Source organism: Streptomyces silvisoli, from assembly GCF_029269905.1.
In the GTDB taxonomy this organism is placed as follows: Bacteria; Actinomycetota; Actinomycetes; order Streptomycetales; family Streptomycetaceae; genus Streptantibioticus_A; species Streptantibioticus_A silvisoli_A.
This window is the reverse complement of record NZ_JARJBC010000008.1, coordinates 114806-230148: the sequence shown is the minus strand read 5'-3', so window position 1 is coordinate 230148 and position 115343 is coordinate 114806. Positions and strand designations below refer to the sequence as shown.

At 71.0% G+C, this 115343-nt stretch carries 95 protein-coding genes and 5 pseudogenes (2 of these 100 running past the window's edge); 47 read left to right on the top strand and 53 right to left on the bottom strand.

All coding sequences use genetic code 11. The features are described from left to right. Positions 1–12451 carry the 3' portion of a type I polyketide synthase gene (locus tag P3G67_RS15655; protein ID WP_391858268.1) on the top strand. The gene continues 1304 nt to the left of window position 1, outside the view, so the window shows 12451 of its 13755 coding nt (coding positions 1305–13755); the start codon falls outside the window, past its left edge; its stop codon occupies positions 12449–12451. Positions 12452–12983: 532 nt separating this feature from the next. On the opposite strand, the gene P3G67_RS15650 is transcribed toward P3G67_RS15655, so the two are convergent. Beyond that, positions 12984–13682: a TetR/AcrR family transcriptional regulator gene (locus tag P3G67_RS15650; RefSeq protein ID WP_276094036.1), complete on the bottom strand. Its 699-nt coding sequence runs from the start codon at positions 13680–13682 to the stop codon at positions 12984–12986. Between the two features lie 321 nt (positions 13683–14003). On the opposite strand from P3G67_RS15650, the gene P3G67_RS15645 reads away from it, so the two are divergent. The 3 genes from P3G67_RS15645 (at position 14004) to P3G67_RS15635 (ending at position 17308) form a co-directional block, all read left to right on the top strand. After that, positions 14004–15209, top strand: a complete 1206-nt coding sequence (locus P3G67_RS15645; protein ID WP_276094035.1) for an amidohydrolase family protein — start codon at positions 14004–14006, stop codon at positions 15207–15209. A gap of 58 nt (positions 15210–15267) precedes the next feature. Continuing rightward, positions 15268–16830, top strand: a complete 1563-nt coding sequence (locus tag P3G67_RS15640) for an MDR family MFS transporter (protein WP_276094034.1) — start codon at positions 15268–15270, stop codon at positions 16828–16830. Positions 16831–16900: 70 nt separating this feature from the next. After that, complete coding sequence (locus P3G67_RS15635; RefSeq protein ID WP_276094033.1) at positions 16901–17308, top strand: SgcJ/EcaC family oxidoreductase; 408 nt, start codon at positions 16901–16903, stop codon at positions 17306–17308. A 150-nt stretch (positions 17309–17458) separates the two neighbouring features. Here the strand turns inward: P3G67_RS15635 and P3G67_RS15630 are convergent, their stop codons facing one another. The 7 genes from P3G67_RS15630 to P3G67_RS15600 form a co-directional block, all read right to left on the bottom strand. Continuing rightward, positions 17459–18217 (bottom strand): fumarylacetoacetate hydrolase family protein, encoded by a 759-nt coding sequence (locus P3G67_RS15630; protein ID WP_276094032.1) that lies wholly within the window; start codon positions 18215–18217, stop codon positions 17459–17461. A gap of 59 nt (positions 18218–18276) precedes the next feature. Further along, positions 18277–19479 (bottom strand): enolase C-terminal domain-like protein, encoded by a 1203-nt coding sequence (locus P3G67_RS15625; RefSeq protein ID WP_276094031.1) that lies wholly within the window; start codon positions 19477–19479, stop codon positions 18277–18279. Then, positions 19476–20357 carry an alpha/beta hydrolase gene (locus P3G67_RS15620; RefSeq protein ID WP_276094030.1) on the bottom strand — a complete coding sequence of 294 codons (882 nt, stop codon included), beginning with the start codon at positions 20355–20357 and terminating at the stop codon, positions 19476–19478. Before P3G67_RS15620 ends, P3G67_RS15625 begins: the two co-directional genes overlap by 4 nt. Before the next feature lie 50 nt (positions 20358–20407). Next, positions 20408–22108, bottom strand: a complete 1701-nt coding sequence (locus P3G67_RS15615) for a GH3 auxin-responsive promoter family protein (protein WP_276094029.1) — start codon at positions 22106–22108, stop codon at positions 20408–20410. 96 nt (positions 22109–22204) lie between these two features. Continuing rightward, positions 22205–23143, bottom strand: coding sequence for an NAD(P)-dependent oxidoreductase (locus P3G67_RS15610; protein ID WP_276094028.1), 939 nt, complete (start codon positions 23141–23143; stop codon positions 22205–22207). A gap of 78 nt (positions 23144–23221) precedes the next feature. Next, complete coding sequence (locus P3G67_RS15605) at positions 23222–23977, bottom strand: class I SAM-dependent methyltransferase (RefSeq protein ID WP_276094027.1); 756 nt, start codon at positions 23975–23977, stop codon at positions 23222–23224. 413 nt (positions 23978–24390) lie between these two features. Then, positions 24391–25317, bottom strand: coding sequence for a helix-turn-helix transcriptional regulator (locus P3G67_RS15600; RefSeq protein ID WP_276094026.1), 927 nt, complete (start codon positions 25315–25317; stop codon positions 24391–24393). Positions 25318–25569: 252 nt separating this feature from the next. Between P3G67_RS15600 and P3G67_RS15595 the strand changes: the two genes are divergently transcribed. Together P3G67_RS15595 and P3G67_RS15590 are read left to right on the top strand one after the other, a co-directional pair. Beyond that, positions 25570–27009, top strand: a complete 1440-nt coding sequence (locus P3G67_RS15595) for an MFS transporter (protein WP_391858267.1) — start codon at positions 25570–25572, stop codon at positions 27007–27009. Between the two features lie 201 nt (positions 27010–27210). Further along, a pseudogene (locus P3G67_RS15590) lies at positions 27211–27357 on the top strand (helix-turn-helix domain-containing protein); the annotation flags it as partial. A 93-nt stretch (positions 27358–27450) separates the two neighbouring features. On the opposite strand, the gene P3G67_RS15585 reads toward P3G67_RS15590, so the two are convergent. Together P3G67_RS15585 and P3G67_RS15580 are read right to left on the bottom strand one after the other, a co-directional pair. Beyond that, positions 27451–28242, bottom strand: coding sequence for an alpha/beta fold hydrolase (locus P3G67_RS15585; RefSeq protein ID WP_276094024.1), 792 nt, complete (start codon positions 28240–28242; stop codon positions 27451–27453). A 26-nt stretch (positions 28243–28268) separates the two neighbouring features. Beyond that, positions 28269–28727 (bottom strand): cupin domain-containing protein, encoded by a 459-nt coding sequence (locus P3G67_RS15580; protein WP_276094023.1) that lies wholly within the window; start codon positions 28725–28727, stop codon positions 28269–28271. Positions 28728–28853: 126 nt separating this feature from the next. Between P3G67_RS15580 and P3G67_RS15575 the strand changes: the two genes are divergently transcribed. Then, positions 28854–29501: a TetR/AcrR family transcriptional regulator gene (locus P3G67_RS15575; RefSeq protein ID WP_276094022.1), complete on the top strand. Its 648-nt coding sequence runs from the start codon at positions 28854–28856 to the stop codon at positions 29499–29501. A 644-nt stretch (positions 29502–30145) separates the two neighbouring features. Here the strand turns inward: P3G67_RS15575 and P3G67_RS15570 are convergent. Next, positions 30146–30283, bottom strand: a complete 138-nt coding sequence (locus P3G67_RS15570; RefSeq protein WP_276094021.1) for a hypothetical protein — start codon at positions 30281–30283, stop codon at positions 30146–30148. A 641-nt stretch (positions 30284–30924) separates the two neighbouring features. Between P3G67_RS15570 and P3G67_RS15565 the strand changes: the two genes are divergently transcribed. The 4 genes from P3G67_RS15565 to P3G67_RS15550 all read left to right on the top strand — a co-directional run bounded on the left by P3G67_RS15565 (position 30925) and on the right by P3G67_RS15550 (position 35420). Beyond that, entirely contained in the window at positions 30925–32814 is a 1890-nt protein-coding gene (locus tag P3G67_RS15565) for an asparagine synthase-related protein (RefSeq protein WP_276094020.1), read from the top strand. Then, positions 32811–33287, top strand: coding sequence for a lasso peptide biosynthesis B2 protein (locus P3G67_RS15560; protein WP_269857359.1), 477 nt, complete (start codon positions 32811–32813; stop codon positions 33285–33287). The genes P3G67_RS15565 and P3G67_RS15560 overlap by 4 nt, the downstream gene beginning before the upstream one ends. Continuing rightward, entirely contained in the window at positions 33284–33544 is a 261-nt protein-coding gene (locus P3G67_RS15555) for a lasso peptide biosynthesis PqqD family chaperone (protein WP_276094019.1), read from the top strand. Before P3G67_RS15560 ends, P3G67_RS15555 begins: the two co-directional genes overlap by 4 nt. A gap of 106 nt (positions 33545–33650) precedes the next feature. Then, complete coding sequence (locus P3G67_RS15550) at positions 33651–35420, top strand: ABC transporter ATP-binding protein (protein ID WP_276094018.1); 1770 nt, start codon at positions 33651–33653, stop codon at positions 35418–35420. A 253-nt stretch (positions 35421–35673) separates the two neighbouring features. On the opposite strand, the gene P3G67_RS15545 is transcribed toward P3G67_RS15550, so the two are convergent. After that, complete coding sequence (locus tag P3G67_RS15545; RefSeq protein WP_269857362.1) at positions 35674–35895, bottom strand: hypothetical protein; 222 nt, start codon at positions 35893–35895, stop codon at positions 35674–35676. A 19-nt stretch (positions 35896–35914) separates the two neighbouring features. On the opposite strand from P3G67_RS15545, the gene P3G67_RS15540 reads away from it, so the two are divergent. The 4 genes from P3G67_RS15540 to P3G67_RS15525 all read left to right on the top strand — a co-directional run bounded on the left by P3G67_RS15540 (position 35915) and on the right by P3G67_RS15525 (position 38661). Beyond that, the gene (locus tag P3G67_RS15540; protein WP_276094017.1) at positions 35915–36082 is read left to right on the top strand and encodes a hypothetical protein; all 168 of its coding nucleotides are present in this window, start codon (positions 35915–35917) and stop codon (positions 36080–36082) included. A 59-nt stretch (positions 36083–36141) separates the two neighbouring features. Beyond that, positions 36142–36672 carry a GNAT family N-acetyltransferase gene (locus tag P3G67_RS15535; RefSeq protein WP_276094016.1) on the top strand — a complete coding sequence of 177 codons (531 nt, stop codon included), beginning with the start codon at positions 36142–36144 and terminating at the stop codon, positions 36670–36672. Between the two features lie 391 nt (positions 36673–37063). Continuing rightward, the gene (locus P3G67_RS15530; protein ID WP_069779708.1) at positions 37064–37267 is read left to right on the top strand and encodes a cold-shock protein; all 204 of its coding nucleotides are present in this window, start codon (positions 37064–37066) and stop codon (positions 37265–37267) included. A 542-nt stretch (positions 37268–37809) separates the two neighbouring features. Continuing rightward, positions 37810–38661 (top strand): glycoside hydrolase family 19 protein, encoded by an 852-nt coding sequence (locus P3G67_RS15525; protein WP_391858266.1) that lies wholly within the window; start codon positions 37810–37812, stop codon positions 38659–38661. Between the two features lie 209 nt (positions 38662–38870). On the opposite strand, the gene P3G67_RS15520 is transcribed toward P3G67_RS15525, so the two are convergent. Together P3G67_RS15520 and P3G67_RS15515 are read right to left on the bottom strand one after the other, a co-directional pair. After that, a complete protein-coding gene (locus tag P3G67_RS15520; RefSeq protein WP_276094014.1) occupies positions 38871–39626 on the bottom strand; it encodes a dienelactone hydrolase family protein in 756 nt (251 codons plus the stop codon). A 531-nt stretch (positions 39627–40157) separates the two neighbouring features. Next, positions 40158–42197 carry a SpoIIE family protein phosphatase gene (locus P3G67_RS15515; RefSeq protein ID WP_276094013.1) on the bottom strand — a complete coding sequence of 680 codons (2040 nt, stop codon included), beginning with the start codon at positions 42195–42197 and terminating at the stop codon, positions 40158–40160. 508 nt (positions 42198–42705) lie between these two features. Here P3G67_RS15515 and P3G67_RS15510 point away from each other — a divergent pair. From P3G67_RS15510 to P3G67_RS15500, 3 genes are all read left to right on the top strand, one after another. Continuing rightward, positions 42706–43668 (top strand): acyl-ACP desaturase, encoded by a 963-nt coding sequence (locus tag P3G67_RS15510; RefSeq protein WP_276094012.1) that lies wholly within the window; start codon positions 42706–42708, stop codon positions 43666–43668. Positions 43669–44463: 795 nt separating this feature from the next. After that, complete coding sequence (locus P3G67_RS15505; RefSeq protein ID WP_269857371.1) at positions 44464–44667, top strand: cold-shock protein; 204 nt, start codon at positions 44464–44466, stop codon at positions 44665–44667. A gap of 182 nt (positions 44668–44849) precedes the next feature. Further along, positions 44850–45704, top strand: a complete 855-nt coding sequence (locus tag P3G67_RS15500) for a DUF2127 domain-containing protein (RefSeq protein ID WP_276094011.1) — start codon at positions 44850–44852, stop codon at positions 45702–45704. 208 nt (positions 45705–45912) lie between these two features. Here the strand turns inward: P3G67_RS15500 and P3G67_RS15495 are convergent, their stop codons facing one another. After that, positions 45913–46359, bottom strand: coding sequence for an Rrf2 family transcriptional regulator (locus P3G67_RS15495; protein ID WP_276094010.1), 447 nt, complete (start codon positions 46357–46359; stop codon positions 45913–45915). Between the two features lie 55 nt (positions 46360–46414). Here P3G67_RS15495 and P3G67_RS15490 point away from each other — a divergent pair, with 55 nt between their 5' ends. The 8 genes from P3G67_RS15490 to P3G67_RS15455 all read left to right on the top strand — a co-directional run bounded on the left by P3G67_RS15490 (position 46415) and on the right by P3G67_RS15455 (position 57797). Further along, positions 46415–47299 carry an NAD(P)H-binding protein gene (locus tag P3G67_RS15490; RefSeq protein WP_276094009.1) on the top strand — a complete coding sequence of 295 codons (885 nt, stop codon included), beginning with the start codon at positions 46415–46417 and terminating at the stop codon, positions 47297–47299. Positions 47300–47622: 323 nt separating this feature from the next. Continuing rightward, positions 47623–48408: an MBL fold metallo-hydrolase gene (locus tag P3G67_RS15485; protein ID WP_276094008.1), complete on the top strand. Its 786-nt coding sequence runs from the start codon at positions 47623–47625 to the stop codon at positions 48406–48408. Positions 48409–48825: 417 nt separating this feature from the next. Beyond that, entirely contained in the window at positions 48826–51189 is a 2364-nt protein-coding gene (locus P3G67_RS15480; protein ID WP_276094007.1) for a HAMP domain-containing protein, read from the top strand. A 15-nt stretch (positions 51190–51204) separates the two neighbouring features. Continuing rightward, positions 51205–52641 carry a poly-gamma-glutamate synthase PgsB gene (gene pgsB / locus P3G67_RS15475; RefSeq protein ID WP_276094006.1) on the top strand — a complete coding sequence of 479 codons (1437 nt, stop codon included), beginning with the start codon at positions 51205–51207 and terminating at the stop codon, positions 52639–52641. Continuing rightward, positions 52642–53124 (top strand): poly-gamma-glutamate biosynthesis protein PgsC/CapC, encoded by a 483-nt coding sequence (locus tag P3G67_RS15470; RefSeq protein WP_269857378.1) that lies wholly within the window; start codon positions 52642–52644, stop codon positions 53122–53124. 30 nt (positions 53125–53154) lie between these two features. Further along, on the top strand, positions 53155–54234 hold the full coding sequence (locus tag P3G67_RS15465; protein ID WP_276094005.1) for an NlpC/P60 family protein: 1080 nt from the start codon (positions 53155–53157) through the stop codon (positions 54232–54234). A 54-nt stretch (positions 54235–54288) separates the two neighbouring features. After that, entirely contained in the window at positions 54289–56214 is a 1926-nt protein-coding gene (locus P3G67_RS15460; RefSeq protein ID WP_276094004.1) for an ArnT family glycosyltransferase, read from the top strand. A gap of 251 nt (positions 56215–56465) precedes the next feature. Further along, positions 56466–57797, top strand: a complete 1332-nt coding sequence (locus P3G67_RS15455; RefSeq protein WP_276094003.1) for an alpha/beta hydrolase family protein — start codon at positions 56466–56468, stop codon at positions 57795–57797. A 302-nt stretch (positions 57798–58099) separates the two neighbouring features. Here P3G67_RS15455 and P3G67_RS15450 read toward each other — a convergent pair whose 3' ends face one another. Next, a complete protein-coding gene (locus P3G67_RS15450) occupies positions 58100–59230 on the bottom strand; it encodes a cytochrome P450 (protein WP_276094002.1) in 1131 nt (376 codons plus the stop codon). 563 nt (positions 59231–59793) lie between these two features. Then, a complete protein-coding gene (locus P3G67_RS15445; protein WP_276094001.1) occupies positions 59794–60204 on the bottom strand; it encodes a Fur family transcriptional regulator in 411 nt (136 codons plus the stop codon). 187 nt (positions 60205–60391) lie between these two features. Between P3G67_RS15445 and P3G67_RS36035 the strand changes: the two are divergent. Continuing rightward, positions 60392–60520 (top strand): annotated as a pseudogene (locus P3G67_RS36035) (transcriptional repressor); the annotation flags it as partial. 66 nt (positions 60521–60586) lie between these two features. Further along, complete coding sequence (gene katG / locus P3G67_RS15440) at positions 60587–62818, top strand: catalase/peroxidase HPI (RefSeq protein WP_276094000.1); 2232 nt, start codon at positions 60587–60589, stop codon at positions 62816–62818. Positions 62819–62910: 92 nt separating this feature from the next. On the opposite strand, the gene P3G67_RS15435 is transcribed toward katG, so the two are convergent. From P3G67_RS15435 to P3G67_RS15425, 3 genes are all read right to left on the bottom strand, one after another. Continuing rightward, entirely contained in the window at positions 62911–63402 is a 492-nt protein-coding gene (locus P3G67_RS15435) for an SRPBCC family protein (RefSeq protein ID WP_276093999.1), read from the bottom strand. Then, positions 63399–63740 carry an ArsR/SmtB family transcription factor gene (locus tag P3G67_RS15430; RefSeq protein ID WP_276093998.1) on the bottom strand — a complete coding sequence of 114 codons (342 nt, stop codon included), beginning with the start codon at positions 63738–63740 and terminating at the stop codon, positions 63399–63401. Before P3G67_RS15430 ends, P3G67_RS15435 begins: the two co-directional genes overlap by 4 nt. A 105-nt stretch (positions 63741–63845) precedes the next feature. Continuing rightward, positions 63846–64787, bottom strand: coding sequence for an NAD-dependent epimerase/dehydratase family protein (locus P3G67_RS15425; RefSeq protein WP_276093997.1), 942 nt, complete (start codon positions 64785–64787; stop codon positions 63846–63848). A gap of 195 nt (positions 64788–64982) precedes the next feature. On the opposite strand from P3G67_RS15425, the gene P3G67_RS15420 reads away from it, so the two are divergent. After that, positions 64983–66035 carry a CobW family GTP-binding protein gene (locus P3G67_RS15420; protein WP_276093996.1) on the top strand — a complete coding sequence of 351 codons (1053 nt, stop codon included), beginning with the start codon at positions 64983–64985 and terminating at the stop codon, positions 66033–66035. 74 nt (positions 66036–66109) lie between these two features. On the opposite strand, the pseudogene P3G67_RS15415 reads toward P3G67_RS15420, so the two are convergent. After that, positions 66110–67547: pseudogene (locus P3G67_RS15415) on the bottom strand (FAD-dependent oxidoreductase). 51 nt (positions 67548–67598) lie between these two features. Between P3G67_RS15415 and P3G67_RS15410 the strand changes: the two are divergent. Then, positions 67599–67793 carry a TetR/AcrR family transcriptional regulator C-terminal domain-containing protein gene (locus tag P3G67_RS15410; protein ID WP_276094104.1) on the top strand — a complete coding sequence of 65 codons (195 nt, stop codon included), beginning with the start codon at positions 67599–67601 and terminating at the stop codon, positions 67791–67793. A 121-nt stretch (positions 67794–67914) separates the two neighbouring features. On the opposite strand, the gene P3G67_RS15405 is transcribed toward P3G67_RS15410, so the two are convergent. Continuing rightward, on the bottom strand, positions 67915–68856 hold the full coding sequence (locus tag P3G67_RS15405) for a hypothetical protein (RefSeq protein ID WP_276093995.1): 942 nt from the start codon (positions 68854–68856) through the stop codon (positions 67915–67917). A gap of 236 nt (positions 68857–69092) precedes the next feature. Here P3G67_RS15405 and P3G67_RS15400 point away from each other — a divergent pair, with 236 nt between their 5' ends. Beyond that, a complete protein-coding gene (locus P3G67_RS15400) occupies positions 69093–69230 on the top strand; it encodes a hypothetical protein (protein ID WP_276093994.1) in 138 nt (45 codons plus the stop codon). A 43-nt stretch (positions 69231–69273) separates the two neighbouring features. Here P3G67_RS15400 and P3G67_RS15395 read toward each other — a convergent pair whose 3' ends face one another. The 3 genes from P3G67_RS15395 to P3G67_RS15385 form a co-directional block, all read right to left on the bottom strand. Further along, the gene (locus P3G67_RS15395; RefSeq protein ID WP_276093993.1) at positions 69274–69531 is read right to left on the bottom strand and encodes a DUF4185 domain-containing protein; all 258 of its coding nucleotides are present in this window, start codon (positions 69529–69531) and stop codon (positions 69274–69276) included. 24 nt (positions 69532–69555) lie between these two features. Continuing rightward, positions 69556–70659, bottom strand: a complete 1104-nt coding sequence (locus tag P3G67_RS15390) for an alpha/beta hydrolase (RefSeq protein ID WP_276093992.1) — start codon at positions 70657–70659, stop codon at positions 69556–69558. A 69-nt stretch (positions 70660–70728) separates the two neighbouring features. Continuing rightward, a complete protein-coding gene (locus P3G67_RS15385; RefSeq protein WP_276093991.1) occupies positions 70729–71592 on the bottom strand; it encodes a hypothetical protein in 864 nt (287 codons plus the stop codon). Positions 71593–71809: 217 nt separating this feature from the next. Here P3G67_RS15385 and P3G67_RS15380 point away from each other — a divergent pair. The 3 genes and pseudogenes from P3G67_RS15380 to P3G67_RS15370 all read left to right on the top strand — a co-directional run. Next, positions 71810–72031: pseudogene (locus tag P3G67_RS15380) on the top strand (helix-turn-helix domain-containing protein); the annotation flags it as partial. Positions 72032–72185: 154 nt separating this feature from the next. Then, complete coding sequence (locus tag P3G67_RS15375; protein WP_276094108.1) at positions 72186–72650, top strand: hypothetical protein; 465 nt, start codon at positions 72186–72188, stop codon at positions 72648–72650. Positions 72651–72779: 129 nt separating this feature from the next. After that, a complete protein-coding gene (locus P3G67_RS15370; protein ID WP_276093990.1) occupies positions 72780–73166 on the top strand; it encodes a peptidase inhibitor family I36 protein in 387 nt (128 codons plus the stop codon). 180 nt (positions 73167–73346) lie between these two features. Here the strand turns inward: P3G67_RS15370 and P3G67_RS15365 are convergent, their stop codons facing one another. From P3G67_RS15365 to P3G67_RS15310, 12 genes and pseudogenes are all read right to left on the bottom strand, one after another. Next, positions 73347–74639, bottom strand: a complete 1293-nt coding sequence (locus P3G67_RS15365) for an NADase-type glycan-binding domain-containing protein (protein WP_276093989.1) — start codon at positions 74637–74639, stop codon at positions 73347–73349. A gap of 158 nt (positions 74640–74797) precedes the next feature. Then, positions 74798–75349, bottom strand: a pseudogene (locus P3G67_RS15360) (phage tail protein); the annotation flags it as partial. Next, positions 75346–77316: a putative baseplate assembly protein gene (locus P3G67_RS15355; RefSeq protein ID WP_276093988.1), complete on the bottom strand. Its 1971-nt coding sequence runs from the start codon at positions 77314–77316 to the stop codon at positions 75346–75348. The gene P3G67_RS15355 and the pseudogene P3G67_RS15360, both read right to left, overlap by 4 nt. Positions 77317–77326: 10 nt before the next feature. Next, complete coding sequence (locus tag P3G67_RS15350) at positions 77327–77797, bottom strand: GPW/gp25 family protein (RefSeq protein WP_269857397.1); 471 nt, start codon at positions 77795–77797, stop codon at positions 77327–77329. 31 nt (positions 77798–77828) lie between these two features. Continuing rightward, complete coding sequence (locus P3G67_RS15345) at positions 77829–79658, bottom strand: VgrG-related protein (protein ID WP_276093987.1); 1830 nt, start codon at positions 79656–79658, stop codon at positions 77829–77831. Beyond that, positions 79651–80385 carry a CIS tube protein gene (locus P3G67_RS15340; protein WP_269857399.1) on the bottom strand — a complete coding sequence of 245 codons (735 nt, stop codon included), beginning with the start codon at positions 80383–80385 and terminating at the stop codon, positions 79651–79653. The genes P3G67_RS15345 and P3G67_RS15340 overlap by 8 nt, the downstream gene beginning before the upstream one ends. Beyond that, the gene (locus tag P3G67_RS15335) at positions 80385–80825 is read right to left on the bottom strand and encodes a phage tail protein (RefSeq protein ID WP_269857400.1); all 441 of its coding nucleotides are present in this window, start codon (positions 80823–80825) and stop codon (positions 80385–80387) included. Before P3G67_RS15335 ends, P3G67_RS15340 begins: the two co-directional genes overlap by 1 nt. A 43-nt stretch (positions 80826–80868) precedes the next feature. Beyond that, complete coding sequence (locus P3G67_RS15330; protein WP_276093986.1) at positions 80869–82176, bottom strand: hypothetical protein; 1308 nt, start codon at positions 82174–82176, stop codon at positions 80869–80871. 1897 nt (positions 82177–84073) lie between these two features. After that, a complete protein-coding gene (locus tag P3G67_RS15325; protein WP_269857402.1) occupies positions 84074–84232 on the bottom strand; it encodes a DUF6760 family protein in 159 nt (52 codons plus the stop codon). Further along, positions 84229–84696 (bottom strand): hypothetical protein, encoded by a 468-nt coding sequence (locus tag P3G67_RS15320; RefSeq protein WP_269857403.1) that lies wholly within the window; start codon positions 84694–84696, stop codon positions 84229–84231. The genes P3G67_RS15325 and P3G67_RS15320 overlap by 4 nt, the downstream gene beginning before the upstream one ends. Further along, positions 84696–85139 (bottom strand): phage tail protein, encoded by a 444-nt coding sequence (locus P3G67_RS15315; RefSeq protein WP_269857404.1) that lies wholly within the window; start codon positions 85137–85139, stop codon positions 84696–84698. The genes P3G67_RS15320 and P3G67_RS15315 overlap by 1 nt, the downstream gene beginning before the upstream one ends. Positions 85140–85191: 52 nt before the next feature. Further along, positions 85192–86799, bottom strand: a complete 1608-nt coding sequence (locus tag P3G67_RS15310; RefSeq protein ID WP_276093985.1) for a phage tail sheath family protein — start codon at positions 86797–86799, stop codon at positions 85192–85194. Positions 86800–87151: 352 nt separating this feature from the next. On the opposite strand from P3G67_RS15310, the gene P3G67_RS15305 reads away from it, so the two are divergent. Further along, complete coding sequence (locus tag P3G67_RS15305) at positions 87152–88546, top strand: RICIN domain-containing protein (protein ID WP_276093984.1); 1395 nt, start codon at positions 87152–87154, stop codon at positions 88544–88546. Between the two features lie 9 nt (positions 88547–88555). Here P3G67_RS15305 and P3G67_RS15300 read toward each other — a convergent pair whose 3' ends face one another. The 7 genes from P3G67_RS15300 to P3G67_RS15270 all read right to left on the bottom strand — a co-directional run bounded on the left by P3G67_RS15300 (position 88556) and on the right by P3G67_RS15270 (position 95289). Then, positions 88556–90619, bottom strand: a complete 2064-nt coding sequence (locus tag P3G67_RS15300) for an ATP-binding protein (protein WP_276093983.1) — start codon at positions 90617–90619, stop codon at positions 88556–88558. Further along, positions 90616–91254 (bottom strand): DUF4255 domain-containing protein, encoded by a 639-nt coding sequence (locus tag P3G67_RS15295; RefSeq protein ID WP_276093982.1) that lies wholly within the window; start codon positions 91252–91254, stop codon positions 90616–90618. Before P3G67_RS15295 ends, P3G67_RS15300 begins: the two co-directional genes overlap by 4 nt. 41 nt (positions 91255–91295) lie before the next feature. Further along, complete coding sequence (locus P3G67_RS15290; protein WP_276093981.1) at positions 91296–91913, bottom strand: helix-turn-helix transcriptional regulator; 618 nt, start codon at positions 91911–91913, stop codon at positions 91296–91298. 458 nt (positions 91914–92371) lie between these two features. Next, the gene (locus P3G67_RS15285; protein WP_276093980.1) at positions 92372–93673 is read right to left on the bottom strand and encodes a glycosyltransferase; all 1302 of its coding nucleotides are present in this window, start codon (positions 93671–93673) and stop codon (positions 92372–92374) included. A 327-nt stretch (positions 93674–94000) separates the two neighbouring features. Then, a complete protein-coding gene (locus P3G67_RS15280; protein WP_276093979.1) occupies positions 94001–94267 on the bottom strand; it encodes a hypothetical protein in 267 nt (88 codons plus the stop codon). A gap of 7 nt (positions 94268–94274) precedes the next feature. After that, entirely contained in the window at positions 94275–94706 is a 432-nt protein-coding gene (locus tag P3G67_RS15275) for a hypothetical protein (RefSeq protein ID WP_276093978.1), read from the bottom strand. A 139-nt stretch (positions 94707–94845) separates the two neighbouring features. Next, positions 94846–95289, bottom strand: coding sequence for a GtrA family protein (locus P3G67_RS15270; protein WP_276093977.1), 444 nt, complete (start codon positions 95287–95289; stop codon positions 94846–94848). Between the two features lie 439 nt (positions 95290–95728). On the opposite strand from P3G67_RS15270, the gene P3G67_RS15265 reads away from it, so the two are divergent. The 4 genes from P3G67_RS15265 to P3G67_RS15250 all read left to right on the top strand — a co-directional run bounded on the left by P3G67_RS15265 (position 95729) and on the right by P3G67_RS15250 (position 99773). Next, the gene (locus P3G67_RS15265) at positions 95729–96241 is read left to right on the top strand and encodes a hypothetical protein (RefSeq protein WP_276093976.1); all 513 of its coding nucleotides are present in this window, start codon (positions 95729–95731) and stop codon (positions 96239–96241) included. Positions 96242–96248: 7 nt separating this feature from the next. Further along, complete coding sequence (locus P3G67_RS15260; protein ID WP_276093975.1) at positions 96249–97484, top strand: MAB_1171c family putative transporter; 1236 nt, start codon at positions 96249–96251, stop codon at positions 97482–97484. Then, a complete protein-coding gene (locus tag P3G67_RS15255) occupies positions 97456–98880 on the top strand; it encodes an amidase (protein ID WP_276093974.1) in 1425 nt (474 codons plus the stop codon). The genes P3G67_RS15260 and P3G67_RS15255 overlap by 29 nt, the downstream gene beginning before the upstream one ends. Before the next feature lie 242 nt (positions 98881–99122). Next, positions 99123–99773, top strand: a complete 651-nt coding sequence (locus P3G67_RS15250; protein ID WP_276093973.1) for a hypothetical protein — start codon at positions 99123–99125, stop codon at positions 99771–99773. A 63-nt stretch (positions 99774–99836) separates the two neighbouring features. Here the strand turns inward: P3G67_RS15250 and P3G67_RS15245 are convergent, their stop codons facing one another. The 3 genes from P3G67_RS15245 to P3G67_RS15235 form a co-directional block, all read right to left on the bottom strand. Further along, positions 99837–100631, bottom strand: coding sequence for a class I SAM-dependent DNA methyltransferase (locus tag P3G67_RS15245; RefSeq protein ID WP_276093972.1), 795 nt, complete (start codon positions 100629–100631; stop codon positions 99837–99839). Positions 100632–100708: 77 nt separating this feature from the next. After that, positions 100709–101122 (bottom strand): nuclear transport factor 2 family protein, encoded by a 414-nt coding sequence (locus P3G67_RS15240; protein ID WP_269857418.1) that lies wholly within the window; start codon positions 101120–101122, stop codon positions 100709–100711. A 240-nt stretch (positions 101123–101362) separates the two neighbouring features. Then, positions 101363–101551 carry a hypothetical protein gene (locus tag P3G67_RS15235; protein ID WP_276094103.1) on the bottom strand — a complete coding sequence of 63 codons (189 nt, stop codon included), beginning with the start codon at positions 101549–101551 and terminating at the stop codon, positions 101363–101365. Positions 101552–101770: 219 nt separating this feature from the next. Here P3G67_RS15235 and P3G67_RS15230 point away from each other — a divergent pair, with 219 nt between their 5' ends. Beyond that, a complete protein-coding gene (locus P3G67_RS15230) occupies positions 101771–102910 on the top strand; it encodes a glutathione-independent formaldehyde dehydrogenase (RefSeq protein WP_276093971.1) in 1140 nt (379 codons plus the stop codon). Positions 102911–103026: 116 nt separating this feature from the next. On the opposite strand, the gene P3G67_RS15225 is transcribed toward P3G67_RS15230, so the two are convergent. Beyond that, entirely contained in the window at positions 103027–103362 is a 336-nt protein-coding gene (locus P3G67_RS15225; RefSeq protein WP_276093970.1) for a hypothetical protein, read from the bottom strand. Between P3G67_RS15225 and P3G67_RS15220 the strand changes: the two genes are divergently transcribed. Further along, entirely contained in the window at positions 103349–103621 is a 273-nt protein-coding gene (locus P3G67_RS15220; protein WP_276093969.1) for an alpha/beta fold hydrolase, read from the top strand. The two genes, P3G67_RS15225 and P3G67_RS15220, sit on opposite strands and share 14 nt — an antisense overlap. A gap of 16 nt (positions 103622–103637) precedes the next feature. On the opposite strand, the gene P3G67_RS15215 is transcribed toward P3G67_RS15220, so the two are convergent. After that, entirely contained in the window at positions 103638–104384 is a 747-nt protein-coding gene (locus P3G67_RS15215; RefSeq protein WP_276093968.1) for a LysR family substrate-binding domain-containing protein, read from the bottom strand. Positions 104385–104442: 58 nt separating this feature from the next. Here P3G67_RS15215 and P3G67_RS15210 point away from each other — a divergent pair, with 58 nt between their 5' ends. From P3G67_RS15210 to P3G67_RS15190, 5 genes are all read left to right on the top strand, one after another. Further along, positions 104443–104859 carry a DUF5997 family protein gene (locus tag P3G67_RS15210; RefSeq protein ID WP_269857424.1) on the top strand — a complete coding sequence of 139 codons (417 nt, stop codon included), beginning with the start codon at positions 104443–104445 and terminating at the stop codon, positions 104857–104859. A gap of 203 nt (positions 104860–105062) precedes the next feature. Beyond that, the gene (locus P3G67_RS15205; RefSeq protein ID WP_276093967.1) at positions 105063–106985 is read left to right on the top strand and encodes an FUSC family protein; all 1923 of its coding nucleotides are present in this window, start codon (positions 105063–105065) and stop codon (positions 106983–106985) included. 219 nt (positions 106986–107204) lie between these two features. Continuing rightward, positions 107205–108626 carry a uridine transporter UriT gene (uriT, locus tag P3G67_RS15200; protein WP_276094102.1) on the top strand — a complete coding sequence of 474 codons (1422 nt, stop codon included), beginning with the start codon at positions 107205–107207 and terminating at the stop codon, positions 108624–108626. 436 nt (positions 108627–109062) lie between these two features. Continuing rightward, the gene (locus P3G67_RS15195) at positions 109063–109749 is read left to right on the top strand and encodes a DUF4328 domain-containing protein (protein ID WP_276093966.1); all 687 of its coding nucleotides are present in this window, start codon (positions 109063–109065) and stop codon (positions 109747–109749) included. A gap of 39 nt (positions 109750–109788) precedes the next feature. Further along, a complete protein-coding gene (locus P3G67_RS15190; protein ID WP_276093965.1) occupies positions 109789–110085 on the top strand; it encodes a hypothetical protein in 297 nt (98 codons plus the stop codon). 67 nt (positions 110086–110152) lie between these two features. Here the strand turns inward: P3G67_RS15190 and P3G67_RS15185 are convergent, their stop codons facing one another. From P3G67_RS15185 to P3G67_RS15175, 3 genes are all read right to left on the bottom strand, one after another. Continuing rightward, positions 110153–110935 (bottom strand): hypothetical protein, encoded by a 783-nt coding sequence (locus P3G67_RS15185; RefSeq protein WP_276093964.1) that lies wholly within the window; start codon positions 110933–110935, stop codon positions 110153–110155. Between the two features lie 94 nt (positions 110936–111029). Next, entirely contained in the window at positions 111030–111668 is a 639-nt protein-coding gene (locus tag P3G67_RS15180; RefSeq protein ID WP_276093963.1) for a response regulator, read from the bottom strand. Further along, on the bottom strand, positions 111656–112738 hold the full coding sequence (locus P3G67_RS15175; RefSeq protein WP_276093962.1) for a sensor histidine kinase: 1083 nt from the start codon (positions 112736–112738) through the stop codon (positions 111656–111658). The genes P3G67_RS15180 and P3G67_RS15175 overlap by 13 nt, the downstream gene beginning before the upstream one ends. Positions 112739–112987: 249 nt before the next feature. Here P3G67_RS15175 and P3G67_RS15170 point away from each other — a divergent pair, with 249 nt between their 5' ends. Further along, entirely contained in the window at positions 112988–114118 is a 1131-nt protein-coding gene (locus P3G67_RS15170) for an FAD-dependent oxidoreductase (protein WP_276093961.1), read from the top strand. 28 nt (positions 114119–114146) lie between these two features. Here P3G67_RS15170 and P3G67_RS15165 read toward each other — a convergent pair whose 3' ends face one another. Further along, positions 114147–115343: the 3' portion of an NAD(P)/FAD-dependent oxidoreductase gene (locus tag P3G67_RS15165; protein ID WP_276093960.1), read on the bottom strand. 30 nt of this gene lie beyond the right edge of the window; 1197 of the gene's 1227 nt are visible here — the last part of the coding sequence; the start codon falls outside the window, past its right edge — the gene reads right to left on this strand; it ends in the stop codon at positions 114147–114149.

Sequence of the window (115343 nt, the reverse complement as noted above, 5' to 3'; positions counted from 1 at the left end):
GCCGGCGGCCCCGGGCGCCGACGACGCCACCGGCACCGTGCCGTGGCCGCTGTCGGGGCGGACTCGGGACGCCCTGCGCGCGCAGGCCGCCGAACTGGCCTGCCATGTGGAGGAGAACCAGCACCTCGATCCGGTGGACGTGGGTTTCTCCCTGGCGACCACCCGGACTGCTTTCGACCAGCGTGCTGTCGTCCTCGCGCCGGACCGGACGGGTGCACTGGGCGCGCTGGCGGCGCTGGCCGACGGTGAGTCCGCGCCCGGCGTCGTGCGGGGAGCCGCCGACGTCGAGGGCAGGACGGTGTTCATCTTCCCCGGCCAGGGTTCGCAGTGGGCCGGCATGGGTGTCCGGTTGATGGCGGAGTCCCCGGTGTTCGCCGAGCGGCTGGCCGAGTGCGCTGCCGCGCTGGCGCCCCATGTGGACTGGTCGCTGCTGGAGGTGTTGCGGCAGGCCGAGGGAGCGCCGTCGCTGGAGCGGGTGGACGTGGTCCAACCCGTCTCCTGGGCGGTGATGGTGTCCCTCGCGGCGCTGTGGCAGGCGCACGGGGTGGTCCCGGACGCGGTGGTGGGGCACTCGCAGGGAGAGATCGCGGCGGCGTGCGTGTCCGGTGCGCTGTCACTTCACGACGCGGCGCGGGTCGTGGCGCTGCGCAGCCGGATCATCGCCCGCCGACTGGCGGGGGAGGGCGGCATGCTGTCGGTGCCGTTGCCGCAGGCCGAGGTCGAGGCACGACTGGGCCGCTGGGACGGCCGGATCTCGGTCGCGGCGGTCAACGGGCCCGCCTCGGTTGTGGTCTCCGGTGAACCGGAGCCGCTGGACGCGTTGTTCGAGGAACTCGCGGGCGCCGGCGTACGGGTACGCCGCATCGCGGTGGACTACGCCTCGCACTCGGCACAGGTCGAGCGGGTGCGTGAGGAGTTGACGGCCGCGCTGGAGGGTGTCGGCCCACGCCGTACACAGGTGCCGTTCTTCTCCACGGTGACCGGCGCGTGGCTGGACACCACCGGTATGGACGCCGGGTACTGGTACCGCAACCTGCGGCAGACCGTCGGTTTCGAACCGGCGGTGCGGGCGTTGCTGGGACAGGACTACCGGTTCTTCGTCGAGGTCAGCTCCCACCCCGTACTGACCGGCGGAGTCCAGGAGATCATCGACGCTGCCGACGCCCGGGCGGTGGCCGTCGGCACGCTGCGCCGGGACCTGGGCGGGAGGGACCGGTTCCTGACCTGTCTGGCGGAGTTGTACGTCCGCGGTGTGCCGGTCGACTGGTCGCGGTCGTTCGCCGGGACCGGCGCCCGACGGGTGGCACTGCCGACGTACGCGTTCCAGCGGGAGCGTTACTGGCTCCCCGAGCCGGCCGGTGGTGCCGCGGGAGCGGCCGTCGCTCCGGTGGCGGGGGCCGGGCAGGCCGTCGTTGTGGAGCCGGTTCGCCCGGGATCCGACGCCGCGTGGACGCGCGCCGGTCTGGCGCGACTGGTGCGTACCGAGGCAGCGGTGGTGCTCGGCCACTCCTCCGCGGACCGGATGAACCCGGCGCACTCCTTCCGGGAGCTGGGCTTCGACTCGGCCATGGCGGTGGAGCTGGTGACCCGTCTGAAGTCCGCGACCGGGCTGCGGATGGCCAACACCGTGCTGTTCGACCACTCCACGCCTGAACGGCTCGCGGATCATCTGGCCGCCCAGTCCGCCGGCTCGGCAACCGGCGCCGTGTCGCCGGAGCCTGGCGCCGTCGAGGCGGACGAACCGGTCGTGATCGTGGGTATGGCCTGCCGCTTCCCGGGCGGGGTGACCTCGCCGGAGGAGCTGTGGGACCTGGTCTCCGGCGAGACGGACGCCATCTCCGAGATGCCCACGGGCCGTGGGTGGGCACCGGACTTGCTGGCGACCGGCAGGCCGGGCGGATTCCTGTACGACGCGGACCGTTTCGACGCGGCGTTGTTCGGCATCTCGCCGCGTGAGGCGCAGGCGATGGACCCGCAGCAGCGGCTGGCGCTGGAGGTGAGCTGGGAGGCGGTGGAGCGGGCCGAGATCGCCCCGTCGTCACTGCACGGCAGCCGGACCGGGGTGTTCGTGGGGGCGATGGCCCAGGACTACGGTCCGCGGCTGAAGGACAGCTCCGGTGACGCGGAGGGGTATCTGCTGACCGGCACCTCGCCGAGCGTCCTTTCCGGCCGGATCGCCTACGCCCTGGGGCTGCGGGGTCCGGCGCTGACCGTGGACACGGCCTGCTCATCATCGCTGGTGGCGCTGCATCTCGCGGCGCAGGCGCTGCGGGCCGGCGAGTGCTCCCTGGCGCTGGCCGGTGGTGTCACCGTGATGTCCGAGCCGGGGATCTTCGTGGAGTTCGCCCGGCAGGGCGGTCTGTCGCCCGACGGCCGCTGCAAGGCGTACGCGGAGGCCGCGGACGGCACCGGATGGTCCGAGGGCGTGGGCATCCTGGTGCTGCAACGGCTCTCGGACGCGATCCGGGACGGCCACCACGTGCTGGCGGTCCTGCGCGGTTCCGCGGTCAACTCCGACGGGGCGTCGAACGGCTTGACCGCGCCGAGTGGGGTCTCGCAGCGGCAGGTGATAAGCCAGGCCCTGGGCGGTGCGGGCCTGGTGCCCTCGGACGTGGACGCGGTGGAGGGGCACGGCACCGGTACCCGGCTGGGTGACCCGATCGAGGCCCAGGCGCTGCTGGCCACCTATGGGCAGGACCGGGACCGTCCGCTGCTGCTGGGGTCGCTGAAGTCCAACATCGGGCACACCCAGGCCGCCTCCGGTGTCGCGGGCGTCATCAAGATGATCCTGGCGATGCGGCACGGTGTGCTGCCTCGGACGCTGCACGTGGACGCGCCGTCGTCGCAGGTGGACTGGTCGGCCGGTGCCGTGGAACTGCTCACCGAAACCGTTCCGTGGCCGCGGGTCGAGCGGCCCCGCCGGGCGGGTGTGTCGTCGTTCGGGATCAGCGGCACGAACGCGCACGTGATCATCGAGCAGCCGCCGCAGGACCGGCCCGCTCGTCCCGCCGTGCCCGCACCGGCCGCGCTCCCGGCGCAGGCCGGGCCCGCGGTGGTGCCGTGGCCGGTGTCGGCACGTACCGAGGCGGCGCTTGAGGCCGGGCTGGAGCGGCTGGCCGCTTTCGTGGCCGAGACCGGCGCGGCGGCGCCGGACGTCGGCTACTCGCTGGCGACGACACGCTCCGAGCTGGAGCACCGGGCGGTCTTGCTGGCGACGACGGGCACGGACGGCACCGTGCGCGGTGCCGGGCAGGCCGCGCGGGTGGCCGAGGGCACAGTGGTCGGCGACTCCGGCCCCGTGGCGCTGCTGTTCGCGGGCCAGGGCGCGCAGCGGCTGGGCATGGGCCGCGACCTGTACGCCCGGTTCCCTGTGTTCGCGGCGGCGTGGGACGAGGTCCGCACGCTGCTGGACGAGCAGTTGGAGCGGCCGCTGCGCGAAGTGGTGTTCGGCGACGACATGGAGCTGCTGAACCGTACCGAGTACGCCCAGCCCGCCCTGTTCGCCCTGGAGGTGGCCCTTTTCCGGCTGGTGGAGTCCTGGGGGGCGGTGCCCGATGTGCTGGTCGGGCACTCGGTAGGGGAGATCGCGGCGGCACACGTGGCCGGGGTGCTGTCCCTGCCGGACGCGTGCACGCTCGTCGCCGCCCGCGGACGGCTGATGCAGGCGCTGCCGGAAGGCGGCGCCATGGTCGCGCTGCGGGCCACCGAGGCCGAGGTGGCGCCGCTGGTCGCTGCTTCCGGGGGCCGGTTGGGGCTGGCCGCGGTCAACAGCCCGCAGGCGGTGGTGGTCTCCGGAGAGACCGCCGCGGTCGAGGCGATCGCGGACCGGTTCGCGGCCGACGGGCGTAAGGCGACGCGGTTGCGGGTCAGCCACGCGTTCCATTCCCCGCTGATGACGCCGATGCTGGACGACTTCCGCACCGTCGTCGAGGGCCTGGCCCTGGGCGAGCCTCGTATCCCGATCGTCTCGACCGTCACCGGGCAGGAGATCGGCGCGGAGCGGATCTGCACCCCCGGCTACTGGGTTGAGCATGTCGGGCTGACCGTGCGGTTCGCCGACGCCGTCGCCGCGGCGGACGCGGCCGGAGCCCGTACCTTCGTGGAACTGGGACCGGACGCGACCCTGTCCGCGCTGGCCCAGGACACCCTGGTCGACGTGGGGGACGTCGAGGCGGTGTCGCTGCTGGGCCGGGACCGTGGGGAGGAGTCCACGGCGGTGACGGCGGCTGCCCGGCTGTACGTGCGCGGCGTGCCGGTGCGGTGGGCCGAGTTGTTCGCAGGGACCGGGGCGCGCCGCATCGCGCTGCCGACGTACGCCTTCCAGCGCGACCGGTACTGGATCGCCTCCACAGGCACGGGCTCGGCGGCCGGGGTGCTCTCGGCGGGACTGGACCGTGCGGATCACCCGCTGCTCGGCGCAGTCGTGGAACTACCCGAGAGCGGCGGCCTGTTGTGCACCGGGCGGCTGTCGGCCATGGAGCAGCCGTGGCTGGCCGACCATGCGGTGTTCCCTGGCGCCGCCCTCGTGGAACTGGCGGTACGGGCGGGCGACGAGGTCGGCTGCGGCGTGGTCGAGCAGCTCACGCTGGCCGCCCCACTGGTGCTGTCCGGGGCGGGCGAGGACGCCGTGCGGATCCAGGTGGCGATCGGCGGCCCCGGCGACGATGGCCGGCGCACGCTGGGCGTTCGCGCGCGGCCCGCCGACACCCCCGAGGCGCCCTGGACAGTACACGCCACCGGCGTCCTCGCCCCCGGCGAGCCGGGGGCCGAACTCGAAGACGGGCGGGTGTGGCCGCCGCAGGGCGCCATACCGGTCGACCTGAACGCCTTCCACGAGTCCCGGCCCGAATCCGTACGTGGGTCGGCGGGGCAGGCCGTTCGGACGGCCTGGCGGGCCGGTGAGGAGGTGCTGGCCGAGGTCAGGCTCCCCGAGCACCTCGCCGACGATGCCGGCTCCTTCGGCCTGCATCCCGCGCTCCTGGACGCGGTGCTGCCCCTGGTGTCGCTGACCGGCCTCGACGACGTGCCGGGCGGACTGTCGCCAGCGGCCTGGTCCGGGGTATGCCTGCACGCCGTGGGCGCGTCGGTGCTGCGGGTGCGGCTGCGCAGGACAGGCGAGGACACGGTCACCCTGACTGCGGCGGACGCCGCGGGCGACCCGGTGCTCTCCGTACGCTCGTTGACGCTGCGCCCGCCGGGCGTCGAAACCCAGCGGCCCGTGGCCGGTCAGTCGCTGCTGCGCCTGGACTGGCTGCCCGCCCCGGCGCTCGCCACCGCCCCGGCGCTCGCCACCGCCCCGGTGCCGGAGACCGGCGGGCACGACCCTGCCGCGGCCGGGGAAGTGGCGCTGGTCCCGGTCGTCACGCCTGCTGGTGTGCCGGTGCCGGAGGCGGTCCGTACCGCCACCACCTCTGTCCTCGACGTACTGCGGCAGCACCTGATGGGCGAGGATGGCGGCGGGAGCGCTGTCGGGCGGCCTTCCCGGCTGGTGTTCGTGACCCGCGGGGCGGTGGCCACCGAGCCCGGAACGGTGCCGGATGTGGTGGCCGCCGCGGTGTGGGGGCTGGTGCGTTCGGCCCAGCAGGAGAGCCCCGGCAGTTTCGTGCTGCTTGATGTGGACCCCGCGGACGGCGGGGATCCGGTATCGGCCGCCGCGGGGGTGCGACGCGCTGTGCTGGGCTGCGACGAGCCCCAGCTGGCGCTGCGCAATGGCGAGTTGCTGGTACCTCGCCTGGCCCCCGCCGACGTTCCGGGCTCGCCAGCGGCGGTCCCGTCGGCACCGGACCTGTCAGCCCCGGACCCGGCAGTGCCGGGAGCGGTGTGGGGCGGCGAGGGAACCGTGCTGGTCACCGGTGGTCTGGGCGGCCTGGGCGCGCTGGTCGCCCGGCACCTGGTCAGCGAGCACGGGGTCCGTCACCTGCTGCTGGCCGGACGCCGGGGCGCCGATACCGAGGGCGCCGGCGAGCTGGTGGCCGAGCTGACCGCCCAGGGCGCGCGGGTGACCGTCGCCGCCTGCGACGTCTCCGACCGCGCAGCCCTGGCCGCCCTGCTGACGGACATCCCGGCCGAGCACCCGCTGACCGGCGTCGTCCACGCCGCCGGTGTGCTCGACGACGGACTCATCCAGGCGCTGACCCCGGATCGGCTGGAGACGGTCTTCCGCCCGAAGCTGGACGGCGCGTGGCATCTGCACGAACTGACCCGCGATCGCGACCTGACGGCGTTCGTGGTGTTCTCCTCGGTCTTCGGCGTCCTGGGCAACGCGGGACAGGCCGCCTACACCGCGGCGAACGCGTTCCTGGACGCGCTGGCACAGCGACGTGCCGCGGAAGGCCTCGCGGGCTTGTCCATCGGGTGGGGGCCGTGGCCGCAGGACGCCGGCATGTCCGCCGGGCTGAGCGCCGCGGAGATGGACAGGATCGCCCGGGCCGGGTTGCCGGTGTCCTCCGTCGAGCAGGGACTGGCCTGGTTCGACGCCGCGAGCGCGGCGCGCGGGGCGTCGGTAGTGGCGACCCGGGTCGACCGCGCAGCTCTGCGGGCGCGCGACACGGTCCCCGCCGTCTTCCGGGGCCTGGTCCCCGCCGCACCCGCCCGTCGGACCGCCGCCGCCACCACCCGGGCCTCCGACCTCCTGGCCGGGCTGACGGGCGACCAGGCCCGTACCCGTCTGCTGGAGTTGCTGCGCGAGCAGGTGGTCGCGGTGCTGGGGCTGGCGGGCCCGGCGGCCGTCGGGGCCGGGCGGTCGTTCAAGGACCTGGGCTTCGACTCCCTGACCGCCAACCAGTTGCGGAACGCCCTACGGAAACGCACGGGCCTGCGCCTGCCCTCGACCCTGGTCTACGATCACCCGACCCCCGAAGCACTGGCCGACCACCTGTGGGCCAAGCTGGAAGGTGGGACCGGCGAGCAGCACCAGGGCGCCGTGTCGGCCCCGGCCACGACGCGCGGCCCGGCGACGGGGACGCCCGACGCCGAACCGATCGCGATCATCGGAATGAGCTGCCGGTTCCCCGGCCGGGTGCGTTCGCCCGAGGAGCTGTGGGAGCTGCTGGCCGCGGGCACGGACGCTGTCTCCCCGCTGCCCGCCGACCGCGGCTGGGACCCGGATGTCCACCATCCCGACCCGGAGCGGGCCGGCAAGACCTCCGCGGCGGCGGGGGGCTTCCTCGACGGGGCTGCCGAGTTCGACGCGGGATTCTTCGGGATCTCCCCGCGTGAGGCGGCTGCGATGGACCCGCAGCAGCGGATGCTGCTGGAACTCGCCTGGGAGGCGTTCGAACGCGCCGGGCTCGACCCGGCGTCCCTCCGGGGAAGCACGACCGGCACGTTCGTCTCCGCGCTCTCCCAGACCTACGGCGCGGGAGCATCGGAGGACGCCGACGGATACCAGCTCACCGGGACGATCCCCAGTGTGCTGTCGGGCCGTCTGGCCTATGTGTTCGACTTGGCGGGGCCGTCGGTGACGGTGGACACGGCTTGTTCCTCCTCGCTGGTCGCGCTCCACCTCGCATGCCAGTCGCTGCGATCGGGGGAGTGCAGCCTGGCTCTGACCGGCGGTGCGACGGTCCTGGCCGGCCCGGACGTGCTGGTCTCGTTGAGCCGGCACCGGGTCATGGCGCCGGACGGCCGGTGCAAGGCGTTCGCCGAGTCGGCGGACGGCATGGGCATCGCCGAAGGCGCCGGCCTGCTGGTGCTGGAGCGGCTCTCGGACGCCCTGCGGCACGGCCACCGGGTGCTGGCCGTCGTCCGGGGGTCGGCGGTGAACTCCGACGGTGCCTCCAACGGGCTGACCGCGCCCAGCGGTCCGGCGCAGCAGCGGGTGATCCGGCAGGCCCTGGCCAACAGCGGGCTCGCCGCGTCCGAAGTCGACGCCGTCGAAGCACACGGGACCGGCACCGCGTTGGGCGATCCGATCGAGGCGCACGCACTGCTGGCCACCTACGGCCAGGACCGGGGCGGCAACCCGCCGCTGCTGGTCGGCTCGGTCAAATCCAACATCGGGCACACCCAGACTGCCGCCGGTGTCGCGGGTGTCATCAAGATGGTGATGGCGCTGCGGCACGGCTGGCTGCCCAAGACGCTGCACGTCACCGAGCCGTCCTCGCGCATCGACTGGAACGCGGGCGCGCTCCGCCTGCTGACCGAGGCCGCGCCATGGCCCCTTCTCGGCCGACCACGGCGGTGCGCGGTCTCGGCATTCGGCATGAGCGGCACCAACGCGCACGCCGTCCTGGAACAGGCCCCCACGCCCGCCGACCAGCCGGTGAGCGGGACCAACGCGCTGGCCGGACTCGTCCCGGCGCCCGCCGACCAGCCCCTGCCGGGCCCGGCATCGGGCGGCCCGGTGGCCTGGCCGCTGTCGGGCAAGTCCGCCGCCGCGCTACGCGCCCAGGCCCACAAACTCCTCACCCACCTGGAGAACCACCCCAAGCTGCGGCCCGTCGACGTCGGGTACTCGCTGACGACGACCCGTACCGCGTTCGAGCACCGGGCGGTGCTGGTCGGCGACGATCGCACGGCGCTGCGCGAGAGCCTGACCGCCCTGGCCCAGGGCACCGCACATCCCGGTGTGCTGCGGGGCACCGCGCCCGCACGTGGCCCGGTGGTCTTCGTCTTCCCCGGCCAGGACGCGGCCTGGCCCGGGATGGCGGCCGAACTCCTGGACGCCTCGCCGGTCTTCGCCGCCCGCGTCGACGAGTGCCAGGCGGCCCTTGCCCCGTACATCGACTGGTCGCTCACCGGCGTGATGCGCAGTGCGGAGGGTGCACCTCCGCTTGAGGGTCGGCCCGATGTGCAGCAGCCCGTGCTCTGGGCGGTCATGGTCTCTCTCGCCGCTGTGTGGCGTTCGCTGGGGGTCGAGCCGGCTGCGGTGGTCGGTCATTCCCAGGGTGAGGTCGCTGCCGCCTGCGTCAGCGGCGGTTTGTCCCTGGAGGACGGTGCCCGTGTGGTGGCGCTGCGCAGCCGCCTGATCCGTGAACGGTTGTCCGGGAGCGGCGCGATGATGTCGGTGATGGCCCCGCGCGAGCAGGTCCAGGCGGTGCTGGACGAGGTCTCCGGTGCGGTGTCGATCGCGGCGGTCAACGGCCCGAGGATCGTGACGGTCTCCGGCGACCCGGCCGCTCTGAACGAGGTCGAGCGCGGCCTGTCCGCTGCCGGTCTCATGCGCTGGCGGCTTCCCGGGGTGGACTTCGCCGCCCACTCCGCGCACATCGACCAGATCGAGCCCGAACTGCTGAAGCTGCTGGCCGACGTAACGCCCCGCGCGTCGCAGGTGCCGTTCTACTCCACGGTGACTGGAGGCCGCCTGGACACCGAGGAGCTGGACGCCCGCTACTGGTGCCGCAACCTGCGCCAGACGGTGTCGTTCGCCGAGACGATGACGGGCCTGGTGCGCGAGGGGCACGGCGTCATGATCGAGGTCAGCCCGCATCCGGTGCTCGCGGTCGGCACAAGCGAGATCATCGAGAAGGCCGGCAGCCCCGCGGTCACCCTCGGCACCCTGCGCCGGGACGACGGCGGATGGGACCGCGTCCTGCGCTCGATGGGGGAGGCCCACGCCCACGGCGTGGCCGTCGACTGGCCCACGGTGCTGACCGGTGGCCGCGTGGTGGACCTGCCGACCTACGCCTTCCAGCACGAGTCCTACTGGACCGCTCCGCCCACCCCTGCGCCTCGCACGCCCGGCTCCGCCGACGGGCCGCTGTGGGAGGCGGTGGAGCAGCAGGACGCCGCTGCCCTCGCCACGCTCATCGGTCTTGAGGCCGAACACAAGGCCGCCCTCGACACGGTACTGCCCGCGCTGTCGGCCTGGCGCGAGCGGCAGGACCAGCACGCCCTGGTCAGCACCTGCCGCTACCGGACGGCCTGGACGCCCCTGCGCGTTCCCACCAACCCGTCCCTGACCGGCACCTGGCTGGTCGTCAGCACCAGCAGGGCCGACGACGGGGACGTACTGGACGCCCTGACCGCACACGGCGCCCGGTTCCGCCGCGTGGTCCTCGACAGGACCTGCACCGACCCCGAGACGCTCACGGCACGACTCGGCGACCTCGACCACGCGGCCGGAGTGCTCTCGCTCCTCGCCACGGCCGAAGAAGCCGACGCCGACCGGCCCGCACTGCCCACCGGCCTGGCCCTGACCGTCTCCCTGACCCAGGCCCTGATGGCCTCCGGCACCCGGGTGCCGCTGTGGACGGTGACCCGCGGCGCGGTCTCCACCGGCCCGGCCGACCCGGTACGCAACCCTCGTCAGGCCATGACCGTCGGCCTCGCACGGACCGCCACCCTGGAAGCACCCTCGCTGCGCGGCGGACTGGCCGACCTCCCCGAGCGGCTCGACGCCGAGACGGCCGGCCGGTTCGCCTCGCTGCTCTCGCAGGGGCCGGGGGAGGAGCAGGCGGCGGTGCGCCTGTCGGGCGTCCTCGTCCGGCGCCTGGTGAAGGCACCCGCACGAGCCGACTCGCCCGCCACCTGGACACCCCGCGGCACGATCTTGATCACCGGCGGCACCGGAGCCCTGGGCAGCAGGGCCGCCCGCTGGCTCGCCCGGCAGGGTGCCGAACACCTGGTACTGCTCAGCCGCCGCGGCCCCGCCGCACCCGGCGCTGCCGAACTCGTGGCGGAGCTGAACGCCCAGGGGACGATCGCCGAGGCGGTGCCCTGCGACCTGACTGACAAGGACGCCGTGGCCGCCGTACTCGACGAGCTCTCAGCAAACGGCACCCCGGTCCGCTCGGTGGTCCACATGGCCGGTACCCGCGCCCTCGGCTCCCTCGCCACGGCCGGTCTCGACCATGTCGCCGACGCGGTGCACACCAAGGTGACCGGTGCCGCGCACCTCGACGAACTCCTCGACGACAGCGAACTGGACGCCTTCGTCCTGCCCGCGTCGGTGGCCGGAATCTGGGGGGTGGGCGACCACGCCGCACAGGCGGCGGCCGGCGCGTACCTGGAGGCGCTGGCGGCACAGCGCCGCGCCCGCGGCGCCTGCGCGACGTCGATCTTCTTCGGCCCCTGGGACGAAGCCCGCAGGCAACTGAGCGAATCCGACAGCGAGCAACTCCTCCGCACCGGGGTGTCCTTCCTCGACGGCGACCTGGCCGTGGCCGCCCTCGCCCAAGGAGTCCACGAGCAGGAGAGCGCGCTGGCGGTCGCCGACATCGACTGGAAGCGCTACCTCCCCGTCGTCACCACAGCTGGCCCCAACCCCTTCTTCAGCGAACTGCCCGAGGCACAGAACCTGACCCAGCCCGCACCCACCCCCGGCGACGGCGAGTTCACCACGCGGCTGCGGAGCCTGCCGCCTACCGAGCAGCGGCGACTGCTCCTGGACCTGATACGCAGCGAGGCCGCGGCAGCGCTCGGCCACGCATCCGGCGACGCTGTCGCAGAGCACGCGGTGTTCCGCGCCAACGGCATGGATTCCCTCGCGGCGGTCGACCTGCGCAACCGGCTCGCCACGGCGACCGGCACAGCCCTGCCCAGCACCGTCGTACTCACCCACCCCACCCCGGCCGACCTGGCCGACCACCTCCTGGACCACCTCGCCACCCCACCGATGCCCGACCGCGGCACCGTCGGCGTGCCCCCGACGGACCTGGTCGCCCGGCTCCACCGCGAGGCCGTACGGACCAGCCGCCTGGACGACGCCGACACCCTGCTGTCCGATCTCGCCGCCCTCAGGCCCAAGAGCACCGAGCCCCTCCCGCCCGCCGTCGACCGGCTCACCGCCGGCACCTCGGGCCCCCGCTTGATCTGTGTGGCCCCGATCGTGCCCCTGACCGGACCGGACACCTACTTCGCACTCGCCCGAGCCCTCCCAGAACACTGGGCCATCTCCTGCCTGACGCCTCCCGGCTTCGGCACGGACGAGGCGTTGCCCGCCACCCGGGAAGCACTAGTGGCAGGACTGGCACAGGCCGTGGAGGCCGAAACCAGCAGCGACAGCACTGCCGGGACCGGTGGCGAGGCCGCCGAGCCGGTGGTCCTCCTGGGCACCTCATCCGGCGGCATCCTCGCCCACGAAACCGCCCGCTACCTCGCCGACCACGGCACCCCCGTGCGGGCCGTCGTCCTCCTGGACACCTACGACCTGCAAACCCCCACCGCCCGCGCGCTCCTTCCCCATCTGTGGCACGGCCTGTACGAGCGCGAGCACCTCACCGGCGGCTACACCGCCACCACCCTGTCCGCCTACGCGTGGACCGAACAACTCATCCGCACCTGGACCCCCGACCCCGCCCCCTTCCCGACTCTGCTCCTCCAGGCCTCGGAGCCCCTCCCGGTCTCGCCCGGGACGGACACGGGACCGCACCCCTGGCAGACCACACTTCCCCACATCACCACCACCCTCACCACGCCGGGCAACCACTTCACCCTCATCAACCAGCACGCCCCCGCCGCCGCCGACCACATCACCGCCTGGCTCAGCGAACGGGGGTGCGCCCGCTGAATCGACTTGGCACCACGGCCGTACCTGCTGGGCCTCCGCCGTGCCCCGGCGGAGTGCCATCGTGACCGAACGGCGTTACATGCCAGGGCCGTTGAGGCCTTGAGGAGCGGACGATGCCGACCCAGCAGCATGAACAGCCCGGGACCACAGCGACCGATGCGGGCAGGCTCGGTGCGGGTGAAACCGACCGGACGACACACGGCCCAGCAGGGCCTGCACCAACCCGGCTGCGGTCGGTCCTGGTCGGGGCGGCCCGCCGGATGGTGGCCCGAGATCCGTCAGGGGCGCAGGAGTTGTTGGAACGTGCGCAGAGCGCGGCCGCACATCCCGGGCCCGCACCTGGACGGCTACTCCGCCTTCGGCGGCTCCGGACCGGCCATCGACGTCATTGGGTGGTGCGACGGTGTTCTTCGGTGGCGCGGTCGTGATGGGACTCGTCGGCTGAGTCATGGACGCACGGACGCCGCTTCCGCCGAAAGTTCTACGCGCTGCGGCGGACGGCTGGCCCAACTCGGCGGCCGCATCCGGGCCTTCACCCGGGACCGGTGCCCGGGGCGGGCGCGGTGAGGATGCCGTTGAGGAGGACCTGGAAGGTCCAGGTGCGGCGTTCGTGCGGGGTACCGGTGAACAGGTCGTCGAACGTCGCTGCCAGATGCGGGTAGCGCTCGGGTGGGGCCGCGCGCAGGGCCTCCGTGAAGGCCGTCCATTCCTCCTGCGCTTCCGGTGCTTGGCGGCGGCTTCCGTGCTCGGCGGCAGCCGCGGTGGCGAACTGCAGGAGAAGGTCGACGGCCCAGCCTGCGCGTTCGCCTGCGATGCCACCGGACTTGAGGATCGCCAGCAGCCCTTCGAGCAGGGCGAGGTAGTGCTCTCCCCGCGGGCGCGCTACAAGGGCGGAGCGGGCCAGGCTCGGATGCTCGTACAGGACCTGGATGTAGGACGTGAGGACGTCGATGAGACGCTCGCGCCAGGGCCCGTCATCCGGCACGGAGCTGAGGTCGACTTCGCCGAGCAACTCGTCGAGGACCGCGGCGTGCAGTTCGGCCGTGTTGCGGAAGTACACGTACAGCGAGGCCGGCCCGGTGTCGAGTTCTTGGGCCAGGCGGCGCATCGTCACCCGCTCCAGTCCTTCGCTCTTCATGAGCGCGACCGATGTCGCGACGATCCCGGCGCGGCTCAGGGCGGGCTTGGCCGGGCGCTCCCGGCGGCTCTTCGGGGCCGTGCGTGCTGTCATGCGAACAGCCTAACGAACATGTTCGCGGACTCCAAGCCGTTCAACGGCACGCCAGGCTGGCGCTGAAGGCGTTTCGCTGCCCTGGGGTGGTCCTGTTCGCGACGGAGCGTAAGCGTGTCTGGCCTCTGTACGGGAAATGCTGGCCGGATGTCCTCTGCGGCCAACCGTTAACGAACTTGTTCGTAGCGAACATGTTCGTTACGCTGCTCGTGTCAGCGCCCACCTTGAAGGTCGGCGCCCCCAGGCGCGTGGCGGCCGAATGAGGTCGGACGGGTCCCGGGGCGGCGGGCCTCGGGGCACTTCGACCATTAGGAGCGATTCATGTCCACGTTCATTACGAATGTTCGGATCTTCGACGGCGAACACGTTCGTTCGGAGCGGAGCGTCGCGATCGAGGGAACCGAGATCGTTTCCATCGGCCAGGAGCCCCCCGCAGGGGCGGAGGTTGTCGACGGCCGGGGCGGCACGCTGCTGCCGGGTCTGATCGACGGACACGTCCACACCTCGCTGGACGGACTGAGGCTCGCGCGGGTCTTCGGCGTGACCACGGAACTGGAGATGCAGGGCTACTGGACGCCGCAGCAACGCAAGGAGATCGACGAGGACGACGACCTCGCCGACGTGCGCTCGGCCCTGCTGGCTCTGATGGCGAAGGACGGCCATCCCCACGAGCTGATCGCCGAGTTGGCCGAGCACCGGCCTGGCGGGGGCGGCTGGACACCGCCGTCGGTCTCGACCCCGGCTGAGGCGGTGGCCCACGTCCGGGCGATGACCGGCCAGGGCGCCGACTACATCAAGGTCATGATCGAAGAGGGCACCGTGATGGGGCACCCCGGGCTGCCCATGATCAGCACGGCGGCGCTCAAGGCCGGTGTGGCGGAGGCGCACCTATTGGGCAAGAAGGTGATCGCGCACGCCATGACGCTGGCCGCCACCGAGCAGGCCATCGAGGTCGGAGTGGACGGCCTGGCGCACCTGTTCATCGATCGACCGCACACCGAGGAGATCGTCTCGGCGATCGCCGACGCCGGAATCTTCGTCACCCCGTGCCTGGTGGTCAGCTCCTCCCTCATGGGAGGCACCGGCCAGGCGCTGGCCGACGACCCGCGGGTAGGCCCCAAGCTGCCGCCTGAGTGGCTTGCCACACTGCGCGGCACGTTCAACAAGTACCCGGACGGCACTCTGGACCAGGTGCTGGCGAGCGTGGCCGCCCTGCACGGCGCAGGCGTCGACATCATCGCCGGCACCGACGCCTCCATCCCCGTCCCCGCCCACGGCGGGGTGGTGCACGGCGCGAGCCTGCACCACGAAATGCGCCTCCTGGTCAAGGCCGGGCTGACGCCCGTGGAGGCGCTGCGCGCCGCCACCTCCGTTCCGGCTCGGCGCTTCGGCCTGGACGACCGCGGTCGGATCGCCGCCGGGGCGCGGGCCGATCTCGTCCTGGTGGACGGCGACCCGACGACCCGCGTCGAGGACGGTCTGTCCGTTCGGGCGGTCTGGCGCCGTGGCGCCGTCTCCACCGACTAGCCGTATCGCCCGCTCGACGCCGGGCGGCCCGTGCCCGATCCGAAAGGAGTGGTCCACCATGACCGCACCCAAGTCCGCACCGCCCGACGGGGTTTCGCAGCCCGTTGTCCCCAAGAACATCCGCTGGGTGCTGCTCGGCATCATGCTGGCCCTGCTGCTGTCCCAGCTCGACGGCCTGATCGTCGGCACCGCGATGCCCACGATCGTGAACGACATCGGCGGTGTGGACAGCCTGTCGTGGGTCGTGACGGCCTACACCCTCACCACCGCCTGCTCCACGCCGATCTGGGGCAAGTTGGGGGACCTGTACAACCGCAAGGGCATGTTCTTGGCCTCCATCGTGGTCTTCCTGGGCGCGTCCGCGCTGTGCGGGACGGCCTCGACGATGAACGAGCTGATCATCTTCCGGGCTCTGCAGGGCGTGGGCGCGGGCGGCCTTGGTGCGGGTGCCTTCGCGCTGATCGGCGCCCTGCTGCCGCCCCGGGAACGTGGCCGCTACCAGGGCATGGTCGCCATCGTCATGGCGGTCGGCAGCATCGGCGGTCCGCTGGCAGGCGGGGTCATCACCGGCCACCTCGGCTGGCGTTGGGCCTTCTACATCAACCTGCCCGTCGGGCTGATCTGCATCGTGTGGTGCCAACTGCTGCTGCACGTCCCGCACGCCCGACGCGGCAAGGTCGTGATCGACTGGCTGGGCATCACCTTGATGACGGCCATGGTCAGCACCATCGTGATGGCGGCCACCTGGGCGGGCGACACGTATGCCTGGGGCTCGTGGCAGATACTCACGCTCGCCGCGGCCACCGTGGCGCTGCTCGTGGCCTTCATCGCCTCCCAGCGGCGTTCCACCGAACCGCTGCTGCCGCTTCGGATCTTCACCGGCAGCCGCAACTTCCCACTGGCGGCGGTGCTGCTCGTCGTCTCGGGTGTGGCCATGTTCGGCGGCACGCTCTACCTGCCGCTGTACCAGCAGACCGTGCAGGGCGCCTCCGCCACCAACTCCGGCCTGCTGTTGCTGCCGATGATGATCGGCACCGTCATCGCCTCCAACATCGCCGGCAAGGTCATGACCAGGACCGGCCGCTACAAGATCTTCCCCATCATCGGCGCGGTCTCCCTCACGATCGGCATGGGCCTGCTGTCCTCGATGGACACCCACACCTCCCGAACCGCCACCAGCGCCTTCATGGTCCTGGTCGGCATCGGCACCGGGTTCGCCCTGCAGATGGCCAACACCATCGCGCAGAACAGCGTCGAGCTCCGCGACATGGGCGCCGCCTCGGCCGCCACCAACCTGTTCCGCACGCTCGGCGGCTCCCTGGGCGTCGCGGTGTTCGGCGCCCTGTTCACCCGGGCCGTCCAGGGCCACGCCCCGGCCAACGGCGCACCCGGCGGGGGCGCACACGCGGGCGGCTCGGCACTGGCACACCTGCCGCGTGCGGCCGAGGACGCCTACCTGCGGGCGGTCGTGCACGGCACCCACCAGATCTTCCTGGTGGCCTCGATCGTGGCGGCCGCCGGCCTCGCCGCCGCGGTCTTCATGAAGGAAGTGCCGCTGCGCGGCAAGCCCGCGGACGTACGTACCGCACCCGAGCCGAAGGAGCAAACGGCAGCGAAGTAGCGCTGGCTCCCCGGCAAGCGCTCGCAGGCCGCCCCAGCACGGACCGCCATGACACCTCAAGGAGAAAACCGTGACCAGCAGTTGTGACGAGACGGTGGACGCGTTCCTCAACCGGGTGCGAGAGGCCTGGAACGCCGGTGACGCACAGGCGTACGCCGCCCAGTTCTCCGAGGACGCTTCCTACATCGCGTTCATCGGCGAAGCGATCCTCGGCAGGCCGGAGATCGAGCGGACGCACCACGAAGTCTTCACCGTGTGGCAGAAGGGCACCCGCATGATCGTGAAGCCGATCGACGTGCGGACCGTGGACGTCGACACGAGCGTGGTGACGACGATCGGCGGGGTCGGCACCCAACCCGCGCTCGGCTACGACAAGTTCCAAACGTACGTGCTGCGCCGCCGGGAGGGACGTTGGCTGTGCGTCGCCTTCCAGAACACGGCGATGAGCGAGGGGGCGAAGCGCGCGTACAACGACTGACGGATGCCACGGGTCGATGCGAGGTGGGGATCGATTCCCACGGTGCGCTGGATCTCTCGCGCCAGTTCGGGATGGAGTCTCGGGCGAGGCGTCGGCTTACGAGGTCGATCATCGCGAGGTGGATGCTGGAAGTCGCCGTGGCCGGCCGCGCTACCGTCCGGCGACCGGGTTGCGCAAGGCACCGATGCCTTCGATGGCGACCGTCACCTCGTCGCCGTCGGCCAGGGACGCGCTTCCCCCAGGGGTGCCGGTCAGCAGCACGTCGCCGGGGAGAAGCGTCATCAGGTGGCTGACCTCGGAGACCAGCACGGCGGTGGCACGGGTGAGCTCTGCGGTGCTGCCGTGCTGCCGCAGCTCTCCGTTGACGTGCGTGGTGATGACGGCCGCCGCCGGGTCGACGTCGGTGGTGATCCAGGGGCCGAGCGGGCAGAAGGTGTCCATGCCCTTGGCCTTCGTCCACTGCCCTCCTTCGGTCCCGATGTCCCAGGCGGTGACGTCGTTGGCACAGGTGTAGCCGAAGACGTGGGCCTCGGCCTGGTCGGGGTCCACCGCGCGGCAGACGCTGCCGATCACCACGGCCAGTTCGCCCTCGTACCGGACGTCCTTCGAACCGGAGGGCAGCAGGATCGGCTCCCCGGGTCCGGTGACGGCGGTGGGGGGCTTGAGATGGAGCACCAGGGTGTCGGCGGCGTCTGCGCGGCTCCCGTAGTTGCGGCCGATGACCACGACCTTGCCGGGGGCCACCGGCGCCAGCAGCCGTGCCCCGTCCAACGGCACACTCACCCCGGTGAATTGCGGCGACGGGCCGGGCGGGAAGCACTCGTCCGTCAGGATCCGGACCGAGCGCTCCTTCGGGTCGACCGCGCCGTAGCGCGGGCCGTGCTCTGTCATCACGCGTGCGAGATGCATCGTGCTGTCCTCCTGGTCACCTTGACTGCGGTTGTTGTGCGCGTCGCCGGACTGCCGGTTCAGTCGGCCGACGGCTGCTCGGGTTCCGCGGGCGGCACGTCGGCCAGGTGCGGAACGAGCAGGTCGGCGGGACGCAGCCCATGCCCCGGGCCGGGTGGCGGTGGGGCCAGATGGTGATCGCGGTCCACGGTGTAGCGCGGCTCGGTGAGCGGGGTGGGGAACCACTCGTCCTGGCGCCCGCACTCCACCGCGACGACGTCGGCCAGCCGTGCCGCCAGCGTCCGCCCGGTCGACCACAGCGGACCGACCTCGCCGACCTGAACCCCCACCTGCACCCGCAACCCCTCCCCGTGCGCGAGGGACGCCAGGCGCAACGAGGGGAGCAGACCGCCGCACTTGGAGATCCGGACGTTGATCAGCGATGCCGCACCTGTGGTGACCGCCCAGGCGAGGTCCACCGCGTCCACCGCGGATTCGTCGAGCATCACCGGCATGCCGCCGTCCTGGATGCGGCTCAGGGTCGTCCAGTCCCTGGGCGTGGTCGGCTCCTCCAGCCAGTCCACCGCGGCCGACTCCCGCAGCAGGCGGGCGCCTTCCTCGGCGGCCTGCGGCGACCAGCCGCCGTTGACGTCGACGGAGAGCCGGACGGCGGGCCCCAGCAGCCGCCGCGCCTCCCGGGCGCGCTCCGCCGTCTCCTCGGGGGACGGCAGCGCCTTGAGCTTCACATGGCGCAGCCGGGAGCGCGCCGCGGCCGGCAGCATCCCCAACTGCTCGGCCGGGGTACGGCTGGTGTCCACCACCTCGCTGACGACGCGACGCGCCGGGGCGGCTGTCAGCACCGGTGCGGCCCAGCGGCAGGCGTCCAGGACGTCGGACATCGACCGCCCGTGCAGTCGGCACAGGGCGTCCAGCAGTGCGGTCTCCAACGCCGCCGCGGCGGCCGGGGCCGGGCGCGAACCGCCCAGCAGCCGGGGCAGGTCCAGGGAGGCCAACGCGTCGACCGCGCCGCTGAAGTCGTCGGCGGGCAGCAGTGGGCCGAGCACGGCCGGGTTCACGCGCCGCAGACAGCGCGCCGCGCTCTGAAGGGTCTCCCCGGTCACATAGGGCCGGGGCGCGCCCTCCCCCCAGCCCTCCGTGCCGTGCAGTCGTACGGTGACCAGCACCGACCGGGTAGCGGAGTGGCTGTGGCTGGCGTGCGCGAAGATCCGTCTCATGGGCACCGTCGCGGTGTGGACGGCGAGCACCTCCAGCGCGGCGGTCACAGACAGCCCTCCCGTCCGGCCGCCCCCGGCACCGCCACGCCGGCCAGCCAGTCCCAGAACCGGTCCCGCACCGCGGAGAACTCCAGGTAGTGGTGGTCGGCGGCGAACCGCACCTCCACGGCCTGCGGGCACAACCGGGACAGCACCTCGGCCACCGTGTCCAGGTCGATGATGGCGTCCCGCTCCGGCCGCGCGTAGTACACCGGGACCTGCGGTCCGTCCCAGCGCCACGGGCCCGACTCGCGGTAAAGCAGCTCCAGTTCGACCATGGCGGCGCGGAAACCATCCGTCGTCTGACGCAGCATCAGGTGGTCGTTGGCCATGAAGGAGAGGTAGCCGTGGTCCGCGGTGTAGTCCTCGTCCTTCAGCGTGACCGGGGACCGGCGAAGGCCGGTCCGCTCGCGGATCCGGTCCATGCCGTCGCGTCCGTGCCGACGGTACTGCTGCCCCAGCGCGGGCGCGCACAGCACCACGGCGTCGGGTGCGATGCGACCGGTGGAAAGCAGCGCGCCCAGGACACTGCCGCCGAAGCTCTGGCCGACCGCGGTGACCGGCACGCCCTGCGGGCAGCGGTCCCGCACCGCGTCGAAGTGGGCCGCGTAATCGTCCAGCACCGCCTCCGCCGACGGCAGATGACCGCGCTGGCCGCCGCTGGTTCCGGAGCCGCGCCGGTCGGCGGCGTACACCGCGCAGCCGCGGGCGGCCAGTTCGGGACCGCTCTCGAACAGCCAACCGGCGTGGCTTTGCAGGCCGTGCACGTAGAAGACGGCTCCGCGCGGCTCCTCGGGCTCCCATTGGTGCACGGTCAGCGGGACACCGTCCGCGGCGGTGGTCGTGCGGACGCGGTGAAAGGTCGGGGAGGCAGGTTGGGTGATCACAGCGATGGGTCACCTTTCGGCGGGGTCGTGTTCGTCGCCCGGTGGACGGGTCACTCGGGCAGGGCGAGTCCGAGTTCCTCGATCAACTCCAGCAGGGCGCCGTCGCGTTGGAGCCAGTGGTGCTTGATCTGCATGGCCGCCGCGCCGCGGCGCCGTTGCGCCTCCGCGATGGCGAGGAAACTCCCGGGTGCGAGCGGCAGTACGCGCAGCGGGCGCAGGCGCTCGGTGCGGCGCTTCTCCGCGTACTCCGGGTTGCACCGCTGGAGAGCCGCTTCGGCCGCGGCTGCGAACCCCTTGCGCTCGCACCGGCCCAATCCCGCCGTCCATTCGACCGCCAGCACGTAGCCGGGCGGCGTGCCCCAGCACGGGACGCAGGTGAACACCGGCAGGTTCCCCCAGGCACGGTCGTGGGCCTCCCGAACGGCCTGGTAGACGTGGGCCTCGGTGAGCTTCTCGCCGGTGAAGGAGCTGCCGAAGCCGACCCGGCCGACGAACTCCAGCCGCGGCAGCGCGCCCACCGTACCCAGCGCGGTGTAGACGTCCCCCACGTCGTACCGGTACAGCCCGTTGGCCTGGCTCATCACCAGGCGGTAGGAGCGGCCGGTCTCCAGTTCCTGGGGGGACAGGGTCTGCGTCCACGGCGCCAGTGGCTCTCCGCCGTCGCCTTCGTCGTACGGAACGAACTCGAAGAGGCCCTGGTCGGCGGCGAGCGGACCGGCCGAAGGGTGGCCGTCCACCGGGATGGTGACGATCCCCTCGGTGCCGGTGGTGCTGAACGGCAGCTTGGGGATGCCGGGCGTGACCTTCTCCAGCCAGTCCCGGTACAGCCCGGCCGAGGCGGAGTTCCAGCAGACCACCAGGGACAGCCCGGGCCACAGGTCGGACAGGCGCAGGCCCTCCGGCCGTCGCCGCAGCCTGCGTTCCAGCGTGCGGGCCAGCCACGGGTCGGGCAGTGTCCCCGGCACCGATCGGCCGCAGACAGTGCCCTTGGCGACGTCGTCCACCAACTCGGCTCCGCGCCGCTCCAGTTGCTCCGCCAGGCCCACGATCTTGGAGGGGTTGAGCGTCACCACCATCCGGACGTCCGACCCGGCCAGCAGGCACAGCTTGCGGTAGAGGCTGTCGGCGTACTCCTCCTCGTCGTCCCCGCGCAGCCAGGGCGCGTCATACCACGGTGGCACCCAGTCCTCGGCGCCGACCGCGGCCGGGCGCCGGGAGATGCTGTAGACGGGGAAGCCGCCCCTGCTGCGGGAGACCGGTGTGCGCTCCCAGGACAGGTCCAGCACGCGGTCGGCGGCGTGGTGGGCCTCCCCGATCCGCTCGAAGTACAGGCCCCACTGGGCGTACAGGCCACGGCCCCGGTACCGGTCCCGCCAGTGCCGGGTGGTCGGGATGTACTTGGGGCGCCCGCTCGACCCGGAGGTGGTGAGGAAGGCGTACGGCGCGCTGCGGGTGAGGATGTCCGCCTCCCCGGCCAACTGCCGCTCGACGTAAGGCCGTAACGCCTCGTAGCCCCGGATGGGCACGGCCCGCCGCCACTGTGCGGCGGTGGTGACCTTCGCCAGTTCGTGGTCCCGCCCGAAAGCGGTGCCGCGGGCCTGGTCCAGGAGGTCGCGCAGTACGCCTTCGGCGACCGGGCGGGGGTCACGGCACAACTCCCGCTGCCGAGCCAGGGCGCTCAGGGTCCGGGCCACGAAGTTCTCGCCAACCGCGTCGCGGGTGGGCGCGGGCAGACTGCTGGGAAAGGCCATCCGTATCCCCCTTCGTCGTTCACCGCGGCCACGGCGGACGGCTCCCGGCAGCGGTGCGGTTCATGTGGTCGTGTGCGGTTCCGCTCGGTCATCGGGTCAGGCGACCCGCCGGACCGTGCCGGTGTCCCGCCCGGTCGTGGCGAAGGCGAGGGCGGCGGTCAGGAAGCGGACGACGGCCTCGTCGGTCATCCACGCCATGTGCGGGGTGGCCAGCACCCGTGGGTCGGTGCGCAGCGGGTCATCCGGCGGCAGCGGCTCGACCTCCGCCACGTCGAGGGCGACGCCGCCGACCAGGCCGGCGGCCAGCCGACGGCGCAGCTCCGCCATGTCCAGCAGGCCCGCGCGGGCCGTGTTGACCAGCAGCGTTCCGGAGCCGAGCAAGGCGAGTCGGCGGGCGTCGATCAACTGCCGGGTGCCCGGGCCCTGACGCAGATGGAGACTGACCGCGTCCACGCCGCCGAGCAGGGTGTCCAGGGGCAGGCGCCGGACCCCGGCGGCCCGCGCGGTCTCCTCGTCCAGTGATGGCGACCAGGCCGCGACCCGCATCCCGATGCCCTGCGCCAGCCGGGCCGTCCGGGCACCGATGCGTCCCCAGCCCACGATGCCCAGCGTCTTCCCCGTCAGCTCCCGCCCCGCGGCCGGGATGTCACCGGCGGCGCCGACGGCGCTGGGGATCCGGTGGGCCAGCATCAGCAGGAGAGTGATGGCGAACTCGGCCACCGAGTCCGCCGCCAGCCCGGGAGTGTCGTACACCTCGATCCCCGCTCGCTGAAGGACGGAGATGTCGGGACCGCCGTGCGGCCCAGCCACGACGACCCTCCTCGGCCGCTCGGCCAGCAGCGCCTCGGCGGCAAGCGGTGGCGCATGGAAGAAATGGAGCACCGTATCCGCGCCGCGGATGCGTTCTTCGAGGAGTTCGGGCGTCGGGCACGGGTCGGTGAAGACCTTTACCGAGGCGCCGCCGGGGCAACTACGGACGAGTTCCGATAACCGCGGATACCCCCGGCACTCGGGCATGACAACGCGTTCCCCCATGGCGTTTCCCCCTAGATACGCATCCGCTCCGCTTCGTTCCGCGGCCGTTCCGTCGCGGCACGCGGCCGTGGCGGCCTTTTACCGCACCGCGAGCCGGACCCGACAGGTCCACCACCATGTCTTCTGCTCGGTGATACGGCGCTCGGCGACCTCGCGCAGTCGGGTCAGGCCCAGTTCGTCCTCGCTGACGCCTTCCTCAAGGAGTGCGACGACTCCACCCTGGCTCGCGGCGACGGCGACGAAACGCTCCGCGGAGCCCGATTCCCTCATGTGCAGGCACACTTCGTTCACGTGCCGGAAAAGGCCGCTGTGACGCAGCCGCTCAAGGTGCTCGCTCTTGGGCGCGAAAGCGGGACGTAGGCCGCGCTCGGCCTCCAGCGCGTTGTGGGTCGCCTCGAACTCCCGGTAGGCGGCGTCCACTTCGGGATCGACGGCCGGCGGCCAGTCGAAGTCGAAGGCGGCGAGGACCGCTCCGGGCCGCATGATGCGGGCGATCTCCGGGAAGGCCCGCGCGGCGTCGAACCAGTGCAGCGCATGGCTGACCGTCACGATGTCGGCGCACTCGCCGGGCAGCCCAGTGTCCTCCGCGGAGCCTGCGACGACGCGCACCCCACGTCTGGCGGCTATCGCCCGCATCTCGGCGGACGGCTCCACACCGGTCACCTCGGGCCAGATGGTGCACGACAGACCGGTGCCGCAGCCGATGTCGACGACGGACGGCTCCGCGACCCCGGCCCACTGCCGGAGCATGTCCGCGAGCTCCTGCGGCGGACGCGGACGAACACGGTCGTATTGCTCCGCGAAACCACTGAAGCGGTCTGCGGAATCAGGCATTACCTGCGTCATGAAAGGGATGCTAGCACCGGATAATCGAGTTAATCCAGAGTGGCGAAGGACACAGGAAAGCGGAATGTTCTGAATCGCGGAAAAGTCGGATTCGGGGCGGAGTTGCTGAAGTGACCTGGAGCGACTGAACGTGAGTAGTTGAATTACTGGTAGCCGAGAATGTCGCCGCGGCCAAAAGTGTACCGGGCGTCCGGATTAGCGTGTACCTCTCCCCGGAAACGGGCTCGGAATGAATTCTGTTCCGATTTCCGCTGGCGTCCGTCATGAGTGGTGGAAGGAAAGGGCAGCCGGGACGGCACCACGAAGGACCGGCGGAACAGGGCGACAGGCCGGGCGAACCGGAATGCTCACCGCTTCGGACGGGCGCCTCACCATGGGCGAGTCCGCCGGTCAGCAGAGCGTCATGGCGCACCCCGCTCGGCGGTCGGTTCGCCGGCACCGTTCCGCGCCTGAGCCGCGTACTCCCAGGCCGTCGGGGCGAGCGGGGACGGTCGGCGGGCGAGGAGCAGCAGGGCGTCGTGGTCCCGGGTGTGAGGCGCCGCCTGGTAGACGACCAGTCGCTGGCCGTCGCTGCGAGCCACGTCGAACGCCTCGTAGGTCAGTGTCATGGAGCCTGCCACCGGATGGTGGTACACCTTGCGTCCGTTGGTACGGGTGCGTACGTCGTACCGCCGCCACAGATCCGCGAACTCCGGGCTGTGCTCGGAGAGTTCGCTCACCAGCTCCTGAAGCTCCGGCGCACCGGGATGCAGCACGATCGCCGTGCGCAGGTGCGCGACCACGCCACGGGCGACGTCGTCCCAGTTCCCGTACAGCTGCCGGGCGGCCGGATGCAGGAAGGCGTAACGGGCGGTGTTGCGACGCCGCTCCGGCCACTCCTCGATGCCCGGGAACAGACACAGCGCCGGGTCGTTGGCGGCGAGCAGGTCGCTGGAACGGCTCAGGACGCAGGCCGGGTAGGGCAGCACGACGTCGAGCATGCGGCGCACCTCGTCCCGCACCGTGCGTGACGCCCGGCGCTGATGCGCCTGTCCGGCCACCTCGTGCGGCCGGGAGCGGGAGAGTTCGGTCAGGTGCCGGTGCTCGTCCTCACTGAGCTTCAGCACCTGCGCGATGGCCGCCAGTACCGCCCCGCTCGGCCGCTGCTGCTTTCCCTGTTCCAGGCGCCGGTAGTACTCGATGCTGACCCCCGCGAGGATGGCGACCTCCTCGCGGCGCAGTCCGGCGGTACGTCGGATCCCGGCGGACGACGGTAGGCCGACCTCTTCCGGCGTGATCCGGCTGCGCCGGGTCCGCAGGAACTCCCCCAGTTCGGTTCTGCTGCCCACCCGTGCAGTATGCATCGACACGGGCCGCGGTTGGGGGGCCTTGTCAGGGCCCCCCAACGGGGGTCTCCCCGGGCAGGGGCGCGGGCGGCAAGCTGAGGGCGCGCCGCGAACCCTGCGGCGGCTACCGGATCCGCGCGGGCCGCGCGGCAAACCACGGGGGAGCGACGGGAAGTGACGCACGGACGGGGGCGCGGACGCCCGCTACACAACGGTGAGGGGGCAGTCTCCGTCGAGGTTCGTGACGGTGCGGGACTGGCGGAACGCGACGTGCGGCGTCGCCGCCTGGTGCTCGCCGTCTGCTGCACCAGCGTCTTCATCGGCAACCTCAACAACACCGTGCTGAACGTGGCGCTCCCCGCGATGCAACGCGATCTGCACAGCTCGCTGTCGGGCCTCCAGTGGACCACCGACGCCTATCTGATCGTGCTGGCCGCGCTGTTGATGCTGGCAGGCTCGGCCGGTGACCGGCTCGGTCGCCGCCGCGTCTTCCAGACCGGGCTCGCCGTGTTCACCCTCGGCTCCCTGCTGTGCGGACTGGCACCGGGCCTGGGCTGGCTGACCGCCTTCCGCGTCCTCCAGGCGATCGGTGCCTCGATGCTCAACCCCGTGGCGATGTCCATCATCACCAACGTCTTCACCGAACCGCGGGACCGTGCCCGCGCCATCGGCGTGTGGGGCGCGGTGATGGGGGTCGCGATGGCCGCCGGGCCGCTGGTAGGGGGCGTACTGGTGCAGACCGCGGGTTGGCGCTCGATCTTCTGGCTCAACCTGCCCATCGGACTGGCGGCCCTGGTGTGCGCCGCCCGCTTCGTCCCCGAGTCCCGTGCCGCCGCCCCGCGCCGGATGGACCCGATCGGACAACTCCTGGTCATCATCCTGATGGCCACCTTGACCTACGCCATCATCGAGGTGCCCGCCACCGGTTGGAGCGCTCCGGCGACCCTTGGCTGCGCCGTCGCGGCCGGAGCCGCGCTCATCGCCCTGATCCCCTACGAGCGGCGGCGCCCCGAACCCCTGGTCGACCTGCGGGTGTTCCGTAGCGCCGCGTTCAGCGGAGCGAGTGCCATGGCGGTCTGCTCGTTCTTCGTCCTCGGCGGATTCCTCTTCCTCAACACGCTCTACCTCCAGAACGTACGAGGGCTGAGCGCGCTGGCCGCCGGGGCGTACCTGCTGCCCATGGCGGGCATGAACATCCTCACCTCGCCCATCTCCGGCCGGCTGACCGCGGCGTACGGGCCGCGCCTTCCGCTGCTGCTCGCCGGCGCCGCCACCACCGGCGGCGGCCTGCTGCTCGCCGCCGCCGACGCGGAGACCCGCAACGTTCTGCTCTTCCCCGCCTACTGCCTGATCGGGATCGGCGTGGGCCTGGCCAACACCCCGGTCACCAATGCCGCCATGGCCGGCATGCCCCAGGAACAGGCCGGGGTGGCCGCCGCCGTCGTCTCCACCTGCCGGCAGTTCGGCCAGGCTCTCGGCGTCGCCGTTCTCGGCGCCGTCCTCGCCGCCGGCCTTCACCACGGCACCTACGCGGGCTTCGTCGCGGCCGCACGTCCTGCCTTCTGGCTCGTCACCGCCTGCGGCGCCGCCATCCTCGTCCTCACCCTCCTCACGACCACCCGCCCCGTCGACCGCGTGGCGGCGTCGCCGCGGCAGCAGGCCGCCTACGCCGCCGGGACCGAGACGGGCTCCTGAACAAGGGGCCCACCCTTGCCGTCGGCCGCTCCGCCCCCGAGGGAGCGGCCGACGGCCACCTCCCGCATCCCAAGTCCTTTTCTCGGTCGCATATCGGCAGCAGCCGCAGCGCGGCGAAGTGTTCGTCATCGTCAGGGGGCTGCTCCCCGTGCACACGCGCATGACCCCGCCGTCGGATCGCGTGGTCCGCACCCTGCGAGCGTGGTTGTCGCGGAACACAGGCACTTCGGGCGAGCGGCGGCCGAACTGCACCCGGCCCAGCCGTCGTTGAGTCGGCAGGTCCAGCGGCTTGAGCAACTGCTTGGCGCACAGCTCATGGAGCGTGGCCCGCATGGCACCAAACTGACAGCTGCCGGGCGGATGGGCGCGTCCTCGCCAACGGCGAGGCACGCGGCCCATGCGGCCGGGTTCGGCAGCGCCGGACACGCGGCACTCCCTGGTTCAGGCGTGAGGCCCGGCGAAGTCCCAGACCATGGACAGGAGTTGGGTGGGCGACTCGATCTGCGGCAGGTGACCGGTGTTGTGCAGCAGCTCGAAGCCGGCGTGGGGGATGGCGGCGGCGAAGGCGCGTCCGTAGTCGGCGTCGACAACCTGGTCGCTCTCGCCCCACACGACGAGGGTCGGTCGCGTGACCTTGGCCAGCCGCTCGCGTAGGGAGGGGTCGCCCGCGGCGTGCGGGCCCTGGTAGATCGCGAGGGCGGTCCGGTTGGCGGCCATCACCGCGCGGGCGGCCTCGGGGAGGGTGGCGGGGTCTATGGCGAACTTCGCGGGGTCGTGGAAGGAGAGCTTGGACAACTCGGCGGGGGTCAGGGGGAAGATGTCGGCGATGGGATGGCCGGGAACGGTGATGCCGACGGCGTTGACGAGGACGTGGCCACTGATCCGGTCGGAGCTGAGCAGCGCCAGTTCGGCGGCGATCCAGCCGCCGATGGAGTTGCCGACGATGGTGACGTCGTGCAGGTCGAGTTCGTCGAGCAGCCGTGCGTAGGCCTGGGCGAGGGTGGGGATGTCGGTGAGCCAGTCGGGCCGGGCGGTGCCGCCGAAGCCGGGGTGGACGGGAGTTATCACCCGCGCGGGCCGCTGCTCGGCGAGGAGTTGGCCGAAAGGCGCGATCGTCTGCGGGCCGCCGCCGCCGCCGTGCAGCAGGAGGAACGAGCGGCCCTGCCCCTGGTCGTCGACGGTGATCGCGAGATCGCCCTCGGCGAGGGCGAGGGTGTGGACGGTGCTGGTCATCGGGTTCTCCTCGTTGGTGTGGGGCGTTACGCGAAGTCGGTGGCGGGGACGGTGGCGTATTGGCCCATCGCCTCGATGGTCGCCTGCGCGGTCAGCTCCTGGCCGCTGGCGATCATGTCCCGCAGGTCGCGGAAGTAGTTCACGTACAGGTCGGGCGTGAAGGTGTTGAGCATCACGGCCGGCTCGTCGCCGAGGTTGGCGAAGGTGTGCGGGGCGCCGGGCGGGATCATCGCGAGCGTTCCGGCCGGGGCTACATGGGTTGTCTGCCCGATGGTGAAGTGCACCGTTCCGGCCACGACGTAGAAGCCCTCGTCGTGTTGGGCGTGGCGGTGCTGGGGCGGCCCTTCGGTGTGCGGGGCGATGGTGATCTCGCCGATTCCGAGACGGTGCCCGGTGGTGCTGCCGTCTTCGAGGATGCGCATCTGTGTCGGCCCCAGGTGGATCGTCTCGCCATCGTCCGGGCCGACCACGGAAACCTCGTTCATCGCCGAGCTCCTTCGTGAGAGTTGACTTTCATGAAGGTAGGGCACTCATTCTCGTTGTGCAAGTGTGCTCTCATAATGAGAGGGCGCCAATAGGATGGTTGCGCAGAACAGAAGGAGGCCGCACCGATGACGACGCAGCCTGGCACCGGCCGCACCAACCAGAAGAAGCGCACGCGTACGGCGATCGTCGGGGCCGCCGGTGAACTCATCCGCACGGGCCGCGAGGTGACCATGTCCGACGTCGCGCGGTCGGCGCGGGTATCCGAAGCCACCGCCTACCGGTACTTCCCCGACCTCCCCTCACTGATCAGCGAGGCCCTGGCCGGTGCGTGGCCGTCCCCCGCCGAAGCGCTCGCACCGGTCGCGGGCCGCGACGACCCCGTCGAACGCGTCGCTTTCGCCTGTGAGTTCCTGCTCCGCGGCGTACTCGCCCGCCAAGGGGCGGTGCGCGCCATGATCTCGGCCACCATCACCCGGCCCGAAGGCGCGGCCACCAGGCCCGGCGTCCGGTTCGGACTGATCGACCACGCGCTCGCACCCCTGCGGGACGTGCTCGGGACGACAGACCCCGAAGCGTTTGCCCAACTCAGACGAGATCTCGCCGTGACCGTCAGCGCCGAAGCCCTCTTCTCCCTCACCGACCTGTGCGGACTCACCCCCGACGACGCCATCGCCAGCGTCGTACGCACCGCCACCACCCTCACCGAGGCCGCACTCGCTCACGGGCGGGGCGCCCGATCGCACGACCGCTCCAACAGCGGTCGCCAACCATAAAAAGGTGTCTCCGGCCGAAGCCGTGAGCGCGCTGTCATGCATAGCGGTCAACTCGGCAGCGACGGCAGGGGGATTGGGCGCGCACGGCGGAACTCCGACCGGCTGAAGCCACTGAGGCGGTGAATCCGCGGGAACTGCTCACATCCCTGTGGTACGGGCCAAGAGGCCGCATCCGTCGGTGATGTCGCCTCCGCGTGTGGCCTGGCGCGAACGTATGCGGCGACGATCGGTGAGGCCGACGGTAAAGGCACCGCCTCTCAAGCCGGATACAGCGGGCGTAGTTCTCGCAAGTGCACGGAATCGGCTACGACTTGGTGACGTGGAAGCGCAACGCCTTCGGGCTTGCCGCCGCAGTAGGGAAGACCGGACGTCGCCCCTCGGCTTGCCCGCGGGAAATCCCGCGCTACGGGACGACCTTGGCAGCGTGTGGTGTGTAAAGCGGTAATCCCTGATCTGGCCAGTCAGGGGACAACCGATATAGCGCCCCACCGTGGGGCAGGGCGGGAAGAAGGATGTTGTGCGATCCCGGCCCTGCTCCGGAGGATTTCGCCCCTGCTGCGCTGCCGCAGGGAAAGTTGGGGCGAAGTCCGGTGCAGGGCCGGGAACGACGACCGTCGACCGGTCAGCCGACGCCGCTGTCCGCGCTAGCGGGGCTTCTTGAAGCCCAGGGTCGTGGCGTCCTTCTTCGTGTAGATGGTTCCGTCCGTGTCCTTGGTGAAGTGGCCGACCTTGGCGACGGCGGGAGGCGTGTAGCGCTCGGGCAACTGCTTGTTCCTGGTCATGGCCTTCTCCCTTGTAGCTCGGTTGAACCTGGAATGACGTCAAATCATGTAACCGCCCTCCAATCAGAGGTGTCCACTTGGGCATTGCAACTTCCGCCATCCTGAGCGGACTTCACTGCCACGCGCGTGGATCGGCTAGGCGCACGGGCCGACCGGTTCATGTGGCTGTCGAGCATGGCTGGAGAAGGTCCAGGCCAGGTCCCACGAGGCGCATGGTGCACTGCGAACGCTGTCCGCAACAACCAGGAGCCTCGTGCGTCACTCCGCCCTCTCAATTGCTACTTCACCTGGCGGGGGAGGGGCGGGGGAGATCCGGTTGCCGCCATGGAGCTTGACTTATTGTATGTATGCCGTGATTCGCGGACTCGGTCTGATCGGTTATCGGAACGGATCCTTTTGCTCTTTTGTCGTCACGGTAATTGGCGCGATGTCAACTTCGACCAGTTGCCAGACCTTCCCCCGGTGGGGCACGGTTTTGCGGCGGCGCGGGACAGTGCGGGGCCCGCCCCTTGCCCGCGTGCGGCGTGGTGTCGCCCCCTACGGTCCGGCGCTGACAGGGCAGTCGTATGGCCGAGTGGGATCGGTGGCCGGGCGGGTGGACGCGATGCCGACGGGCGGATGTCGCCATTGATACCGGGTGGGTGAGGCATGTGCAATCGCTGAACGACAACCTTGTGGTCTTCCCGGACTCCCCAGGCGGCGTTTGGGCTCACCGCCAGGTCGATGCGGGGGCGCCGCAGATGGTGCCCCATGCTTCCGGGCGGCCATGGCTGGTCGGTTCGTGGGCACCGGAGGATCTGGTGGTGGCCGACGCGGGCCCGGTGCGGGTGGCCGTGTACGGCCCGGAATCGATCACGCCGAATCGGCTCTCCGAGCTGGTCTCCCCGATGCGCGGCCTGCCGGACCTGGACCGGCTGGCCCGCCGGCTTCCCGGCAGTGCACATGTGATGGCGTCCGCCCATGGTCAGGTGCGGGTCCAGGGCACCGTCACCGGGACCCGCTGCGTGTTCACCGCCTGTCTGGGTGATGTTCCGGTCGCCAGTGACCGAGCCGACGTGCTGGCCGGGATCGTCGGCGCGGAGCCGGACGAGGACCTGCTCGCGGCGGGCGTGACGTACGGGATGCTCTTCACGCCACTGAGCGAGCGCAGTTGGTGGCGCGGCGTACGCCAAGTGGCCGCGGACTCCTGTCTGTTGCTCCCCGGCAACGGCCCCGCGCGCACGGCGCGTTGGTGGCATCCGCCGGAGCCGAACGTTCCGTTGGCGCGGGGAGCGGCCCGGGTGCGCGAGAGTCTGCGGGAGGCCGTGGCCCTGCGACAACCCCGCCGGGGCAGGCTGTCGGCGGACCTGTCGGGCGGCATGGATTCCACCTCGCTGTGCTTCCTCGCGGCTGAGCACCGCCCCGAGCTGCTGACCTTTCGTTGGATCGGCGGCAGTGCGATCAACGACGACCCGCTCTACGCCGCCCAGGCCGCGCGCTCGCTGGAGCACGCCGAGCACCTGACCATGCTGGAATCCGACGCTCCGCCGGTGTTCTCCCCGCCGTACTGGCTGCCGGACACGGAAGCCCCGCGGGCTGCCACCCGCGGGATGAACGCGATCCGCACGGGGATCCGACTGCTGGTCGAGAACGGCTCCACCCGACACCTGGCCGGGCACGGAGCCGATGAGCTGTTCACCGGCAGCGCCGCCTACCTGTACACGCTCTTTCGCCGCCGACCGGTGACCGCCCTGCGGCAGCTGCGCGCCCATCGGGCGCTGAGCCGCTGGCCGTTGGCGTCCAGCCTGGCCGGTCTGCTGCGGGGAGAAGACCTCGGCGCGTGGTGGCGGCGGTGCGCCGACGACCTCCGCCGCCCCGCGCCGCTACGCCCGGCTCCTGCGCTCGGCTGGGGAGAGCGGCTCCCGGCGACGCCGTGGGCCACCGGGGACGCAGTGAGGACCACGCGGACGCTCTTCTACGACGTGGCGGATCAGGTCGCCCCGCTGGCACCTGACCGAGGACAGCACGAGGCCCTGACCGCCCTGCGAAGCGCAGGGCCTGTGCTCCGGCTGGTCTGCCGTGAGTACGCCGCCGAGGGGCTGCGCTTGGAACTGCCCTACCTGGATGACCGGGTGGTCGAGGCCGTGCTGTCCATCCGTCCCCATGAGCGCTACACCCCCTGGCAGTACAAGCCGGTGCTGGCCGCGGCGATGCGCGGCCTCGTGCCCGACGTGATCCTGGACCGCACCACCAAGGGTGACTGTGAGGAATCCGTCGACCGAGCGTTGCAGCAGCATGTTCCCGACCTGCTGGAACTGTTCGCGGGCTCGCTCCTGGCGCGCCGCGGCCTGATCGACGTGGCCGGTATGCGGACCACCTTGCTCACACCGCCCCGGACCGGAGACGTCTGGTCCGCCCAACTGGAGGCGACGCTCGGCGCCGAACTGTGGCTGCGGGAGATCGCGGTCCGCCCCACGGCGGCACTCGCCGGCTCCACACGCGGCGGCGCCCGCCACCTCCACCGAGTGACCGAACCCGAGGAGACGCCGTGACCAGTCCCCCCTGCGCGCTGCCGCCCCGTATCCGCCTGCCCCTGCACCGGCGTGTGCTGCCGCTGACCGCCGTGTCCATCGCCTGGCCCCTGGCCAAGCTGCCCCCCAAGTACCTGCGCGTCACACTCGAAACGCTGCGCGTCGGCGCACGTCCGGGCACCGCCGCACAGGCGTCGGCGGCCCGCACCGCGGTCGTCGCGGTCAGCCTGCACTGCGCCGTCCACAACTGCCTGCAGCGGTCGATCGCGGCGGCCGTGCTGTGCCGCTTCAAGGGAGTGTGGCCCACCTGGCAGGCCGGCGTGCGCACCACGCCCTTCGCCGCCCACGCCTGGATCGAAGCCGACGGCCAGATGATCGACGAACCGTACCCCGACGGCTACTACCGGCCGCTGCTCACCGTCGCCCCCAACGCGCCCAGGCGAGCGGCCCGTTGGCCGCTGCCGCGCCGAGACCGTGCTCGGAGGACCCCATGACGCTACGCCTGACCGCCCATACGGTCACCACCGAAACCGATGACGGCGCGGTGCTGTTGAGCCAGCGCACCGGAGACTACTGGCAGGTCAACCACACCGGCGCCTACGCGCTCCAGTGCCTGCTGGCCGGCCACACCGTGGAGCAAGTGGCCGAGGAGTTCGCGGCACGCTACGACATCGCACCGGCCCAGGCGCGCGAAGACCTCACCGCGCTGACCGACCAACTCCGGTCGTCCGGGCTGGTGGAGGCCGACTGACAACCGGCCCCGGCCTGCGGTGCCCTGCGCGGTGCCGGCCGTCCCGCCTCGAACTCGCTCGTCGTGACGGCCCGGGCGCCGGGCTGGAGAAGGAGCCGCGCACGCGATGCTTCGACACCTGTGGGCGCTGACCCAGGGGCAGCGGCGGCCCCTGGCCGCCGCCCTCCTCCTCACCCTGGCCGCGGCAGCCGTGGGCGTCGCGCAGCCCCTGGCCGCCAAGGCAGTGGTCGACGCGCTCACCGCACACCGGCCGCTCCTGATCCCCGTCACCGTCCTCGTCCTGCTGCTGCTGGCCCAGGCGCTGGTCGGCGCCTTCGCCGCCTTCCTGCTGGAGCGCACGGGTGAGCGGTTCGTCCTCGGCATGCGCACCAGGGTGTTCTCGCACCTGCTGCGGGTCCGGATGCACGCCTTCGACCGCTTGCGCGTGGGCGACCTCATGGCGCGCGCCTCGACGGACGTGGCCGTCCTGCGCGACGCGCTCACGCACCTCTCCGTCCAGATCGCCACGAACCTGTGCGTCGCCCTCGGCAGCGTCGGCGCCATGTTCGTGATGGATCCCGTCCTGATGCTGCTCATCCTGTGCGTGATGCTGGTCGGCAGCCTTGTGATCAATGGGCTTTCGGCGAGGATCGGCCGCGCGTCCACGACGCTGCAGAACGCCGTCGGAGAGATCTCCGCCGGACTGGAACGCGCGCTGTCCGCCCTCCGCACCGTCCGCGCCAACCGCGCCGAACAACGCGAGATCGACCGTCTCACCACCCTCGCCCACCGGGCCTACGACGCCGCGGTGCACAGCGCCCGGCTCACGGCGACGATCGCCCCCACGGCCCAGATGGCCATCAACGCCGCCTTCGTCCTGGTCCTGCTGATCGGCGCGGTCCGTGTCGACGAAGGGGCGCTCCCGCTCGGCGCCCTCGTGGCGATGCTGCTGTACGCCACCCAACTCGGCGGCCCCATCACCGAGTTGATGGAAGGGGTCGCCTCGGTGCACCGGGCCAAAGGCGCCACCGACCGCATCCAGGAGGTGTACGCGCTCCCCATCGAGGACAGCGCCAACGCGGCGACCAGCCGCGGCCCACTGTGGCGGCACCCACCCCAGCGCCCGACTTCGAGTGCGTCGCTGGAGATTCGCGATCTGCGATTCGGCTACAGTCCCGACGCTCCGGTGCTCCGGGGACTGTCGCTCTCCGTCCCGCACCACGCGCTCGTCGCCCTGGTCGGACCGTCCGGAGCCGGCAAGTCCACCACCTTCGCACTGATCAACCGGTTCTACGAGCCGTGGAGCGGCAGCATCCGCATCGACGGGCAGCCCGCCACGGATGTCGATCTCCAGGAGTGGCGCTCGCACATCGGCTGGGTCGAACAGGACTGCCCCCTCCTGCACGGCACCTTGCGGGACAACCTGTGCTACGCCGCTCCCGACGCCACCGACGACAGGCTGTGGCGGGCCCTCGACCTCGTCAACCTGACCCAGAAGATCCACCGGCTACCGGCAGGGCTGGACACCGACGTCGGCGAGCGCGGGGCGCGTCTGTCCAGTGGCGAACGCCAGAGAATCGCCATCGCCCGAGCGGTACTGGCCCGCCCCCGGCTGCTGTTGATGGACGAACCCACCGCTCACCTCGACCCTGCCAACGAGGCCGCGTTGACGGTCAACATGCACAACCTGCGGCAGGAGTGCGCCCTTCTCGTCATCGCCCACCGAATGTCCACCATCGAGGCGGCTGACACTGTCGTCATGCTCTCGAACGGCACGGCTCAGGCCACAGGCACGTACGCCGAGCTCCTGCGCACCCACTGCGGATTCCAGCGGCTCGTCGATCGCTCTGCCGACGTCGACGGCTCATGTCGCCCTTGGCAGCCAGGCGTACGCTGAAGGGCTCGGCGAGTAGGCGATCAGTCATCGGGCACGCCCGGCAAGGCGGTGCTGCCGTCGGTGCGGATGCCGTCCGGCCTCTGATCCGCGCCGGACGATCCTGTGGGCGACTAAGCCTCCTGTGCTGCCCCCACTCCCGTGGTGTCCGGCAAGGGGCCGTCGTCGGAGGTGGCGACGTTGTCGTGGCGAGCGGGAACACCGTTCGAGTGCCGGGGGCGACGTGCGGCGGTTGGTCCCGGCGCCGAAACGGGCCTCAGAGCTTGGTCAGCTTGCCGTACGGACTCGCTATCCGTACCTGTGGTGAACCGAAGTCGACAAGTACCGCGACCTCGTCCTCGACACCGATCACCCGGCCGAGGCCGAACTGGTCGTGTGTGACCCGGTCTCCTACCGCGAAATGCTTGGGAGGCGACGTGACCGGGGGCTTGAAGGGGCTTGACGGCAGGTGGCGCCGGGCTACGGCTGGCTTTGTCATTGCTCTCAGTATGCGCCCGATGAGCGAGCTGCCGCTCCGCGCGGGCGAACGAAACCAAGTCGAGACCTCCTCCGGCAACCACTGCTCGTCCGGTTTCGCCTCCCCGAGCCGCCGAAGCTGCGGCCCCGCCCCCAGCTCGACGGGCTCGTACCGCTCGGCCCGCTGCCCCGGCATCGCCGCCTCCTGAGGGCGGCAGGCCGGGCACTGGTTCTCGCCGGGGCCCCTGCCTTCGACAGAATCGGGGTCATGACTGAGATCCTCACCCCCCGCCTGCTCCTTCGCCGCTGGCATGACGACGACATTGCCTTCATGGCGGAGATCAACGCGGACCCGCAGGTCATGCGCTGGATCGGCGACGGTTCGGTCCGTGATTTCGACAGCACTGCGGAGGCCGTCGAGCGGTGGGAGGAGGAGTGGGACGAGGAGGGCTTCGGCCTCTTCGCCGTCGAGCTACTGGCCTCAGGCGAGCTGGCCGGCTTCGTGGGCCTGTCCGTACCGGAGTTCCTGCCGGAGGTACTGCCCGCCGTGGAGATCGGCTGGCGGTTGGGCCGCCAGTTCTGGGGTCAGGGGTACGCGTCCGAAGCAGCCTGCGCCGTGCTGGAGTTCGCGCTCCGAGACCGTGGCCTTGACCGTGTCATCAGCATCGCCCGCGTGGGCAACGACGCCTCCGAGAACGTGATGCGCAAGCTCGGCATGCTGCCGGAGCGTGAAACGACGCATCCGGTGTACGGCCTTCCGCTGCGCGTCCACGCCATCGATCTCACGGAGTTCTCGTAACCCGGCCAGGCCACGGCAGCCATCGTCCCCTCATCTCGCGCCGACCCGCACACGGCCCCTGGGCCACCCGCGCTGGACTCCCCGCGCGGCCCGTGCTCGCGGACGCGAATACCTATTGCCGAGGGTGCAGAAAACAGTGCGATGGCCGGTGAGGTTTTATGGCCCAGCAAGTGAGGCGTGGAAACCTGCCGTGCTCAGCGGCTCGCTCCGTGCTACTGTCGATCGCAGTTGCAGTTGTGGTTCCCAAAGTCTTCAAGTGCTCCTGCCGGCTCTCCATGCCGGTGGGTGCGCTTTTGTACCTCCGGTGTTCATTCCGGACGGGGCAATCATCGCGGCGACGCGGAGCTCGCAAGGTGCGGGCTCCGGGCACTGCCCCCGAAGGAGATTCAATATGGCATCTGGCACCGTGAAGTGGTTCAACGCGGAAAAGGGCTTCGGCTTCATCGAGCAGGACGGCGGCGGCGCTGACGTCTTCGCCCACTACTCGAACATCGCCACGCAGGGCTTCCGTGAGCTTCAGGAAGGCCAGAAGGTGACCTTCGACGTCACCCAGGGCCAGAAGGGCCCGCAGGCGGAGAACATCGTTCCCGCCTGACGCTGACGCGTACAACGTGGCTGGGGCCCGCACCTTTGGGTGCGGGCCCCAGCCACGTTGCTTTTGTTGACGTCGAAGTCCAGAAGGAAGTTCTTGAAGCCGCCGGTGCTGATCAGCAGTTCGTAGCCGGACTCGCTGTCCGCCCGTTCTCCGCCAGCAGGTTGACTGGTCGTCAGTTCGCCGCGCCGTACCTCGCGCAGACCTTCAAGGTCGACGACCGGACCGGACAGGCGCATCGCGCGGGTGACCCCCGGCGTCGGTGAAGTCGGCCGTCGCCCTTCGCCCTTCGCCGACGTGCACGCGGCACTTCTGAACCGCTTACGGGGCCGGGGGCGGTGAATCAAGACACGCCACCCGCCAACTCCCGGTCACATCACCGGAACTGGAGAAGCTTTACCGGTCACCGCCTTGACTGGTCCAGACCAGCGCTAGTTGAGTTGTGCGCGCTTGTCGAGCCAGATCCCCCCACGCCGCAAAGGAGTGATCACGTGCTGAAACGGCGCGTCACAGGTTTACTCGCCGCCCTCGCCGTGGCCGCCACCATGGCAGTCGCCCTCCCCGCGTCCGCGGCCACCGCCTCGGCGGCCCCGCGCCAGGCGCTGAGCTGCGGCAACTACCCCGACTGGGTCGCCGGCAGGTCATACGTCACCGGGGACATCGTCAGATACACCAACGGCCAGTACTACCGGGCCAGCCACGACAACCCGGGCTATGACCCCACCATCAGCACCTGGTACTGGGACCCCTACAGCTGCGATTCCGGGCCCGGTTCTTCGGGATTCGTGGTGAGCGAGGCCCAGTTCAACCAGATGTTCCCCAACCGGAATCCCTTCTATACCTACAGTGGACTGACCGCCGCCCTCAGCGCGTACCCCGGCTTCGCCACCACTGGCAGCGACACCGTCCAGAAGCAGGAGGCGGCGGCCTTCCTCGCCAACGTCGCCCACGAGACCGGTGGTCTGCAGTACGTGGTGGAGCAGAACACATCGAACTACTCCCACTACTGCGACTACAGCCAGCCCTACGGCTGTCCGGCCGGGCAGTCCGCCTACTACGGTCGCGGTCCGCTCCAACTGAGCTGGAACTTCAACTACAAGGCGGCCGGGGACGCCCTCGGCATCGACCTGCTCGACAACCCGTACCTGGTGCAGAACGACTCCGCGGTGGCGTGGAAGACCGCCCTGTGGTTCTGGGACACCCAGAACGGCGCGGGCAGCATGACCGCCCACAACGCCATGGTCAACGGTGCCGGCTTCGGGGAGACCATCCGTAGCATCAACGGCAGCGTGGAGTGCAACGGCGGCAACCCCGCCGAGGTGCAGGACCGCATCAACTACTACCAGAGCTTCACCCAGATCCTCGGCACGCCCACCGGCGGCAACCTGGGTTGCTGACCCGGTCGCAGGTGCTCCGAAGTCGAGCGTGTCGCTGCCGCACCCCGGGTGCGGCAGCGGCCACGTCCGCACCAAAGGCCGACGGACAGAGACAAGACCCAGCGCCGGTCCCGGTGATCAATCACGAAGGCCGGAAGGGATCCCGGACGTCGTGCCCGCGTGGCGCGAGGCGGCGCTGGTTCCAGTGCGCCGTCTCGCGCGACTGCCCGTCAGAGCCTGCGGCCGAAGAGATCGAGCAGCGCCGTCCAATGGCGTTCGGCGGCATCAGGGTTGTAGGCGGCGGTGTCGGCTTGTGTGAAGCCGTGCTGAGCGCCGGTGTAAACCTCGCAAACGTGGCGCACGCCCGCCTCGGTGAGCGCCTTCTCGAAACGGTCGATCTGCTCGGGCGGCAACGCGTGGTCCTGGTCGGCATGGCCGAAGTACAACTCGGCTTTGACACGGTCGGCGAGAAGGTGCGGGCTGTCAGGTCCGGTGGTGGCCAGATTCCCGCCGTGGAAACCAGCTGCCGCGGCGACCTGGTCCGGGTAGCTGGCGGCGGTGCGCAGGGCCAGGACCGCGCCCATGCAGTAGCCGGTGATGCCGACCGGCCCACTCGTGGTCGTGGGGGAGTCGGCCAGCCAGCGCAAATAGGCCTGGGCGTCGCGCATCGCCAGTTCCGGAGTCAGCGACTGCACGACCGGCATGATCTGCTGGAAGATCTCCGGGCGCTGCGTCACGTCGATGAAATCGGGCAGGTCGAACAGTGGAGCCCGCCCGTGGCGGTAGAAGACATTGGGAACCAGGACGGTGTAGCCGGCGGCGGCGAGTCGGTCGGCCATCTGCTTGAGGTTCGGGCGCAGCCCGAAAGCGTCCATGTAGAGCAGGACTGCGGGGTGCGGGCCGGTGCCGTCGGGATGTGCCAGGTAGGCGTCGGCAGTGCCGTCCGGGGTGGGAACGTCCACGGATGTTCCACGCACAGCGGTCATCTGTGAAATCCTCTGCTTTCTTCGGGGTGAGTTGGCCGAGATGTCAGAGAAAAAGGCTTGGCCATTGTTGTCAGGGCCGAGTTGTGTCCGGTGGTCGATATTAGCGCACCACGTAAGCCGGGTGGTGCGGGGTGAGCGGTAACTCTGCGCTTTGGAAACGGTATTGACGAAACATTGGGGATCTGGTCAGTGCGATGTCCGCCTTGACGAACGGAAAGGAATCTGCTCCGCGCGGTAATTGTGGTCGCCGGCGGTTGGCGGCGGTGTGCCCACGGCCTCCGGCGAACGAGTTGCCCAGTGGGTTTCGGTCGCGCGCCGACGGGCGTAGTAGCAGGCCGTTCGTATGCTGTCCGGCCGCAGCGGTAGCCGCGTCACCGGCCTCTGGTATGGCCGCGAAGCGCTGGTCGGACGCGAGTCCATCAACCTGGGGCAGCTTGGAGCGGAATTCCGTGGATGTGCGCTGAAACGCCGTCGGCTATCCGTTGTGGCACACGGTGGCGCTGTTCAGGGCTCCGGATCCTCCCGGGCAATTCACCGAGGGTTGCTGACGCGGGCGAGGAGGATGGCGATGTCGTCCTGCGCGGGGGTTGGGGCGAGGCGGTCGATGAGGGTGTCGGCGAGCTGGTCGAGGGACGGATGGGTACCGCTGAGGAGGTCGAGGAGCTCCTCCAGACGCTCATCGAGGTCGTATCCGCGGGCTTCGATGAGCCCGTCGGTGTACAGGACGAGCACGCTCCCGGGAGTGAGGGGGACCTCGGTGGTCGTGTAGGAGATGCCGCCGATGCCGAGCGGTGCGCCAGGTGGTAGGTCGATGAGGCGGGCGGTGCCGTCGGGGGTGATCAGGGCAGGCGGGGGATGTCCGGCCCGGGCGAGCCAGCAGCGGTTGGCCGCGGCGTCACATACGCCGTACAGGCATGTGGCCAGGATGGGGCTGTCGAGGTCCTGCATGGTCTCATCGAGGTGCTGCAGGAGCTGTTCGGGCGGCAGGTCCAGGCGGACGAGGGCGCGCAGGGTGGTGCGCATCCGCCCCATGACGGCGGCGGCGGGGATGCCGTGCCCCATGACGTCACCGATGGCGAGCGCGGCCTTGCCGGGGGCCATGGCGGCCACGTCGTACCAGTCGCCGCCGACCTCGGCGGCTTCGGAAGCGGGCGTGTAGCGGTGGGCGATCTCGATACCGCTTGGCGGCTTGAAGCTGCGGGGCAGCATGCTTCGCTGCAGGGTCAGGGCGATGTCGTGTTCGCGGGCGTAGCGCAGGGCGTTGTCGATCGCGATGGCGGCCTTGGCCGCGATCTCCTCGGCATCGGACAGCTCGTCCTCCTCGAACGGGCTGGGGTTCTCCGATCGCCAGAAGCCGACCGCACCCACAAGCGTGCGCCGTGAGTACAGCGGGGCGGTGATCTGCGAGTGCATGCCGTAGTCCAGCAGCGTGCGGGCCTGGTGGCCGTGACGGACCTGCCACGCGGAGGCGGTACGAAGGTCCGGCACGAAGGTGGCGCTCGCGCCGGCTATGTCACGGATTTGCGGCGTGAAGGAGGCGAGAGCGATCTGTGAGCCCACGGGGTCGAGCGGGGGGTCGTCGTGGACCCCGCCCAGGGCGACGCGGCGAGCATAGGCGCCGTGGTCCTCCAGCGGTTCGTCGGCGAGCAGGACGGGCAAGGTCAGGTCGACGGTGACGAAGTCGGCGAAGCGGGGGACCGCCACCCGCACGATTTCCTGTGCGGTCTGCTCGGCATCGAGTGTCGTGCCGATGGCGATGCTGGCTTCGTACAGCAGTCTGAGGCGCTCGTGAGCGTGGCGTGCCTGCTCACGGCTCTCCTCAAGTGAGCTGGCCATGGTGTTGAACGCCGTCCCGAGCTGCTCGATCTCGCCCCTGCCGGTTTCACGCATTCGTACGGCCAGGTCGCCGCCGGCGAGCCGGGACGCCGCGTCGGCTGCCTTGCGGACCGGCCAGACAACGGCCCGGATCACGTACCCGGCGAACGCCGCGATGAGGAGTATTGAGCCGGTGAAGCCGATCGACGCCGCGACGACCGCGCCCCGGGCGTCATCGTTGGCCGCGCGTTCACGCGCCGCGATCAGCGCCTCCTGCACCGAGTCGTACTGGCCGAACTGCTTCCTGAGCGCGTCGACGCGCCGCTTCCCTTCCAGCGTCGCCGCCACGCCGCGCGCACGGGGATCTCCCCGGCGTGCCGCCGCGACCAGCGGAATCGAGTAGTCACGGATCAGGGACTGGCCAGCCTGGCTGATCTGCTGGGCCAGTCTCTTCTGGCCGGGGGTGGTGCTGAGGCGTACGAGTTGCTGTGCCTGGTCGGTGAACGTGGTCCGGGCGGTCTGCCACGGCTCAAGAAACTGGTTCTGCCCGGTGATGACGAAGCCGCGCTGACCTGTCTCCAGGTCGACGATGAGCCCCTCGACCGTCCTCGCCTGAGTGAGTGCCGTATGGGTATGGCGTTCGCTAGCCGTCGACTCGCCGAGGTCGATGATCGACAACAGGAGCAGCATGAAGGCAAGCCCGATCAGCGCGGCGAGCAACCCACCAGAGACGGCGGTGAGGGGCACCAGCCCCACACGTGCGCGCCTTTTTGGTGGACCTGCCATGTGTGTCCCCTACCCTGCGCACCAACCGGCGGTCGAGTCATCAGCAGGGCGGTCCCTCGGTGAGGTCCGTCTCCTTGAGTCTATGGTGGGTTCGCCGTACCCGCCTGGGAACGCGGCCCCACCGTCGCCGCCAGCCGCGAGCGTCCCTGATCAGGTAGGACGTCGCCGCACGGGGTGCGGTGGGCCTGGGGCGGCGTATGCCGTCCGGGCTCGGGCACGTCCCGGCCGCGCCTGCTCGGTCCAAGTGGTCCTGCCGCCGGTCACGGCCGCCAACGGCGCGGCGGATCGCACCGCCTTTCGCTGCGGCCTGGAGCGGGCCGCCCTGCTCGTCGCCGCGCGGCGCAGCGGGTATCGGCCCTGGTGACGGAGATCTGGAACACGGTGATCGGGTCCTGGCCGGGACCCCTTACGCGGATCCAACCTACGTTGCCGTAACCTACGGCGCCGTAAGTACTGCTGTCGCCCGTCTGGAGCCGTTGTGACCACTGCCGCCCCCCGTCCTCGTACTTCGCAGAGGTGGAGTGACGTCCAACTGCTGCACGCCCTGGAGGAAGTGGTGGAGACAGAGCTCAACCGCCATCTCAGGGTCGCCAAGGAGTGGATGCCCCACGAGTACGTGCCCTGGAGTGACGGCCGGAACTTCGACGGTGTCTTCGGCGGCGAGGCATGGTCCCCCGAGCAGTCCAGGGTCTCCGACATCAGCCGCATCTCTCTGGTGGTCAATCTACTGACCGAGGACAACCTCCCCAGTTACCACCACGAGATCGCCACCCTCTTCGGTCGGGACGGTGCCTGGGGGACGTGGGTCCACCGGTGGACCGCCGAGGAGGGGCGGCACGCCATCGTGATGCGCGACTACCTGCTCACTTCGCGGGCCGTCGACCCTGTCGAGCTTGAACGTCTGCGCATGAAGCACATGTCGGCGGGCTTCGAGTCGGACAACAGCCACAGCGTGCTTCACTCGGTGACGTACGTGGCCTTTCAGGAGTTGGCCACCCGCATCTCGCACCGCAACACCGGGCTCCACGCCGGTGACCCGACGTGCGACAGGATGCTCGCCCGGATCGCCGCCGACGAGAACCTGCACATGGTCTTCTACCGCAATCTGCTGGCGGCCGCCCTGCTACTCGCTCCCGACCAGGCGATGCGGGCCATCGCGGACGTGGTCACCGGTTTCAGGATGCCTGGTCACGGGATGCCGGGCTTCGAGCGGGCAGCGGCCCGGATCGCCATCGGCGGGATATACAACCTGCGTATCCACCACGACGACGTGCTGCTGCCGGTGCTGCGCCATCTGAAGGTGCTGGAGGTCTCCGGGCTCGGCGCGGAGGGATTGCAGGCGCAGGACGAGATCGGTCGGTTCATGGGCGGCCTCGATGACCAGGCCAAGCGGTTCGACGAGCGGCGGGCCGCTCTGCTGGCCCGCCGCCGTAACGCCTGAGCCGCTCGACGGGTGCGGGAGCACCACGGGCTCCCACGGCCTTGAGGCCGTGGGAGCTTGAGAACGCGTGATCGGACCACGTGGCCGGGTTTCCGCCCGCCACCACCGGGCGCAGGTCCGCCATCCAGAAGCCCGTGCTGCGCCTCTCCCTGCCTCTCGGCAGTTCGGCCCGACTTGGCGCGAGTTCCTGCCCGCGCACGCCATCGGCCCGTTCGCCTGCGGCTTGCCGGGCATCGACACCATCGGCCTGCAACGCCGTCTTGACCCGGTCGAAGGCGTCGTGTGGTGCGCGGTGAAAGCGGCGGAGGCGGGCCATTGGGGTGGGGGCGCAGTGGTGTCAGGTGCCGTCGAGGCTGGGTGCTGCTCGCCGACTGGGACCCCTGCATCGGGGCAGGGAGGGCGCCACCGTCCACTGGGCGATCCAACGCGAGGACCTGGCCGCGCGACGCTTCGACCGTACGTTCGCCACCGTCTGCGGTGGTCATTGGCCTCACTCCAATGGCCCTACCGGTGCGCGGCTTGCACACACGGTCGCGTAAGCCCGGTGGCCTGCGCTTCCGTCCGTTTCGTCAGGAATCCGTTGAGGTGACTGGTCGGGATGGCGCCCCGCTTGTCCTGTAGCCGGATGGCTGCGGTGCGTGTAGCGTCGAGGTCAGTAGTCGTGGTTCCGAAGTCCCGTTCGCCCGTGACACGCTCGCGGGCGTTCTTGCTGTTCAGCGCATCTCCGGGCCAAGGCGATCACCTCCGGAACCCGCGCAGTGCGGGTTCCGATACGAGCCCCTTGAGGAGACAAGCATGGCCAGCGGCACCGTGAAGTGGTTCAACGCGGAAAAGGGCTTCGGTTTCATCGAGCAGGACGGTGGCGGCGCCGACGTGTTCGCCCACTACTCGAACATCGACGCTCAAGGATTCCGTTCGCTTGAGGAGGGCCAGAAGGTGACGTTCGACGTCGCCCAGGGCCAGAAGGGCCCCCAGGCGGAGCGCATCCGCCTGGCGTAACAACGCGAACGGCCCCGGTCGGACGGTCTCCGGCCGGGGCCTCGCACTGTCCGTCACGGTAACGCGTGACAGGAGTCGGAACAGCCTCGGTGTGACGGGTCACCCGGGTGCGGCGCAAGTCGGCTGGGGCAGGCGAGCCGCTACAGCTGAGGACGGCGATGAGCGGGAAGGAGGCGCGCACGGTGGATGACACGTCGCGGCTCGCGCCGGGTGCCGAGCGGTCCAAGCGGGGCTGGTGGTACGAGTTGCTGGGCTGCGCTGGCCACGGGCACGAATTGGTGGCCAGGGACGCCTCTCGGATCCGACCGCAGGACGCCTGGCTGGTCCGCGAGCACCAAGGTCTGCGCTGGCACCGCTGCCTGCGCTGTGACGCCTGGCTGGCCCTGCCTCCCCCCAGCACGCCAGGCCGGGAGTACGTGCCGGGGCGTGAGGAGATCCAACTGCCCCTGCGGGGCCGGGCACTTCGCGATCGGTACGTGCTGCGCCTGATCGCGCTCGACCGTCTGCTGCACTTCCTGGTCCTGGCCGTGCTGGCCGCGGCAGTGCTGGGTTTCGCCGGTGAGCGCAGTCGTCTGCGTGCTCCGTTCTACCGCGTCGTAGATGCCTTGCAGAACAGTGTCGGCGGCGTTGGGGGCCGCTCGGCGCATGGACTGCTGGGCGAGTTGGACCGGGCTTTCGGCGCGCGCTCGGCCACCTTGTGGGCCATCGGCGCGGTCCTGGCGGCTTACGCCGTGCTGGAAGGCGTCGAGGCGGTCGGATTGTGGACAGGGCGGCGGTGGGCCGAGTATCTGACCTTCGTGGCGACTTCCGTACTGCTTGTTCCCGAGGTCTACGAGCTGACGGGAACGGTGACCGCGGGCAAGGTCATCACGCTTGTCATCAACTGCGCCGTGGTGGCCTATCTGCTGTTCGCCAAGCGGCTGTTCGGCGTGCGGGGCGGGGGACGAGCGCAGCGGGCCGAGGTGGCACGGGACAGCGGCTGGACGGCGGTCGACCGGGTGTACCCGGGCGCCGGGCTTTCCGGCGAGTCGGGCTGATGGCCGTGCGGTCGGCCTGCGCAGGCGCGTTGACGGCGGGTGACTTCGGGGCACGTCCGTAGCCCGGTGGGGGAGAGCTCCTGCCGCTGTCGACGGCGACGCTCATCATGTGAGGTTGCCGCGACGGTGCCGTGGGAGGTGGTGACGCCCTGGAAGCCGGGCTGGCTTCATGGGCGACCTGTTGACGGTCCGGGCTTGGCTGGCGCTGTCACCTGTGGCGCGGCGTTGCCGGGGCTGCCACGCCTCCCACCAGGACGTCGTGCACGGTGAACCGCTCGAGTTCGGTTGCGACAGCGTCGGCGACCGCACGATCGAGAGCGGTCAGCGACTTCTGGACGCCGCGCCCGATGGCACACGCCGGGTCGGGGCCGTGCAGTCCGAGTACCGGGTCGTCGCCTTGGAGGAGCCGCCAGATCCGCGCGAGCGTGATGTCCCGGGCGTCGGTCGCAAGCTCCCAGCCACCATGCACGCCCGGACGTGACCGCACCAAGCCGGCGTCACGCAGTGGGCCGAGCACCCGGCGCACGTAGACGGGGTTGACATTGGTGCTCTCGGAGAGTTCCTCCGAGCTCGCGGGGCGGCCTTCGGTCACGCCGGCGAGGTAGGTCAACACGTGCACGGCGACCGCGAACTGGGTGTTGGTCGACCGGGCCATGCGTCCATCTTGCCATATCGCAACCGTTGTGGCTACGGTTAGCAAATCCGCAATCATGACGACTACGAATTGGGGAGAGATGACGATCGCCATCACCGGGGCTTCCGGTCCTCTGGGGCGCGCCAGCACCGGCTTCCTACTGCAGGCCGTCGACCCGCGAGAGGTCGTGCTCACCACTCGGCACCCGGACTCACTGGCCGAACTCGCCGCGCTCGGTGCCGACGTGCGACGGGCCGACTTCGCCGATCCGCGCACGCTTGCCACCGCGTTCAAGGGCGTTGACCGGCTGCTGCTCATCTCCACCGACGCGATCGGTTCGCGTCTCGACCAGCAGCGCGCAGCCATCTCGGCCGCTGCCGACGCGGGTGTCCGGCACGTCGTGTACACCTCCGTTCCCGAACCGGTACCGGCCAACCCGGCACTGGTGGTCGCCGACCACGCGGGCACCGAGCAGGCGCTGCGCGACAGCGGTCTGCGGTGGACGGTTCTGCGCAACAACCTGTATGCGCACATGCAGGTGCCGGTCATCGAGCAGGCTGTCGCGTCGGGCCGGCTCGTGACCAACGGCGGTACCGGCGCCACCGCGTACGTGACCCGCGAAGACTGCGCGGCGGCGGCCGCCGCGGTCCTGACCCAGGACGGGCACGAGGGCCAGGCGTACGACATCACCGGCCCAGAGGCGTTGAGCGCCGTCGACCTCGTGGCCCTCGCACGAGAGATCGGCGGTCGCGACGTCGAACTCGTCAGCGTTGACGACGCCGCGTCCACAGCCGGCCTGCGGGCGGCCGGGCTCCCGGACGAGACCGCGGAGCTGGTGACGTCGTTCGGCGCGGCGACTCGCGGCGGCTTCCTCGCGAACGTCAGCTCAGCGGTCGCCGACCTGACCGGCCACGCGCCGAAGACGCTGGCGGATGTCGTCCGGGAAGCGCTGAAGTCCTGACCGCGCAGCGCCGGACGACGGCTCGGCGAAGCGGTCACCCGGGAGCGCGCCGAGCCGTCGTGCGCAGCACGCGAACCGAATCGCTGTCCCCTCGAACTCGACATCCCTCCACACAGCGACTCCCCCTGCAATGACCGCGGACGGATTCCGGCCAGTCCGATCCGTCGGTGACGTCTTCGTCATCGGAGATGCCGCCTGACGCTCTGCCAGCCCAAATGCCCGGCTGTCACTCGCATTTCGCCCGCGCTGCCGGAGCATTCACCCTCACGGCAACGCGAATCATCGTCCGACCAGCGGCGACCGGCCGCACCAGGAGGTTCAACGTGACCGGCGAAGACCAAACCCACACTCTCCACCTGCGTCGCCTGGCGTGGGCGGGCGTCGAGGTTCGCCTCGGCGACATCCGTCTGCTGATCGACCCCCTTGAGCACGCCGAGCCGCTCGCCCCCGTCCTCGGGGCGCCGCGGCGGCCCCTGCCACCCGTCGACACGGCGCCTGGGACACACGCCTTGATCACGCATCTGCACCCGGACCACTACGACCATGAACTGCTCGCGCGGCTCGCGGTCTCCGGAACCGTCGGCTGCCACGCGCCCATCGCGCCAACGCTGAAGGAAGCCGGCATCGACGCGATCCCGCAGGAACTTGAACGGCCCCGTCGCGTCGGCCCGTTGACCGTAACGCCTGTTACCTCGCTGGACTGGCGAGGCGGCGACGCCGACCAGGTCGCCTGGGTCGTGGCCGGCGCCGGACGGCGGATCATCCACTGCGGCGACACCATGTGGCACGGCAACTGGTGGCAGATCGCCCGCGACCACGGCCCGTTCGACGTCGCCTTCCTGCCGGTCAACGGCGTCATAGCCCGCTTCGAAGGCTACGAAGCCAACGTTCCTGTCACCATGACACCCGAGCAGGCGATAGAGGCCGCCGCCGTACTCGGTGCCACTTCCGCCTGCGCGATCCACTACGGGCTCTTCCACAACCCGCCTACCTACGTCGAACAACCGGACATCGAGCAGCGCTTCCGTCAAGCCGCCGAGGCACGCGGCATCACGGCAGTACTCGTCGACGACGGGGAAGTCGTTCCTGTCCCGTCCGCACGCGCATGACCGCTGTGCGGCACTGCGCTTGCCCGAGACTCCGTCCGCGCCTCCTGTGAGGACTACCGCGCCGCGGCGAGCACTGATCTGGTCCACGACGACGAGACGCCGTCGCAGGCCGCCCTGCCCTCGCTGCTTGCCGTACGGGGGAGACGGCTTCGTGGGCGTGCGTCCCGGGTTGGTGGTCGGCGCCGTGCGGGCGTCCTCCGGTTCCGACCACCCCGATCCAAGCTGCCGGTTCGTACCCCAAGGCGCTACGGAAAGTGTTCAGCATGGGAGCCTTCCCGGGTCGGGCGACGCCGGAAGGCCGTCCGAGGCTGTGACTCCGTATCACCTGTACAACACAGGAGCGAAAGTGTGATTGTTGTGTAATCGTCTGCGGCTAAAGTGTGGGCTGCTCAAACATTCGGGCGCTAGGCGCCAGTCGTGAGAGGAAGGCCCGCCCTGCCCACGGTCTCCCGGGCGCCCCGTCGGCACCGTACGCGCCGCCGCGCCGACATGCCGCTGCTCGGCGGAGTCCGCCCACCCATCGCCTCGTTCATCGTGCTGCTGCTGGTGGTCGCCGCCCTCACCGTCGCCGGCCTCGGCAGCGTCCACGGCGAGCAGGTACCGCAAGCCGTGCTGGGCGGCGAGCAGCAGACCGCCGCCGACATCGCGGTCTCCGTGCGGACGGCGATCGACGCCGAGGCGACCACCGTACGCCGCACCGGGGACTCGTACACGGTGACGGGCAGGACCACTCCGGCGCAGGTGCTCAAGTCACTGGCCGCCGCGCGGAAAGCGGTGCTCGGCGGCGCGCTGCTGGACACGCAGTCCGGCCGCGTACTGGCGACCGGCGGCGAGCGGGTGCCGCTTACCGGGGTGGACGCCAAGGCGCTGACCGGCGACCACGGCACGGCCGCGCCGCGGCTGGTGACCGCGGGTACCGGGCAGCGGATGCTGTACTTCGCCAACGTCACCCTGCCCGCGCAGAGCGTGGACGCCAACCAGGACCAGAACCCGGACGCCGCCCTGCCCCAGCGCAAGCAGTGGCTGTTGGTGGTCTCCGAGGCGCTGCCCGCGCTCACGTCGTACGGCGACGGGCGCACCGCCCAAGTGCTGGACGCGAAGGGGAACATGCTCGCCACCGCCGCCAGCGGTATGGCGCAGCCGCTGGACGCGGCCGACCTCGGGATCCCCTCGGCGGCGGTCGACGCGGCGGTGTCAGCCCACGGCGCCGGCGCCTCCGGAAGCCTGCTGGGAGCCACTTCGGGTGGCCGGCAGACGGTGGCCGGATGGGCGTCGGTCGCCTCGTCGTCCGGCACCGGCGACGCCGACCGTCTCGGGCTGGTCGTGCTGACCTTCCGCCCGGTTCCCGTCATGGGGCCCTCGGTCGACTATTCGCGGTTCGCGCTGGTCGCCGCCGGGGTGCTGGCCGGGATCGCGCTGCTGGTCGGCCTGCTCCTCCAACTCACCGTGCAGCGGCCCCTGCTGCGGCTGTACCTGTCGGCCGACCGGCTGGCCAGGGGTGCGGGGGAGAGCGGTCCGCGGGCCGCCGAGGATCTGGCCCGGCCGGTTCCGGTACACGGGCTCGGCGAACCGGCCCGGATCGGACGGGCGTTGGAGTCGCTGCGCCGCCAACTGCTGGGCGAGAGCGGTCCGGAGGAGATACCGGTGCGGCGCGGCCCGGGCTGCAGGGCGCTCGCCGTCATCGCGATGCTGCTGGTGGTCGCTTGGGCGGCGCCGCTCATCTTCCTGCTGAACCGGGCGGATACCGCGACCGCGGTGCCGGCGCCCGTCGTCGCCGACCAGCAGGCGCGCACCGAGATCGCGGCGAACCGGATCAGGCAGTCCCTCGGCGAGTCGTACACCGACCTGTCGGACGTGGCGAAGAGCCTGCCCGGCACGACGAAGGCCGCCCAGACCACGGTCCTGGGACGCACCCTCGCCGACCACCACCACTTCCGCTCGCTCTACCTGATCGGCCGCACCGGCGCCATCGTGCTACGGGTCGGCAAGACGCCGCTGCGCACCATCGTCCACGTGCCCGGCGGCAGCGGGATCACCACCGTGAACACCTCGGGCCGGATCCCGGCGATCGCGGCCTACGCCCAGATACCGGTCGGCAAGGGCGGGGCCCTCGCGGGTGGTGGGGTGGTGCTCTTCGGTGAGATAGATGTGAACGCGCTCAACTCCGAGCTGCCCAGACCGAAGCTGGGCGGTGTCTGGGTGACCGACGCGAACTACAAGGTGCTGGCGGCGAGCATCGGCTACCGGGCCTTCGAGGCGCTGCCCGGCTCGGGCCTGACCCGGCTCGCCACCTCGACCCAGAGCGCGCCGGGGACCGCGGGCACCGCCACCTCGGCGGTCCTCCACTCCTCCTCCGGCCCGTCCGTCGCCGCCGCCGCGCCGCTCGCCCAGAGCGGCCCCACCGTCGGGCTCGGCTGGCGGGTGGTGACCGCCGAACCGGCGGCGGCGCTCCAACTCCCCGCGTTCCAGGCCGAGCAGCGCACCATGCTCGCCGGCGTGCTCGGCCTCACAGTCGGCGTGGCCTGCCTGGGCTGGCTGCACATCGTGGTGATCCGGCCGCTGCGCACCATGGCCGTGCTCGCCGAGCGGCTCGCCGGTGGAGACCGGCGCACTGTGCTGTACCCGGTCAACCACGACGAGGCGGGCTCGGTCACCCGCAGCCTGGAGCTGATCCGGCAGGCGCTGGCGGAACGGGGCCGGGGGAGCAGATCCGGTCACGCCTTCGCCGCCCAACCCGGCCCACCCGCCCAGTCCCGGCACACGAGCGCACCCCAGCGGTAGAAGGACGGAATCGACGTGCTCTTTCTCTATCTCGTCCTGCTGCTGTGCTGCACCGCGCTGCTGGTCGCCGGAGTCCTGGAGCAGAAGCGGCACTTCGCCTCGCTGGAGCAGATCCCGACACGGGTGCTGGTCAACGGCATCCGCGGCAAGAGCTCGATCACCCGGCTGTGCGCGGGCGCGCTGCGCGGCGGCGGTCTGGCCACCGTCGCCAAGACCACCGGTACGGCCGCCCGGTTCATCCACCCGGACGCCACCGAGGAGCCGGTCTACCGCAAGTTCGGGCTGTCCAACATCGTCGAGCAGATCGGCATCGTGCGGCGTGCGGCGGCGTACCGGCCGGACGCGCTGGTGATCGAGTGCATGGCGGTGATGCCCGCGTTGCAGGAGATCAACCAGGAGAAGCTGATCCGTTCCACCATCGGCGTGCTGTGCAACGTCCGCGAGGACCACCTTGAGGAGATGGGGCCGACCCTCGACGACGTCGCCCGCTCGCTCTCCCGCTCGATGCCGGTCGGCGGGGTCTGCGTCACCGCGGAGAAGGAGCGGCTGCACATCCTCAAGGAGGAGGCCGACAAGCGGAACTGCCGACTGGTCGCGGTCGATCCGGAGACGGTGACCGACGCCGAACTGCGCGGCTTCAGCTGGTTCACCTTCAAGGAGAACGTGGCGATCGCCCTCGCGGTGGCCGAACTCCTCGGTGTGGAACGGCAGACCGCCCTACAGGGCATGTGGGACGCCCCGCCGGACCCGGGCGTGCTGTCGGTGGAGCGCTACGCCACCCCGGAGGGCAAGCGGCTGCGGTTCGCCAATGTCTTCGCCGCCAACGACCCCGAGTCCACGCTGATGAACGTCAAGCAGCTGGAGGATCTCGGCGCCATCCGGCGGCCGCTGAACGTGGTCATCAACTGCCGCCCGGACCGGGTGGAGCGCAACGGCCAGATGGGCGCGATCGTCTCCGACCTCGGCGCCGAGGTGGTCTTCCTGATCGGGCACCCGACCAAGAGCGCCCGCGACGCGATTCCCGCGGGCTTCACCGGCCGGGTGGTCGACCTCGGCGGCGACAGGCGCGACCCGGAGGAGCTGACCGCCGCGATCCTCGCCGAACTCGCCCCGAACTCCTCGCTGGTGGCGATCGGCAACATCCACGGCCAGGGCGAGCTGTTCCTGGAGTGCCTCGCCGAGCTGCCGCTCGACGACTCCGACGAGCCGCTCGCCGTCGCCCCCGACGGCCTGGACCAGGACACCGTGCAGATCGCGGTCTCCCGGCCGCCCGAGCCGGAGCCGTACAGCTGGGTGGCACCACTGGAGACCCCGGCGTACGGCCTGCACGTCCCCGGACAGCGCGAGCTGGCCCGCCGGTTCGCCGCCCGCCACGGCCGCCCGGCCGAGGGCGGCGGCGAGACCGACCCGCACCACTCCTACGATCCGTACCAGCCGACGAGGAACCCGTAAGTGATCCCCGCCAACCTCACCGCACAGACCGCCGCGCTCGGGATCGCCCTCGGGCTGGTCTTCTCGCTGGTCTGCTACCTGACCACCAACCTCTCGCCCGGCGGGATGATCACCCCGGGCTGGGTGGCCCTCACACTCGTCACCGACGTGCAGATGGCCGCGATGATGGTGGGCGTCGCGGCGCTGACCTTCTTCGCGACGAAGCTGCTGCAACGCAACGTGATCCTGTACGGCAAGCGGCTGTTCGCCGCCGTGGTGCTGTGCGCGGTGCTGATGCAGACCACGGTGATGCTCGCGCTCAACCACGAGTTCCCGCTGCTGTACACATCGCAGACGCTCGGCTTCATCGTGCCGGGTCTCATCTCCTACCAACTGGTCCGTCAGCCGCTGGCGCCCACTCTCATCTCCACGACGGCGGTGACGCTGGCCACCTACGTGGTGCTGGTCGCCGGACTGCTGCTCGGCGCCTTGCCGACCGGCTGACCCGCCCCCGCACCACCAGGAGGACGTGCCATGCACCACGACCCCGGACACCCCCCACGGCGCGTCAGCCGCCGTACGGTTCTCGGGGCCATCGCAGGCGTGGCGGCCGCTGGCGTGGCGGGCGGTTACGCCTGGGACCGCTTCGACGGCGGCCACAGCGAGGCGAGCAGGGGCGCGCCGACCGCGGGCGGGGGCCCCGGCGCGTACTCCACCGGCGGCTACGGCTTCGAGCGGCTGTCCTCCCCGAACCGCACCGTGGTGCGGGCCGCCGACGGCGCCACGCTCGCCACCTTCACCGACGGCGCCCGTACCGCCGTGCTCACCGGACCCTCCCGCCGCTTCACCGAGCCGCGGACCACCGCGGCCGCGGTGACCACCGACGCCTGGGTACGAGTGCTGCCCCACGAGTGGCGGCAGGACATGGAGAAGTCCTCCTGGTTCAAGGGCTGGTTCGCCAAGGCGCTCGGTGACACCAGCCCCGACGTCTTCGCCGTGGCGTTCCAGTACAGCAGCGCCGGGGCCCCCGACAAGTACAACGCCTCCGGCGTGCGCTACGCGGGAACCGCGCACTTCGGCCCGCGCAACAACGCCGTCAGCAACCCGCTGGACTTCGCCTACCACGACGAGAAGTCAGACTTCTACGACTACCTGGGCATTCCCTGGACCTTTCCGGACGGCACACGGGTCGACCCGCGAAAGGCCCGCTACGGCGACATCGACTGCTCCGGCTTCCAACGCCTGGTATGGGGCTACCGCATGGGCATCCCGCTGCACAACACCAACACCGCGGGCGCGGGCCTGCCTCGCCGCGCCTTCGCCATCGCCGCCTATGGCCCCGGCCGCCTGCTGATCCCCGACACCGGGCAGCAGCCCACCGACATCAGCGTCCTGCAACCCGGGGACCTGGTCTTCTTCGCCATCATCAAGTCCGATCCGAAGCTGATCGACCACTGCGGCATGTATCTGGGACTCGACGACCAGGGCCGCCACCGCTTCTACTCCAGCCGCTCCGCCGCCAACGGCCCGACCATGGGCGACATGTCCGGCCACGCGCTCCTGGACGGCACCGACTTCTACGCCCGCGGCTTCCGGACGGCCCGCCGACTGTGACGTCCCTTCATATCCGCAACCGCTGACCCGATACGTACCCCCGAGGGACCCGCCATGGCCACCATCCCCGCAGATCAGCCCACCGGCGCGCGCCGCCGCCACCGGGCGGCGCCCCGCCGCCACTGGTCGGCGCCCCGCCGCTCCGGTCGGCCGGCAGCCACCCTGCGCTGGGAGCGCCCGGCCCTCGCGGCGGTGCTCGCCCTCGCCACGGTGCTGTACGCGTGGGGCATCGGGCATGCCGCGATCCACCCCTTCTACAGCGCGGCGGTACGGTCGATGGCCACCAGCTGGCGCGCCTTCCTCTTCGGCGGGCTCGACCCCAGCGGTTCGATCACCATCGACAAGCTTCCCGGCGCCTTCTGGCCCGACGCCGTCGCCGTCTGGGTCTTCGGCCCGCACAGCTGGGCCGCCGCGCTCCCGCAGGTCATCGAGGGCGTGCTCACCGTCTACCTGCTCCACCGCATCGTGCGGGCCTGGTCGGGGCCGCTCGCCGCGCTGATCGCCGCACTGGCGCTCACCCTCACCCCGGTCACCGTGGTCCTCAACCGGGCCACGATCCCGGACACCGCGCTCACCCTGCTGCTGGTGGCGGCGGCCGGTGCGCTGCAGTGGGCCGTGCGCACCGGGCGGCTGCTGCCGTTGATCACCTGCGGGGTCTGGGTGGGACTCGCCTTCCAGGCGAAGATGCTGCAGGCCTGGCTGGTGTTGCCGGTCTTCGCCGCGGTCTACCAACTCGCCGCGCCCGGCTCACCGTTGAAGCGGGCCGTGCGTGTCCTGCTGGGCGGCACGACGGCCCTGGCCGTCTCCTGCTTCTGGGTGCTGATCGCCTGGGCGACGCCCGCCGTCGACCGCCCCTACCTCGACGGAACGTCCAACAACAATCCGTTCAGCCTCGTCTTCGGCTACAACGGCCTGAGCCGCTTCGGCAGCAATCCCACCGCGTTCGGAGCCGTCCCTGGTACCGCCGCCAGCCGCACCACCGGCAACACCGGCTGGGACATGCTCGTCAACCACACCATCGGCCCGCAGATCGCCTGGTTCCTGCCGCTCGCCGTGCTTTCCCTGGTGCTGGGCCTGATGTGGCGGGCGCGCCTGCCGCGCACCGACCTGCCCCGCGCGGGATTCGTGCTGTGGGGCGGCTGGCTGATAGTCCACGCCGTGGTGTTCAGCGCCTCCAACGGCAACCACGCCTACTACACCGCTGTCATCGCGCCGGCGCTCGCCGCGCTCGCCGGCGGCGGACTCGCCGTCTTCTGGACCGAGTTCGACAGCGGCGGCCCCCGGCGGGCGGCGCTGCCCGGCGCGATCGTGCTGACGGTGGTGTGGGCCCTGGTGGTCGACTGGCCGACCCGGTTCGTCTCCTGGCTGCTGCCGGTCGCCGTGATGCTCGCGCTCTGTAGCGCGTTGGGCCTGTGGACCAGGGGCCCGCGCACCACCCGTCGGCTGGTGCACGGTGCGCTGGCGTCCGGGGTGGCGGCCACGCTGGTCGTACCGGCTGGGTGGGCCGCCTCCAGCCTCGACCCGCGCTACGCGGGCGCCTCGACCTCGCCGGTGGCCGGTCCGGTCGGCACCGCCTACGCCGACCTCGTCCACCACCGTGCCAAGGTCAGCAGCATCGGGCTCGACCAGCCGTCCGCCCGCGACAGCGCGGTGCTCGGCTACCTCACCGCGCACCGCCACGGCGAGAAGTACCTGCTCGCCACACAGGCGGCGTACACCGCTGAGCCGCTGCTGCGCGCCACGGCCCAACCCATGCTCGTCATGGGCGGCTTCACCGGGCGCACCCCGTTCCCCACCGCCCAGCAGCTCGGCGATCTGGTCGCCGCGCACCAGCTCCGCTACGCGATGCTCACCACCCAGCGCCCCACCACCTCGGCCACCACCTGGGTCAAGAACCACTGCAGCCGGGTTCCTCCCTCCGCCTACGGCCGTACCACCAACGGCAGCTTCACCCTCTACGACTGCCAGCCCTGGGGATGACCGGCGCCCGTGCTGCCACCGCACCGCGCGGACGGCGCCGCCCTCGGCGCTGGTGCCGCGTCACGAGGACGCGTGCGGCGTGAACCGCCGGAACGCCTTTTCCGTACAAGGTGGTTGGACCCGCGAAAGCGCAGTGAGCGGCGCGAGGGCGCGGTGACAGGGCTGACGAACATGTGTGGGCGGTGTGGCGGTACGGTGTGCGGCAGCCGATCGCCGGTCGCGCGATCGCGGACCACCAAGGGGGTTTCTCCATGCCACACCGCCGACCGCCCCGCCGCAGCAGGCTGCTCTCCAGAGCTGTCGGCACGGCGGGTGCGCTGGCCGTCGTCCTGGGCGCGGGGATAGCGCCCGCGTCGGCCGCCGCTAAAGCACCCGGCGCGCCCGCCACCGGATTCTCACCCGACGAGGACGTCCCCTGGGCGCCCACCAAGGATGAGGCACCGTTGCAGCACAAGTCCGTCCACCCGGCGACCACCCGCGGCCGCACGGACGGCGATGCGCTCCAGCTCAACCTCCCCGCGCCGACCGGGCGTTACTCGGTCGGGACGGTCAGCCTCCACCTCGTGGACACGTCCCGTACGGATCCGTACGTGCCCGGCAACGCACGCGAGCTGATGGTCTCCGTCTGGTACCCGGCCGCCGCCACCTCGGGGCACGCGCAGGCGCCGTGGATGCCGTCGATCTCCGGAGCCAGCTTCCTCGCCTCGCGCGGCCTTTCTCCCGATCAGGTCTCCCTGCCCGAGACGGCTGGCCACGTACTCGCCCCGGTCGACACCAAGCTCGGCAAGCTGCCCGTCCTGCTCTACTCCACCGGGCTGCACTCCGACCGTGCGATGGGCACCGCCCTCGTCGAGGACCTCGCCAGTCGCGGGTACATCGTCGTCACCGTCGACCACACCCACGACGCGAACGAGGTCGAGTTCCCCGGCGGGCGACTTGAGACCGACGCCATGCCGTCCAACGCGCACTCCTCCCACACGGTCGCCGTGCGCGCGGCGGACATCCACTTCGTCATCAACCAGCTCGCCAAGATCGCCAAGGGTGGTAACCCGGACGTCGACCACGCCAAGCTCCCCTCGGGCCTGGCCGGCGCCGTCGACATGTCGCGCATCGGGATGTTCGGCTGGTCGCTGGGCGGCGGGGCGGTACCCGCCTCCATGCAGCTCGACTCCCGCATCCGCGCCGGCGCCGACCTCGACGGCCAGTTCTTCGGTCCGGCGACCAGCGAGGACCTCAACCGTCCCTTCATGCTGTTCAGTTCGGGCACCCACAACCGCAACGACGACTCCTCGTGGCGCACGCTCTGGTCCCACCTGACCGGCTACCGGCTCGACATCCAACTCAAGGGCTCGGCCCACCTGTCGTTCAGCGACAACGAGGCGATGGTCCCCCAGGAGGCGGATCTCCTGGGGCTTTCCCAGTCCGACCTCCAGCAGGAGTTCGGCACCATCGACCCCAACCGAGCCATCGAGATCCAGCGCGTCTACCTCGCCGCGTTCTTCGACCAGCACCTGCGCAACAAGCACAGCACCCTCCTCAACGGCCCCAACAAGCAGTACCCGGAAATCAACTTCGTCCGCTGACCGCCACACCGACTCCGGCCTCGTGATCCGGCCCGAGCACGAAGAAGGCCCAGGCCAGCCGGTGATCAACCGGCTGGCCTGGGCCCCTGCCTTCGCGCGTGCGCCCGGCCGGCCAGCGGCCGGCTCCCGGCCACGACCGACTGGGGAGACTGGCGAAGGACGAGTCACCGCGGATCACGCAGGAGGCCCGCCAGGGCCTTGAGCGCGCTTTGGACCTCGCCCCGTGGATGGATCTGTACTCCCCGACTGTCAGCCTCTCGTGACCTGGCCGAGGGCGGATGACGCGCAGGCGGCGACGGCAGTCAGCGAGACCTCGCAGCGGCGTCCCCGGTGATCCGGGGAGGGCGTTCAAGCCCGTTGCGGCGGTGGCGCACCTTTGTCTTCGGGCCGATGTGCACGGCATCGACGCCGAGCAGCCCCTCGAACGGCACGTACGCCTCGCGCTGCCCGGGGGCCACCATCAGGTCGGTCTCGCGGATGTGGCTGAGCAGCAGTTCGGCGAGTGGCATGACCATATGGCGGCCCCAGCAGCGTTCGGAGGCGTGGCCGAAGGGCATGTAGCCGGGGGTGTCGTCGGGGTCGAGCGCATCCCAGCGCTCCGGGCGGAACTCGTGCGGGTGGTCCCACAGGGCGGGGTCGCGGTGGGTGAGCAGCGGCAGCATCAGCACGTCGTCCGCGGGGCCGATGCGTGGGTCGATGGCCGGGTACTCGGGGGAGGCGTCGCGGAGCATGTTCCACGACGGCGGCATGAGCCGCATCGCCTCCCAGATGATGTTCCGCGTGGGAACGCTGTCGTCGAACGGGGCGCCGAGCCACAGGGCGTTGGCGACGAGAGTGGAGACGGTGAAGCAGACCGGGGCGGCCAGACGCCGGTAGATGCCCATCGCCCAGCGGCGGTCCTGGTACCCCTCGGCTTCGGCGAAGAGGTTCCCGGTGTGCGTCAGTTGCGGCCCCGGTGTCGGCCGTCCGGGCAGGGCGGCGCCGGCGACGATGGTGATCCAGGTCAGCTTGGGCGTCAGCTCCAGCGTGCGGGACATGAGGATCTTCAGGCGGTAGGGGTCGTCCCGCAGGACGAGGTCCCGCAGGAACATGTGCCCGGTGATCGGCCATGGCCCCGACAGATCCGTTGTCTTGGGCAGCGGGTCGGGCTGCTCCAGTGCGGTGCGCACATCCTTGCCGATGGTGCGAATGCCCGCCGACGCCTCTGCCTTCGAGATCGACCGGCCGTGCAGCGGCTTGAACGTGGGCCGCTCCGTCTCGGTCGCCTTCCTCGCCGCGAGGATCTTGTCGGACAGTTCGGCCCCGGCGATGCCGATGGTGTCCGGTTCCAGGCGGATGAGGTCCTTGCCCAGGTGGTCATCGAGCAGGGCTCGAAGACGCGGATGGAAGACCGTGGTCCGGCGCACGGCAGGGTGGGATGTGGAAGCAGGCAACAGGACGCTCCGTGGCGTGGATGCGGACCAGGGCCCGCAACCGGCGGAACCCAGCAGCTCGGGGAACGAGGAGCCGGTGCCGGTGTGCGGGCCCGGTGCTGGAATCGCTGGCGGTTTAGTACCAGTGGTACCAGGCGACGCGCTTGAAGCTACGCGCGCCGAAAATCGCCTCGCGGATCTTCTTGGCCATGGTGTCCCCCCTCCCTCGACGTCGCACATCACATGGGCGGTGGGACTCGCCAGTTCACGTCCCCCCGAGGTGGGAGACCTGTCGGTCCGACCGATGAGACGCAGTGAACTGGCGTGCGTCAGGAGATGTCAACGGGTCTGACGAGAGCAAGTGGGCAATTTGATGCTGGAGTTGACTGTGAGTTGTGCATCAGGCACTCATGTGTGACGCAAGGTTAGGCACTGTGTGACACCAGATGAGCAGCAGGTGAACAAAGCGCCACCCGTCACGACCGGCAGCGGTTGAGAACTGCCAACAGGGCCTTGCCGAACCGGCGTTGGCCGTTGAGGGTTTCGGCCAGTAGGCCGCACCGGCTCCGACGCACTACGGGGCGCTAGGCGCAGGACGGGCACAACCCCCGGTAGGTGACCACGACTTCCGACACCGTGAAGCCGAACCGTTCCCCGGCCGGGAGGTCGGCCAGCGGATCGCCGATCGGGTGGACGTCGCGGATGGTGCCGCAGTTGGAGCACACAAGGTGCTGGTGCGGGCGGTGCGCGTTGGGGTCGTAACGCTTCGCGCGGCCGTCGGTGGAGACCTCCACGACCTCCCCGAGGGACACCAGCTCGCCCAAGGTGTTGTAGACGGTCGCCCGGGAGATCTCGGGCAGCCGCTCGGCCGCGCGGGTGTGCACCTCGTCGGCCGTGAGGTGCACGTGCTCGCCGTCGAGGACCTCCGCAACGGCACGCCGCTGGGAGGTCATCCGCCAGCCGCGTCCTCGCAGTCGCTTCAGCAGGTCACTCATATCGGTTCACCTATCAGGTTCGGTGGGTGCCCGAAGTTCACCGGTCCGGGATCCGATTGGGTACGGGTTTCGCATGCTTCTTGACTTGGACTCTGTCCATCGTAGGATCGCTTCCGGTGATAACCAAGGGACAGGAAGACTCCAGTACGGCAGGAGACAGAGACTTGACGGAACCCCCGCCGAGGAACTGCGCGGTGCCAGCCTGCGGGTGACGGCCGCCCGCGTCGCGTGCCCGACGACCGCCCGGGACGGAGACCACCTCCGTGTCGAGGCGATCGTCTCCAGGGCGCGCGATCGCATGGGCCATGTCTGCCTGTACCCCGACTGTTCCACCGCCCGCAGTTCCGGAACACCGTGATCCGCCTAGTCCGGAAGGATTCCCATGTCTGAGAACCATGAGGCAATCGTCGTAGACGCGAAGACGGAGGGCGGAGGTGGCTGCCCGGTCGCGCACGGGCGTGCCCCGCACCCGACTCAGGGCGGCGGAAACCGCCAGTGGTGGCCGGACCGGCTCAACCTGAAGATCCTCGCCAAGAACCCCGCGGTGGCCAACCCGTTCGGCGAGGAGTTCGACTACGCCGAGGCGTTCAAGACCCTCGACCTCCCGACCGTGAAGCGGGACATCGCCGAGGCGCTGACCACCTCACAGGACTGGTGGCCCGCCGACTTCGGCCACTACGGCCCGTTCATCATCCGGATGGCGTGGCACAGCGCGGGCACCTACCGGATCAGCGACGGCCGTGGCGGTGCCGGGGCCGGACAGCAGCGGTTCGCCCCCCTCAACAGCTGGCCGGACAACGCGAACCTCGACAAGGCCCGCCGCCTGCTGTGGCCGGTCAAGAAGAAGTACGGCCGGAACCTCTCGTGGGCCGACCTCATGGTCCTCGCCGGCAACGTCGCCCTGGAGTCGATGGGTTTCAAGACCTTCGGCTTCGGCGGCGGTCGTGAGGACGTGTGGGAGCCCGAGGAGGACGTCTACTGGGGGCCGGAGTCCACCTGGCTCGGCGACGAGCGCTACACCGGCGACCGCGAGTTGGAGAACCCCCTCGGCGCGGTCCAGATGGGTCTGATCTACGTCAACCCGGAGGGCCCGAACGGCAATCCGGACCCGCTCGCAGCGGCCCGCGACATCCGTGAGACGTTCCGCCGGATGGCGATGAACGACGAGGAGACGGTCGCCCTCGTCGCGGGCGGTCACACCTTCGGCAAGACCCACGGTGCGGGCCCGGCGGACAACGTCGGCCCCGACCCCGAGGCCGCCCCGCTCGAGCAGCAGGGCTTCGGCTGGCGGAACTCCTTCGGCACCGGCAAGGGCGGTGACGCGATCACCAGCGGCCTTGAGGGTACGTGGACGAACACCCCGACGGCGTGGGACAACAGCTTCTTCGAGATCCTCTTCGGCTACGAGTGGGAGCTGTTCAAGAGCCCCGCCGGTGCGCACCAGTGGCGGCCGAAGGACGGTGCCGGGGCGGGCACCGTGCCCGACGCCCACGACCCGTCGAAGAGCCACGCCCCGACGATGCTGACCACCGACCTCGCGCTGCGAGTGGACCCGGTCTACGAGCCGATTTCGCGGCGCTTCCTGGAGAACCCCCAGGAGTTCGCGGACGCCTTCGCCCGTGCCTGGTTCAAGCTGACCCACCGTGACATGGGCCCGGTCGTGCGCTACCTCGGGCCGGAGGTTCCGACCGAGACGCTGCTGTGGCAGGACCCGATCCCCGCGGTGACGCACGAGCTCGTCGACGCCGGGGACGTCGCCACCCTGAAGGAGCAGATCCTCGCCTCTGGCCTGTCGGTGTCCCAACTCGTCTCCACCGCTTGGGCGTCGGCCTCGTCCTTCCGGGGCAGCGACAAGCGCGGCGGCGCCAACGGTGCGCGCATCCGCCTTGAGCCGCAGCGCGGTTGGGAGGTCAACGACCCCGACCAGCTGGCGTCGGTGCTGCGCACCCTTGAGGGGATCCAGCAGTCCTTCAACGCCGCCCAGGGCGGCGGCAAGCAGGTATCGCTCGCCGACCTGATCGTGCTCGCGGGCGGCGCGGCCGTCGAGAAGGCCGCCAGGGACGCCGGCTTCGCCGTCGAGGTGCCCTTCACGCCCGGCCGCGCGGACGCGTCGCAGGAGCAGACCGACGTCGAGTCGTTCGCCGCGCTTGAGCCGACCGCCGACGGGTTCCGCAACTACCTCGGCAAGGGCAACCGCCTGCCGGCCGAGTACCTGCTGCTGGACCGGGCGAACCTGCTGACCCTGAGCGCCCCCGAGTTGACGGTCCTCATCGGTGGCCTTCGTGTCCTGGGCGCCAACCACCAGCAGTCGCCGCTCGGCGTCTTCACCACGACCCCCGGTGCTTTGACCAACGACTTCTTCGTCAACCTGCTCGACATGGGGACGACGTGGAAGGCGACGTCCGAGGACGCGAACACCTTCGAGGGTCGCGACACCGCCACCGGCGAGGTCAAGTGGACCGGCAGCCGCGCCGACCTGGTGTTCGGGTCCAACTCCGAGCTGCGCGCGCTGGCGGAGGTCTACGCGAGTGATGACGCGAAGGAGAAGTTCGTGCACGACTTCGTCGCGGCGTGGGACAAGGTGATGAACCTCGACCGGTTCGACCTCGTCTGATCACGACGTCCAGGTCGGCCCGCGCGGGCCGACCTGGACGTCCGGCAAACTCGCCGTCCGCCACCAGGCGCCCTGGACCTGGCTCCCTTGGCTTAGCCGAGGGTCGTGAGCAGGGTGTCGAGGCGCTCGTACCCCTCGGTGACACCCTGGCCCATGCCGCTGGCCAGGATCGCGTCACGGGCGGCGAGGGAGTCGACCACCGACAGGATGGTGACGCGAGTGCGGCCGTCGCCGAGATCCTCGAATGCGGCGGTGTCCAGGCTGACACCGTCGGGCACACCCTCGAAGGTGAAGGTCTGCACGAGCCTTTCGTGGGGGCGCACCTCGTGGAAGGAGCCGTAGAAGGCGGCGACTTCCTGGCCCTCCCGGATCGCGCGGTAGCGATAACTGCCGCCGGTCCGCATGTCCCAGCTGTCGATCTTCGTGGTGACGCTCTTGGGGCCGAGCCACTGCGCCACGAGGTCCGGATCCGTCCATGCGCGGAAGACCTTGGCGGGGGGCGCGGCGAACTCGCGGGTGATTCGGATGGTGGGGAGCTGGGGGTCGGCCTCGACGCGGGTCTCGTGAGCGGGTCGGCTCGTCATGATGCTTCCTCCTCTTCCTCGTCAAGTGACGCCAGGACGGCGTCCAGGCGCTGGAAGCGCTCCTCGGCGCGGCGCCGATAGCGGTCAATCCAGGCGGTCATGAGGTCGAGCACCTCGGTTTCGAGGTGGCACGGGCGGCGCTGGGCATCGCGGCTGCGGCTGATCAGCCCGGCGTCCTCCAGCACCTTCAGATGCTTGGACACCGCCTGGAGCGAGACGTCGAACGGTTCCGCCAGCTGTCCCGGAGTGGCGTCACCGAGCGAGAGCCGGGCGATGATGTCCCGCCTGGTCGGATCCGCGAGCGCGGTGAACGCTCGGGAGAGCAGTTCGTCCGTCACGGGGTGCCTCCGGATGCCTCGTTCTCAACCAACTGGTTGAGAACAAAGCTACACCTCCGAACCGCGTGCGTACGAGGCCTCTTGCCTGTTCCGCCGTAGCGGATGTCACCCGGTGGTGGCCAGTCGCTCGCGCCACCAGGCGACCGTCGCCCTGATCTGCTCGTCGACGGGGGTGGCCCGTACCGCGAATGTGGCTTCGTAAGCGCTGGAGTCGGCTATGAACGGGCGGTCGAACTGGTAACGGATCTCCTTCAGTTCACGGATCAGCGGGGAGAAGACCGACACGACGCCCAGCACGGCTGGCGACAGCCTGCGCACCGCGACCGGCCCCGTTCCCGCCTCGGCGGCAAGGCGGTCGACCATCTCCCGGGTGGACAGCGCGGGCTGCGTCGGCACGTGCCAGGCCCGTCCCCAGGCCCGTTCCTCACAAGCCACCTCGGCCAGGGCCCTGGCCACGTCGGGGAGATAGCTCCAGCTGTGCGGGGCCTGCGGATCGCCGAGCGCCGAGACCGGCTTGCCGCGCAGCAGTCGTGGCATGACCCGTGCGGCCAGATGCCCGCCGTCGGTCACGCCGGGCCCGAAGAAGTCCGAGGCCCGCACCTCGACCGCCCTGATACGGCCCTGCTCGTGCAGTTCGCGCGTCTGCTCCCAAACGGTGGCGCGCGCCCGCCCCTTGGGGCCGGTCGCCGCCAGCGGCAGTTCCTCGGTCATGGGGCCGTCCACCGGACCGTAGCCGTAGAGATTGCCCAGCATGACCAGGACGGCACCCGTCGCCTCGGCCGCCGCGCGGACCGACGAGGCCAGTGGCGGCCATGCGCTCGCCCAGCGATGGTAGGGCGGTGCGGCACAGCAGTAGATGGCGTCCGCGCCCCGCGCCGCCTCGATCAGTCGGGTGCTGTCCGTCGCGTCCGACGCGATGTGCTCGATGCCGGGCTCCGCGCTTCGGCCCGACTTGGTGACGACCCTTACCGAATGGCCCTCCTCGGCAAGAAGTCGAGCAGTGGCCGCCCCGGCGGGCCCGAACCCCAAAACCACATGAAGACTCACGCGCGCACACTAGCGCGACCGTGGGTGGTGTCGCCCTCGCGCCGGTGAGCCAGGGGATTGCCACGCTGAGGCCGCCGCGGTGCCACCCCCGGCCGAGTCCGGCTCGTGGGAGGGCCCGGCCCCGGCGCGGGTCCCCTCGCCGGACGGGTAGTAGCCTCGAAGGCGCCCGCCACGCCGTCGTGAAGAGGACCCACGTTGTCGAAGCACCGGATTCCCGTTGTCATCCTCGCGGGGTTCCTGGGGTCGGGTAAGACCACGTTGCTCAACCACCTCCTGCGGAACCGGGCCGGGGTGCGCATCGGAGTGGTCGTCAATGACTTCGGCAGCATCAACGTGGACGCCCTCAGCGTGGCCGGTCAGGTCGATTCGATGATCTCGCTGGGGAACGGCTGTCTGTGCTGCGCGGTCGACACCAGCGACATGGACGAGATGCTCCACCGGCTCACCCGGCCGAGCGCCGGCATCGACGTCATCGTCATCGAGGCGAGCGGACTCGCCGAACCCCAGGAGGTGATCCGCATGGTCCTGGCCAGCGACAACCAGCGGATCGCCTACGGGGGCCTGGTGGAGGTGGTCGACGGTGTGGAGTTCGAAGAGACCCGCACCCGGCATCCACATATCGAACTCCACCTGAAGTGCGCTGACTTGATCGTGCTCAACAAGAGCGACCGCCTCAGCGAGCCGCAGCGCGAAGAACTGCTGGCTGCCGTGTCCCGGATCACCCCGCGGACCCCGGTCGTAGCGACGGCACACGGACGAATCGACCCGGAGCTGCTGTTCGACCGGAGAGGAAGGGCATCACGGGAGCCGGCGGTGAGGCAGTTGTCCTTCGACGACCTGCGCACCGACGATCACGACCACACCCATGACCACGCCGACGGTTGCGATCACCTGCATTCCGCCTATGAGACGGTCAGCTTCGTCTCCGAGCGGCCGATGAACCCGCGCAAGATGATGGACTTCCTGGACGGCGGTCCCACGGGGATCTACCGCATCAAGGGCTTCGTCGACTTCGGTGAAACCGGAGCCAAGCAGAAGTACGCCCTGCACACCGTCGGCAAGTACCTGCGTTTCCGCCTGGGGCGCTGGGGCGAGAGCGAGCCGCGCAGCACCCGGCTCGTCTTCATCGGCGCCGGTCTGAACGCGCGCTCCCTCACCGAGGAACTCAACCGCTGTGTCGAGACCGGTGAGCCGTCCACCACGGACGAACTGCGGATGATGCCGGTGCTGCGGTATGTCGAGTCCTGACGGCCTGTCGAAATGGGCGGCTCGCTCTCACCGCGCACAGCTCGACGACGACGGACCGCCGTCCGGCCGGCTTGCTATGCGCCCAGAGCCCCAACCGCGGTCGCGAATTCCACCAGACCGTCCGCCGACGCGCCCGCCCAGCCCACGTAGCCGTCCGGGCGGATGAGGAAGACGCCGGTGCCGTACGCCTCGTACGGCGGGATGCGGACCACCGGGAACGGGACCGTGGGCAGCTCCGCGTCGGTGCCGACCGTCAGCAGCGTCCAGTGTGTGCCCCGGAACGCGTCGAAGAGGCGTACGCCGCCCCGGCGGCCGTCCGGTGCGCGGTCACCCGCGTGCAGCGTGTCCTCGGGAAGGCACGGACGGGTCTCCACGGCCAACGACGACTTACGGTAGCCGAGCCCCAACTGCTGGGTCGCTCGGCCCCGGCGGACCTCACCGTGGTGCACACGGGTCGACAGGCTCAGCATGTCGGCGGCGTTCGGCAGCCGCTCCTCCTCGTACGTGTCGAGCAAGGCCTCCGGCGCCCCGCAGGACAGCACCGCGCCGAGCTTCCAGCCAAGGTTGTACGCGTCCTGGACGCTCGTGTTCAGGCCCTGACCGCCCGCGGGCGAGTGCACGTGCGCGGCGTCGCCCGCGAGGAACACCCGGCCCACGCGGAACCGGTCCGCCAGCGCCGCCCGCAGCCGGAACTCGGATGCCCAACGCACCTGGGTCACTTGACGGCCAGTCAGGTGCGAGCGCGCGGCGACCACCTCGCGAATGCCGTCCAGGGACGTGTCGATGGCCGAACCGTGGGGAAACTGCGCGATGAGCTGGAAGTCGTCCGTGCCGACCAGCGGACACAGGCCCAGCAGGCCCTCGCCGGTCTCCTGGGCGGGCGGGAAGATGTGCCAGTTGTCGCGGTCCAGTCCGCTGACCCGGACGTCCGCCACCAGCATCGGGTTCGGGTCCACGGTTTCGCCCGTCATTCCGACGCCGAGCAGTCGGCGCACCGTCGAGCGTCCCCCCGTCGGCGGCGACCGCGTACCGTGCCCGCACCGTGGTGCCGGTCGCCAACTCGGCGGTCACCCCGCCCGCGTCCTGGGCCAGGCCCACCACCTCCTGCCCGAAGGCGACCCGACCGCCCAACTCGCGCAGCCGCTCGTACAGCATCTCCTGGGTGCGCCACTGCGGCAGCATCCATGATCCGGCGTACGGCTCGGCCTCCGACGGCTCGGTGGCGTCGAACAGGGTTTGCTCGCCCAGCCGTTCGCCGTCCTTCCAGATCATGTTCGCCGGGTAGGGTCCGCCCGCCGCGCGGACCTGGGCCACGACGCCGAGGTCGTCGAGGACTTCCAGTGTGCGCGGCTGGAGCCCCTTGCCGCGCGAGCCGGGGAACAGGGCCGGGCCGCGTTCGACGACCGGCGCGTCCACGCCGCGCCGGGCGAGGTCGACGGCGAGCGTGAGGCCGGTGGGGCCGGCGCCGACGATCAGCACGTAGACGTGCGTGCTTGTCTCCAGGAGAGCCATGAGATCTCCTTAACGTCGTTAAGTTGCCAATTCGAAGTCTGCCCTTAACGCATCGAGGAACAGGCCGTGGGACCCAACCCGTTCGAGGGCACCGAAGGCTACGACGTCGACGCCCGCGCGGAGCGCCTGGCGGCCTATCCGCTCGCCGCGCAGGCCGGCCGTGAGATGTTCCAGGACTTCGACCGGGGCTTCGAGAAAGGCCTGGACGCGGTCCTGGCGGGCATCGAAGCGACACTGTCCGGCTAGCCTGCCGCGGCGGGTACGAGTTCACCCCGCCCGGCTGCATGCGCCGCGCCCCAGCGTCAGCGCGCCGTCGGGACCGTTGCGCACCATGCCTCAGGTTCGCCCGTGCCATCCCGAGGACACCTCACTCCCAGCCGCGAGCCACCGCCGCCAAGGCGTCGGCGACGCGTTGGCGGGACGCCGGATCGGCTCGTACGGTGAAGCTGTTCTCTACGTGCAGGAACGGGACCCCGTTGTCCGCCGCCTTGTTGCCCTGCGCGTTCGTGGTGCCTTCGAGGCCGCTGCAGCGTTCCCGCCAGACGCGGCAGACCCGGAACCCCTTGTCCGACAGGAGGCGGGCCGCCTCGCGCACCGGGCGGCTGGGCTCGGCGGGGCCGGGGGAGACGATGACGTCGTGGTCGGGGGAACTGGCGTCGGCGAAGCCGTGCACCTGGATCGCGGGCAATCCGCGTGCCACCAGCATGTCGCACACCGCGCCGAAGACGGAGTCCTCCCGATGTGCCACATCGGCGGCGTTCCCCTCGCCCGCGTTGCGCGGTGCGCCCGCCAGGACCAGAACTCCGCCCGGCGCCCTGGTGAACAGGTCTCCGGCGAGCAGTTCCGTGTACAGGTCGGAGCGCGGATGCGGGGCCTGCACGCTCCAGCGCACCGGGTGCGCCAGGTCGACGTACACCCAGCCCCAGCCCCGGTGCGTGGCGGGTGATTCGGCGACCTCGGCGACCTCGCGGTCCGTGCCGGACACGCGAAGGGTGCGCACCGTGTAGCCGACGGCGGCGAGTCGTTGGCGCGCGGCGTCGAGGCGTTTGTCCAGGACCAGCGCGACACCGGTCGCGATCGCCCTCCGCTCCCCGCGGCCAGGTATCCGGTAGCCCCCTTCCTTGGGAAGGCCGGAGATGTGCTCGCCTATGCGCCGGGGCAGATCGATGGTTTGGGACGGGGGCACGGACTCCCCTTCCTGAGCGCTGCGCGACTGCCAGATGACGACGGTGCCCACCGCCGCCACGGCAAGGGCGGTGATGAGTGTGACGGCGCGCCAGCGCGGGCGCCAGAGGGAAGGAGAACGCACGGAGAAAGACCCTACACACCAATAGCGGCGGCATGGTGTGTGCCACAAGTCGACCGTGTTCACGCGGACTTTGTGGCCGTCAACTGTGCGACGGAATAGGAGGGTTGGGAATCTGCCGTGCTGTGCATTGTGCGTTGTGTGTGTCAAGGGTTGGCATAGGCTGGTCAACGCTTCGTAAAGGCGTGTCTGCCATGGGTGCGCAAACGCAATGTGATGTAGAGACGGGGAGAAAAGCCGTGCCGAATTCCGCGGCTAACGCAGCGCGTCGGCATCGGTCGCGGGGCAGGCGGGCGGACATGCCGCTGCTGGGCACGGCCCGGCTCGACGGCAACGGCTTCTACGCCTCGGGGCTGCGCAACGCCAAGCACCTGTAGGCGGGTTCGGCGGTCAGCGGTGCGCTGACCGCCTGACGCACCGCTACGGGTTGATGCCGTCGTACTGCACGACCCGGTACGGCGACTGCCCCTGCTGTCCGTTCCACTGCGACACGATCAGGGTCAGTGACGTCGCGCCGGCGCTGCCCGGGTGGATGTATCCGCCGTAGAGGTAGGGGAGCTGGGGCTTGCCCCAGTGGCTCACCGGCCAGGTGTTGTTGCCCACGATCTGCGCCTTGGGAGCGGTCCACACGGCGTCCGGGCGGGGTGCGGTGCGGGTGCAGATCGAGTAGTCGGTCACGCGGCGGGCCGTCTGCCGTCGGGGTCAGCTGGTCGTGGTGAACGCGCCGCGCAGGTGGCTCATGTAGTCGGCGACGGCGGGGGCCCAGCATCCGTAGTTGTGCCCGCCGTCGCAGGTGGAGGCCAGGGTCGAACCGTTGCCGTAGTCGACGAGGCGGCTGGGGTAACCGAGCTTGTCCAGACCTGACTTGACGTTCTGGGCGGCGATCTCGGTGAAGTTGTCGATGGGACCCTGGTTGCCGGTGTAGAGCGTCACGTCGACTCCGGCGAGCTTGGCCAGGTTGGCCGGGGCGGCGGGGTTGACTTCGTTCCAGATGTGATCGGCGTTCAGGACGGGGTACGGGGAGCCGAAGATCGCGTCGCTGTCGACGTAGGGGCCGTAACCGGTGCACTGGCCGGCGCCCGAGGAGCTGGATGTGCTGACGGCACACCACGCGCCGGTGAGATTGAGCTCGGTGGCCAGGACAGCCCCGCGCACCGCCGGCATGCCGAAGTCGATGCCGCCTGACAGGGAGGCGACATGGCCGAACACGTCGGAGTGGGACTCGGCGTAGTGCAGTGCGCCGTAACCGCCCATCGACACGCCGGTGACAGCCCGGTGGCCCTTGTCGGCGATGGTGCGCAGATTGGTGTCGATGAAGGGGACGACCTGGCCGATGTGGAAGGTCTCCCAGTTCGCCGCGCCCGCGGCGGTGTTCTGCATGAGCCAGTCGGCGTACCAGCCCTTCAGGCCGCCGTCCGGGACCACGGTGATCGCCGAGTCGGAACGCAGCGCCGGGGCGGCCGCGGCGTCGTCCACCGTTCCGCCGCCACCGTGCAGAAAGTAGACCACCGGCCACCGCTTGCCGGGGTCGGCCGCGTAGTCACGGGGAAGGAAGATGCGGATCTTGTGCTGGCCGGACAGCTGTTGGCTGGTCACGGTGATGGTGAAGTCGGTGGCGGAGCGCACCTCGGTGGCGCCGGAGACCTGGGTCAGGCCGTAGCCGTTGGTGAAGCTCGGGATCGAGGGAGCGTCGGCGTGTGCGACCGGCCCGGCGAACACGGTCAGCGCCGCCAGCGCGGTCGCGGCGGCGGCCGTTTTGGCGCGCAACGGGAAACGGCTCCGTGCGCCGGTCAGCAGCGGTCTCATGAGACATTCTCCTTCCAACAGGGGTGGTCAGTGGGTGTGATGTGGGCGTCGCGAGTGGGGCGGGGCGGTCTACGGGTTGTCGGTGACGTGGAAGCCCGCACCGTAGACGCCGGGGTGGGCGGCGTCCCGGGCGCGCAGGTCGGCGAGGATGTTCGCCGAACTGGTGTAGACGAACGGCGGGACGCCCGCGACGACGGCTTTGGTGATGCCGGCCCAGGGGCCGGCCGCCTGGAAGTTGTTCTGGGCCGAGGGGTAGGCGCTGCCGGGCACGTGCCAGATCGCCGGGCCTCCCGAGTCGCCGTCCTTGTGTGCGGCCCAGGACTGGTAGACGCCCTTGGAGTTGTCGGTGATGCGCCCGTAGTAGACGCCGAGCTGACCGGAGACCACCAGTTCGTTGTCGTCCAACAAGCCGGCGCCGAGCAGGCGTTCGTCGTCCAGCGGCGGGGTGAGGGCATTGGGGCTGGGCTGCCCGCCGGCGGCCTCCACCTCGCCCGTCTCCTTCAGGTACGGCCCCTGCGAGGAGGGCGTCACGGCGGGCACCAGCTCGATGATCATGTAGTCCTTGGTGGGATGCCCCACCGTCGAGCCCTCGGGGTCCTTGAAGTACCGCACGTACCCGATGGGGCCGAACGCGACGTCGCCGCGGTCGTAGACGGGCTGGATGTTCTCGGGGATGTCACGGTCGGAGTACCTCTTGTCGGGACGCAGGCAGTGACCCGCCGAGATGGCGATCTCGCGCCCGTACTTGTCGGTGCCGACCGCCCCGATCGTGCAGAAGGCATTGGGCATGTCCGGGCTGAAGATGATCTGCATGGCGTTGAAGACACGCTCCCCGGATCCGGCCTGGGCGGCGGACGCGCCCGTGACGCCGGTCATGGCCAGCAGCACCCCGAGGGCTCCGGCCAGGACGCCGACAACTCGTCTTTTGCGCACGCGCTTTCCTTTCAACGGCTTTGAGCGGTGGGCGGGCAGGCGGTGTCTGCCCCCTCGCGCGGAGGGGCTCCCGCCTGTGGGCCGGGCCCATTCAAACCGGCCTCGCGTACTTCGTCCCGGCCGGGCGACCTCGTCGGATAAATTCCTGACAATCGCTGGACATCGCACTCCCCCCGCGACCAGACCGTTGCAGGGGGGAATGAAAAAGGAATGAAAGTTGGGACGTCAGGAAAGGCCGCTTGATCCCCTGCGCGGGCCGCTGGCCGGATTCGCCCACGACCTGCGGGAGTTACGCCGCCAAGCCGGCAGCCCGTCCTACCGCCTGCTCGCCGCGCGTACCCACTACTCGGCTTCCACCCTGGCCGCTGCCGCCGCCGGACACCGCCTGCCGAGTGCCGCCGTGCTGGCCGCCTTCGTGAACGCCTGTGGTGGCGACCCGGAGCACTGGGAACAGCGCCGCCTCGACACCCACAACCTCATAACCCGCCCACCCGCATCGCTCCCCGAGGCGGATTCGCACGCGGCGCCACCGGACGTCGCGGCGGCCGAACACGGCAACGGCCGCCACCCGGCTGCGGGACGACGCACGGTGGTTGCGCACCGACGCCGGCATCCCACCGCGCTACCGGCAACTGATCGTCCAGGCCGGCACCATGTGCGACGGCCCGCAGGTCACTCCCGCACTGGTGGCGGCCATCCTCAAGGCGGAGAGCGGATTCGACCCCGCCCTCAGCGACCCGGCCAGGGACGAGTACGGCATCGCCCGTTGGACACCGCGCGTCCTGCGGTACTACCTGCCGCCGAACGGGCAGGGAGCCGTCCCGAAACCACCGCTCACTCCTGAGGAGTCCATCCCCGCGCTGGGCAGGATGCTGTGCGCCATCGCCCCCGAACTCGAAGGTGTCCCGGGCGATCCCGCGCTCAACCTCGCCGCCGCCTACCGCACCGCCACCTGGGTCGTGCAACAGCAGGGCCCCGCGCTGAAGCGCATTCAGCCGTACGTCGACAGCGTCCACACCGACCTGCTCCGCTACCGGCCCGCGGCGAATCCCGCGTGATGCGGTCCGCCGTCCGTGTCGCTCCGCGCATCCCCTATCACATCGGGGCCGCTACACCACAGCCCGCTTGACGGCGATGATCACGGATCGTGAGACTCGTCACACCGACGATCTTGGGGAGTGATCACCATGCGGACGATCCGTGATGTCGCCTTGACCGCCTCCGTCGCCGCCCTCGTGCTGGCGGGCACGTCCGTCACAAGCGCGAACGCGCGGCCCGCGCAGGGCGGCGGCAGCCAAGGGGCCTGTGCGGCGGGCCAGTTGTGCCTGTGGCCCAAAACGGGATACCGGGGGCAGCGGCAGACCGTCGAACTGGCCCAGATCGGCATCGAGCGCTGTACGTCCCTGCCTGAAGGGGTGACGCAGGCCTCCCTGGCCAACCGGTTGGGACGGCCCGTCACGACGTACCAGAGCGAAACATGCGCGGAGACTGGGGAGTTCACCACGTACCCGTCGGGGACGTGGGTGCCCGAATCGCCGTTCGTCGTGCGGGCGTACAAGGTGTGGGAGAACTGACGGTCGTCGGCCTCGCGCCCACCACGCGGTTTTCGTTCGGGTCCCCGGCCGGTCCGTCGGCCGGGGACCCGGGCAGGTGAGGACCATACGAGCGGCGGTGTGGCCCTGGCCTGTTCGCTGCGGTCCGTCCGCGGTTGAACCGTCCAGGCGGCTCGGGAACCGTGAGGGACTCCCGCCCGGTCAGCCGGTGGTGCCCGTGCCGTCGGCGGTGCCCGCGGTGCTGCGACCGAAGAACTCCAGCTCCGCGATGGCGACTTCGGTCTTCGCCGAGGCGCCATAGGCGGATTCCAGGGTCAGCCGCAGCATCTGCACGTCCGAGCCCCGGACGGAGAACACCTGGAAGCCGGGGCGGTCGTCGAGGGTGATGCGCTGGACCGTGGTGGTGTTGTCGGCGTGGTAGAGGGTGACCTCCATCTCCAGGGGGCGGGCCTGCTGGAAGTAGACGTCCTGCTGGGTACTGGTCCCCGGAGTGATACCGAGGTCCAGCAGGTGCACCGGGCGGCCGAAGTCGGCGGTGATGTACTGACCGCCGCCGTTACCGGCCACCCCGTCACCCCACCAGGTGTTGTTGTACCCGTCGTCCAGGTTGGACGCCTTGTGGCCGGGGTCGGAGTGGGAGGCCGTGATGGTCTGGGCGTGGATCGGGACCGGGTGGGTGAAGTGGTCCTCGATCGCGTTGACCGCCTGCCCGGTGTAGAGCACCAGACAGACGACCACGGCCACCGCGATCGCCGCGCGGACCGCCCAGACCGGCCAGCGGGCCCGCAGGCCGCGCAGGCGCGGCCGTTCACCGGCCATCGGGATGCGCTCGGGCCCCTTGGCGCCGCGCCGGAAGATGCGGCGCCACCACGGCGGCGTCTCGGTGTGGCCGGTGACCGTGAGCAGAGCCGCGCAGCGGCGGCAGTAGTGCCGTGACTCGGGGTTCACGGTGCCGCAGACGGGGCAGGCCACCCCGTCGTACGGCTCCTCCTCCGGGGCGAGCCGGCGCACCCGGCGCGGTCGCTGCTGGTCGGCGCGACCGGGCAGCACCGGGCCCGCCGGGGTGTCCGGCTCGGACTGCCCGGCAGTGGGCTCCTGGACGGGGACGATGAGGGCGCGGGCGCGCTCGGTGCGATCGATGATCTCGCCGTAGGGGGGCACCTCCTCGGTGGGTGGCTCCTCCTGCCGTTCCAGGTGGTGGAGGTCGGGCCCGGTCGCGCCCGCTACGGGGGCCGGCGGCGTGGTCCGGTACGGGTTGTCCGCCACCGGTTCGCCGACGGGGGGGACCGTCGGGAGCCCGTGGGCGAGCCGCGGGTCCACGGCGGGGGGCGCGCTGGATGCGGGCGTGGTGGACGGCGTGGCCTTGGACTTGGGCGGTTGGTCGCCGCGTTGCCAGCGCAGGAACTCTCCGCACTCGGTGCAGAACGACTCGGTCTGTCCGGTCGCCCCGCACTCCGGACAGGTCATCGCCGTGTTTCCAGTCGCGTCGGTCATCACTGTTCTTTCGGTTGTCCGTTGTCCACGAGGGCCTGCGTACGGGGGTCTGCGGTGGGCGGCGGATCGGCCTCCCGTGGGGGCGCGGGCTCGGCGGGCGGCGGACCGAATCCGGGTGGAGGAGGCGGACCGAAGCCGCCGGAGGGCGGCGACGGCAGGATCTCCACGCGGTACGGCACGTGCACCGGGCGGGCGGCGGCGACCAGTTCCTCCAGCAGGCGCCGGTCTATCGCCGAAGGATCGGGCACCCGCAGCCGTACCACGACACCGGGTACCGGCCCGCCGGGAAAGGCCCCCAGCGGGCGCGCCGACCAACTCGCGCCGCCGCTCTCCTCGATCTCCGGCCGCACCCCGAACGCCAGTCGGACCGCCTCCGCGAGCCCCGCCGCCGTACCGCGCACCCGGTGCAGCGCGGCCGCCGCGGCGACCGCCGCCCGCAGGCGCGCGCCGTTCGAGTCGGGACCGCTCTCCGCGCCGAGCCAACTGCCCAGCCAGAGCACGAAGTCCTCCGGGGCGAGGTCGGTGCGCAAGTAGGCGTCGAAGCAGTCGAGGGTGACCAGCAGTGGCGCCAGCAGATCGTCAAGTCCGGCCACCCAGCGCTGCATCAGATCGTCCTGGGCGAAGACCGCCGGGAGGCGTTCGCCCAGAGGATGGGGGCTGGGCAGGCCGTCGACGCCGCCGCGCGACGCACCCTCGGCAGGAGCGTTCACACGATCACCCGGACCCGGTGGTCGAAGGGGAAGACGAGCGCGCCCGCGGCGATCGTGATCCGGTCGGCCGACTCGCCGCGCAACCCGGTCAGCGGATCGGCCGGGTGCAGCAGCACCTCGTCGACGAGTTCCACACCCGGTACCCGCTGTAGGACGGCGTACACCTCACCGGCGTGCACCGGGCGGCCGAACGGCCAGCCGGTCCCGTTCGGCCCGCCGGTGAGCGGGTCGAGGTAGCGGTACAGCGCCTCGTTCGCCGCCGCCCGGACCCTGTCGCCCGCGCTTCCGGCGAAGGCGTGCATCGTGGCGACCACGGTCACGCCCTGGTAGTACGGCGGACCGACGGCGAGCCGGGTGCCGATCGGGCGGCGATCGTCCAGGTACTCGGTGATCGTCGCCAACAGCTCGTCGTCCGGCACGAGTTGCTCGAAGCGCAGCCTGCCGCCGGGATCGGGCACGGCGCGCGGGACGACGAGGACCCGCACCGCGCCCGGCTCCTCGGGATCGGAGAGACAGCGCAGCCGGGCCACGCCGGGAGCGGCACGGCGGGCCAGCTCCTCGTAGTCGCGCTGGGTGACGGCGCGTTCCTGGGTGCGCAGGGTGATGGGGGCACGAAGCTTCGCCTCGTCGACGGTCTCGCCGTCCACCCCGCCGGTGGCGGACTCGCGGTTGATCACGCCCGCGATGTACGGGATGGAGCTGCGCAGCACGCAGATGGCGCCGCGTGCGACGTTGCCCCGGCGTCCGCCGCCGACCCGGTAGCTGGCCGCGCGGACCACGGCACCGCGCTGGGGTACGGCGCCGTACTGCCGCATGGTGCCGTCCGGTTGACGCACCGCCGGGCCGAAGACCACCTCGCCCGTGGCCAGGTCGAGCCGGATGTGCCGATCGGTGGGGCTGGAGGCCGAGAAGTCGTCCACGACCTGCCAGGACCGCCAGCCCCCGTCCTCGTCGGAGGCACCAGTGCCTGGCGCGGCGGTCTGGATGAGCACCGGCGGATCGTCGGCGACGACCGGTGCGTGGGCGAGGACGTAGCGCTGCCCGGGCACCCCGGTGGACTCGCCCAGGATCTCCCCGCGCACCGTCTCGGCGTGTGTCACCGCGGTGGTGCCGCCGATGGTGAAGGCACTCGCCGCGCGCACGGTCGGGCTCACCGAGTAGAACGGCTGGCCGGGTTCGGCGGCCACCACCCGGCAGCGCAGCCAACCCGCCTCGCGGCGGCCGATGCGGGTGCGCTCGTGTCCGCCGGGCACGTGCAACAGCACCTCGCCGGGGCGGTTGAGGCCACCGGTGCTGTCCTCCTCGACCTCGCAGAGTGCCCAGCCGTCCGCCGTCCACGCCTCCCAGCGCAACGGCGGCTGGCGCGGGTCGACGCCGACGCCGTCCACCCGGCTGTCCAGGCGCAGCGCGACCAGGCAGTGCGGCACCGGGCCGGACAGGCCGAACAGGGCGGCGTCGCCGACCTGCGGCTCCTCCTGGAAGACGGCGAGGTCCCGCCCGGCGTCCAGCAGCTCGTTGGTGCGGTCCGCGGGTGCGCCGCCCGAGCCGTGCTGGACCAGCAGCGCGTCCAACGAGCAGGGTTCGACGCGTAGTTCGCCGGTGGTCGCGAAGACCACCGCCTCCTCGACCTCGGTGCGCCGGGTGGCCACCTCGGTGCCGGGCGGCAGCACGATCGGCTGCTCCTGCGGGGCGGACAGCCGGAACGTGACATCGGCGCGGGCGGCGGCGGGCGGGAAGAGGGTGAAGCCCAGCAGGTCCAGGAAGGCCAGGTAGTTCCGGTCGGGCACCCGGTTCAGCCGGTAGCTGACCTGGTCCATCATGTGCGCCACGGCCTCGATGAGGGTGACACCGGGGTCGGAGACGTTGTGGTCCGTCCACTCGGGGCAGCGCCGCTGCACATAGCGCTTGGCGTCGTCCACGAACTGCTGGAAGCGACGGTCGTCGAGGTTGGGAGAGGGCAGCGCCATGCGCGGTTCACTACTTTCCGGCGGTTGCGGCCGGGAGCGCGGCAGCGGCGTCGGACGGATCGGTGCCGTCGGCCGCGCCAGGCTCCTCGTGCGAGGGGATGACGTAGAAGGGGAAGACCAGGCTGCGCGGGTTGTTGGTGCCGCGGATGGTGTAGCGGACGTCGATGTACAGCACGACCGCGCGTTCCGGGTCGGCGGAGACCTCCACGTCCAGCACCTCGATCCGCGGCTCCCAGCGGTCCAGGCAGGCGCGAACGTCGTGCGCGATCCGGCCCGCGGTGGAGCCGTTGACCGGAGCGAACACCAACTCGTGGATGGCGCAGCCGAACTCGGGCCGGGTGGGGCGCTCGCCCGGGGCGGTGGACAGGACGAGGCGGATCGCCTCCTCGACCTCCTGCTCGCCGGAGACCAGCGCGATGGCCCCGGAGGCGTCGGTACGCATCGGGAAGGCCCAGCCCGAGCCGACGAACTGGCCGCTCATGGGTGCGCTCCTCGCATAGTGCTGTGTTCCATCAGACGACTGGTGCTCCGTTCGCGGTGACCACGCCCTCCATGGAGACGGTCGTGGCCTCCGTGGAGACGGAGGCCGCGGTGGTGTTGACCTCGGTGGCCTCCGTGGTGACCGCGGTCGCCGCGGTGTTCACCTCCACGGCGCTGAAGGAGAGTTCGGACTCCGAGCTGATGCTGACCACGGCCCCGCGCAGGGTGAGTGGGCCCTGGCTGGTGACCGAGACGGCCCTGGTGCCGGTGATGCTCACTTCGCCGTCGCTGCGGATGGTGATGGCGGTACCGGTCTGGTCCAGGTGCACCGTCATCGACTCGTCCCCGGTGCGCAGCCGTACGCCGCGCGGGGAGACCGGCGCGTCCAGCAGCTCCAGCCGGTTGCCGCTGCGCGAGACCAGGCTGCGCCGGTTGACCCGGCCACTGGTGCCGTCGGTCAGCGGGACATCGTGCGGCGAGGGCTTGTCCCGCCCGTTGTAGAGCCCGCCCAGCACATAGGGGTGGTCGAGAGCGCCCCGGTCGAAGGCGACCAGCACCTCGTCGCCCACTTCGGGGCTGATCACGCCCCCGCCGCGGACGCCGCCGAACTGCACGGTGCGCGCCCAGTCGGAGACGTAGTCATCCGAGAGCCAGGGGAAGTTGAGCTTCACCCGGCCCTGCTCCAGCGGGTCCTGGACGTCGGTGACGGTGCCGATCACCACCCCGGACAGCCGCTGCTCCAGCGCCGCCCCGGACCCGGAGCCGGAGGCCAGCCCGTAGAGGGTGCGGTGCTGGCGGCCGCTGACGGTAAGCCAGGTGCGGTAGCCGGTTCCGGCGCTGAAGTGATGCCGTACGGCGGTCGCGGTGTAGCGGCCCTCGAACGGCACGCCCATACCGTTGAGCGCGACGGGGACGCCCGGGCGCAGCCACGGGTCACCGCGCAACTCCGCCTCCAACTCGGCGAAGGCGGCGGCGGTGTCGGCGGCCAGCGCGTCGGCGGCGTGCTCCACCTCGGACTGGGTGTCGTAGGGAACGTCCGTGCCGAGGAGTTCGGCGGTGCCGAAGGGGGCCGCGGCGCTGCCGGGGGTGAGCCCGATCTTCAGCTCGTCGCTGTCCGCGGCGCTGACCCGGGCGGTGAGCGGCCGCTTGGCGTGCACGTCCCAACCACGTACCTGGACGTTCGTCACCTGGTCCGACGCGGTGACGCCGACCCGGCAGCGGATCAGGTTGCGGCCCTTCTCGACCACATACGGGCTGGACTTGGCGGGCGTGCTGGGCGCGGGCGCGCCCGAGGCGGGCTTGGGCTGCACGAACTGGAACTCGCCCTGGTCGGTGAAGACCACCTCGGCGTCGTTCTCGTCGGCCAGCCGGTTGAGGAACTCCCAGTCCGACACGCCAGGTTGGGTGACCAACTGGTAGACGGTCGCCGTGGAGTCGACACGGCCGACGGTGAGGCCGTGTTGCGCCGCGATCCGGCGGGCGATGTCGGAGGCGGTCATCTCCCGGTATCCGGCCACCCGGCGGCCGCGCAGCAGACGGTGGCCGAAGTCCAGTCCACGGACCACGGTGAACGCCCCGGCCCCGTCGAAGTCTGTTTCCAGAGCGGTGACCTCGCCGGTGAGGAGCGGCTTTCCGGAGTCCTTGCCGTCGGCCAGCCCGCGCAGTACGGCGCGTGAACCGATCCTGACGCCAAGCGCGGCCAGCACCTGGTGGTGCGGGTCCTGGAAGGTCAGCTGGAAGGCCGCCGGGACATTGACGCTGGCGTCCACCCAGCCCTCCACAAGGAGGGATGCCAGGGCCGAGGTCAGTGGGCGGCCGTCCAGGGTGACCTGGAGAACCTCGGTGTACGGAGTCTCACTCATGGCTCGGCGCCAACTCCTCGGCCGCGGGCAGCAGTAGTTCGCTGCCGGGGGAGAGGACCATGGGGTCATCGATGCCGTTGGCCTCGGCGATGGCCCGCCAGGCACCGGGATCGCCGTACTCGCGCCACGCGAGGGACTGCAGCGAGTCCCCGGCGACGGTGCGGTGCACACGGCGGGCGGTGAGCGCGCCCGAGGTCGGGTTCTGGCCGGGTGTCTGGCCGGGCACCTCCTGCAACGTCAACGAGCATGTGGCGCGCAGCGGTTCGCCACCCGGCGAGAAGACCGTGTAGCTGACGTCGACCGAGGTGACGCAGGCGTCGAAGCCGATGGAGGAGAAGGTTCCCCACTCCATGCGCACCCACGGTGGTGAAGGCGCCTTGCGGGACAGGCTGGCCTCGGTCGGCTCGCAGCAGGCGAGCAGGGTCTCCACCCGGCTGCGGACACCGCTGCTTCCGGGCTGGTCCGAGGCGTCCAGCAGGACCTGGACGGAGAGCACCCGCGGGTCCGCGTTGAGGAACTGCGGCGGTGAGGTGCGCTGGAATCCGATCGCCCGGCCCGGCTCCCAACTCGCGCTCTTGCGCAGGTCGATGGTGGACGGGTTGTACTGCAGGGGCAGTTCGGCGAGGAGCCCGCCGGGCCCCGCGGTCACATCGGTGGGCGGCTCGTACACCCGGAGCGAGGCGCGCCGCATGCCGCCGCCGGTGGTGCTGGATGAACTGGGAGACATCAGGCCGCTCCGGCGTCGGTGAAGCCGTGGTGGGTGATCTCAAGGGTCTCGGTGGCCACCGCGGGGGAGGCCGGGTCCAGCGACGGTCCCTGCCAGCGCACCGGCAGCACCTCCAGCAGCCCCCACTGGGCGACCTGGCTGCCGTCCGCGCGCAGGGCGACGATCTGCGCGGTGGGACGGCGGATTCCGGTGGCGATGGAGGAGATCCAGCTGGTCACCTTGGCGGTCTCGTGGGTCAGCGGCCGGGAGAGCCGGATGGTGGAGTGACGTACCCGCGTGGGGAGTTGCCAGACGTGGCCGTTGTTCCCGCCTTCCTCCCACTGCTGCACCTCGACCTCCGCGGCGAGGCCCTCGCAGCTGTTGAAGAGACCGAGGTCCAGCCCGTCGATGGTGAGCCGGAAGAAGATGGAGGACCCGGGGTCCTGCTGGGCGGTGGTCACGTCGTGCTCCTGGTGGGGATGGTGGGGTTGCTGGTTCGCCTACTTACCGGCGTGGATCGCGGAGCCGCCCCAACCGCTCCCTGTCCAGCCGCAGCTCGGCTCGCAGCAGTCGGGCCAGCGGTCCGACGAGGCGGCGTGCCAGCACGTCCAACTCGGGGTCGCTCAGGGCCCGCGCACCCGTTGGGGTCGGCCCCGCGTCCGGCTTCGGCGCGGACTGCCGAGGCGCTTGCGGCTTCGGGGCCGCTTGTGGCGGCCCGGGTTGCGCGGCGGGGCGTGGCCTGGTGGAGGCCTGCAGGGCGATCGGCGGTGGAGCGGTGGCCGTACGCGTGGGGCGTGTTGGGGCGGCGGTCTCCGCCGCGGTGTACCGGGACGGTGCGGGTACGGCGCGCGCTACGGGGAGGTGGGCGGCGGTGCGGCCGGACATGCCGACCGTCTGCGCCAGGGCCGGGGGAGCCGCCTGGCCCGGCCAAGGAGCGGGCGGCCGTACGGCTGCGGCGTGCGCGTGGGGGGCCGGTGTGGGCGCGGCCGCTGTGGGGGCGGCGGCCAGGCGTGCTACCGGAATCGGGGCGTCGCGCCCGGCAGTCACACTGCGCGCGGGGGCGGCAGGGTACGGCGCTACGGGCGAGGGGTGCGGGTTGGGGACGGGTGCGGGCACGGTCGTCCCGGGGGTGGCGGCAAGTCGCGCGATCGGGACCGGGGTACTGGCCGCACCGGGGTTGCTCGCCCCAGCGGGCGGCCGTACGGCCGAGGGGTGCGCGTTGGGGGCCGGTGGGGGCGCGGGGGTGGCGGCCAGGCGTGCGACCGGAGCCGGAGCGCTGGGTGCGGCGAGGGCACCGCCGGGGGACTGCGGTACGGCTGAGGGGTGCGCGTTGAGGGCGGGAGCGGGTGTGGTCGTCCCCGGGACGGTGGCGGCCAGACGCGCGATCGGGATCGCGGCGCTGGGTGCGGAAGGGGCGCTTGCCGAGGAAGCGGGTGTGGCCGGGGAGTGCCTGTTGAGGGCAGTCGTGGTCTCGGTCGTCCCGGGGGCGGCGGCAAGTCGCGCGACGGGAATCGGGGGATGGCCCGCGCCGGTGTTGCCTGCCGCGGGGGTTCGTGCGGCCGAGGGGTGCGGGTTGAGGGCGGGCGTGGGTGCGGTCGTTCCGGGGCCGCTGGCCCGACGTGCGACCGGAACCGGAGCGTTGGGCGCGGCGGGGGCGGCCCCGCCGTTGGGTCCGGGCAGCGCGGACGGCGAGGCGGCTGAGGGGTGCGCGGCCGGTGTCCGGGCGGTCAGCCCGGGCGCAGTCACCCCGCTCACGTCTGCGGGACCCGCGGCGGGCGGCAGGGTGCCTGCGGCCGATGGTGCGGTGGGCATGCCGGAGCGCTGGGGGACCGCCACGGGTGCGGCCGGGTTTCCACTAGCGGGGTGCAGCCCGCGTGGGGAAGCGCCGGACGTCGGCGCGCTGCGGATCTCCGTACGCGTGGATGCGGCTGGGGCTGGAGCGGCTGCGTCGGGGGAGCGTCGCGGCGAAGCGGGTACCGGAACGGTCTGCACCGGGACGACCGGGCGGGCGGCGGCACCCGGAACGGCATTGGACCGTACGGGAGTTGTCGGAGCGGCAGTCTGAAGCCACCTGCGGACGGGGGCAGTTGAGGCAAACCGCGGGGTCTCGACCGACCGCTGGACCTCCGGAGCCGGACGCTGCGAGCCGGCGCGCCGTGGCCGATCCGCGCGCACCGCGGGTGTGATGCCCACTGCCGGACTGGCACTTCCCCGCTTCGCCACCGAACCGCTCGGCGGATTCGACACGTTGGAGATGCCTGACTGTACGGTCCGCTCCGCCGCCGAGGACAACGGCACAGATCGGGACATCGGCGCCCTTCGCGCGTCCGCTGACGACGCGCCACCGTGCTGCGCGTCGCGTGTGCGCGGAACCGTGGTCGCCGTCGGAGACGCGGACACGGCTCCGACTTCCGCTTCGGGCGTGGCGGCGGCGCTCACGTGCGGTGCGGACGGCACAGGCCGACTGCTCGTTGCCGCAGGGGCCTCTTTGACACGCGCCGGAGCGGTCCCCGACTGCCCACCACGGTGGTCACGTTGAGCAGACGCGCCAACAGGAGCGGCACTCCCGGAGGATGGCTCAGGCTCATCAGGTGGGGTGGTCCCGGAGGTCGCCGCATCCGCCCTCTTCGCGACCGAGGGCCGTCCGCCCTCCGGTGCGGTCGTGGGCGGCGGTGTGTCAACACGGCGCTGCACGGGCGCGCCCAGGCCGGCCTTCTGGTTCGGGCGCGGTCGCGCAGGGCGGGAAGGCGAAGCGGGCGCGGGCGCCGCCGAAGCGCCCCCCGAAAGCCGACGCGCCCCCGGAGGGACCGCACCCAGCGGCGCACCCAGAGCGGCACGCGTCGCAACCCCCGGCGCCTGAGCCGAAGCAGGATCGGTCGGGACCTCCGCTCCCGCCTTCGACACGGGCGGCTCGATGCGCACCGGGGCCGACCGCTCGGAAACCACCTCGGCGACGGGGGCCGCCTCGGCGACGGGGGCCGCCGGAGCGGAAGCCCTCCCGCCGGGCGGGGTTGGCATGGCGGGCGTCGGGGGAGTGGGCACCGCCTCTTCAGGAGTGGGCGCCACCGGAGTGGGCACCGCCGCTTCGGCAGCGGACGCCGCCTTACCGGAGGTCGACCCGGCGGACGCGGGCGCCGCCTGCACGGGCGCCGTCCCTTCGGGCGTGGGCCGCGCACCGGGCGCCGCAGGACCGGGAACCGTCTCTTCCGGCGCGGTTGGCGCGGCGGGTGCCCCCAGGCCGGAGGCGGCCGTGCCGGGGACCGGGAGAACGGTGGACGCCCGAGGGCGGGACACCGCCCGCACCCGTACCGCGGGCGTCGACCGCGTGGCGGTTGCCGCGGACTCCGCCCACCCGTCCGCCCCCGGCGGCTCCCGCCGGGCTACCGGCAACAGCGGGACCGCCGGGCTGTGGCCCGGGAGCCGTTCACCGGACGGCGGAACAGCACGCAGCAGCCCGTGCACCACCCCGGCTGGCGCCACGGGCGAGACGAGGTGCGTCAACCCGCTTGAGAACGACGGGTCTTGCCAGGCCGTCAACGAGTTGCCGAAATCGGCGCGCGCGCCGACCGCCGTCAGTCCGGCACGCGGCGCGGGCGGTGGCACCTGCCGCCACTCCGCACGGGCAGACGCGGCGGGCGGCGCCGGTTCGGGGGCCACCGCCCCGCGCGCCACCGCCCCGCGTGCACGCCGAAGTCCGGGGAGCCGCATCTCATGCCCCCCGTTCAGCACGGTCCACGAGCGCGGCGATCTCGCTCACCCAGCGCTGCCGGTCGCGGTGCTCCATGTCCAGGATGGTGTCCAGACCCCAGTGGAAGTGGTAGGCGATGTACGCGGCCTCCTCGTGCAGTTGGTCGGCCGCGTACGTCACGATTCCCCCAGGCGGCTCCCGCCGATCTCCACTTCGAAGGTGTCCTTGCAGTTCGGGCAGCTGACCGCCGCCCTGGTGTGGCCCTCGGAGTTGATCTGCCGGTAGAAGTCCTGCAGGAAGGCCAGGTCCGAGGCGAACATCTCCTCCACCACGCCGTCGTGCACCACGGGGAGCGTGCCCAGCCGGGTGATCACTCGGCCGAGCAGGACCACCGACAGATACGCCGAGTTCTCCTGCACGCGCACGTCGCGCAGGGGGACGAGTTCGTCCCGCGCGGTCGCGAGCCGCATGGTGCCGTGCCTGTGTACGGTGCCGGACTCGTCGACGTAGCCGCGCGGGAGCTCGAAGTCGAACTCGGTGCGCAGCGCTCGCGGTTCCGACTCCCGCGCAGGCACCGAGGCTTCGGGTTCCGGCGCGGGCGCCGGAACCTTGGCCTCAGCGCGCCCGGCGATCTGACGGCGCATTACTCAATGACCAGTTCTTCGAAGGTGATGGTCACGGTCTCGGTCAGCGCCGACGCCTCGCCCGCCTTCGCCGAGCTGGCGTCCACCTTCGAACACCAGGCGTTCCGCAGGTGGTACCGCTTGACCGGGTTGTTCATGTAGTCCATGAAGATGATGCTGGCGTTCTTGCGGGCTGCGCCCATGTTCCCCGCGATGGACTGGTTGATCCACTGCGAGAAGGACGCGCTCTGCGTGGCGCCGCGCACGACCGTGCACTGCCCGGCCTTCTTCACGCCCGGCAGCTTCTTGACGACCGGCTTTCCGGCCGCCGAGACCTGCTGGTACTCGATGACGTCCTGCTCGATCGACAGGCCTTCGACCGACTGCAGGTACTCGACCATCACGCCGTCGATCTGCAGTCCGAAATTGTGCGAGGTGAGGGCATCACCAGGCTGGAGAGACATGCTCCGTGGTCCTCGTTTCTAGTTTCCGGAAGGGATGGCCCGACGCGCCGGGCTACTCGTCCAACTCGCCCGCGCCGCTGGAGTGCTGGGCCATCCGGAAGACGACGAACTCGGCGGGCTTGACCGGTGCGATTCCGATCTCGCACACCACCCGTCCCAGGTCCACCGACTCCGGCGGGTTGGTCTCCGCGTCGCACTTGACGTAGAAGGCGTCCTCGGCGGTGGAGCCGAACAGGGCGCCGTTCCGCCACTCGTTGACCAGGAACGCCGAGATGTTACGCCGGATGCGCGACCACAGCGCCTCGTCGTTCGGTTCGAAGACCACCCACTGGGTGCCCAGGAGGATCGACTCCTCCAGGTAGTTGAAGTACCGCCGGACGTTGAGGTACCGCCAGGCCGGATCGGACGCGAGGGTGCGCGCGCCCCACACCCGGACGCCCCGCCCGGGGAAGGCGCGGATGCAGTTGACGCCGATCGGGTTCAGCAGGTCCTGCTCGCCGCGGGTGATCTGCAGCTCCAGGTCGACGGCGCCGCGCACCACCTCGTTGGCGGGCGCCTTGTGCACCCCGCGCTCGGAGTCGTTGCGGGACCAGATGCCCGCCATGTGCCCGCTCGGCGGGACCATTACGGCCCGGCCCACGGACGGGTCGAAGACCTTGACCCACGGGTAGTACAGGGCGGCGAACTTGGAGTCGTAACCAGCGGTGTCCTGCCGCCACACCCGCACCTGACGGGCGTTGAGCCCGGGCAGCGGGTCGAGGATCGCCATCCGGTCGCCCATCTGCTCGCAGTGCGCGATCAGACCCAACTGAACGGCCTTGACGGCCTCGTGGTCCAGCGCGCCCGCCTGGTGGGCGGCCATCAGGTCGGGGACCGCGACCATGGTGATCTCGTCCACGGCCTCCAACCCGCCGAAGCCGGTGCGGTCCGCGGAGTCTCCCAGGTATTGCTGGGGGGTGAGCCGACCGTCGGCCGGTGCTTTGCCCCGGGACGGTGCCGGCGCGGCGGGGGCGGGCAGCGGCAGGGCCACGGCCTGGTTCTCCGGGCGGGCCAACTGCCCGGCCGGTACGGCCTCTTCGACGGTGATGAGCCGGGACTTCTCCTTGACCTGGGTGACCACGTAGGCGCGCGAGCCGCGCTTGGCGGTGACGTCCAGCGTCTCCTTGACCTGGTCCCCGGTCTTCACCAGCAGCCGGAACCGGTCGGCAGGTCCGTCGCCCTCGGCGTCGGTGACCTCGACGGTGACCGGACCGTCGGCCTCCGCCGCGGCGGGCAGCGCCGCCACCCGGAATCCGCCGAGCGCCTGCGGCTCACCGGCGGGCAGCGCGGCCGGGGCACCGGTCGCACCGTCCGAGGCGGCCCCGGTGTCCGGCGAGGCGCCGAAGGTGCCCTCGACGTTGCCTCCGACGCGCACCACGTAGCAGGCCGTGCCGCCGTTGTTGAAGAAGCCGTACACGGCATGCGCGAGGTAGTAGCCGGCGGTGAAGTCGCCGAACGCGGCTGTGTACTGGCTCCAGTTGGTGACCAGGGTCGGCTCGTTGAGCGGCCCTTCCGGGGCCAGCCCGACGAAGGCGCCGACTGCGGTGCCCACCCCCTCTATCGGGCGCGAGCCGCTGGCCACCTCCTCCACATAGACCCCGGGCGACAGGTACGACGGCATTGGCTGGGTACTCCTCGCAGTACAGGAACGACTGGCAGCGTCCGCCATGTTGCCGCCGCGCGCGCGGCCGCGGCATGTCCGCCCGGCCCGTCCTGTGGGCACCCCGCAGGGCCTCCCCGGGCAGCGCGCGACGAACCCGAACGCTCATCGCGGCCCGAGGCGGGGGGAGAACCCAGGCCACCTGTCCACCATGCCGTTGCCACGCGCCCGCCAGCAGCCGCGCTGGGGCAGCCGCGAGGGCAGCGGATGCTGCCCGAACGGCCGCCGTGGAGCCAACCGGGCAGCTCACACTGCCCGTAAGGCTTCCCCCGCGCCCGCTGTGCACCTTCGGGGACCGCCCTAGGCTGTGCCGGTGAGCACCTGGGCGAGCCTTGAACCCGCGGCGACCACCGTCGATCCCGGCAGCAGCACCACCGTGCGGCTGCGCATCCGCAACACCAGCGACGTGGTCGAGGAGTACCGCGTCAACCCCGTCGGCGACCTCGCCCCCCACATCCGCGTCGAACCCTCTGTGCTGCGGCTGTATCCGGGCACCACCGGAACCGCCGAGGTGACCCTCAGCCCGCCGCGCACCCCCGACGTGCCCGCCGGGCCCAATCCGTTCGCCCTGGAGATCACCCCGGCCGAGCACCCGGACCAAGTCGCCGTCCCCGAGGGCAACCTGACGGTCACCCCCTTCCACGAGGTGCGCGCCGAACTGGTGCCCGGCAGTGTCCGAGGACGGTGGCGCGGGCGTCCCCAGCTGGCCGTCGACAACCTGGGCAACACCGAGGTCACGGCCTCGCTGCGCGGCCACGACCAGGCTTCGGACCTGCGCTACGACATGCGCCCCAACACCGTGCAGATCCCGCCGGGCCGGGCCCGGTTCGTGCGGCTGGGGCTGCGCCCCTCCCGCTTCCTGTGGGCCGGGCGCGAGCAGAAGCACGACTACACGGTGGACGTCCAGCGCGCCGGTGCCAAGCCCGTCGCGGCGCAGGGCCAGTACGTCCAGCCCGCACTGTTCGCCGGGTGGTTGTCGCGGCTGCTGATGCTCCTGGTGATGCTGCTGGTCGCCTTCATCGTCCTCTGGTTCACCTTCCGGCCCTCGATCAGCACGGCGGCCTCCCCGCAGCCGAACAACTCCCCGGCGGGCGCGGTGGTCGCCCCGAGCAATTCCGTACCGCCCCCGCCCTCGCCGACCCCGCAGAAGTCGCCGGACGGCAACCAGAACGGCGGCGCGCCCTCACCCCGCGTGCCGAGCAACCCCAACGCCGCCAGGGGCCAGCACGCGGACGAGCGTCAGGTGACCCTGGAGAGCGGCCAGAACCTGTATCTGGTGACCGGCCGGGAGCCGATGGGCGACGGTTCGGCCTTCCTGACCGCGCCCTGGGACTCCCAGTCCTGGAGCAACACCTACTACAGCGTCTTCCGCTATCCCGACAACTCCGTCGGCATCGAGGTGCTGCGCCGCCCCGGCAGCGTCATGGAGGAGCAGCCCAACCCGAACATGCAGCCACTCCACGACATCCAGCTCTCCAACGGGGTGCAGGACCTCAAGAACGGAAACATCAACAGCGCACAGCGCTGGAACCTGGTTCCGGTGGGCGGCGGCTACTTCCAGATCGTCAACCAGAAGACCGGCGACTGCCTCACCGACGACACCTCGCTGCCGGTCAACCCCGACGCCGCCGGTTTCGCCGCCGGGCGTCCCTGCGCGAACGGCGTCACCGACCAGCAGAGGTGGAAGTTCACCCCGGCGGGCAACTGAGCCACGCGCTCACCAGAACCTGGTGAGCGCGCCAGCCCCGATCCCGGCCGCCGCCTCCGCCTCGTTCGAGGGCACCAGCCGTCCCGACTTGGCGTACTCCCGGCGGGCGCCCTCCAGCAGGTCGGCCGCCCCGACCGGACGGCCCGCCGCCGCGGCCAGATACGCGGCGGTCACCGCCGCCGACCGGATGGCGCCGCCCGCCAGCTCGAACTCCCGGGCCAGGAACCCGGCTTGAACGTCCTCGGCGACCGGCAGCGGCGGGCGCAGACAGTGCTCCCACAGGGCGCGCCGCTGTTCCTCGTCCGGGAACGGGAAGTCCACCACGACGTCGAACCGCCGGGTGAACGCCTCGTCGATGTTGCCGCGCAGGTTGGTGGTCAGCACCGCGACCCCGTCGAAGGCCTCCAACCGCTGGAGCAGGTAGGCGCTCTCCAGGTTGGCGTACCGGTCGTGGCTGTCCTTGACCTCCGAGCGTTTGCCGAACACCGCGTCCGCCTCGTCGAAGAGGAGGACCGCGTTGACCGCGTCCGCCTGCGCGAAGATCCGTTCCAGGTTCTTCTCCGTCTCACCGACGTACTTGTCCACCACCGCGGACAGCTCCACCACGTACAGATCGAGGCCGAGCGCCCCGGCGACCACCTCGGCGGCGAGGGTCTTGCCGGTGCCGGACTCTCCGGCGAAGACCGCGATCACCCCGCTGCCCCGGCCCCCGCCGCGCCGCATGCCCCAGCCGCGCAGCACCTGTTCCCGGTGGCGGGCGCGGTGCACCAACTCCTCGATGCGGCGCAGCGGTTCGGCGGGCAGCACCAGGTCCGGCAGGCCGACCGCGGGCCGCACCCGCCGGGCGTGCCGCTCCAGACCGACGGCGTTCTGCGAGCGGGCGGCCTGGTGCAGGTGCTCCGGTCTCAGCGGCTCGGCGCGAACGGCGGCGAGGTCGAGCGCGGTGCGCGCGGCCCGGTCGATCTGGTCGGGCGACAGCCGGTAGGCGCCCGCCTCCTCGGCGGGGTCGAAACCAGCGCCGGGCAGCGCCTTCTGCCACAACTCGGCAGACGGCACCGCCGAGTTCTCCGCTTCCTCCGCCGCGTCGAGCGCCAGCAGGTGGGCGCGGGTCCACCCGGGATCGAGCGGCGCCGCCGCGAACAGCACCTGCGGTACGGCCACCGCCCCTGAGACGGGCGGCAGTTCGGCCACCGCCCGTACCCAGTCGGCCTCCGCTCCGGTGGGCAGCGGTCCGACGAGCAGTACGGCGTCCCACAGCCGCGCCTCTCGCACCGCGTCCGCCACCGCCTCGCCGTGGGCGTGCTGTGCGGGGTCCACCCTTGCCGGATCGAGGTGCAGCAGCGGTTGGCCGAGACCGGCGCAGGTTCGGGCGGCGCTCGCGGGATGGTCCTGGCCGCGCGGGCAGCGCAGATACACCGGCCGGGCCGGTTCGCGGCGCAGCGCCGCGCCGACCACGGTCGGCGCCGCGCCCTCCGTTGACTGCATCGTGGAGACGGCCCCACCCGCAACGGTTCGAAGGGCACCGTCCCCGTCGAGCAGGTACGCGGTCACTCGGTCCGGAACTCGCAACTCCCGTTCCAGGAAGGGCCGTTCCGGCTGCTCCAGCAGCAGGAGCCGGCCGTCGGCAAGTGGCGCTCCGGGCAGCAGCCGGGCCCGGGCGGTTCCGCAGAGCGTGGAGCGTCCACACAGGTCGAGGGCGAGCCCCACGGTCGCCCGGCGCTTGCCGACGTCGTCGTTGAGATACCCGTACAGCGGGGCGAAGCGGCGGTCCAGGTCGGGGGCCAGGGCCACGAGCAGCAGCGCGCGGTCCAGGGCGTCCAGCCCGAAGCGCGTGCACAGCAGGTCCCATCGCGGATGGCTGTTGGTCTCGGCGACCGACGCCGCGTGGTCCCGGGGTGCCGCTTCGTCCGGACCCGGCCGGGCCAGGAGCTGATCGGCGGCGTCGGGGGAGAGGTAGAGACCGCGCAACGGGTCGTGCGCGGTCGGGTCGTCCGCGGAGAGTTCGGCCACCCGGGAGGCGACCGCCTGCCGCAGCTCCTCCAGCAGCCCGGCCAGCACCTGCGTATCGCTCACCTGCCCTCCACCGGCAGCTCGTGCGCGGCCCGCGGCGCCCGACGCGGCGCGTCGACCACGGCGCCGTCCGTCGAACGCGCCCGGACCTCAAGCTCGGTGACGACCGGCGGGACGTCGTACTCCGGCCCGACCGCGAAGGGTGCGGTCACCACCACGTCGAGCGAGGGTTTGAGCTGGCCGCCGAGCGCGGTCCACAACTCGGAGAGCGGCCGGTCCCGGTCACCGCGCATGGCCACCGCCAGCGGCACGGCCAACCCGGTTCCCCGCAGGTGCTGCCCGAGGAGGTCCTCGGGCAGCACCTCGGTCCGGATGAGGCAGGCCAACACCGCGGACAGCAGCCGGTGTTCGTCCTCGGCCCGTGCCGTCCACGCGGTCACCAGGTAGCAGAGCCGGTACCAGCGCGGCGGCTGCCGGCGCCGTGTCACCGCGCCGCGCTCGTCACGCAACGCCACGGCACCGCGCTCCCGCCGGGCCAGGTCCTCGTGCACGTCGTAGAGGTAGGCGTTGACGGTGGGGGCGGTGTGCCTGGCCGCCCATTCCCTGGTCGGCGCCTCCAGGGCCACCTCGACGCCGCTGTCCCGTAGCGCGCCTTCGGAGATGACTGCGCGCAAAGCGGCGTCCACCTCGTGGATCACTCGTACTCCTCCCGATGCCTTCCCTGGTGGCCCGTCAGCCGTCAGATGAATCCCTCGCGCAGCGCGTACGCCACGGCGTGCGCCCGGTTGCGCAACTGCAGACGGCCCATCAGGCCCTGCAGGATGTTCTTGATGGTGCGTTCCGAGTAGGAGAGCTTCGCCGCGATCTCCCCGGTGTCCAGACCGTCGGCGATCAGACGCAGCACGTCCAACTCGCGCTCCGACACCCCGCCGTAGCCGAGCCCCTGCGGCTGGAGCAGGCCACGCTGCATCCGGCCGACCTGCACCAGCAGCCGCCCCAGCAGGTCCGAAGGTATGGCACCGTCGCCACGGTGCGCGCCCTGGACCGCGGCCAGCAGCGCGGAGGAGGTCGCCTCCCGGCGCCACAGCACCGTGCTGACTCCGCATTCGATGACGCGCAGCAGTTCCGCCTCGCGCATCCGGGAGACCACCAGCACCAGTCGCGCGTCGTGTCCGCGCATCAGCTTCCTGCACCGTGCGGTCAGCGCCTCGTCGACCTCCTCGGTGACAAGGATCACGACGGTTCCCGGAGCCACTAACTCGACGAGTTCGAGTTCGGGCTGCTCGCGGACCTTGGCGGCCGTACCGGCCGCCGATATGGGATCGTCCGCTTCCACCACTACGGGCACACGCTGCACCCGGCACCTCCAACCCGTGGCTTCAAGTGCAGCAATGGTAGGTAACTTTGTTTTTCGATCAATTGCGGTGGGTGTCTTTCGTTCCTAACCTGTGAAAGTACGGTCTCACTTCAGCCGCTCCGTCAATTCGGACATTCGCAAGCTGTCGGACAGCTTCTCCCACCCTCGGTGATCGACGGCCACTCTGTGTATACGGCAACTGGTCCAAAGGGGAAGCGTTCGTTGCCCGTTAGTGCCCGTCGCGCCCGTACCCGCGGGGGCGGGCGGCCCGAACGGTCGTGCCCCGCGGTCACCCGCAACCAGGGCGAGGACGGGATGCCCCGGCCAACGACCGGCCCGTGCTTGACGTTTCGGGTTTGGTTGTCAACCTCCGCGTATCCGCTCTGGGCGTCGACGCAGGGCCAGGCGGCGTCCTGTGAACGAGATCGGCCAGATCCCTACCTTGCGGTGCGGCCGGGTCAGCCGTGCTCGTACTCCTGGTTCTCGCTCTCCTCGGTGAGCCAGGAGATGCCCCGGTGGAGGCCGGACGCTCCATCGGGCTGGAGGTGGGCGAGATCCTCCTGCTTGAGGTCGGCCAGGCCGGTCCTGGTCCGCGCGTACTCCTGAAGCACGTTCCACAGGGCGTAGGGCCCGGTGAGCATGGCGGCCCCGTCCTTCAGGGCGTCCTCGTCGGCGTCGGCGGTACGGCGGGCTGTGTGGTCGAGCATGCGGTCCATGACGGCCGAGCCCCGCTGCGCGGCGAAGAACTGGTTGCCGTACGCGCCGATGCCGTAAAGGTGCTCGGCCGCGGCGGCGGTACGGTCGCCCTCCGTACGGTCCGGCCCGTCCACGAAGCCCGCGTCCCCCAGGGCGGCGGACCGGTTCTTCCGGTCCCGCAGATGCGGGCCGAGAACGGGCACGTCCGCCGCGCTCAGCCGCGGAACGTCATGGCCCAGGCGCACTCTGCCGACGCCGAGATCGACGTCCGCGTAGACGCCGCCGTACCGGTGCAGGATGCTGTAGCGGGCCAGATCGGACGCCGTCGGGTACGCGCCCGCCTGGACTGCCCGCCGGTAGGCGCCCGCGACGCGCTGGTCCAGGGCGGTGGTGACGTCCTTCTTCTCGATCTCCCCGCGGTCCCACGGCTTCTTGCCGAACCAACCGCCCCAGTCGGTGGCGCCGTCGGTCCAAATCCAGATCTTCCAGCCGGTGTTGGCCGCGCGGTCGGCCCATTGGTGAATGTTGGCCAGGGCGGTCCGCCCCATCTTCCTGCCGATCCAGAAGAAGTGCACCAGCGGCGGGATGGGCTGCTTCTCCTGCGGGCCCAGGGAGGTGCTGGCCGCCTCCTCGATGGTCCGCCGAAAGCGCAGGGCGCGTTCGCGCCCGTGTTCCGGGTCGAGTTCGGGCAGCCGCCCGACGATCACCTTGGCCTGGTCGACCCGGCCCCTGGCGACCGCGTCGAGGAGGTAGGAGGTGATCACGCCGTCTTCCGCGAGGGCGCCGATGGGCTCGTTCGTGAAGGGGTGCGCGACGCCGAGTGCGGGCCCCTGCTCCTGACCGGCCGGCCGGTCCCGCACGGCCGTGGCGCTCTCAGTGCGCTGGAGGGGGAGGGTGAGGGCGGCGGAGCCGCGGCGCAGCGAGCGGGTCACCGCCGCGTTGCCCGCGGCGCGTTGCAACATGGCGAGGTGGGATGAGGCGGAGGCCACGGCGCCGCCTCGCCCGGACGCCTGGCGAGGCGGTACCGGGGAACGCCCGGCCCGCTCGTCGTGTCGTGCGTGCACGCCGGGCCGCCTCCCACAGAAGTCATCGCTGTGGGCAGCGTCCCGCACGCCCACGGGCGGTGGAATGCCGGCGCGGACACACACCGGGTCCGCCCTCAGTGCCCTTTCGTCCCACCGGGACGCGACCCGATTTGCCCGGCGCGCCGCTAACCGCCGTGAAGAGGGGCGAAGACAGGATCCGCAAGGTGCATGCCGGGTACACCTGGTACTGATTCCGCGGACCTGCCGCCCCAACGACCCGCATGAAAAGCGCCGTTATCGCTTTTCGTCTCCGGAGCGACACGGGCCCTGCGTCAAATCCCCGCCTGATCTTCACGGAATTCACAATCAAGCCGGAAGGTGGGCCGCGCCGCCGACACGTACGGCGTCCACCACGGCTCGGTGGACCGCGGCAAGCCCGCCCGCGGTGATGCGGGCCGGGCTGCCTTCCAGTTCGTACCACTCGTCGGCCCCGGTGTACTGGATGCGGACGCGGGCGGTGCCGTCTCCCTGGTCCGCGGTGACGACGGTGAGATCGCCTGTGATGACGCCGACCTCATCGGTCATCGCTCCGCCCGGCCCTGCGGTGACCTCGCTGCGAAGTTCGGGTGGCATGGCCGGCTCAGTCACAGGTGTTCAGCATCGCGATCAGCTTGTCCTTCTCGGGCTGGGTGTGGACCGTCGACGCCGAGTCCAGGGTCTTGTCGTCGTACGGGCTGTACCAGGTCCCGCTGACCGCCCGGCACTTCGCATCCCGGGTGACGCCCTGGCCGTCCCTCGACAGGACCACCTCGCGGGTGTCGCACTCCCCGTACTGCTTGATCCAGTGGGGGAACTTCGCCCGCGAGTACCCGGCCATCGAGTGCGGCGCCTCCACCTTGAGCGCGTCCAGCTCGGCACGGACGGTGTCCGCCGGCGGAGGCTCGGGCAGCACCAGGTGATGCGCGGCGGGCGGTGCGTAGGCCGCCGCCGGCGTTGCGGCGGCGGGGAGGAGAACGGCGGTCAGCCCCAAAGCGGCGGCGGCCCATCGCCGCCATGTGCGAGATGTCAACATGCACCAAGGCATAACGGCGTACAAGCAGGCAAACTGCTTATTGGCCCATACGAGGGCGAGCCCGCGACCGCACGCCACCGACGACGACCGCCTCAGCACCGCCCACCGAGCGCCGGCACGCCCAGGCCCCGCGAGGTCGTCAGCGTCGGCGGCGTTCGAAGACGGCCAGTCGCAGCACGGTGAAGCGCACCACGGTCACCAGCGCGAACGCGGGAACCAGCACCAAGGCCTCCTGCGCGGGTGAGGCGGTGGGGCGGTAGTGGCGGAAAAGCAGTACCGCACCAGAGGTGAACAGATAGGCCAGGACGAACAGGCCACCCGCCGCCAGATGCGCCCGGAGGGCACGGACCGCGGACCCACGGAACGTCAGTCGGCGGTTGGCCTCCGTGTTGAGGGCGGTGATGACAAGAAGGGAGGCGAGATTGGCCAGCACCGGCGGCGACCAGTGCCGCAGCACCCAGTACAGCAGTGCCTGCGCCACGGTGGAGGCGGCGCCGATCACGGCGAACCAGCCGACCTCCCTGGTCAGCCCGGCGCGCCGGAGCCGACCGGAGGTCGTGTGCCGTGTACCGGGGCGTCCCACGTGCCCATCATGAGCCCACCGCGTGAGGATTCGCCGAGTCACACCGACCACCGGGTCGACCTTTCGGCTGCCGATATGCACCCGCACGCACGGCGGATGCGAACGGTCGACCGGCATCATGACCCCGCGGGTGACGGACCGGGGTGGAAGTCGGCCGCAACGCGGTCACCTGGACGGTGAATCAATGAGCGCCGTGGCGCCCCGTTCACCTACGGCGCGATGTGGACCCTGGCGCCCAAGTGATGTGGGATACCCCGGGTGGCCTTACCGGCGGTGGTTTTGACACACTCTCGGTAGCAGTGTCAACACACATCAATCACGCCGCTTGGGAGGTCGCTGCCGTGGATGGCTTCGGCGAACGTCCGAACAGGCCGTCTGAGGTGACGCACACGCACGCCCCGGGGCGTGGCCCGATCGGCGAGAGCCGAGGCGAGCCGTCGTGAAGCGCTGGGACACCACGCGGCGCGACAGCCGCCGCTTCGTACGGGAGCTGGGCCTGCCGCCGGCCGACAGCATCCGGGAGCTGCTGCCCGCGGTGCAGGAACGGACGGGCTACTCGATCCGCATCGCGCCCGCCCCCGAGCTGGGCACCAAGTTCGGCCTGTGCGGCATGTGGATACGCACGACGGACGGCATTGACTACGTGTTCGTGCACGAGAAGACAAGCCGGGCCCACCAAGACCACATCATCGCGCACGAGTTGGCGCACATCCTGCGCGACCACCAGGACACCTCGGCGTTCCCGGCGGGGAAGCCCGTGGGCAGCCGACTGATCTCCAGCCTCGAACCAGCGGCCATCAAGATGATGCTGGGCCGCAGCGACTACGAGTACCAGGACGAGCGGGAGGCCGAGCTGATCGGCTCCTACCTCCAGCGCCACGTTCACCGCCCCCACCGTCCCGTCAGGGCGGGCGATCGCGTGGCCGAGACGTTGCTGAGGACCCGGAGGTAGGCGGTTCGTGCAGCAGTTCCTTCATCCTCTGTGCCTGACGCTGGCCATCGCGGGATTCCTCCTGCTGCTCTGGCCGCCGCGGTACCTGCGCCAGGACCTCGCACTGGCCGCGCTCGTCGGCGTCTACGGATTCTCCGCGCTCTCGTTCCTGGTGTCCCTGGAGCCGGTGTGGAGAGTTCTCGACGAAGTCACGGGTCGCCCCTCCACCGGCATTCTGGTGGCGTTCAGCTCCGTGGTCGCCCTGCTGGCCCTGCAACCGGTCGTCCTCGCGTACTGGGCACTGCCGCCGGACAAGGCCCGCAACCGGGCTCGCCTGTGCACCGGCGCGGGGGCAGTGGTCATCCTGGCCCTGACGCTGCTGTTCTTCCAGCTCACTCCTGCCGGCCGGACCACGCCACAGGGCTTCACCGCCAACTACATCCACACGGCCGCCTACCGGACGTACCTCACGCTCTATGTCGTCGTCTACGCCATCGGTGAGACCGTGCTGGCGGTGGGTTGCTGGCAGGCCGCCCGGCGTACGGGCCAGGTGTGGATCGCTCGTGGGCTGCGCATAGTCGGGGTCGGCGCGCTGCTGACCCTGGGCTACAGCGCTGTCCGACTCGCCGACGTCGGCGCCGCCCTGGCCCATGTGAGCCCGCCGCCCGCGGCGATCGAGAACTTCGCGTGGCTGTGTGCCGACGGTGGCACCACACTCACGTTGGTGGGATTCTTCGTACCGATCATGGCCGTGCACGTCGTCCCGCACGTTCGGACCTGGGCCCGTGCGAACAGCGACTACCAGAGCCTCGCGCCACTGTGGGAGGCACTGCACCACGCCGTGCCGACCGTCGCCCTCCAGCCCGCCCGCACTGCCGTCACGGCCCGCGTCCGCCTCTGGAACACCAGTTGGCATCTGTACCGTCGCGCCGTGGAGATCCGCGACGCGCAGTGCGCCCTGGAAAGCCACCTTGAGGAGTCGGTACGCGACGAGGCCGAGCGGCGCCACCGCGCCGCCGGTCTCACCGGCACCGAACTGACCTCGGCCGTCACCGCTGACCAACTCCGTGCGGCGTTGGTGGCCTACCGCAGCGAGAAGTCCCCAAAGGCCCCGACCGAGTACGCCGACGCCGGTACCCGCGAGGAGGTGTGCACCCCGCAGGACGACGTCCGCGCGCTTCTCCGTATCGCCGCACACTTCGAAACCCCCTTTACGGAACAGGAATCCGCAACGCATGGATCTGACGCGTCTGTCCGCCCGTGAGCAACTGCGCGCCCTGGAACGAGGAGAAGTCTCCAGTCGTGAACTGACCACCGCGCACCTGGAACGCATCGCCCGTCATCCGGAACACAACGCGGTCGTCACCGTCGACGCCGACGGCGCGCTGGCCGCGGCGGAGGCCTCGGACCAGCGACGCGCCAGCGGCGAGGCCGACGCGGCACTGCTCGGACTGCCCGTCACCGTCAAGGACTCCCTGGAGACCGAAGGGCTGCGCACCACCTGCGGAGCGGCGGAGCTGGCCGAGCACGTACCGGGCCGGGACGCTGACGCGGTGGCGCGGTTGCGCGCAGCGGGCGCGGTCATCCTCGGCAAGACCAACACACCACCGATGTGCCAGGACCTGCAGACCAATAGCCCGCTGTTCGGCACCACACCCAACCCACACGATCCGCGGCGCACGGCCGGGGGCTCATCAGGCGGCCCGGCCGCGGCGGTGGCAACCCACCTCAGCCCCCTGGACGTCGGCAGCGACCTCGCGGGATCCCTGCGGTTGCCCGCACACTACTGCGGCGTGCACAGTCTGCGGCCCAGCTACGGCATCGTTCCCACCCGCGGCCACATCCCCCGCCCGCCCGGCTGGCTTTCCACGTCGGACATGCTCACCCTCGGCCCGCTCGCCCGCAGCGCGGCCGACCTCGACCTCGCCCTCAGCGTCCTGGCCGGCCCCTCACCCGACGACAGCCCCGCCTGGCGGCTGGAGTTGCCTGCCCCGCGCCACGAGCGGCTGCACCAATACCGCGTCGGCATCTGGGCCGACGACCCGTACTGCGCCGTGGACAGCGAGACCGGCGCCCTACTTGAGCAGGTGGCCAAGGACCTGCACGACGCGGGCGCCCACGTCGACAACACCACGCGGCCCGTCAGCATGGCCGACTCCGACCGCCTCTTCCAGACACTGATGTTCGCCAACTCGTCCGCCAGCGCTTCCCCGGAGGCGTTCGCGGCCGAAGTCGAGCTGGCCGACAAACTGGATCCAGAGGACCGGTCCCCCCGGACGATCTACCCACGAGCCCGCACCATGCGGTACCGGGACTGGCTGCACGCCAACGAGGAACGCCAGCGGCTGCGAAGGCAGTGGGCGGGCTACTTCGGCGACATCGACGTCCTGGTCACCCCCGCGGCTCCGACGGCGGCGGTGCCCGACCAGACCGGCGTACCCGTACCCGAGCGCCACATCACCGTGGACGGCGAGCGTCGGAGCTACTGGCAGCAGACCACCTGGCTCAACATCGCCAGCCTGGTACACCTGCCCGCCGCCACCGTCCCGGTGGGGCGCACGGCTGAAGGCCTGCCGCTCTGCGTGCAACTCATCGGCCCCTACCTGGCAGACCGCACCGTCCTGCACCTCGCCGACCTGCTGACCGCGGAGCGTTCCTGACTTCCACCGCGGGACAGTGACCGACCCGACCTCCTGTGAGGTTGATCACCGGCATACCACGTAGATGTGGGCAACCGCCCGGGTTTGCTGACGTCCGCCCGGGCGGCCGTGTGTGGTGCGCGAAAAAAACACGTCACACAACCTTCACTTGGCCCTACGATCTTGGCTTGCCGCACCGCGAGCCTCCCCCCACCACCGCGACGGCCTCTCATTCTGCATTTCTGACCCAGAAAGAGGTCTCCATGAAGTTCCGCCGCGCCTTGGTCACGGTCGCAACGACCGCGGCCATCGCCCCTGCCGCGCTGATGACGGCGCCGTCGGCCTTCGCCGCCAGCGCCGTGCCCTCGGCCAACGCCGACGTCGTCCCGTCGGCCGCGTCCGCCGCGCACCCGGCCACCACGTCGTCCGCGTCCGGTCTGTGCATGACCGGGAACCCGAAGTACCGGCCTGTTCTGCGCACCGCGCTCACGGGCCTTCCCAACAAGATCGCCGCAGGCAGTGGTTGGCACGACTTCACGCTGACCATCGACAACCCGTCGCAGTCCAAGTTCACCAACATCCACCTGTTCGCGGGCGTCAGCTCGACCTACGTCGGGTTCAAGGCGTTCCCGACCAGCCAGGTGTCGTTGCAGGCGTACTTCCCGAAGATCAAGCGGTGGGAGGACGTCACGGACACCGCGGGCCACACCGACGGCTACTTCGGTTGGGGCTGGCTCAGCGGGCACACCCACATCAACGTGCCGATGCGCATCAACGTCAAGAAGAACGCCCCGATCGGCAAGGCGTTGGCCCTCGGCGCCGGCTTCTACCAGGACGCGGCGCACAAGTGCACGGCGATCACCGCCGTCAACCACAAGATGCAGATAGTCGCCCCGGCGCGGCACACCCGCTGATCCAGCACATCCCAGTAGGGTCCGCTCCCCGCCGGGGCGCGGACCCTGCCGTGTCCCGGGCGCCTATGGGCAACTGGCCTGGCCTGCCCAGGAATTGACGCCGCTTCGTGGTGCTTCCTGATCGATCGGCTTTTCCCAGATCGAGATGTGTGCGGTGCTCTCGCCGGTGAAAGGCGCGCGGACCCAGTTCTCCCAGCGGTCGCGTAGACGTAGACCGGCCAGCTGGGCCATCAGGTCCAGTTCTGACGGCCACACGTAGCGGAACGGGATGGAGTGGTGTTCGGCCCGGCCGTTGGCGATGGTGAAGTAGTGCGAACTCATCGCCTGGGTGACCACGTCATAGGTGTCGAACGCCCACCGGGTCGGGCTGATGTGGAACGGTACGGCCTGCTGACCCGGCGGCAGCCGACGCAGGTCCGGGACCCCCACCTCGACGACGAAGCGGCCACCGGGGCGCATATGGGCGGCGGCGTTGCGGAAGCAGGCGACCTGGGCTTCCTGGGTCGTCAGGTTGTTGATGGTGTTGAACACCAGGTAGACGACCGCGAACGTGCCCGCCACCCGTGTCGTCGCGAAGTCGCCGATCGTCACGCCGACGGCGTCGCCGCCCGGCTTGTCGCGCAGCCGGGCCACCATGGCCCGGGACATGTCGATGCCGTGCACCTGGATGCCGCGGCGGGCCAGCGGCAGCGCGATCCGGCCGGTGCCGACGCCGAGTTCGAGGGCCCGGCCGTCGCCGGCCAGCTCGGCCAGCACCTCGACCGCCGGGTCCACCGCGTCCGGGTGGAACATGTCCGCGGCCGACGCGTCGTAGGTGGCCGCGACGCGCTCACCGAAGTAGCCGTCCTCATCATGCATCCCGGGACCGTACCGCTCGTGGCACGGGCGGCGCGCGTGGTTTTCCAACAGGACGGAACTCGCCGACTGCCGTAAGTTCAGGCCGGGTTCGTGAGCAGCGCGCGCTCCCAGTTCTGCGTGTCGGAGTACTCCCGCATGCTGACGAGCTTTCCGTCCCGGACGGTGAAGACACCGCTGTTCTTCTGGTTGTACGGCCTGCCGGTCCGGCCGGTGGCCCAGGAGTCCCACTCCACGAACACCTGCTCGCCTTCGCCGAAGAGGTTGGTGATGCGCAACCCGACCTCCTTCTCGGGGTCGAGATGGGCGAAGGCGGTTGCCAGGAATCCGTTGATGACCTGGTCCCGGCCCTGCCAGGTGCCCGAGATCGGCAGGTCGCCGCCGTACCAGCAACTGCCGTCCTGGGCCCAGGAGTTCCAGATCGCCTCCTGGTCGCCCGCGGCCAGCGCGTCGAAGTAGCGCCGCACGGCGGTCTTGGGCTCGATGCCGGTCATGGTGTGTTCCTGCCTTCCGCTTGCTTCGAGCGGCCGTTCCGCTCGACCTCAAGTCAAGCCGCGGGCGAAGCACCGGCCAAGAAGCGATCGGGGAAGGCAGTCATCACGAGATGTGATCGCTCGCGGTTCTCGGGCGGCCGTCGCCTGGCAGGCGGGGGGGGAAGGAGGCCGCTCCGGCATCGAGCCCGCTGGTGCCGACCGCGGAGCGTGTGCGCGTCACCGCACTCTGTCGTTGGAGGGTCAGCCCTCCACGGCGTCCTCGTTGACTCCCTCGGCGAACTCCCACCATGCGAGTGGCAGCCAGTCGCCGTGCACGAAGGCGTCGACCGACGCTCCACGGCCGCGGATGGCGACCTTGGTGCCGGGCGGGTAGGTGGTGCCGGACAGGCCGGGGACCGGGACGATCAGGGTCCCGAAGCGTTGTGGCACTGCCACAGCCTCCTTTGCGGCGCTACGCGGGAATCGGACATTTCACCTCAGAGTAGTTGAGTTGTCCGGCGCTGCGGCCCGGTGGAGCATGAGATGTAGGTCACGTGAGGCGAAGCGGCGCCGCCGCTGGGTGCCGCCCGGCAGCGCAGGGCGACGTCGACCGACGGCGTCGTTCGCCCCGGGCAGTCAGCGCGGTACCTCGCTGATCGGAGGTGGGCAATGAGGGCTGTCGTCTACAAGGGGCCGTTCGAAGTGGCGGTGGAGCAGGCCCCGGATCCCCGGATCCAGCATCCGAACGATGTGATCGTGAAGGTGACGTCCACCGCGATCTGCGGCTCGGACCTGCACATGTACGAGGGCCGCACGGCCGCGGAGCCCGGCATCGTCTTCGGCCACGAGAACCTCGGCATCGTCGAAGAGGTCGGCGAGGGCGTCACGTCGCTGAAGCAGGGCGACCGGGTGGTCATGCCGTTCAACGTTGCCTGCGGGTTCTGCAAGAACTGCGTGTCCGGCTACACGGCCTTCTGCCTGACCGTGAACCCCGGCTTCGCCGGTGGTGCGTACGGCTATGTCGCCATGGGACCGTGGCCGGGCGGGCAGGCCGAGTACCTGCGGGTTCCGTATGCCGACTTCAACTGCCTGAAGCTCCCGGGGGGAACCGAGCACGAAACCGACTTCATCCTGCTCGCGGACATCTTCCCGACCGGATACCACGGCAACGAGCTGGCCCAGGTCTCCCCGGGCGACAGCGTCGCGGTCTACGGCGGTGGCCCGGTCGGCCTGATGGCCGCCTACTCCGCCATCCTTCGCGGCGCGAAGAAGGTCTTCGTGGTGGACCGGGTGCGGGAGCGCCTGCAGAAGGCAGAGGAGATCGGTGCGATTCCCGTCAACTTCGCCGAAGGCAACCCCGTGGAGCAGATCAAGGACCAGACCGACGGCGAAGGCACGGACAAGGGCATCGACGCGGTCGGCTACCAGGCCCACGCGCGCACCGAGGACCGGGAGGAGCCGGCGACCGTACTGAACTCGCTGGTCGAGACGGTACGGGCGACCGGCGCGCTCGGCGTGCCGGGCCTGTATGTGCCGTCCGACCCCGGTGGTCCGGATGAGCAGGCGAAGCGCGGAATGCTGCTGGTGTCGATCGGCAGGCTGTTTGAGAAGGGCCTTCGCATGGGCACCGGGCAGTGCAATGTGAAGCGCTACAACAGGCAGCTGCGCGACCTGATCATCGAGGGCCGCGCCAAGCCGGGCTTCGTCGTCTCGCACGAGCTGCCCCTGGACCAGGCGCCGTCGGCGTACGAGAAGTTCGACAAGCGCGTGGAGGGCTACACCAAGGTCGTCCTGCATCCGCAACGGTGACTTCCCAGGACCATCGCCGGGTCGGCCGTGCGGATGGCGCGCGTGACGGCCGGCGATGTCCGCCGTGATGTCGACGGCGTGGGCGTCGTCCTTGAGGTCCCGCTTGTCGTGGATGCCTACGCGTGGGCCGTCCCGGCTTCCAACTCCCCGATGGTGCGTTCCAGCCAGGCCCGGTCTGCCTTGCTGGTGGCGCTGGCGAGTTGGAGCATGCCGCGGCGGAAGCGGTCGGTCATGTCGCGGGCGCGCAGCGGTCGGCCCTCGTCGTAGAAGAAGCTGCCGGGTTCGTCCATGAAGGCGAGTCGGCGGCGCAGTACCCGCACCTGGTCGGCCGGGTCCGGGAGTTGGCCGAGGAAGGCGAGCAGGACGAAGAAGGAGTTGCGGTCGGTGATCTCGACGGAGGAACCGGAAGGCTGGCGGTTCCTGTGGCGGGTCGACGAGGTGCAGGCGGCCAAGGCTGCCATCCGTGGCGACTGGTGGGATGACTTCACCGCCGTCAAGCAGCCAATGATGGTGGTGAGGGGCGACCGCAGTCCCGCCGTCCCGGCCGAGCACGCGGCGCAGATGGCGCGCCGCCGACCGGGCACCGAGGTGGTGACGATCGACGGCCACCATGACTTCTACATCACTCACACCGCGGAACTGGGCGCGGTGGTACGGGAGTTCCTGGACCGTGCGGTGCGGTTCCTCCCGGACGCCGTTCGGGGCGCGTGACCGAGTGCCGCCCCCGCTACGAGCGGCGGCGGGGCTTGCCGCCCTTGACGCCGCCCGAACCCCTGCGCGGGTTCTTGCCGGCCGCGGGCTTGTGCCGCGTGCCGGTGCCGGTTTCGGGGCGCTTCTTCTTCTGCGGTTCCGGGGCCGCCGGGCGGCGCCCCCGCGTGCTGTTGACCGTACGGCCGCGGACGATCCCGATGAAGTCCTCCACCATGTCGGTGGTCGCGTCCTCGCGCCATGACAGCGCGACCCGTGACTGCGGAGCGTCCGTCACCGGGCGGTAGGTCAGGTCCTTGCGGTGGTGCAGCCGGGCGAGGGACTGCGGGACGACGAGCAGTCCCACCCCCGCCGCCACCAGCTCGACGGCGTCCGCAGTCGTCGCCGGGCGCTCGATCGCGGGCCGTCCCGGCCGGACATCCCACTCCAGGGTCTCGTCCAGCGGATGGAACACGACGTCGTCGGCCAGGTCCGCGGGGGACACCTCGTCCGCCGCGGACACGATGTGGTCCTTCGGGATCACGACCACCGTCGTCTCGGTGTAGAGCGGGATGGCACTCAGGTCCGTCCGGTCGAACGGCAACCGTACGAAGCCCGCGTCGGCGTCACGGCGGCGCAGCATGTCGGGTGCCTCGGCGGCGGTCGCCTGGATGAGGTCGAGTGGGATGTCGGGCAGCCGCTCGTGCCAGATCCGGACCCACTTGCCGGGGATCACGCCCGGTACGTACGCCAGCCGGAACGAGGGGGGTACTTCCGAGCCTGTCACATGGCCAGGTTACCGGGCGTGGTCGGAGCCGGTGCACGCGCTCGATATCCTTGGGGGCATGACGTCGCGCAACAGCACCCAGACCATGAAGCCCGCCACGGCGGCGAAGAAGCTGGGTGTGTACCTCGAAGCCACCCCCGCGGAGTTCCGGGAGGGTGCCGTCTCGCGCGACGAACTCAACGCCCTGCAGGCCGACCCGCCCGAGTGGCTGCGGGAACTGCGCCGCAACGGCCCGCACCCCCGGCCGGAGGTCGCGGCCAGGCTCGGCGTCTCCATCTCGGGCCTGGCCCGCGGTGGCATCACGGAGCCGCTCACCACGGAGCAGATCGACGCGCTGAAACGGGACCTGCCCGAGTGGCTGCGCAAGGAGCGCGCCACACAGGCAGAGGTCCGCAAGGAAGCGGCGCGGATCAAGGACAAGCAGCAGGCGAAGGACGCGGAGCGGGGCGAACAGCCCCGGCGGCCGGGTTCCTGACCGCGACGAGGCGTGGTTCGTCCCGGGGCCCACGGCGCCGAAGCAGTCATCCGCCGAGGCCTGTGGCGTCCGCAGCCTGTCCGCCCGGCAACTTCCTTGCCGGGCCACTGACTTCGGGGTTGCCCGTCGACGGTCATGGGACGTCGTCACGGCAACCGCGCACCTCGGTCCCACCGAACACGTCGAGGAGGAAGCCCAGCCACGTGGCCGCCGTATCCCACCGCCGTCCCACCGCCCCCGAGTGGCTTCGCCACCCGCTGAACGTCCCACGCGGGCCCGTTCCGTACGGTGCCGTCGTACGTGGTGCGCTCACCACCGGACCCCTGCTGGCGGTCGGGGTCGCCACCCAGCATGTCGCATGGGGTGTGCTGGCCGCGCTGGGTGCGCTGTTCGCCACGGTCAACGACCGTCCTGGTACCCGCCGTACCAGGATGGTGCGCATCGGCGTCCCTGCCTGCGCGGGCGCGCTGGGGACCCTGCTCGGTGTACTGATCGCCGTCCTGGTTCCGGCCGGGGGAGTCGCGGATGCCGTGTGGCTGGTGCCGGTGCTGGCGGTCGCGGGGTATCTGTCCGGGGCGGCCAGTGCCGTCGGCCCGATCACATCCGCCGCCAGCCTGCAGTTCCTGGTCACGCTGCTGATCGGTGTCGGCCTGCCGCACCACGGTCCCGTGTGGCTCGGTCCCGTACTCGTCGCCGTCGGCGCGTTGTGGCAACTGGTGGTGGTCTCCGTCACCCTGCCCGAGCCGCACGCCGAGGAGCGGGAGGCCGTCGCCTCGGTGTACGACGCGCTCGGCGCCGTACTGACCGCGGCCGGTACCGGCCGCGGTCAGGTCGCACGCCGTAGGCTCACCGCCGCCTTCGACACCGCCCACGCGGCGCTGGACCACCACCGCGGCATCCGGCGCATCGGCCAGGTCTCGGCCGCCGAGTGGCGCCTGCGGGCGCAGCTGTCCGTGGCGACCACCCTGGGCGAGGCGGCCGTCACCCTGCTGTGGGAGGGCAGGCCGCTGCCCGCCGCGACCCTCGACGCCCCCGCGCGGCTGGCCCGTGCCGTACGCGAGGCGGCCCCCTGCGGGCCGATCGCCACGCCGCACGCCGACACTCCGGGCCGCCGCGCACTCCACCGGGCGCTGCTGAGCGCCGCCGAGGCGTTCGACGCCCCCGCCTGGCCGGTACCGGGGCCGCGCGACCGCTCCGCGCTGCGGCGGGCGTTCGGCCCGCTCGGCCGTGAGTACGGGCTCAGGGTGGCGTTGTGCGTGGGTGCCTGCGCCGCCGTCGCCGAAGTCCTGCGGCCCGCCCAGTGGTACTGGCTGCCGGTCACCGCTGCCTTTCTGGCCAAGCCGGACCTGGGGCCGCTGTTCTCCCGCGCGGTCAGCCGGGTGCTGGGAACCGTCCTCGGTGTCGTGGTCTTCACCGCGCTGGAGGCGGTCCTGCCGGGAAGCGCCGGTGCGGTGGCCGCCGCGGCGCTGGGTGGGGCGTTGATCCCCGTCGCCGCCCGGCACTTCGCCTTCCAGACCGCCGCGCTGACCAGCATCGTGCTGGCGCTCGCCGTGGTCAGCGGCACACACGGGGCGTCGGGCACCCGGCTGGTGGACACCGTGCTCGCCTGCGCGATCGCGCTGATCGTGGGACACCTGCCGCGGATCGGCGGTCGCCGTGAGACGGTCCACGAACACTGGGCGGCGGCACTGCGCGCCGCCGAGGCGTACTTCGCACACGTCGTCGGCGCTCCGGGCGAGGAGCACGACGAACGGGCACGGTTGCGTCGAGCCGCGTACCGGGCGCTGGCCGAAGCCCGTAGGACCGTCGTGCAGGCAGCGGCCGAGCTGCCACCCGCTGGCGTGGCGAGCGCCCAGTGGGCTCCCGCGCTGGCGGCCGTCGAGCGGCTGGTCGACGCCACCACCGCCTGCGCGGTACGGCTGGAGCACGGGCGGCGTCCGCTGCCCGCCGACGACACCCGCCGCCTCGCGGACGCCCTGGCCCGGCTGGCCGCGGACGCGTCGGCCCGCCGCCCCACCCGCCTGGTCGCCCTGCCCACCGCGGCCGAACTGGCCACGCGCTGCGCCAGCCTCGCGGACGTCGCCGACCAGCTGCACGTGCTGCGGAACGTGTCCGTCGCGGCGTGAGGCCGGGCGCGTGAACGCACGGAGAGTGTGCGCACGGACACGCGAAGCCGCTGGCGATTTGACAGCAGAAGGTACCTTTGTCCACGGACCGGCGCGCCTGCCAGGAACTGCCCTGTACCGCGCTCCCGGGGATCACCGCAACACCGTTCAGCTGAGCATAGGGACTTTTCCTTGCCCAAGAAGATCACCCTCGACCGCGCCGACGGACCCGACCGCCACATAGCCCGGGGCGCTGACGCGACCGGCAACCGGACCGTTCGCGTGGGCGTCCTCGTCACCGCGCTGCTCACGGCGTGCGTCGCCTTCCAGCTCAACGCGAGCATGCTCAGTCCCGCGCTCAGGAGCATCCAGAGCAGTCTGCACGCCACCGCCGCCGAGGTCGGGCTCACCCAGACCGCGTTCTTCACCTCGGCCGCGCTGTTCTCGCTGTTCCTGCCCCGGCTCGGTGATGTGATCGGCCGCCGCAAGGTGCTGGTCGGGATGCTGGCGCTGATGGCGGTCGGATGTGTTGTGGCAGCGCTGGCGACGAGCGTCCCGATGCTGTTCGCCGGCCGGATCCTGCAAGGCGCGTCCGGGCCCGCGGTGCCGCTGTGCCTGATCATGCTGCGGGTCGAGGTCACCGAGCCGAAGCGGTACGGCACCCTGCTCGGTGTGCTCACCGCGGTCAACGGCGGTGTCGCCGGTGTCGACTCCCTCGCTGGTGGGTTCCTCGCGGACAAGCACGGCTTCCAGGCGGTCTTCTGGGCGATGGCCGCGGTGGCGGCGATCGCCACCGTCATGGCGGCCACCATGACGCCGGAGAGCAAGGTCGCCAACGCGAAGCGGATGGACTGGCCGGGCGTCGGCCTGCTGGTGGTGTCCGTCGGCTCGCTGCTCATCGCGCTGAACGAGGCCGGAAAGCTGGCGGCGGCCAACTGGTCCCTCGTCGCCGGGCTCACGGTCATCGCCGCGATCTCCTTCGGCCTGTTCTGGCGGACCGAGGCGCGCGGTTCGCACCCGCTGGTCGCCACCCGGCACCTGAAGGTGCGTTCCACCTGGGCGATCCTGCTGACCACCGTGCTCACCATGACCGGTGTGTTCGCCGTCATGAACGGGCTGATCCCCGCCTTCGCGCAGGACGCGAAGGCAGGTCTCGGTATGACCGCCGAGCAGTCGGCGTGGTGGACGCTCACCCCGTACGCGCTGGCCGGTCTGGCCATGGGGCCGCTCGCCGGTCGGCTCGCCGCGACCTTCGGCTACGGGCGGGTACTGCGGCTGGGCCTGGTCGGCGCCGTGGCGTCGATCGTCCTGATGATCGTCACGCTCCCCGCCCACTCGCACGTGATGCTGCTGGCGGGCTCGCTGCTGGTGGGCATCACCTACGCCGGTGTGGCCAACATCGTGCTCAACGGACTCGGCATCGTGCTCTCCCCGCGCGAGAACCCCGGCTTCCTGCCCGGCCTCAACGCGGGCGCGTTCAATCTCGGCGCGGGCCTCAGCTTCGCGGTGCTGTACGCGGTGAACACGGCCGTCATGCCCAGTGACCCGACATCCTCCGCCGGTTACACCGCCAGCATGATCGCCGGCGTCGTCATCCTCGCCGCGGCCATCGCCACGTCGTTCCTGATCCCGAAGCCGACCGCCGCGGAGGCGGACAGCTGAGGGACGTAGCACCCGAGCGAGCAGGGCCCCGGTCTGATGACCGGGGCCCTGCCGCGTGTTCCAGGGGGAGTTGGAGGCCCGAAGGCAACCAGAGCCTCAAGGCGGTCAGTTGACGGCGTGGTCCGCGTGATGGAACGCGAGGCCGACGGCTGACGGGATGCGGTGTCACGGCGTGACTTCCTGTGATGTGCCTGTGAAACAAGTCAAGTTGCGGTCAAGTGTCGTTGCGGGGTAATTTCCTGATCGGTCTTTACCGTTTCCTTACGTCTGCGTGGTGGCCGTGGATGTCCTGTGACGTCCATCGCGGACTTCGCGGCAGCGGCTGACCCAGCGGGCGCCGTGCACCCGCGCCGTCGGAACTCCCGGACCACCGGCCCGCACAGCGAAGTCCCCATCGCACCGTCAACCAACCGCCATGTCCATGGGAGTCCCCGCCATGTCCTACAGTCCTGCCGGCGCGCCGCCCGGCGGTGGTCCTGCGATCCGTCAGCTTGACGGGCTCGCGACTGCCGTCACCGTGCTGCTCGCCGTGGTGGCAGGCATCGACCTGTTCGCGGTCTACGCCGATCTCAACGCCTACTCCGTGGTGGGCAACGCGCTGTCCGTCACGCACCAGGAAGTGCGGCAGGCCGACGACCTCTACCGGACGTCCGGGATCCTGCAGATCTGCGGCACCCTCGCCACGGCCGCGGTGTTCATCCCCTGGCTCTACCGGGCCCGGGTGAACGCCGAAGCCTTCTCGCGGGCCGTGTGCACCATGGGCCGGGGATGGGTGATAGGTGCCTGGTTCGTGCCGTTCGGCAACCTCTGGCTGCCGTTCCGCGCCGCCTGTGAAGTCTGGGACGCCAGCGCGCAGTCGGCGCCCGACCGCTCCTGGCGGCACGTCTCGCGCGCGCCCGTGCGCGCCTGGTGGGCGACGTGGGTGACGGCGGTCGTGGTCGGCAGGATCGGTGCCACCCTCGGCGGGCAGACGACCCTGGACGCGCTGAAGCACTCCGTGGCCACGTCGGCTCTGGCCGATGTGTTGAACATCGCGGCGGCTGTGTTGGCGATCGTCTTCGTGCAGAAACTGACGCGCATGCAGCGGCTGAAGACCGTGCCGGGGCCGGTCGCGTTCGTCTGAACGGTCACGGTCGACTCCAGAGAAATCAAACGTGCCTGAATGGACATCAACGCCACTTTCCGTCTGACCGCGCGGGCGTACCGCAGCGCCGCACGCAACTCGCCCGTCATGCGCGCGACCTGGGTCATCAGCGCGCTGGCGGCGGTATCCGGACTTGTCAGCCTGCTCTCAGGCGAACCGGTGGGGTGGTTCGTCTACTACGGCCTGGGACTCCCCGTGCTCTTTGAGTTGGTGTTCGTCCGCTTGGCGGTCCGCAGGGTCCTGACCGGCGAAGAGGCGAAGGCGCGGCGCCGCCGCTTCCCCAACTCATCGTCCCAACGGGCGGCGCCGGACTGATCGTCGGGCACGCGACAGCCGCGCTGGCCGGAGGGGTTTCGTGGTGGCCAGCGCCGCTGTCGTCGGGTCACTGGTTCTTCAACGTCTCCGCCATATACGGTGCGCAGGCAGGCGTCTGGAGGCCGTCGGCCGACACCCACCAACCGTTCGGGACGGGGGAGTTGGCACAGGCGGTGATGCCGTTGTAGGGCAGGTTCAGCCGCCCACCGAGGTACATGCCGCAGCTGTTGACCTGGCTGTTGGCGGTGATGACATAGCCGGGTGGTACCGGTGAGTTGCCGCAGAAGGCGATGCCGTCGTAGACGGTGTTGATCCGTTCGCCCTGGTAGATTCCGCAACCGCTGTTCTGGAAGTTCGCGGTGATCACATAGTCCGAGGGCATGGGGCTGTTGCCGCACATCTGGATCCCGTTGTAGGCGGCGTTGATCGTCTCGCCGTACCACTGGGCGCAGGTGCCGTCCGGGCCTTCGTTGGTGATCACATAACCGTTGGGGATGGACCCGTTGTAGTTGCCGCACATGCGGATGCCGTTGCGGACCGTGTTGAGCCGCCCGGTCTGGTACGGCCCGCAGCTGTTGGTGGTGTACAGCGAGGTGAAGACATAGCCGGTCGGGACCGGCGAGTTGCCGCAGACCTGGATGCCGTCGTACGGCGGTTGGACCGTCTCGGTGAGGTAGCCGCCGGTACAACTGGCCGTCAGCGTCTCGGAAGTGATGACCTGCCCCGGCGGCACCGGTCTGTCACCGCAGACCGTGGCCGCCTGTGCGCCGCCCGCGCAGAACACCACGCCACCGGCGACCAGTGCCAGCGCCGACAACAGGCGGGCCAGCCACATGCCCATTGACTTCATGTGCTCCCCCTTTCTCGAACGTACGAGTGCCGCCGAACGACGCTAGCGGGGGCAGCCCGCCTTGCGGCGCCACCAGTTCGGGGGGCTTGCGCGGTCAGCAACCGTCCAGTCCGTCCTCGCGCACCCGCCGCGCCAGGTCGGTCTTCGTGTACGTGGGCCGACCCGCCTGCTGGTACTTGGCCTTGACCCGGTCCAGGTAGTCCTTCGCCGTGTTCACGGTGATACCGGCGCGCCGCGCCGCCGACTTGAGCGTCATGCCCGAGGCGTAGTCGAGCAGGACCTGGAGTTCCCTTGGCGAAAGCCGGGGCCGGGCCGGGTCGTCGTCGTGCGCGCAGGCGAAGGCCATTTCGGGGGAGTGCGCGGTACCGCCCGCCGCGATCTCCTCGATCGCCGCGACCAGCGTCGGCAGGTCGTTGTCCTTGGTCAGATAGCCGTCGGCGCCCGCCGCGACGGCGGACACGATCCGGGAGCGGTCCGGCACCGTACTGATCACCAGCACCCGGCTTCCGGCCGCCCTCAGTCGGCGGATGTTCTGCGCCGGTACCGAGCCGTCCCGTAGCACCAGGTCGAGCAGCACAACGTCCACGGCCTCGCATGTGGTCGCCAGGAACTCGGCCACCGTGGCGGTCGAAGCGACCAGTCGCAGGCCCGGCACGTCGCGCAGCCAGGACCGCATGCCGTCGAGCAGCATGCGGTCGTCGTCCACCACACCGACCGTGATCACTCGGGCCACCGCAGTTCCACGACGGCGCCCTCGCCGGGACGGCTGTCCACCACCGCCCGGCCGCCGACCTCGGCCAGCCGGGCGTGCACCGAGCGGCGCAGGCCGAGCCCCCGGGTCACCCGGTCGGGGGCGAACCCGCGGCCCCGGTCCACGACCGTGACCACCAGCCGGTCGCCGACCCCGGTGGCGGTCAGATACGCGCGTCCGGTACCCGCGTGTATTCGGACGTTGTTGAGCGCCTCGGTGACGGCGTCGGCGACGGCCGCGGCGACCTCGGCGGGCGCCTCGGGCAGGTTGTGGTACTGCGTGATGACGCGCAGGCCGAGGCTCTCGGCGGAGCGGACGGCGCGCTCAAGGGCCGCGCCGAGCTCCGGGTGGTACTCCTCGTCGGCTGTGCGCTGGATCAGGCGGCGCAGATACGCGGCCTCGCCGGCACAACGCTCCCTGACCTGCGGGGAGTTGGCGTCCACACCACCGGCGATGGCGGTCAGCGTGGCCAGCACGGTGTCGTGCAGTGCCCGGTAGTGGTCGATGCGCTCGGCGTACCGGGCCTTCTGCGCCTCGGCGGCGAGCGCCCGGGCGCTGGCGGCGTCCAGCAGTCGGCCCTGGCGGTTGAGATACCACCAGAACACCCAGGCCATGATCGCCGACGAGGCGAGCGAGATGAGATGGCCGTCGAGGGCCACGGCGCTCGCACCGACCGTCCGGCACACCGCGACATGAGTCGCCGTCAGGACCACCACGGCTCCGGCCAACGCGGTCCGCCCGAAGGCGACCGCCGCCGCCGATGCCGCCGACGTACCCAGCAACATCACCCACCCGTCCGCCGCGGGCACCAGCGGTCCACCCCACTCCAAGGCCACGAAGGGCAGCACGCACCCGCTGACCACGACATCCGCCCACACCGCCCAACCGGAGAACACCCCCCGAGCCAGCGCCCCGCCCCACACCCACACACTGCACCCGACCGCCGCCAACAGCACCAACCACGCCACCGGTAGCCCAGGTCGATGCTGGACGACGGCGAACAGGCCGATCACCAGATGGCTCGCCCGATAGAGCATCGTGGCCAGGATCATGAACGATCTCGCCCGTTGCAGGCCCGAGCCCACGTTCACTGCGCTTCCCCCTTGTACGGCTCGTAAGGAGCGGCTTCCCCCAATCCGTGGCGTCGGCCTCGACGTTGCGGAAATCTTTACGAGCCCATTCGTAACGAACTTGTTCGTAGCGAACATGTTCGTTACGGTGGGTCGGACCTTCACATCCTGATCGACGTCGCACCGAGGCCCCCCGAGACCCGCCACCCCGAAACCCCGCAGAGGTGACCCATGCCCACTCACCACCCGATAGCCATCGTCGGCGCCGGACTCGGCGGCCTGACCCTCGCCCGTGTACTGCACGTCAACGGGATCGAGGCCGTCGTCTACGACCTGGACGCCTCACCCACCGCCCGTACCCAGGGCGGGATGCTCGACATCCACGAGGACTCCGGCCAGATCGCACTGCGCGCCGCCGGACTGTACGAGCAGTTCCGCGCGATCGTCCACCCCGGCGGGGAGGCCGTCCGCGTCCTCGACCGGCACGCCACCGTCCACATGGCACAGGACGAGGAGCACGGGCGGCCCGAGGTCGACCGCGGTCAGTTGCGGGACCTGCTGCTCGGTGCGCTGCCCGACGGCACCGTGCGCTGGGGCGCGAAGGTCACCGGCGCGCGCCCGCTCGGCGCCGGGCGGCACGAGGTGACGCTCGCCGACGGCGCCTCCTTCACCACCGATCTGCTGGTCGGCGCGGACGGTGCCTGGTCGCGGATCCGCCCGCTGGTCTCCGACGCCAATCCCGCCTACACCGGTGTGACCATGGTCGAGGTGGACCTGCTGGACGCCGACGCCCGCCATCCGCAGAGCGCGGCGGTGGTCGGCGGTGGCATGCTGTTCGCGCTCGGCACGGGCAGGGGCTTCCTCGGGCACCGCGAGGCTGACGGCAGCCTGCACATCTACGCCGTGATCAAGGTCGCCGAGGACTGGGCGTCCGGCGTCGACTTCACCGACACCGCCGCCGCCAAGGCCGCCGTGCTGGAGTACTTCGCCGACTGGCACGACAGCCTGCGGGCGCTCGTCGTCGACGCGGACGGCTCGCTGGTGCCACGGCCCATCCACGCCCTGCCGGTCGGCCACCGCTGGAACCGGGTGCCCGGTGTGACCCTGCTCGGCGACGCCGCCCATGTGATGTCGCCGTTCGCCGGGGAGGGCGCCAACCTGGCCATGCTCGACGGAGCCGAACTCGGGCAGGCCCTCGCCGCCCACCCCGCCGACGTCGAAGCCGCGCTCGCCGTCTACGAGTCGGCCCTCTTCCCGCGCGCCGAGATCTCCGCGAAGGCCTCCGCCGACAATCTCGTCACCTGCTTCAGGGACGACGCGCCCCAGGGCCTGTTGGACCAGTTCGCGGAGCACGCCAACTGAACGGCCGGCGAGTACTCCCGTGATCGTCTCACCCCGGCCCGTCGGTCGGGGTGACCGCGTCCAGGAAGCGGGCGCGTGCCTGCCGCCAGGGGGTCGGGGTGACGATCAGGGAGCGCAGGTCACGTAGCTGCCGGGGCGGGAGATTGACGGCCAGCACTCCCGTGGCCAGGCCCGCGCGGCCGTGCAGGGCGGCCAGTCGGGGGGACCCGTCGCCCTGCACGGCCAGTTCGACGCTGTCGGGGTCGGCGAGCAGCCCGTAGCCCTGGATCTTCAGGTCGTACTGGTCGGACCAGAAGTAGGGGACGGGAGAGAAGGGCTGACGCGGCTGGCCGCGCAGTTCGGCCAGCAGGTTGCGGGCGGCGGCCAGCGCCTGCTCGGTGGCGTTCGTGCGGTGCTCGACGCGTATCGCGCGCCCGTGCACCGGATGGTGCCAGCGCGCCACATCGCCCGCGGCGTAGATCCCCGGAGCCGCCGCGCAGTACTCGTCGCAGAGCAGCCCGTCCGAGGTGTCCCAGGAGCCCGGCAGCCACTCGGTGTTGGGCCTCGCCCCCACCGCGAGCAGCACGGAGTCGGTGGCCAACCGGGTGCCGTCGTCCAGCCGGAGCCCGGTGAGCCGGCCACGTGCCGAATCGAACTCGGCGGACTTCGAGGCGAGTTGGCGGACACCGTGCGTACGGTGGTAACGGGCGAGCAGGGCGGCGGCCTCGTCGCCGAGCAGCCGTGACATCGGTAGCGGTGTACGGCCGATCAACGTCACCTCTACGCCCAGTTCACGGGCGACGGCCGCGGCCTCGGTGCCCAGTACGCCGTTCCCGACGATCCCCAGGTGCTCCGCCGCGCGCAGCAGGGTGCGCAGGGCGTGGGCGTCGTCCAGGGTGCGCAGGGTGTGTACGCCGGTAAGGCCCTCGGCGCCGGGCAGGGTTCTGGCGCGGCCACCGGTGGCCACGATCACTCCCGCGCAGCGCAGCCGTTCACCGGTGTGCAGCGTGAGGGTGCGGTCCGTCGGATCCAGCGCGGTGGCCAGGGTGGCCAGGCGCAGATCGAGGCCGAGCCGGTCCAACTGCTCGGCGTCGCGCAGCCGTAGCCGCTCCTGTGTCCAGGCGCCGCTGAGGAACCGCTTGGACAACGGCAGCCGGTCGTACGGCACATGGGATTCCGCGCCGATCAGGGTCAGTTCGCCGTCCCACCCGAACCGGCGCAGGGCCTCGGCGGCGGCCACTCCCGC

Bases quoted from the DNA above. Each gene is read 5' to 3' on its own strand.
- P3G67_RS15545 (WP_269857362.1), bottom strand. From the start codon at position 35,895: ATGACAAAGCCAGCCGTAGCCCGGCGCCACCTGCCGTCAAGCCCCTTC.
- P3G67_RS15210 (WP_269857424.1), top strand. From the start codon at position 104,443: ATGACGTCGCGCAACAGCACCCAGACCATGAAGCCCGCCACGGCGGCG.
- P3G67_RS15355 (WP_276093988.1), bottom strand. From the start codon at position 77,316: ATGGCGCTGCCCTCTCCCAACCTCGACGACCGTCGCTTCCAGCAGTTC.
- P3G67_RS15540 (WP_276094017.1), top strand. From the start codon at position 35,915: ATGAGCGAGCTGCCGCTCCGCGCGGGCGAACGAAACCAAGTCGAGACC.
- P3G67_RS15280 (WP_276093979.1), bottom strand. From the start codon at position 94,267: ATGCCACCCGAACTTCGCAGCGAGGTCACCGCAGGGCCGGGCGGAGCG.
- P3G67_RS15630 (WP_276094032.1), bottom strand. From the start codon at position 18,217: ATGCATCTCGCACGCGTGATGACAGAGCACGGCCCGCGCTACGGCGCG.
- P3G67_RS15275 (WP_276093978.1), bottom strand. From the start codon at position 94,706: ATGTTGACATCTCGCACATGGCGGCGATGGGCCGCCGCCGCTTTGGGG.
- P3G67_RS15555 (WP_276094019.1), top strand. From the start codon at position 33,284: ATGACGCTACGCCTGACCGCCCATACGGTCACCACCGAAACCGATGAC.
- P3G67_RS15340 (WP_269857399.1), bottom strand. From the start codon at position 80,385: ATGTCTCCCAGTTCATCCAGCACCACCGGCGGCGGCATGCGGCGCGCC.
- P3G67_RS15315 (WP_269857404.1), bottom strand. From the start codon at position 85,139: ATGTCTCTCCAGCCTGGTGATGCCCTCACCTCGCACAATTTCGGACTG.
- P3G67_RS15175 (WP_276093962.1), bottom strand. From the start codon at position 112,738: ATGATCCTGGCCACGATGCTCTATCGGGCGAGCCATCTGGTGATCGGC.
- katG (WP_276094000.1), top strand. From the start codon at position 60,587: ATGTCTGAGAACCATGAGGCAATCGTCGTAGACGCGAAGACGGAGGGC.
- P3G67_RS15255 (WP_276093974.1), top strand. From the start codon at position 97,456: ATGGATCTGACGCGTCTGTCCGCCCGTGAGCAACTGCGCGCCCTGGAA.
- P3G67_RS15445 (WP_276094001.1), bottom strand. From the start codon at position 60,204: ATGAGTGACCTGCTGAAGCGACTGCGAGGACGCGGCTGGCGGATGACC.
- P3G67_RS15550 (WP_276094018.1), top strand. From the start codon at position 33,651: ATGCTTCGACACCTGTGGGCGCTGACCCAGGGGCAGCGGCGGCCCCTG.
- P3G67_RS15330 (WP_276093986.1), bottom strand. From the start codon at position 82,176: ATGCCCACCGCACCATCGGCCGCAGGCACCCTGCCGCCCGCCGCGGGT.
- P3G67_RS15465 (WP_276094005.1), top strand. From the start codon at position 53,155: ATGCACCACGACCCCGGACACCCCCCACGGCGCGTCAGCCGCCGTACG.
- P3G67_RS15370 (WP_276093990.1), top strand. From the start codon at position 72,780: ATGCGGACGATCCGTGATGTCGCCTTGACCGCCTCCGTCGCCGCCCTC.
- P3G67_RS15530 (WP_069779708.1), top strand. From the start codon at position 37,064: ATGGCATCTGGCACCGTGAAGTGGTTCAACGCGGAAAAGGGCTTCGGC.
- P3G67_RS15310 (WP_276093985.1), bottom strand. From the start codon at position 86,799: ATGCCGTCGTACCTGTCGCCCGGGGTCTATGTGGAGGAGGTGGCCAGC.
- P3G67_RS15390 (WP_276093992.1), bottom strand. From the start codon at position 70,659: ATGAGACCGCTGCTGACCGGCGCACGGAGCCGTTTCCCGTTGCGCGCC.
- P3G67_RS15535 (WP_276094016.1), top strand. From the start codon at position 36,142: ATGACTGAGATCCTCACCCCCCGCCTGCTCCTTCGCCGCTGGCATGAC.
- P3G67_RS15650 (WP_276094036.1), bottom strand. From the start codon at position 13,682: ATGACAGCACGCACGGCCCCGAAGAGCCGCCGGGAGCGCCCGGCCAAG.
- P3G67_RS15455 (WP_276094003.1), top strand. From the start codon at position 56,466: ATGCCACACCGCCGACCGCCCCGCCGCAGCAGGCTGCTCTCCAGAGCT.
- P3G67_RS15495 (WP_276094010.1), bottom strand. From the start codon at position 46,359: ATGGCCCGGTCGACCAACACCCAGTTCGCGGTCGCCGTGCACGTGTTG.
- P3G67_RS15460 (WP_276094004.1), top strand. From the start codon at position 54,289: ATGGCCACCATCCCCGCAGATCAGCCCACCGGCGCGCGCCGCCGCCAC.
- P3G67_RS15365 (WP_276093989.1), bottom strand. From the start codon at position 74,639: ATGACCGACGCGACTGGAAACACGGCGATGACCTGTCCGGAGTGCGGG.
- P3G67_RS15230 (WP_276093971.1), top strand. From the start codon at position 101,771: ATGAGGGCTGTCGTCTACAAGGGGCCGTTCGAAGTGGCGGTGGAGCAG.
- P3G67_RS15435 (WP_276093999.1), bottom strand. From the start codon at position 63,402: ATGACGAGCCGACCCGCTCACGAGACCCGCGTCGAGGCCGACCCCCAG.
- P3G67_RS15505 (WP_269857371.1), top strand. From the start codon at position 44,464: ATGGCCAGCGGCACCGTGAAGTGGTTCAACGCGGAAAAGGGCTTCGGT.
- P3G67_RS15240 (WP_269857418.1), bottom strand. From the start codon at position 101,122: ATGACCGGCATCGAGCCCAAGACCGCCGTGCGGCGCTACTTCGACGCG.
- P3G67_RS15645 (WP_276094035.1), top strand. From the start codon at position 14,004: ATGTCCACGTTCATTACGAATGTTCGGATCTTCGACGGCGAACACGTT.
- P3G67_RS15525 (WP_391858266.1), top strand. From the start codon at position 37,810: ATGGCAGTCGCCCTCCCCGCGTCCGCGGCCACCGCCTCGGCGGCCCCG.
- P3G67_RS15185 (WP_276093964.1), bottom strand. From the start codon at position 110,935: ATGAAGTCAATGGGCATGTGGCTGGCCCGCCTGTTGTCGGCGCTGGCA.
- P3G67_RS15320 (WP_269857403.1), bottom strand. From the start codon at position 84,696: ATGCGCCGTCAGATCGCCGGGCGCGCTGAGGCCAAGGTTCCGGCGCCC.
- P3G67_RS15170 (WP_276093961.1), top strand. From the start codon at position 112,988: ATGCCCACTCACCACCCGATAGCCATCGTCGGCGCCGGACTCGGCGGC.
- P3G67_RS15195 (WP_276093966.1), top strand. From the start codon at position 109,063: ATGTCCTACAGTCCTGCCGGCGCGCCGCCCGGCGGTGGTCCTGCGATC.
- P3G67_RS15490 (WP_276094009.1), top strand. From the start codon at position 46,415: ATGACGACTACGAATTGGGGAGAGATGACGATCGCCATCACCGGGGCT.
- P3G67_RS15580 (WP_276094023.1), bottom strand. From the start codon at position 28,727: ATGAACGAGGTTTCCGTGGTCGGCCCGGACGATGGCGAGACGATCCAC.
- P3G67_RS15575 (WP_276094022.1), top strand. From the start codon at position 28,854: ATGACGACGCAGCCTGGCACCGGCCGCACCAACCAGAAGAAGCGCACG.
- P3G67_RS15345 (WP_276093987.1), bottom strand. From the start codon at position 79,658: ATGAGTGAGACTCCGTACACCGAGGTTCTCCAGGTCACCCTGGACGGC.
- P3G67_RS15640 (WP_276094034.1), top strand. From the start codon at position 15,268: ATGACCGCACCCAAGTCCGCACCGCCCGACGGGGTTTCGCAGCCCGTT.
- P3G67_RS15250 (WP_276093973.1), top strand. From the start codon at position 99,123: ATGAAGTTCCGCCGCGCCTTGGTCACGGTCGCAACGACCGCGGCCATC.
- P3G67_RS15520 (WP_276094014.1), bottom strand. From the start codon at position 39,626: ATGACCGCTGTGCGTGGAACATCCGTGGACGTTCCCACCCCGGACGGC.
- P3G67_RS15570 (WP_276094021.1), bottom strand. From the start codon at position 30,283: ATGACCAGGAACAAGCAGTTGCCCGAGCGCTACACGCCTCCCGCCGTC.
- P3G67_RS15190 (WP_276093965.1), top strand. From the start codon at position 109,789: ATGGACATCAACGCCACTTTCCGTCTGACCGCGCGGGCGTACCGCAGC.
- P3G67_RS15605 (WP_276094027.1), bottom strand. From the start codon at position 23,977: ATGCCTGATTCCGCAGACCGCTTCAGTGGTTTCGCGGAGCAATACGAC.
- P3G67_RS15610 (WP_276094028.1), bottom strand. From the start codon at position 23,143: ATGGGGGAACGCGTTGTCATGCCCGAGTGCCGGGGGTATCCGCGGTTA.
- P3G67_RS15245 (WP_276093972.1), bottom strand. From the start codon at position 100,631: ATGCATGATGAGGACGGCTACTTCGGTGAGCGCGTCGCGGCCACCTAC.
- P3G67_RS15350 (WP_269857397.1), bottom strand. From the start codon at position 77,797: ATGAGCGGCCAGTTCGTCGGCTCGGGCTGGGCCTTCCCGATGCGTACC.
- P3G67_RS15615 (WP_276094029.1), bottom strand. From the start codon at position 22,108: ATGGCCTTTCCCAGCAGTCTGCCCGCGCCCACCCGCGACGCGGTTGGC.
- P3G67_RS15585 (WP_276094024.1), bottom strand. From the start codon at position 28,242: ATGACCAGCACCGTCCACACCCTCGCCCTCGCCGAGGGCGATCTCGCG.